The following is a 115343-nucleotide window of genomic DNA, read 5'->3' as shown; positions in this document are numbered from 1 at the left end:
GGCAGGGGTTCGCGCTTGGCTCCGCGCTCGCGGCCACGGCAGGGGCCTCTATCTCGATGTATCAGACCTTTTCCGCCACCGGAGGTGTCGTCTTTACCATGAAGGCGCTGGTTATTGTGATCATGGGCGGCGTCGGCAACGTGCCCGGCGCGCTGGCCGCTGGCTTCGCGCTGGGGCTGCTGGAGACCTTTGTGGCGACGGCCATCGACCCCGGCCTGACCCTTGCCGCGACCTTTGCCATCTTCCTGCTTGTCCTGCTGTGGCGTCCGCAGGGCCTGTTCGGAGCACGGTCATGATCCGGATCGGTCTGCCGCTGATCGGCCTTGCCCTGCTGGCCTATGTGCCGATGCTGGTCTCTGATTACGGTCTCGGCCTGCTGATCGGGGCGGCGACCTATGTGACGCTGGCGTCGGCATGGGCGCTGTTTTCCGGCCAGACGCATTACATCTCGCTCGCCACGGTCGCCTTTTACGGCACGGGGGCCTACACCGTCGCGGTGTTGAACGAGGTGCTGCCTTACCCCGCCGTTCTTGCCGTCGCGGCGCTGATCGGCGCGGGCATGTCGCTTGCCGTCGGGCTGTCCACCCTGCGGTTGCGTGGCGTCTATTTCGTGATCTTCAGCTTTGGCCTTGCGGAACTCGTCCGCCAGCTGATCACATGGTACGAGGTCAATGTGACCGGCACACTGGGCCGCTACATCTTTCTCGATATCACCACGCGCCAGATCTACTGGCAGATGCTCGCGCTTGGCGCGGTGACCATCGCCTTGACCGCATGGGTCAACCGGAGCCGACTGGGCATGGCGCTGCGGGTGATCGGCGATGACGAGATGGTCGCGGCGCATTCCGGCATCAACCTTGCCCGTGTCAAACTGCTTGCCTTTGTCCTGTCGGCGGTGATCCTGACGCTGGCCGGGGCGATCACTTCGCCGCGTTATGTCTATGTCGAACCCTCGATCGTCTTTAACCCGACGGTCAGCTTCCTCACCGTGATCATGGCCCTGCTTGGAGGGGCGAACCGGCTTTGGGGTCCGGCCCTTGGCGCGGTGCCGCTGTTCCTTGTCTTCGAGTTTCTGTCCGCCAACTTTCCCGACACCTACCCGATCTTCCTTGGCCTGCTGTTTATCGGAGTCGTCTTCCTTGTTCCGAACGGTCTGATCTCTGCTGCGGAAAAGTTGGGCCCGGCACGGAAATCCGACCGGAGCGAGGCCAAGGCATGAGTTTTCTTGAGATCGACAAGGCCGTAAAGCAGTTCGGCGGCCTGCGGGCAGTGGACGGTGTCTCTTTCAGCCTGCAACGCAAAGAGATCGTTGGCCTTCTCGGCCCGAATGGATCGGGCAAGACAACCTTGATCAACCTTATCTCCGGGGCCTTGCCGGCGACCTCCGGGTGCATCCGGCTGAACGGTCAGACCCTGACGGGCATGCGGGTCGACCGCATCGCGCGGACCGGGGTGGCCCGCACCTTCCAACTGGTCCGCACCCTGCCTTCCCTCAGCCTGACCGAGAACGTGATGATCACCGCCGTCTTTGGCCGCAACGCCCATTGGGGACAGGAGGCGGAAAGGGTCGCCAGCGAGGCGCTGGCCCTTGTCGGCCTGTCCGACCGCGCAAACGCAATCGCGGGCGACCTGACCTATATCGACCAAAAGCGGCTGGAACTGGCCCGTGCTCTAGCGGCGGAACCAGAGATCCTTTTGCTGGACGAATGGCTGTCCGGCCTGAACCCGACCGAACTGGCCGAGGGGGTCGCCTTGATCCGCAAACTGCACGACAGCGGGCTGACGATCCTCATGGTGGAACACATCATCGACGCGGTTCGCGCGCTTTGCCCGCGCGTCGTGGTGATGAACTCTGGCCAATTGATCGCCGACGAAGCGACCGACAGCGCGCTGTCCGATCCAAAGGTGATCTCTGCCTATCTGGGGGGCGAGGTCGATGCTTGAAGTCAGGGACGTCACCGTCACCTACGGCAAACACGTCGCGCTGGATCGCGCCTCTCTGACGGTCGAAAAGGGCCGGATGGTCGCGATCCTTGGCGCAAACGGGGCTGGCAAGTCCTCACTTCTCGGGGCGATCAGCGGGCGGGTGAAACCGGCGTCCGGCAACATCCTGTTTCGTGGCCAATCTCTGCTGGACCGTCCAGCGCATCGGCTGGTGGAGGCAGGCATCGCCGTCGTCCCCGAGGGCAAAGGCATCTTTCCGGCGATGACGGTGCAAGAGAACCTTCGGCTTGGCGCGATCCCCGCCCGCGCCAGCGACGGGGCGCAGGCCCGGATGACGCAGGTGTTCGACCTGTTCCCCAAACTCGCCCAGCGCCGCGCCCAGATTGCCGGAACGATGTCGGGGGGCGAACAGCAGATGGTCGCGCTGGGTCGGGCGCTGATGTCGAACCCGGACCTGTTGCTGCTGGACGAACCCTCGCTCGGGCTTGCCCCGATTGTCGTCAAAGAGGTGTTTGCCGCCCTGTCCCATATCCGCGCGACCGGGCTCACGATCCTGATTGTCGAACAGAACGCCCGCGCCACGCTGGAACTCGCGGATTTTGCCTATCTCATGGAGGTCGGCCGGATGTCCGGCTCCGGCCCCGCCGCCCAGATCAAATCCGACCCTGCCGTGATCCGCGCCTTTCTTGGCGGCTGATCCACGCAGACGAGGCAACAGGAGACCCACATGGAAAAGCTCAACCTCTATATCAACGGGGCCTATGTCTCTGCCGAAGGGGGCCGCAGTTTCACCCGCGCCAACCCGGTCACCGGCGACGTGGTGACAGAGGCCGCAGCCGCTTCGCTGTCCGACGTGGCCAAGGCGGTCGATGCGGCAGCGGGGGCGTTTGCCGCGTGGTCCGTCACCTCGCCGGGTGAGCGCCGCAAAAAGCTGTTGGCCGCCGCCGAAAACCTGTCGGCCCGCGCGGACGACATCGTGCAGGCAATGAAGGATGAGATCGGCGCGACCGAGGCATGGGCCCGGTTCAACTGCATGCTGGCCGCCGACATGCTGATCGAGGCGGCCTCGCTCACGACCCAGATCAAGGGCGAAGTCATCCCCTCCAACCGCCCCGGCTCTACCGCCATGGCGATCCGCCAGCCGGCGGGCGTCGTGCTGGCAATGGCGCCGTGGAATGCCCCGGTTATCCTTGGGGTGCGCGCTATCGCGACACCTCTGGCCTGCGGCAACACCGTGGTGATGAAGACCTCTGAACTTTGCCCCCGCGTTCACGCGCTGGTTGTCGAGGCGGTGGCCGAGGCCGGTCTGCCTGCCGGGGTGCTCAACGCCATCTCCAACGATCCGGACGAAGCGCCGCAGATCGTCGAGGCCCTGATCGAACACCCTGCGATCCGCCGGGTGAATTTCACTGGCTCCACCCGCGTCGGGCGGGTCATCAGCGAACTGGCCGGGCGCCACCTCAAGCCTGCCCTGCTGGAACTGGGCGGCAAGGCCCCGATGATCATTCTCGAAGACGCCGATATCGACGCGGCGGTCGCGGCGGCGGGCTTTGGTGCCTACATGAACCAAGGTCAGATCTGCATGTCGACAGAGCGCATTATCCCGGTGGGAGAGGCTGGCGACCGTTTCGTAGAGGCCTTTACGGCCAAGGTCCAAAGCCTGAGCGCAGGCGACCCGCGCCAAGGCGACACCGCTCTGGGGTCTCTCGTCAACAAGGCCGCAGCCGAGCGGATCGAGGCCCTGATCGCCGACGCCGTGGACAAGGGGGCGACCCTGATCGCCGGTGGGGGTCACGGGACAATGCTGAATGCGGCGGCGCTTGATCATGTCACGCCGGACATGCGCATCTACACAGAGGAAAGCTTTGGCCCTGTCGTTGCAATCATCCGGGCAGGATCGGTGGATGAGGCCGTCCGCATCGCCAACGAAAGCGATTTTGGCCTGTCCTCTGCCGTCTTCGGCCAAGACACGATGGCGGCCCTTGCCGTTGCCAAACGGATCGAGAGCGGCATCTGCCACATCAACGGCCCGACCGTACACGATGAGGCGCAAATGCCATTCGGAGGGGTCAAAGCCTCGGGCTATGGACGGTTCGGAGGGATCTGGGGCGTCCATGAATTCACCGAACTGCGCTGGATCACCATGCAGGACGGCCAGCCACACTATCCGATTTAGGTGGCGCACACGGGGGTGGTTTGCGGCTGTTCGGGGGCTGTGCATTCCCGGTGCCGCAACCGCCCCATCCGTGGCTGAACAGTCCGGGCGGTTGACTTGATCGCGGCGACGGGCCGCGTCCTGCCGTTTCGCAAAAGCGGGCCAACGCAGGCGGCGGGACGCAAGATCATGGTCTTGCGACGCATAACGTGGCTGCCTTGGCGCGGGCGGGTCTATGGCAGGTCTCAGGGCCTGCCTCAAACACGCGGCGGGGGTGCCCGCATATTGTTTTTCCAAGACGAGTAATGCGGCCAGAAACCTGCGTCCGGAGAGATTGCGGTTTTCAGAGGCTGTCCCCAAAGGGTAGGCACATCCGGACAACCGAACGTTTTATAGCGACCGGAGTGCGGGATGGCGCGTCTGAATCTTCAATCTGTGCGACGTGTGGCTCCCATCGCTCTGGGTGCCGGGCTCTTCGCTGCGGGTCTTTACGCGCTCTATCACCTCCTGAAGCCGGTCAACCCGGCTGATGTCGCCGCGCAAATCAGGTCGACGCCTCTGTTCGCTCTTGGCGCGGCCCTTGGAGCCACGGCAATCGGCTATGTGGCTTTGATTTTCTACGACTGGTTCGGATTGCGTTTTATCGGTCGCTCGCTCGACCGGGGCGTTGTCGCCCTTGGCGGTTTTCTTGGTTACGCTTTCGGCAACACCATTGGCGTCAGCGTCGTTTCGGGTGGCGCAGTTCGCTACCGGATCTACTCTGCCTTCGGATTGAACGCCTTCGAGGTCGCCGCGGTATCAGGATATATCGCTGTCGCCCTCGGGACCGGCCTGACGCTTGTCGGCGTGGCTGCGCTCTTTGTGCATCCCGGTGCCGCTGGCGCTTGGCTGCCCTATGCGCCGGGGACCATCCGAATTGCCGCCGCGGCCGTCACCGTAATCAGTGTTCTGCTGATCGGCTGGATGTCTGCCACCCAGCGCAGCATCGGCATCAGAGGGCATCAACTGCGCCTGCCGCCGCCCGCCGACCTCGCTGGACAACTTTGCGTCACCTTGATCGACATAGCCGCGGCGTCCTTCGCGCTCTGGGTGCTTCTTCCTGCGGGCAAGCCCGAGTATGCAACCTTCGTCGCGGTCTATGCCGCCGCCACCATGGTTGGCGTTCTCAGCCACGTTCCCGGCGGCATCGGCGTTTTTGAGACCGTTGTCATCGGCACGCTGCCGGCATCGGTGCCCGTCGGTGATGCGGCCGCTGCATTGTTGCTGTTCCGGCTTGTCTATTACCTTGTGCCGTTTGCACTGGCGTTTCTGCTGGTGGCGCTGAACGAGGCCCGACTGGCAAGCGGGTTCGGGTCTCGTCTGCTGGCACGTGTACCGGCGATGCAGCCGGCCATAGCGACGCTCCACGGCCTGTCACCCGGTCTGGTCGCTGTCGTCGCTTTCGGGTTCGGGGCCTATCTTTTACTGGTGACGATGATCCCCTCCGTCCGGGCGAGCGCCATCGCCGAGGGCGACTTCGTCGGTGTGCTTGTCCTTGAGGGGGGAACGATCGCATCTGCGGTCGCGGGTGTCGCGCTGATCATCACATCGCATGGACTGGCGCGCAGGGTGTCTTCCGCATGGTGGTTCGCAATCGGCGCTTTGATGGTCGGGGCCGTTGCTTCGCTCTTGAACGATTTCGGCCTCGAAAATGCGGCGTTCCTGTTGATCGGGGCGCTTGTCTTGCTGCCGTTCCGAAACGCGTTCGACCGGCCGGGTCGGCTCACCGCCGGGGTCTTTGAGCCGCAATGGTTCGTGACGGTTGTCGGTGCCGGGGCCGCCACCGCCGCGTTCTTCTTTTTCATGCACAAGGCCGTTCCCTATTCGACCGACCTGTGGTCAGAATTCGCGCCCGACTCGACCACGCCGCGCGCCTTGCGGTCGGGATTGGCGGCCACGGCGGTCTTGTTCTTTTTCGGGGTCTATCTGCTGACCCGCCCGATCCGATGGAATTCACCTGTCGATACCGCCGCGGACACCCTGACCCGCGCGGCTTCGTTGTGTCGACAGGGGGACGATCCACAGGCATGGCTCAGCCAGACAGGAGACAAGCGCTTTCTGTTCTCCGAAACCGGCGGGGCCTTTATCATGTATGCGGTTCGCGGCGCATCGTGGATCGCACTGGGCGATCCGGTCGGAGACCCAAAAGAGTTCGAGGCTCTTGCCTGGTCCTTTGCCGATCAGGCCGCCCGAGCAAACAGACGCCCCGTCTTTTACGAGGTGAGCGGGCGCAATCTTGCCCTTTGGGTCGAACTTGGGCTGACCTTGCACAAGATCGGGGAAGAAGCGGTTGTTCAGCTTTCCGACTTCAGCCTCGCGGGCGGACGGTTCAAGGCCATGCGTTCGGCGCATAACAAGCGGCAAAAGGGCGGTTTCGACTGCGAACTGCAGTCCCCGCCGCATGATCCCGCGCTGATCGCGGACCTGCGCGCGATCTCGGATGCATGGCTAGGCGGCAAGACCGGCCGCGAGAAAGGCTTTTCGGTGGGGCATTTCGATCCCGCGTATCTGGCGCTGTTCGACATCGCCGTCGTGCGCAAATCCGGCCGCGTCGTTGCGTTCGCCAACATCATGGCGGCATCCGGCGGGCGGCGTGTCGCCGTCGACCTGATGCGGTATCTGCCCGAGGACGCTTCGGGCCTTATGGAATACATGTTTCTCAGCTTGATCGAGCACTACAAGGCGCGCGGTGCCGATACCTTCAGCCTTGGCACCGCACCTTTGTCAGGTCTGTCCGAGCGTTCGGTCTCGAAATCCTGGAACCGGTTCGGGCGCTTGATCTATCGCCACGGTGGCGCGTTCTACAATTTCGAGGGCCTGCGGACCTTCAAGCAAAAGTTTCAGCCGGACTGGCACCCCCGTTATCTGGCTCTGCCTCCCAATGTGTCGCCCATGCGTCCAATGGGGGAAGTTGCCCTGCTGATCGCCGGGTCCGCGCGTGGATTGATCGAGAAGTGACCGGATGACCTATTCTCTCGATCAAATTCTGCCCTCGTTGCAGTCGCTTGGCGTCTTGGGGTACTGGCTCATCGGGCTTGCTTCGATGTTGGAATCGTTCTTTCTGACAGGGATTGTCGTGCCGGGAACGCTGATCGTGGATGCGGGTGGCATCCTCGTGCAACGCGGCCTGCTGGACTTTTTCGATCTCGCCTGGTTCGTGGCGCTCGGTTCTGTCCTTGGTTCCGAGATCAGCTACTGGACCGGCAAGCTCGCCTTGAACCGGCTGCCGGGTCGGCGGCGCATCGGAGCGTCGGCCGCCTTTGCCCGAGCGCGGGGGCTGTTCGAGCGCCATGGCGGAATGGCATTGGTCATTGGCCGGTTTCTCGGCCCGGTCGCGGGTCTTGTTCCACTCGCTGCGGGTATGGCGGGGATGAACAGGCGCCAGTTCCTGATCTGGAACGTTCTGGGCAGTATTCCGTATGCGCTGGTGCATGTGTCGATAGGGTTTTTTCTTGGCGATGTGATGGGACGGCTGGGGGGATCTCTCACACGGGTCGCCGTTCTGACCGGCATCGTCCTGCTGGCGCTGGCCGTGCTCTGGGCGACGCTCTACTCGGTGCTGCGACTGTTGCCGCTGGCGTGGGCGGTCCTCTCCGCCGCGTTTCGCAATCTTGCCGACATTCCAACGGTGCGGCGCCGGATCGAGGCGCATCCCAAGGCGGCGCAATGGCTACAGGCGAGGGTCGACCGAACGGTCTTTTCCGGTCTGACGCTCAGCCTTCTGGCGGTCATTTTTGTCTATACTGGTGCCGTCTGGCTCGATTTCGTTTTCGAGTTCCTCGCCGGCGATCCGTTCTTGTGGATCGACGTGCGTCTTGCGGAATTGATCCATCACTTTCAGGCACCGGGTCCGATCCGGTTTGCCGCAGGTGTCACCGCTTTTGGCGGATGGCAATCGGTTCTGCCTGTCTTTGCTGCGGTGCTGATCTGGCTTGGAATCCAGGGACGCCGCGCATTGGCGGCGGGGCTGGCGGTGGCTGTGTTCGGCAACACGGTGTCTGTCGCGGCACTGAAAGTCGCCTTCGGACGACCGCGTTCTCCTCTCGGGGTATTTGTAGAGACGTCTGGCAGTTTCCCCTCCGGCCATGCGGCAGCGTCAGTCGCCGTCTATGGAATGATCCTGTATGTGTTCTGGCGGGCAGGGCGGGTGCGGGCGGAAACCGCGCTGTTGCTGGCGGGCCTTGTGGCGTTCGCGATTGGTCTCAGCCGGATCTACCTGATCGAACATTACCTCAGCGACGTCTTGAATGGATGGCTGGTCGGGGCGCTGTGGCTCACGGTCGGCATCGCCGTAGCCGAATGGCGCCTGCCGCGCGACGCCAGCGCGATCCGTCCGGTCGGGGGAGCGGTGCGGATCGCGGGTGTCGCGTTGACCATAGCGTTGGTCGGAGTGGCTGGCCTGAATGTCTTGCGCGACGACCATCCCCGCATTGTGCCCGTGCAAACCGCCGATCAAATTCTGCCCGCCGCGGAAATCCTGGCCGCCATTGATGACCTGCCACTGACAACGGACACTCTGATGGGAACTCCGATGCATCCGGTTGGACTGATCGTCTTTGCGGGGGACGATGCCGCCCTGTCCAAGGCCGTTCTTGCCACGGGCTGGTCGGCATCCCGCCCGCCGACGCCCGGTCTTGTCCTTGACGCGCTTTTCGCCGCAGTCGGGACAAGCAAGGATCCGACCATTGCAACCGTGGCGCATTTCTGGCGCGGGCAAGCGAACGATCTTGCTTTTGTCCGGCAGGCGTCCGGCGACCATCCGTCTTCGGCAGTCCCGAAAGCCCGCTTTTGGCGCACGCAATACATCACCGGCGACGGGCTTCGCGCCTATGTTGCGACGGTGGGTCCGGACGGCGCGGAGAATGGGACGCCCAGCCAAACCACCGCGACCGATACCAGCGCGCGTGACCCTTTGGTGCAGGCGCTTCTGGCGCGCGGGGCGGGCACGCTTGCCCAGGTCGGACCCATGGCAAAACGCCAAGACGGTCGGTCGACACCGACGCGGGACCTTTGGGCGCTTACGCTCAATCAATAATGTCGCGCCTTGCCTCAAGCTAGAAAGCGCGTCGGACGTTTTCGGGAATTGGCCTGTCATCCGTGCGCTCACGGATCTTGGATCGAGGTCCGAAGGGGCCCAGACAGGAGGCTTTTCAAGGAACCCGTGTCCCGAAACCTATTGCTGTCGGCAGCGCCCGGCGCGGATGGCCCAGCGGCAGCCGGTCGGTTCCGGCGTTGCCATGAAGCCCGGCGAACGGTCTGGTTCGTTGCCGGAGATTCAACCGACCTATGCCACAAACCCCCTCTTGAGGACCGACCGACCCGCGTACTCGGCGGTTGTGCCCAAATGCTCTTCAATCCGGATCAACTGGTTGTATTTCGCCAGACGATCAGACCGCGACAGAGAACCGGTCTTGATCTGGCCGCAGTTGGTGGCGACCGCGAGATCGGCAATGGTTGCGTCCTCGGTCTCGCCAGAGCGGTGCGACATGACGTTGGTGTATCGCGCGCGGTGGGCCATTTCCACCGCCTTGAGCGTTTCCGACAGCGTACCGATCTGGTTGACCTTCACCAGCATCGCGTTGGCGACACCCCGCTGAATGCCATCGGCGAGGCGGGTGGGATTGGTGACGAACAGGTCATCGCCCACAAGCTGAACGGTCGTGCCAAGCCTGTCGGTGAGCTGTTTCCAGCCGTCCCAGTCGTCTTCGGCCATGCCGTCCTCGATCGAAAGGATCGGATAATCGCCGCAGAGCGCCGCAAGGTAGGCGACGTTTTCCTCTGACGAAAGCGATTTGCCTTCACCGGCCATCTCGTACCTGCCGCCCTTATAGTATTCGGTCGCGGCGCAATCGAGCGCGAGGTGGATGTCCTCTCCGGGTTTGTAGCCGCTTTTCTCGATGGCCCTGAAGATGAAATCCAGCGCGTCGCGGGTGGACGAAATATTGGGCGCAAACCCTCCTTCGTCGCCGACGCCGGTGCTATAGCCCGCTGCCGAAAGGTCTTTTTTCAGCGTGTGGAACACTTCGGAACCCATGCTTATCGCGTCGCGGATCGTGTCCGCGCTGACCGGCACGATCATGAATTCCTGGATGTCGATAGGATTGTCGGCGTGCTCGCCGCCATTGATGATGTTCATCATCGGCACCGGCAGAACGCGGGCGGCGGCACCGCCGACATAGCGGTGCAGCGGCAGTTTGGAAAACGCGGCGGCGGCCTTGGCGGCGGCCAGCGAGACACCGAGAACGGCGTTCGCGCCGAGGCGGCCCTTGTTGGGGGTTCCGTCAAGCTCGATCATCACGGTGTCCAGCTTTTCCTGTTCGGTGGCGTCCATCCCGACCAGCGCCTGCGCGATCTCGCCATTGATATTGGACACGGCGTTGAGCACGCCTTTGCCAAGAAAACGGGATGTGTCGCCGTCGCGCATCTCGACCGCCTCATGGGCTCCGGTCGAGGCACCGGATGGCACCGCGGCGCGGCCAATGGTGCCATCTTTGAGGATCACATCGACCTCGACGGTGGGATTGCCCCGGCTGTCGAGGATTTCGCGTGCGTGGATCTTGAATATGCGGCTCATTCTCCGGCCTCCGATGGTTCAGCGATATGTCGCGACGCGGATGTTGTTGGTGCTTCCGGTTTGCCCGAAGGGCACGCCGGCAAGGATCACGAATGTCTCGCCCGCCGCGGCCTCGATCAGGTTCGCGCTTTCTTCGCGCGCCATCGACACCATGCTGTCATAGTCGAGTGCGGCCGTCTCCAAAACGGACCGCGCGCCCCAGAGCAGCGCCATGCGCCGAGAGACGCGAACGTCGCGTGTCACCACGATCAACGGCAGGGCCGGTCGACGGGCGGCGACACGGTGGGCGGTGGCTCCGCTCATGGAATAGGCCACCAGACAACGCGCCGCCAGCGCGCAGGCCAGCGTGGCCCCGGTGTCGGCGATGGCATCCGCCGGGTCCGTTGCCGGTTCGCGTGTGGCGGCAATGCTGCGGGCATAGGCGTTGTGTGCTTCGGTGCGTTGGATGATCAGATCCATGACTTCGACAGCCTCGGCGGGAAAGGCCCCTGTGGCGCTTTCGGCGGACAACATGACCGCGTCGGTGCCGTCATAGATCGCCGTGGCCACATCCGACGCTTCGGCACGGGTCGGCGTGGGCGACGCGGTCATCGATTCCAACATCTGCGTTGCCACGATCACCGGGCGACATGCGCGGCGGCACAGGGCAATGATGTCTTTCTGTCGGCCCGGAACGTCTTCGGTCGGGATCTCGACCCCAAGGTCGCCGCGCGCAATCATGATCGCATCGGATTTTGCGACAATGGCCTCTATCTCGTCCAGAGCAGAGGGCTTTTCGATTTTTGAGATCAATCCGGCCCGATCCCGGATCAATGGCAGGATCTCGTCAAGATCCGTGGCACGCTGGACAAAGGATAACGCCACCCAGTCAACGCCCTGTGACAGCCCGAACGCCAGATCGGCGCGATCCTTTTTGGTCAGTACCGGCAGGTTCAGCACTGTGTCGGGAAGGTTGACGCCTTTCCGATCACTGAGGGTGCCGCCCTCAAGCACCTCTGCCTCGATCCGATCCGCGGTTTTGCTGACAACGCGCAAGCGCACCCGACCGTCGTCGATGAACAGCCGATGGCCGGGTTCAACGGCGCAAAACACTTCGTCGTGCGGCAGCGGCAGTTCCGCGATGTCGTCCGTGGTCTCGGCCCGCGCAAAGGTGACGTGTTCGTGCCGGTTGAGCACGCGACACCCGCCCGCAAGTCGCCCGAGACGGATCTTCGGCCCCTGAAGGTCCTGAAGGATACCGATGGGAACGCCGACCTCGGATTCGAGCGCACGAATTGCCCGGATCACGTCCGCGTGGCCCGTGTGGTCGCCGTGACTGAAATTCAGCCGAAAGGTGTCCACGCCCTTGTTGAAAAGAGAGCGCAGCATCGAGGGCGCGGCACTGGCCGGTCCCACGGTGGCAATTATCTTTGCCCGCCGATTGCGGATCATCGAGTTTCCTTCCAAGTCCAGAGGGGTGTCAGAGCACCAGCACCGCCCGAAAATCGTTGACGTTTGTCAGGGTCGGTCCGGTGCGGATCAGGTCTCCGATCGCGTCGAAAAGCGTATAGCTGTCATGGGCCCAGAGCATCTTGCGCGGATCATCGGGCCCGGTGGCGCGGGCGCGATCCAACGTGTCGGGCCCGATCAGGGCGCCGGCGGCATCCTCGGTGCCATCGATCCCGTCGGTGTCGGCGGCCAGAGCGTGAATGCGCGGGTGTCCATTGAGCGCCAGCGCGAGCGACAACAGGTATTCGGTATTCCTGCCGCCGCGTCCGGGTTTCCGGTCGCCGATGGTGACGGTGGTTTCTCCGCCCGAAAGCAGGACAGCGGGGGCGGCGACGGGCGTGCCGTGGGTCGCCACGGCACGGGCCATGCCTGCCATGACGACGCCCAGTTCGCGGGCCTCGCCTTCCAGCGCATCGCCCAGAAGCAGCGGGGTCACGCCCGCCGCGCGGGCGACCTCGGCTGCCGCCTCCAGCGACATCTGCGGCGTCGCGATCATGCGGTAGTCCACCGGGAAGACGGGCTTGGCCGGGGTCGGGGCCAGCAGAATGTCCCGCGCCGGGGCGGGCAGGGACGGACCAAGCCGCGCGACCAGATGCGACAGGTCCTCGTCGGCGGTGGGGTCGGGCACGGTCGGGCCGGACGCAATGGCGGCGGGATCGTCGCCCGGCACATCCGAGATGGCCAGTGTCACCAGCCGGGCCGCGCCGACGGCCCGCGCCAGCCCGCCGCCCTTGATCAGCGAAAGCCTGCGCCGCACCTTGTTCATGTCTTCGATGGCCATACCCGACGTCAGCAGCAGTTGGTTGACCTTGGCCTTGTCCTCTGGCGTCAAGGGAGGCGCGGGCAGGGTCATCAAGGCCGAGCCGCCGCCAGAAATCAGCGCGAGGACAAGATCCTCAGGGTTGGCCGAGCGGGCAAGGGCGAGGATGTCCCGCGCCGCCTCCGCCCCGGCGCTGTCCGGCACCGGGTGAGAGGCCTCGCGGACCTCGATACGGTCGGTCGGAACCGAATGGCCGTAGCGTGTGACAACGACGCCCGAGAGGTCGACATCCGGCCAGGCCAGTTCGACCGCCCGCGCCATCGAGGCGGCGGATTTTCCTGCCCCCAATACGATGCAGCGGCCAGCGGGCTTTTCCGGCAGGTGCCGCGCAAGGACCGTGGCGGGATCGGCCGCCGCGATGGCGGCGTCCAGCATTCGCCGCAGGAGCGTTCGGGCGTCATTGTTCGTCATGGTCAGATGTTCTCGCTGCGAATGGCCTCGCAGACCGCATCAGTGACCTGCTGCGTATTGGCGGTGCCGCCGACATCAGGTGTCAGGATGCCGTCCTCACAGATCTTTTCCACCGCCCGCATCAGACGGGTCGCCGCCGCCGTCTCACCCAGATGCTCCAGCATCTGCGCGGCGGTCCAGAAGGTGGCGACGGGATTTGCGATGCCCTTGCCGGTAATGTCGAAGGCAGATCCGTGGATCGGTTCGAACATCGACGGATAGCGGCGCTCGGGGTCGATGTTGCCGGTCGGGGCAACGCCCAGACTGCCCGCCAGAGCACCGGCAAGATCGGACAGAATGTCGGCGTGCAGGTTGGTCGCAACAATAGTGTCCAGGCTTTGCGGGTTCTTGACCATCCGGACGGTCATCGCGTCGACCAGCATCTTGTCCCAGGTCACGTCCGGGAATTCCTTCGAGACCTCGGCGGCGATCTCGTCCCACATCACCATGCCGTGGCGCTGTGCGTTCGACTTGGTGACAACGGTCAGGAACTTGCGCGGGCGCGACTGTGCCAGTTTGAAGGCATAACGCATGATCCGGGTGACGCCGACGCGGGTGAAGATGGCGACCTCGGTGCCGACTTCCTCGGGCAGCCCCTTGTGCGCGCGGCCCCCGTGGCCCGAGTATTCGCCCTCGGAGTTCTCACGCACGATGACCCAGTCGAGATCCCCGGTTCCGACACCGGCCAGCGGCGAGGTGATACCGGGCAGGATCTTGGTCGGGCGGACGTTGGCGTATTGGTCGAAGCCCTGGCAAATCGGCAGCCGCAAGCCCCAGAGCGTGACATGGTCCGGCACGTCGGGCGCGCCGACGGCACCAAAGAAAATCGCGTCGAAATCCCTGAGCTGCTGCGGCCCATCCTCCGGCATCAGCGCGCCGGTCTTCTTGTACCGCTCGGACCCCCAATCGAAGTGCGTGACGTCAAGCGCGAAACCGCCGTCCCGACGCGCCAGCGCGTCCAGAGCCTGAAGCCCTGCCGCGATGACCTCGGGGCCGATGCCGTCGGCGGGTATTGCGGCGATCTTGTAGTTTTTCATGGCTGTTATCCGTTCCTCATGACATCAAAGTCTGGTCCGGCGTGCCGATGAAGAGGGCAGCGCCGTCGGGCCTGCCGAATGCTCCTCGTCGTGCAACGCCTGACCGGCGATCACCTGCGGACCCTAGGAGGGACGGGTGTCGTCACTCAATGCGCCTATGATTATATACAATCGTGATATAGTGTCGGCCTTGGAGGTGGGACATGGACATCAATCAGATCAAGAGCTTTCTGGCGGTGGCCGACACTCTGCATTTCGGTCGCGCTGCCCAGACGCTCGACATGTTGCCCGCGTCTCTTGGGCGGCAGATCAGGATTCTGGAAGATCGTCTGGAGACACGGTTGTTTCTGCGGACAACGCGCAATGTGGCATTGACCGAAGCGGGAGCCGCAATTCTCGAAGACGCCCGTGCGCTGGTCGCCCAGGCCGAACTGTTCGAAGAGAAAGTCCGGTCGATACGAAAATCCGAGACGCCGGTCCTGAAGGTCGGGACCATTGACAGTGCCGCCGCCGGCCTGATGCCGCAACTGCTGAAGTATCTGCGCGAAGAGCATCCGGACATCGAGGTGCAACTGTTCGAACAGAAAACGATTCATCTCCTGCCAAGGTTGCTGAGCGGCAGTCTGGATATCGCCTTTTGCCGACCGCCTGACATTCGGGACCCCCGGATCAATTTCCGGACGCTGTTCTTCGAGACGGCGGTTGTTGCTCTTCCGACCGATCACCCGTTGGCGGACCGGGCGGCCATCTCGATCGAGGATCTGGCCGATGCGCCGCTGATTGTCCCCGACCGCCGGTCGCGCCCGCATTCCCATGATCTGACGATCAAGCTGTTCCTTGACGCGGGGTTGACGGCGCGCATAGCGCAGGTCGCCGAAGAAAAGCACACCATCGTCAATCTGGTGGCGACCGGGACGGGGCTGGCCATTGTGCCGCGATGGACTGCCCGAATTTCGGTGCCAAACGTCACGTTTGTTCCCCTTGCCATGCGGGAGGGGACAACCCGGTCAAAGCTTATTCTGGCCGCTGCGTGGACAAGAGGGACACGGGACACCCAGCGCGACGCCTTGATGTCCACGCTGGACAAGAACCTGAAGGCCATCGAAGACAGCGCCTGATAATAACGATTCTGAATATAATCTTGCGCGCATTGAGCCGCGCCGCCCTCCCCATCATGGTCGCCGTCATTGGCCGCGTACCGTTCAGGTGCGCTGCCGGAGACGCACATGGGAGGAGTAAAAACCATGAAACTGACCGCTATCGCAACCATCCTTGCCGGCGCCGTTGTGGCGCTGCCCGCAGTCGCCCAAGACCGCGCCGACTGGCCGACAAGCCTGAGCATTTCCACGGGATCGCAGGGCGGTGCCTATTTCGTCTGGGGGTCTGGACTTGCGTCGCTGATCGGTGAAACCCTCAGCGTGGGGGCAAGTGTCGAAGTCACCGGCGGACCGGTGCAGAACGTCGCGCTGGTCGAAACCGGCGAGACCCTTTTGGGCTTTTCGACCATGGGCCCCGCTCAGGAAGCCATTGCCGGACAAAGCGAACTGATGCCGGGGATGGAGGCCGCGAACCTGCGCGCCCTGTTCCCGATGTACCAGACGCCGCTTCAGGCCGTGGTACTTGCAAGCTCGGGCATCGGGTCCATCGAAGACCTTGAAGGCAAACGGGTCAATATGGGGCCGGCTTCGGGGACGTCCGCAACCTACTGGCAGCGTTACTTTGAAAGTGCGGGCATGAATGTCAGGGCCAGCTTTGCCGGGGCCTCCGACGGTGCGGGTCAACTGGGTGACGGGCTGATCGATGCCTTTGTCTATGCCGCCGGTCTGCCCACCGGTGCCTTCAGCCAATTGGCGATCGAGAACGACGTGACTTTCCTGCCGCTGTCCGAAGACAACATCAAAGCCTTCACCGGCGCGGTGCCGACAATGCAGCGGTTCACCATCCCGGCCGGAACCTACAACGGGCAGGACGCCGATGTGCCCTCGGTCGCCATGTGGAACTTTGCCATCGCCAACAAGGCGCTGCCGGAGAGCCTGGCCTACGAGATCACCAAGCTGGTTCTTGAGAACAATCCGCGGATGCAGCAGATCCACGCCTCGGCGGTCGAAACGCTGGCCGAGAACTGGGACAAGAACAACTTCATGCCCTTCCATCCCGGTGCGGTCCGCTACTACGAGGAAATCGGCATCACGATCCCGGCCGACCTGCGCTGAACCTTGCTCTGCATCTTTCGAACACACGGGCCGACCCGGTCGGTCCGTGAGTCCGCGCAAACCCACTTTAGTCCGGTGATGCCATGACACAATCCGCTCGCGGTGACATTCCTTCATCGGAATCGCCCGCCGAATTCGACGAACCGATCACAGCGACCGCCGCTGTTGACGAAGACCCCCCCGCCAGCAATCAGCGCATTTTTTGCGGCAGGCGCAATTACATCTTCGCAACCGCCTGCGCCGCCTACACGCTGTTTCACCTGATGGTGATGAACCTCTATCCCCTCGAAACCTGGACCTACCGCCTGTTGCACGTCGGCGGGGGGCTTGCGCTGGGGCTCTTGTTGTTCGGCGCACATGGCGTCGAAGCCGGCAAGCCCAGGCCAGACCGCAGCGCCGCCAATCTGGGCCTCTTGGTCGTTGCCGCCGCCGCGGTGCTATATGGCGCGCTTGCCATGGCCGTGCTCTGGGGCAACTGGTGGATATTCGGCTCTGCCAAGCCGCCGACCTGGGTCCTCACAAGCTTTGGCATTCCGCTATTGGTCGGCACGGTGCTGGCCGTGGTTCATGGCTGGATCTTCGCGGATCACCGGATCGACCGCTTTGGTCCGGCAGATGTGCTGCTTGCGATCGCAACGGTCGCGTCGGTTGGGTACGTCATCTTCTTTGCCCGCGCGCTCCAGATGCGGGCCGGGATGCCGATGGCACAGCCGTCGGATATGTGGGCGGCCATCGTGGTGGTGATCCTGATCCTTGAGGCCGTGCGCCGGATGGCGGGCCTTGCCCTTGTCATCATCGCAAGCGTGTTTGTGCTTTACGCTTTCGCCGGGCCCTGGTTGCCGGGAATCCTGAGCCATAATGGCTACACGCCCAAGCGGTTCTTTTCCTACATCGTGACAGATAACGGCATCCTGAGCGCACCCATCGCGATCTCCTCGACCTACATCATCCTGTTCGTGGTTTTTGCCGCGTTCCTTCAGGAAACGCGCGTCGGGGCATATTTTGTGAACGTGGCCTTCGCAGCCGCCGGGCACAAGCGCGGCGGCCCCGCCAAGGTCGCGGTCTTTGCCTCCGGCCTGATGGGAATGATCAACGGCACTTCGGCGGGCAACGTCGTGGCGACCGGCAGTCTGACCATCCCGCTGATGAAGAAAGTCGGCTACCGCTCGCAAACCGCTGCGGCGGTCGAGGCGGCGGCGTCTTCCGGCGGTCAGATCATGCCGCCCATCATGGGGGCCGGTGCCTTCATCATGGCCGAAATCACGGGCATCCCCTACACCGACATCATTTGGGCGGCCCTGATCCCGGCGATCCTCTACTTTGCGTCGATCTTCTTTATGGTCGACCTGATGGCGCAGAAGTTCAGGATGGTCGGGCTGCCCCGCTCTGCGCTGCCCAAATTCGGCGCGCTGATGCGGCAGGCCTATCTGTTCGCGCCGATCCTTGTTCTGATCTGGGCGCTCTTTGTCGGCTATTCGGTCATTCGCTGCGGCACTCTGGCGATGATCACAGCGGCTGTCGTGTCCTGGCTGACCCCGCACAGGATGGGACCGAAGCAGTTGTTTCAGGCCCTCGATGTCGGCGCGCGCATGGTGTTCCAATTGGTCGCCGTCTGCGCTGCGGCAGGCATTATCGTCGGTGTCATTGCCCTGACGGGTATCGGCACGCGGTTCTCGGCACTGCTTCTCGGGATCGCTGACCAGTCGCAGTTGCTGGCCATGATGTTCTCTATGGTGGTTGCTGTAATTCTTGGCATGGGGATGCCGACGACCGCAGCATACGCCGTTGCAGCATCGGTCATCGCGCCCGGTCTGATCAATCTGGGGATCGAACCGCTCACCGCGCACTTCTTTATCTTCTACTTTGCGGTGATGTCGGCCATCACACCGCCGGTGGCGCTGGCCGCCTATGCCGGCGCGGCGCTGGCGCAATCGGACCCGATGAAGACCAGTGTCGAGAGCTTTCGCATCGGCCTCGCCGCGTTCGTCGTGCCCTATATGTTCTTCTTCTCGGACGCGCTGCTGTTGCAAGGCGATTGGGTGGATACCGCTCATGTGCTCGTCTCCGCGCTGCTGGGTATCTATCTGCTCTCGTCGGGGATCATCGGGTGGTTCTTCGGGCGGATAGGATGGGTTCCCCGCATCCTGCTGATTGCCGCTGCACTGGGCATGTTGGACGCGGGACTGGTGACGGACCTGGTCGGGCTGACGATCGCTGTCGTGCTGTTCCTTTATCAGAAAAAACTGGTGACGGCTGAGGCGATAGCACACGGCAAGGACTGATTTGCGCAGTCACGCGGCGACCGGTATCAATCGGTCGCCGCCAATGACAAAAAGATCGGGGAGGTCGCAGTTGGAATGCGTGCGTTCTGCCCGGCGGACTCAGGTCAAACGGGCGGTGTTTCAAAACCGGGGCGGGACCAGACCCGCGTGGAACCAATTGAGAAAGCTGACAACAGAATAGACGGGACGCCCGGTTGCTTTGGAGACGTCAGCGGCATAGGGGGCCATATTGGTGCATTCCAAGACAATCGCACCAATGTTCTCGGCGGATGTTACAAGCGTCTTACCGGCCTCAATCATCTCTCGGCGGCAAGCCTCAAAGTCCATTGAGGGGAGATCTTCGAAAATTGCGCTTGCGAATGCGCCGTCGCGGGGCAGACCTGCCATATCCGTGTCGGGCCGCGCGCCCACGGCGCAGAAATGCGCAGCGCTGAGGCTTTCCTTCGAAACGGTCAGAACCCCGGCGCACTGGCCGTTTGGCAGCAGCGCCTCGATCATCGGAAGTTGCATGAGGGGGGAACTGGCAAAAGGCACACCGAAGGCCTCTTTGAGGTCTGCCTGCATGAGCGACAGAAATCCGCAGGAGGTTGCCAACCCGATACAGCCTTCGGCGACCAGCTCGCGCCCAACCTGAACAAAATCGTCGAGCAGGTCGCGTGGATCTTCCAAGACGACTTTGCGCGCGCTTGCGCGGCCAACTTTGCGCATCAGAACCGGAAAGGTCCAAGTGTCCTGATGGCCGATATCCCCCGGCGGACGGGGAAAGTTTGTCTCAAGCATGAGGATGCCAATGGGGGCTTGTGACATACCGCCTCCTTATCTTGCGCGCACGATCGGCCTTTTTTCCGCCGTGTAGGGTTGGAGTTCCGCCAGCAGCAGCGCAAGGAATTCTTTGCCCAGTTGTGAAAGCGGGCGGGTGCCCGAAGTGATCACGGCCATGTCCATCATGATCGGCGGTTCAAACCGGCGCGCGACAAAGCGGGTGTCATGGTCAAACTCCAGACCGAAAGGATCTATCAACGCGACCCCCATGCCCTCTTTCACAAAGGCCAGAAGGTTCTTGAACAGATGCGAATGCACCCTTGCCTTCATGGGTATGTCGGCGCGTTCAAAGGTCTCGCGCAATCGCCGCTGGGTGATGTGATCCGCCCCCATCACAAGAAATGGCGCATCTTTCAGACGTTCTGGTGTCAGCACATCATGGCGGGTCAGCGGGTTGTCCCTGTGCAGTGCGATCTGCGTTTCGACCTGAAGCGGGAAATAATGCAGGGTATCATATAAAATGGGCATTTCCGTTATGCCGATTTCGAAAAGCCCCGACAAAACCCATTCCTGAATTTTTGAGCTGTACTGCGACTGGAACGAAATGTTCATGTCCGGTTTGTTCTTTGAAAACTCGGCGATGATCTTGGGAACAAACCCGAAAGAGATCGAATGTTGCGACGCGATCTGTAGTTGCCCCGCCTGCTTGTTTTGCAGGTCCACGACGGTTTGCGTAACGCGGTCCAGCCCTCGGACCATCGTGTCGACCTCGCGGTGCAAAAGCTCTGCCTCGGGCGTCGGGACAAGGCGACTGTGCAACCGCTCGAACAAGGTCAGGCCGGTCTCGCGTTCAAGCTGGGACAGCAAGTTGGAAATGCCCGGCTGCGAAATTCCCAACGCTTCGGCGGCACCGGTCACGGTGCCGGCCTCAACGATGGCATGAAAGGCCTGAAGTTGTCTGAAACGAAGTCGCATGCGCCCTGCATCATTTCAAGTGATGCCAATGCTATAATTTAATATTGGAAATGATACCAACTGATTGTTAGCGTGGCCCCAACCCTGAGGGAAAGCCGCCTGATGTCATCTGAGCATATTGTGGTCATCGGTGCCGGCATCGTCGGCGCGTCAACAGCGATTTGGCTGCGCCGCGCTGGGTATGAGGTCACGCTTCTGGACAAGGGCGCGCCCGGCATGGGCGCCTCCTTTGGGAACGGTGGCATACTTGCGAGTTGCTCTATCGTGCCCGTGACCGGACCGGGCCTGCTTCGGAAAAGCCCCGGATACCTTGCCGATCCGGATTTTCCGCTTTTCATGCGCTGGGGCTACTTCCCAAAACTGGTCCCGTGGCTGATCAAATACATGTCGCACGCCAATGAGGCTGACACGCGACGTATCAGCCAAGGGCTCACAACGATCGTTGCGGACAGTCTGGAGCAACATCAGGCTTTGACGGCCGGAACCGATGCCGCAAAGTGGGTGCAGGAAAGCGAGTACAGCTTTGCCTACCCGGATCGAAAGGCGTTTGAGGCCGATGGGTTTGCCTGGGCTTTGCGCCGCGAAGCAGGCTTTGCGCCTTCGTTCCTCGAAGGGGACGCCGTGCAGGAGGCGGAACCGATCCTGGGCCGCACAACCCGGTTTTTGGCGGTTCTCAAGAACCACGGGTTCATCCTGAACCCCGGCGCATATGTCAAAGACCTCGTGAAGCTGTTCGAAGGCTCGGGGGGCAAGTTTATGCAGGCCGAGGTCAAGGATTTTGAGCTTTCGGGCGGGCAGGTGAGCGCCGTGGACACCAATGTCGGGCGCATACCCTGCGACAAGGCGGTCATCTCGTCGGGCGTCTGGTCAAAGCCATTGATGCAGAAACTGGGCCTCAACGTACCGCTGGAGGCAGAGCGCGGCTATCACATCCTCTTCAAAGGGCCGAGCACGAAACCCAACAATCCGATGATGTTGACCGCAGGCAAATTTGTGGCAACGCCGATGGAGCAAGGTCTGCGCTGCGCCGGTGTGGTGGAGTTTGGCGGTCTCAACGAAAAACCTTCCAAGGCCCCGCTGAACCTGTTGCGCCGCAAGGTGCAGCAGACGTTTCCAAACCTCACTTATGACAGCGACGAAGAGTGGCTGGGCTTTCGCCCGGCACCCGCTGACAGCCTGCCGCTGATCGGTCAGCTTGGCGAAACCGGTGTCTTTACGGCCTTTGGGCACCACCACATCGGAATGACGGGCGGTCCGAAGACCGGCCGCCTTGTGGCCAACATGATCGCGCAGGCCCATTCCAACCACGATATGCGCCCGTTTGCGCCGATGCGCTTTACGGCGGGCCGTTAACCAAGAAACGTGCACAAACTCAGGGAGAGACAAAATGGATGCCGTCACCACAACACTCAGCACAACCGCGATGGCGGTAGCGCTTGCCATCGCGGGCACCGCAGCCTTGGCCGAAAAATGGGACATGCCCATGGCCTACGCGGCAACCAATTTTCATTCGGAAATGGGCGTCGTGTTCGCGGACAAGGTGCGCGAATACACCGGGGGCGAGATCGACATCACCATCCATCCGGGCGGCTCGCTTTTCAAAGGGGGGGAGATCAAGCGCGCCGTGCAAACCGGTCAGGCCCCGATCGGCGAACGGTTCATGTCCGCACATGCCAATGAAACGCCGCTACTGGGCTGGGACAATGTGCCGTTTGTCGCGGCCAGCTACGAGACCAATGAAAAGCTTTGGCAAGCGGCCAAAGACAAGGTGAACGCCCAACTGGCCGATCAGAACCTTGTCACGCTCTACACCTGCCCGTGGCCGGGCCAAGGTTTCTATTTCAACAAGGCCGTGAATTCGATTGACGATACGCAAGGCGTAAAGTTCCGGTCGTACAACACGGCCACCGCGACCTTTGCCGAAGAACTGGGCATGATCCCCGTACAGGTCGAAGCCGCAGAACTGAGCCAGGCCTTGGCGACCGGTGTGGCGGAAGCCTTCATTTCGTCCGGGTCCACCGGCTATGACCGCAAGGTGTGGGAGCACCTGAGCCATTACTACAAGGTCAACGCATGGCACCCGCGCAACTATGTGATGGTCAACAAGGGGATCTGGGACGGCTTGTCCGCAGAAACTCAGGCCGCCGTCCAGAAAGCCGCTGACGAAACCGGCGCGGCCTGCGCGGCGAAATCCGCCGAGCTTGCCAACTGGTACTTCGAACAGCTTGAAGCCAACGGCATGACGGTCGAAGAGGCCAGCCCCGATTTCCTTGCAGAGCTTGAGCGCATCGGCGCCAAGATGAAGGACGACTGGATCGCGGCCGCAGGCGACGATGCAAAGGCCATCCTCGACGCTTACGAGGCCAACTAAAGGCCATGACGGCGGCCCTTTGTGACGGAGGGCCGCCCTAAATCATTCCGGGGAAGCTTTATGAGAGATTGGCAACCGTTTCTGGGGCTGCCCTTATGGGTATGGCTGTTCGTTTTTCCAACGCTGCTGGCCCTTTATTGCCTGTGGCGGGGCCCCAAAGCCGCTGTGCTTTTGTCGCCGGTCTGGCGGTTGCTCGACAGGGTCTACAAGGCCGCAGGTATCCTTGCCGCATGCTTTATGGTGTTGATCCTGCTGTTGATCATCGGACAGATGATTGCGCGGTGGTCCAACCTTACCTTTCCCGGATCGACCGAATACGCGGGCTATGCAATGGCCGCGACCTCATTTTTTGCGCTGGCCTATACCCTCACCCAGGGCGGGCATATCCGTGTCTCGGTCTTGCTCAACCTCAATGAGCACACCAAATTCTGGCTCGACGCGGTGGCCATGCTGATTGCGGCTGTCACCGCGACCTATTTCGCCCGCTACGCAATCAAGACCAACATCATGTCCGAGATGCTCAACGATCGCACACAGGGGCAGGATCTGGTCCCTGAATGGGTGCTGACTATCTTTGCTATGTTCGCGACTTCGCCTGCCAAATGGGCGGAGTTGTGGGACAAAACTGGCCCCGAATGGGTCTACACACCTGTATGGCTGCCACAGTTGCCTATGTCGATCGGCACCGTTCTGCTGGCCATCGCGATATGGGATTACCTCACCCGCCTCCTTGCCTTGCGGGAAAGTCAAATTCACGGGGAGGTTCTGGAATGAGCGAGATTTACGCAACAGCGATCTTTTTGTTTGTTCTCTTTGCGCTATTGGGGGGATCGGTCTGGATCGGCCTTGCGTTGATGGGCGTCGCGTGGATCGGCATGGAGCTTTTCACATCGCGCCCTGCGGGCGATGCGATGATCACAACCATATGGACGGGGTCCGCCAGTTGGACCCTGACGGCATTGCCGTTGTTTATCTGGATGGGAGAGATTCTGTATCGCACCCGATTATCGCAGGACATGTTCCGCGGATTGGCCCCCTGGATGCGGTTCTTGCCGGGTGGATTGCTGCACACCAACATCGCAGGATGCACGATCTTTGCCGCAGTCTCGGGATCGTCCGCGGCGACGCTGAACATGGTTGGCAAAATGTCGATCCCCGAGTTGCGCAAGCGCGGCTACCCGGAATTCATGATCATCGGAACGCTGGCGGGGGCCGCGACACTGGGCCTGATGATCCCACCATCGCTCACACTGATCGTTTATGGCGTCACGATCAATGAAAGCATCACCAAGCTGTTTATGGCGGGTGTCTTTCCGGGCCTCGTGCTGGCGGGGCTGTTCATGCTCTATATCGTGTTCTGGCACGTCATCTACAAAGACCAGCGCCCCGAGCCGGAGCCCGCCATGCCGCTGGGCAAACGTCTGGCGGAAAGCCGCTTTCTGCTGCCGCTATTCGGGCTGGTGATCGTTGTCATCGGGTCGATGTATCTGGGCTTTGCCACCGCAACAGAGGCCGCTGCCGTCGGGGTGGTCGGGGCGCTTGCCCTGTCAGCGATGCAAGGCTCGCTGGATTGGACGACGTTCAAAGAGGCCCTCATGGGGGCCACGAAAACCTCTGCCATGATCGCCTTCATTCTGATGGGCGCCGCCTTTTTGTCGCTTTCGATGGGCTTTACCGGACTGCCGCGTGCCCTTGCTGGATTGATCGACAGCTACAACCTGTCACCGGTGGCGCTGATTGCCGTGTTGACTGTGTTCTACCTGATCCTCGGCATGTTCATGGACGGGCTGTCCTCTGTTGTCCTGACAATGGCGATTGTCGAACCGATGATCCGAAGCGCCGGAATTGATGTGATCTGGTTCGGTATCTTCCTTGTTGTGGTGATCGAAACCGCGCAAGTCACGCCGCCCATCGGGTTCAACCTGTTTGTGTTGCAAGGGATGACCCGCCATGAGATTGGCTATATCGCCAAAACAGCCATCCCAATGGTGGGTCTCATGCTTTTGATGGTGGTCATTCTGGTGGTCTGGCCAGAACTGGCGACATGGTTGCCGGACAACATCCGAAAAGGCCCCGGAGGCTAAACCGCTGCTCACATTACTGGGTTTTTTTGCGCGTCACGGGCGCTTTGTTCTGGTGGCCGGGCTTGCTGCCGGATTGCTTCTGCCGCAAGCGGCGCTGGCCATGCGCCCATGGCTTGGCGAACTGGTCCTGGTCCTGCTGTTCCTCACGGCGTTTCGCGTCGGGCTGCCCGCTGCCCGGCAAGGGCTGGGTCATGCAGCGGAGACGCTCGGCGTCGTGCTGGCCTATCAGGTGGCGCTGCCTTTGGTCTGTGTCGGGCTTTTTGCGCTGTTCGGAATGGCACAAAGCGCCGTGGCCATCGCGCTGACGCTCATGCTCGCGGCTCCGTCCGTCACAGGCAGCCCGAACATGTCGGTCATGCTTGGCCATAAACCGGAACCAGCATTCCGGCTGCTGATACTTGGCACTTTGATCCTGCCGCTCACCCTCATTCCGATCTTCTGGGTTTCGCCGGTGCTGGGCAGCCTGCACAGCGCAATCGAGGCAGGCTTGCGGCTTGGACTGTCGATCACCGCTGTGGTCGCATTGGCCTTTGCGTTTCGCGCGGTTCTCAGGCCGAAAATGAGCACGCCCGAGCTGCAAGCCGTTGACGGCGTGACATCGCTCGCCTTGGTCGTGATTGTTATCGGGCTGATGAGCGCCGTTGCGCCCGCGCTGTCTGCCGCGCCATGGCATCTTGCAGGCTGGATGGTTGTGGCGACGGGCGCGAATTTCGGGATGCAACTGCTGGCCTATGTGGCCCTGCGGTTCTTTGGAATGGGCGAAAACGCTGCCCCCAACGCCTTAGTTGCGGGAAACAGAAACGTTGCGCTGTTCCTTGTCGCGTCGAGTGCCACCCAGTCCGAAGAGTTCCTGATGTTTCTGGGGTGTTACCAATTCCCGATGTATCTCACTCCGATCATCATGCGTCCGGTTTTCCGGCAGAACCGGATGCTCTAGCGCGGGTCTCCACTGAGGTCACGCCTGTGGGTCGGCGGCGCTCAGGTCGCCATCGGCGTTTCGGACGCGACCCGGACCAAGTGCCGGCCTCGCGAACTATGTGCCCCGCGTTTGCGCACCGTTGCGAATGCCTGAAAGTCGCCCGCGAGGACCGGGGGCGGATTGCCGCAAAGCGCCCATTGAGACCGCCATGCGGACGATCCGATCTGTTGCACACATCTGGGAATGGCCAGGCATTTCACTGGCCCGAGCGGGGGCGTGCCACGGCTTTCGTATAGCCGTTCAAGACGCCATTCCGGCCGTCCTGCGCGACCAAACCGCCCGAGTTACATGCCAGAGAGCGCGGCCAAGGTATATTCCAGCCTGCTGGGCATCGCGGCGCACCCTGACCCCAGCGGTGGCGACCTTGCCACGCAGGGCATTTTTGCGAGGCGACGTCCCGACTTTGCGAGGCGACGTCCCGACCCGTTTGCAGAACGGTCGAGATCGTCAGCGTGCCACGGCGCGTGACCGTTTCCCTGTGCACCGGCCGGAGTCCGGTCCCGTTGGTCGGATGGTGTGGCGGTCTGCCATGGCCCTCTGGCGGCCCGGCGCGTTTCGCAAGGGGACACCCTCATCGGGTTGGAACATCGGAGCTTTTTGCAAGAAAACCGGCCCGCCACCTTTGGCGCAAAATCAGGTGTCCCGCATCTCCCATCCTCGAATGATCACGGCGGCGCGGTCCGGGCGGGCGCTTTGCAAGGTGCCTACGATCAGGCGTCTGCTGAGCCATGCCCAGGGACCGTCGGGGGCGATAACCTCGATGCGGGACATGGCATAGCGCGGACCAGCGGAGGTTTCGTCGATGATGACACGGTTTCGGATTGTCAGAACGGTCCCGTCCGCAACTTCCATCTCGTACAGTGCGTCCAGCTCCTTGGCCCCGTCGCGGCGGATCAGTTGACGGTCGGCCCCGCCCGGCAGAACCGTGCCGTGGAACGCCTCCATTTCAGCGCCGCCCCGGAACGTGCCGCCGAGGATCGGCACGATGCGGCGTTCGCCGAGAGGACCGGTCCCCAGCACACGCGTCTCGTCCACATCGACGAGCGCTTCCCAAAGCAGCCGATGGCGAATTTCGGTCGGGGCAATCCGGTCAAACAAATTCATGTCTCGTCGTTTCCTTTTGGAGGTGCGCAGGCACCGGACAGTGCCTGAAAGAATGCGCGGGCCGCGGGGCCTGACCGGTCCGCGCGCCAATGATACCCGATCGGGGCCAGCGCCAGATCAAGCCCGACATCCAGCTCAATCAATTGCCCGGTGGTGATCCAGGGCATGACCACACTGCGCGGCAGCAATGAAAGCAGGGTGCCGTCCCGCAGCATCGTCCAACTCAGCAGCGGGATGCGGGACGTGACATGCGCCATCTTGAGATCGGTCCAGTCGAGGCGGTCGCGCAGCCTGTCGAACTGATCGCGCGCCAGAGATGCCGTCTGATGATGTACCCAGGTTGCGCGGGCAAGGTCGTCCATGCTGACGGTGCGTTTGCTGGCCAGCGGATGGGTCGGTCCGGCCATGACAACCAGATCGTCGGGAAGCAGGGACTGGAATTGCCAGCCTTCGGGCACAACGTCCCGTTCGCGGCAACAGATCACGTCGTATTCGTCCCCCGAAAACGACGCGTCGAGCGACTGGGCAATCACGGTATTCACCGAGACCAGGACGTTGGGTTGGCTGGCGCCGAAGGCTGGCAAGACCCGGTCCAGCAGGGCCCCCGTCGCCGAAGCGGTCGACGCGACCCGCACCATCCCGCCCTCCTGACGCCCGCGTGAGGCGATGCGCTCGGCACCTTCTTCGGCGGCCAGCGCGATCCGCCGTGCCACAGGGAGCAGGTCCAGCGCAGAGGGCATCGGGTCCACGCCTTTGGCATGGCGGCGGAACAGAGGCGTTTCCAGCAGACGTTCCAGTTCCGCCACAAGTTGCGACATCGCTGGTTGCGACATGCCCATGGCCTCTGCGGCGCGGCCCATGCTGCGCAACTCGCACAGGGCGGTCAGCGCCATCAGGTGACGAAGCTTCAGGCGCGTTTGAAAACGCGAAAGCAGGACAGAGGCCGATAACGTCAAGACATAAGCATCCCTTATGTCATCCCACCATAAAGAATTGTTTCCCTATGGCAATTGCCAATAATTTGAAGATGGAGGAGATTCGGAGGAACCCCATGACACGACTTGTTCGCCCAGCGACCACGCTGCGCAACTTTCTGAAGCTTGCCGCAGTTGCCACCGTTGGCACGCTGTCGCTTGGCCTGGTATCCGGTCCGGCGCAAGCGCAGGACTGGCCGTCCGGCACTGTGCAACTGATCGTTCCGGCCAAACCGGGCGGCGGCACCGACGCCGCGGCACGGCTGATCTCGGCGGCCCTGTCCGAAAAAACCGGTGGTGATTTCGCGGTGGTCAATGTCGACGGCGGTGGCGGTGCCATCGCCGTCGAACAGGTGCGCGGGGCCGATCCCGACGGGCTGAAGCTGCTGTTCTACCACACCAGCTTTCTTGCGACCTATCACACCGGCGGCTACCAGCATTCTCCGATGGAGGCCTTCACCCTGATCGCGGCCATGCCGGTCGCCGGAAGTTTTTCGCTGGCGGTGGCGGCGGACGCCCCCTACCAGTCAGTCGAAGAGCTGATCGCGGCGACAAAAGAAAAGCCCAACAAAATCACCTTGGGCGTACAGCTTCGCGGCTCCACCCACTTTATGGCCGGGCTTTTGACGATGGACAGCGATGCCAGTTTCCGCATCGTCGAGGCGGGCAGCGACGCTGACAAGCTGGTGCAGCTTCAAGGCCACCAGATCGACGCCGCTTTGGTCAATACCCCCGGTGCGCTGCAATATGTTCAGGCCGGAAAACTCCGGGTTCTGGGGACCATCTCCGGCTCTCCCGGTCGCGACCCGAACGCCGACGGTTTCCCGTCTCTTGCGGAACTGGGCTATGAGAACACGGTCTATGGACTCGATTTTCTGGTGATGGGACCGACCGGCATGGACGAAGGCATCGTCGCCGAAATCAACGCCGCGTTCGAAGCGGTTTTGACGGACCCGGACATTTCGGAACAGCTGACCACCATGCGGCTGCCGATCTCGCACCTTGGCGTCGGGGAAAGCCGCACGCGGCTGGTCTCTTCCGACAAGCGGGTGAAGGATACGGCCGAGATGCTCGGCCTGTCGCACTGACGTTCTCGGCGGGTGCGCAAGGCCGCGCCCGCCGGACACCCCCTTCCCAAATGTTAACCTCAGCAACAGGCCTCTTTGTGCATGTCCAGAAAAGTCTTGCCTCCGCTTCCGACCGATCCCTTCGATTGCCTGCAACAGGGCTGCGAGCGGCCCTGGGAGGTTGATGTCGACCCTTTCCAGGTGGCTGATCGCACCTGGTACGTGGGAAACAATTGGGTTGGCGCATATCTGCTGGACACCGGCGATGGTCTGATCCTGATCGACACGACGATGCAGCCGCAGGTCTACCTGGTGTTCGAGGCGATACGGAAGCTGGGCTTCGATCCCGCCGACATCCGGCTGATCCTGATTTCGCACATGCATTACGACCACCTTGGCGGCGTGCGCCCCTTGCAGGAGGCGTCCGGGGCCAAGGTGATGATCAGCCGCGAAGACTGGGCCTTCATGACCGCGCGCCCCGACATGATCTTTGCCTCGGGCTATCCTCTGGGCGCGTTCGAACCAGATGCCTTTTACAACGACGACGCCCCGGTGGTGTTGGGCGACCGTTCGGTTCGCACCATGCTGACACCGGGGCACACCCCCGGCACCACCTCGTTCTTTTTTGAGGCTGGCGGCCACCTGTGTGGACTGCATGGCGGCGTAGGGCTGAATACGCTGGGCGACGCATTCCTTGCCAAGGCGGGGCTGCCGGTCACGGCGCGCGACGACTATCTGGCGGCGATGCTGAAAGCCCGCGAGATCCCGGTGGAGATCACGCTGGGCTCACATCCCGCGCAGGTCGGGATGATGGACAAGGTCGGTCAGATCCGGCCCGGCCACAATCCCTTTCTCGACCCTGCGGTCTGGCCGCGCCTGATCGACGGGCGCATCGCGCAGGTGCGCGCGCTGATGGGAGAAGCGGCATGACATATGATTTTTCCATGAGTGCCGAGGCCCGGCTGACCGTCGCCGAGGAATTGCGCGGCGGTACGCTGATGCCGCCCATCATCACCGAAGAGATGGAGGCCGACCTTGCGGCCTGCACGGTCGCGGAGATTGCGGTTCCCACACGGGTCGGCCCGTCGCGGGTGATCAAGGTCACACCGCCAGGCGGGCACGCAGGCCCGCGCCCGGTCTTCGTAAATTTTCACGGGGGCGGGTTTGTACGCGGCTATCACCCGCGCGACACGATCTTTTGCGCTCAGGTTGCGCTGGCCACTGGCGCGCTTGTGCTGGACGTGGATTACCGGCTGGCGCCGGAGCACCCGTTCCCCACGGGCCTGACCGAATGCCACGATGTCGTGGCCTGGGCCTTTGATCAGGCGGCGGCTTTGGACATCGACCCGGACCGCATCGCCATCGGCGGACACAGCGCTGGCGGCAATTTTGCGACCGCGATCTGCCTCATGGCGCAGGAAAGCGGTGCCTTCCGCGTCTGCGGCCAGATGCTGGACTATCCGTTTCTGGATGGTGTGACACCGGCCGCGCAAAAGCTGGATCCGCGCAGCGTGATGCCCGCATGGCGGATGGAAGCGTTCAACGTGCTGTACGCCAGCACACCCGAGAACCTGACGAACCCGTTGTTGTCGCCGGTCATGGCCCTGCCCGAAGCGCTGGAAGGGTTGCCGCCCGCGCTTATCCTGATTGCCGGTCTCGACCCGCTGCGCTTTGAGGCACAGCGCTACGCCGGTCAGTTGATTGCCGCCGGGGTGGACGTGGACGTGCGCCAGTTCGCCGATTGCGACCACGGTTGGGTCGTCACCGCGCGGCCCGGTTACCGCGAGGCACGGGCGCTGATTTTCGGCTGGCTCGACGCGCTTTTCACCCGCAAGAACGACTAGGAGGAACCTGTTGACCCTAAAGACCCTGTTTGGCGCTGCGATGGCCGTGACATTTAGTGCCGTGGCCGCCGTCGCCGCTGACTGGCCGACAAAACCGGTCCAACTGATCGTACCGTCCAAGCCCGGCGGCGGAACCGACGTCATGGCCCGCATCTTCGCCGATTACCTGGGCCGCGAGACCGGAGGCGACGTGGTGGTGGTGAATGTCGACGGTGGCGGCGGTTCGATCGCCTACAATCAGGTGATGACCGCCGCACCGGACGGGCACACGATCCTGTTCAACCACACCGGCCTGCTTGCCGGGTATCACACCGGGCACAGCGCCATCGGGCTGGAAGACTTCACCACCATCGGCATCGCGCAAAGCTATGCGCCGCAGGTCTATGCGGTGGCTGCCGATGCGCCTTGGGACACGATGAAGCAATTCGTCGACGACGCCCGCGCCAATCCGGGCAAGCGCACCGTCGCGGTGTCGCTGGGTCGAACCACACATTTCATCGCCGGTCTGATCATGATGAACGAAGACGTCGACCTGAAGCTGCTGGAAGCTTCGGCAGAAGTCGACAAGGTCGCGGCCATTCAGGGCGGGCACATCGAGATGGGCAACCTCGGCGCGGGGTCTGCCATGCAGTATGAACAGTCGGGCGACATGAAGGTATTGTGCCTGCTGGACCCCGAACCGCACCCGGCCTACCCGCAATACGAAACGTGCATCCAGCAAGGTGTGAATGTCAGCTGGCTGGCGCCGCTGGTGCTGTGGGGGCCAAAGGGGATGGATCCCGACCTGGTCAAAGCCATCAACGCGGCAACCGCCAATCTGGCGACCGACACCGCCGCGTCAGAGGCGTTGGCCAAGGCCGACAGCGTGTTCACCTACTACGATGTGGACGCCGCCAACGCCCTGATGCACTCCGAGGACGAAAAGATCGGCGCGCTGGCGGAAAAGCTGGGTCTTTCCGACCGCTGACACACCTTGGCGCGGGGGCGGAAGGCCCGTGCCCGCGCAGTTGACAGGATGGGGACTATGAATACAGACAAGCCGCTTGGCGCAGGATTGATCGCCTTTGGGATTGCCGGAATCGCGGCAACGATGCAGATTAGCGTGCGCACATTCAACGACGATCCGGGGCCGCAACTGTTCCCGATTTTCGGTTTCGCGATCATGATCGTGTGCGGCCTTGGCATATTGCTGAACGCCTTTCGCACAGCCCCCGACGCCAGTCCCGACGCCCCTATCGAGGCCAGCCCGGACGCGGCCAGCCTGTCGCGCGGGGTGGTGATGTTCGGGCTTCTGGTGGTCTATTCTCTGGCGTTGTGGCTGGTCGGTTTCTACGTCGCGACACCCCTGTCGGTTTACGGTTTTTTCCATGTGATCGCCGGACGCGAACGGCGCGTGCCGTGGCGCGGCGCTGTCTATGCGCTGGCCGTGACCGGCGGCGTGCATCTACTGTTTGCAACTTTCCTGGGCACGCTGCTGCCTCGCGGCATTGTTTTTTGAGGTAGACCCATGCAGGACATCCTTGCCAGTTTCACTACTCTGCTCACTCCGCTGACCTTTGCGGTGATTGTGCTGTCCACAGCGCTTGGCATTGTGCTGGGTGCCATTCCGGGTCTGTCGGGCGGTCTTGGCGTGGCCTTGCTGTTGCCACTGACCTTCGGGATGCAGGCCGAGGTCGGGCTGGCGATGCTGGTGTCGATCTGGGTCGGCGGCGTGTCGGGCGCGATGATCGGCTCGATCCTTCTGGGCATCCCCGGCTCGCCCTCCGCCATTGCAACCACCTTTGACGGCTATCCGATGACGCGCAACGGGCAGGCGGTCAAGGCGCTGGGCGCGGCGATCACCGCGTCGTTCATCGGCACCTTCCTGTCGATCCTGATCGCGATGGCGGCCAGCCCGGTTATGGCGCGGCTGGCCCTGAAAATGGGGCCGTGGGAGTATTTTGCGCTGGGCTTTTGCGCCATCTCGCTGGTCGCCGCCCTGTCGCGCGACGGCGTGTTTCACGGTCTGGCGGCGGCGGCGATCGGGTTGATCCTGGCGTCGGTCGGCTTTGCACCCATTGACGGCTATCCGCGTTTTACCTTCGGCATGGTCTATCTCAACGGCGGATTCGACCTGATCCCTCTGATGTTGGGCTTTTTCGCGCTGAAGCAGATTGTGCAGGATTTCGCCCGTGGCCAGCAACAGGTGCCAGAAGTTGACGTCAAGGACATCAAGGGCTTTGGCGTCACGCTGAAGGAGTACCGCGACAATGCATGGAACATGGTCCGTTCTTTCATGATCGGCCTCTGGATCGGGTTTCTGCCCGGTATGGGGGCGGCGCTGTCAAACATGATTGCCTATGCGCAGGCCAAGTCCGCCTCGAAACACCCCGAGAAGTTCGGAAAGGGCTGCATCGACGGCGTGTTTGCCTCTGAAACCTCGAACAACGCCTCGGTTGGCGGTGCGTTGATCCCGATGGTGGCGCTGGGCATTCCCGGCGACGGGGTGACGGCGATCCTGTTGGGCGGGTTGATGATCCACGGCGTACAGGCTGGCCCCTTGCTGTTCACCAACAACCCCGAAATCGTCTATGCCCTGTTCCTGACCGCGCTGATTGCCGCGGTGCTGGTGCTGGTGATGCAGTTCTGGGGGATGCGGCTGTTCCCGGCGATCCTGAAAATTCCGTATCACTACCTGTACCCGGCCATCATCGTGCTGGGGTTCATGGGGGTCTACGTCGGGTCTTCGACCGCGTTCAACTACATCCTGCTTTTGGGTTTCGCGGCGTTGGGCCTGTCGATGGACAAGTTGCGGCTGCCCATCGGTCCCTTCATTCTGGCGTTCATTCTGGCGCCGATGCTGGAGCTGAACCTGCGCCGGGGATTGACATACACGGACGAGGGAGTGTTGCCGTTCTTCACCCGGCCGATCTCTGGCCTTTTGCTCGCCGCTGCGGCGCTGAGCATCCTGTTGCCGGTCGTGATGCCGATCGTGAAGCGAAAGTCCCAGCGGACCCGGCGACAGTCATAAAGCGCGAAATATCGCGCCGCACCTGTGCCCTGTTCTTGGCTCACCCGCCCCCGAAAGTTAAATCTTTCGGGGGCGGAGCGCTCAAACAGTGTTTTGCACACAGATTTCGCTGGGGTGGTCAGCGTCGCTGGAACAGGATCACCAGCAAGGCAAGCAGCGACGATCCCAGCATCAACAGCAGCGAGACCGCGTTCAGCAGCGGGGTTGAGCCCTCTTTCAGCCGGTCGAACATGGCGATGGTCAGCGGCGCGTCCGAGCCCACCAGCATCAGCGTGGTGTTGAAGTTCTCAAAGCTCATGAGAAAGGCCACCACCACCGCGCCGATCATCGCCGGCGCAAGGAAGGGCAGGGTGATCGTGCGCACCGCCGTCAACCGGTCCGCGCCAAGGTTCAGCGCCGCCTCTTCCAGCGTGCGGTCGAATTTCTGCAAGCGGGCAGAAATCACCAATGTCGCGATGGTGGTGATAAAGCTGAACTGCCCGAGAATGACCAGCAGCAGGCCGGGGCGCAGCGCCTGAATGTCCATTTTCGCCACGTCCCAGATGCCATTAGCCAATGTCGAAGAGAACACGAGGATCGAGATGCCCAGCACGATGCCCGGGATGACCAGTGGCAAAAGCATTAATACGTAAAGCAGGCCCTTGCCGCGAAACTCGTAGCGGTTGAACAGGAAGGCGTTTGTGGTGCCGACGCAGACCGACAGCACCGCCACGCACAGCGCGACAAAGGCAGAGGTGCCGACCGCGCGCAGGATGCCGCGTTCGTGGAAGACGCCGATCTGCGGGCGCTCCTCGCCGAAGAACCAGTTCCAGGTGAACCCCTCCCACGGCAGCGAGGGGAACAAACTGTCGTTGAAGGCAAAGACGGCGACCACGGTCAGGGGCAGGGCGAGGTAGAGGAAGAACAGCGCCACGTAACTGCCGTAGATCACCCGGAAGGCGCGTGAGGAAGGTATCGTCGGGATCATCCCATCGTCTCCTTCAAGGTTCGGCCCGTCAGCCGCAGCATCCCCCAGACAATCACCGACGACAGCACCAGCAGCATGAAGCCGAAGGCCGCCCCCAGCTCCCAGTTCGAGCGCACGATGAACTGGTTGTAGATCATCTCGGTGAACCACAGGCTGTCCTTGCCGCCCAGCATGGTCGGCGTCAGGTAATTGCCCAGGGACAGCATGAAGACCACGATGCAGCCCGAGACGATGCCGGGCATGGCGTGGGGAATGATGATCTCGCGCAGCACCGACAGGCCGTTGCCGCCAAGGTCATAGCCTGCCTCGATGACGCTGTCGTCGAGGCTTTCCATCGTGGTCACCAGCGGCACCACCATGAACAGCATCGAGGTGTAGACAAGGCCGACCATCATGGTGGCATCGGTATACAGCATCTCGACCGGCTGATCGGCCAGCCCCACCCATTGCAGCAGGTTCGACACGATCCCGGTTTCGCGCAACAGGATCATCCAGCCGAAGGTGCGCACCAGTTCCGAGACGTAGAAAGGGATCAGGCAGAGCATGAAGAGCACCTGTTGCAACCGTCCCTTGGCCATCTTGGCGATGTAATAGGCGACCGGAAAGGCGATCAGCAACGTGATCGCCGTGGCCAGCACCGACATCACCGCCGTGCGCCAGAAGGTGCGCAGGTACAGCGGCTCTGTCAGGGCTTTTTCGTATTGCGTTAGGCTGGTCTCATAGACGCCAAAGCTGATGCGTTCGCGGATCGAGATGAGGAACATGTCGATATGCGGAATGATGATCAGCAGGCCGAGCCACAACACCAGCGGCGTCAGCAGCAGAAAGAACGTGATGCGGGATTGATGACGCATCACGCGACCCCGAAACAGGTGGCCTGACCTGCGGACCAGCCGATATGCACCGTGTCGCCGCGTTTCAACGCATCGAATTCGCCCGACTGCGGCAGCGTGACCTCCAGCGTCTCGCCCACGTCGTCCTGCACCAGCACGCGGCTGGCCGCGCCGTTGAACAGGATGCTGGTGACGGTGCCTTTCAACTGATTGTCGAAGGCCGACAAGGCCTCGGCATTGCTCGCAAGCCGGATCGATTCAGGGCGGACGAATATCTCGGCCCTGGCGCCCTCAGCCAGGGCGGTGCCCGTGGCCCGCATGGCAAGGCCGCTCTCGGTGCGCAATTGCAGCGTGTCCCCCTCGGCACGCTCGATGCGGCCTTTCCAACGGTTTGCCTCGCCGATGAACCCGGCGACGAAAGGCGTGTCGGGGCGGTAGTACAGATCCTGCCCGGTGCCGACTTGTTCGAACCGTCCGGCATTCATCACGGCGATCTGGTCGGACATGACCAGCGCCTCTGACTGGTCGTGGGTGATGTAGACGAAGGTGGTGTCAAACGCCGCCTGAAGCGCCTTCAGCTCGACCTTCATGTGTTCGCGCAGCTTCAAGTCCAACGCGCCCAGCGGTTCGTCCAGCAACAACACGTCCGGCTCCAGCACCATGCAGCGGGCGATGGCCACGCGCTGTTTCTGCCCGCCGGAGAGTTCATCGACCTTGCGGGTGCCGATCCCCGGCAGGCCGATGCGGTCCAGTGCCTCGTCGACCTTGCGGGCGATCTCGCCCTTGGCCATGCCGCGACGGCGCAGCCCGTAGCCGATGTTTTCGGCAATGGTCATCATCGGGAACAGGGCGAGGTGCTGGAAGACCATGTTCACCGGGCGCTTGTTCGGCGGCGTGTCCAGCACCGATCCGCCTTTGATCCGGATGTCGCCCGAGGTCGGATCGAGAAAGCCCGCGATCATGCGCATGATCGTGGTCTTGCCGCAGCCCGACGGCCCGAGGATGGAAAAGAAGCTGCCCGGTGGCACCGAAAAGGTGACGTTGTCAACAGCCGTGGTATCGCCGAACCGCTTTACGAGGTCGACGCAGTCCAGATCAGGGGTCATGTGAATTCCGTAAAAGGGGGCGGCACCCGGCAAGGGGTGCCGCCCGGATGGTCAATTGGCAGCCTGAACGCGGTCCAAGACTTCGCCTTCGATGGTTTCCAGCCCGGCAGGAACCGGCGGATACCACTTGATGTTGTCGATGGCCTCCTGCGAGAAGCTGGCCTGATACTTGGCCTTCAGCGCGTCCTCGGCAAACTCGTCCGCTCCGGCGGAGGCGGTGAAGTTGCCGGCCGCTGCGGTGATCATGGCCGCCACTTCGGGCTGCATCACGAAGTTGATCCACTCATAGGCCACGTCATCGGCCTGACCCTTGGCGGGCAGAACAAAGGTGTCGATCCATCCCAGTGCACCGGATGCGGGCGCGACAAAGGTGATATCGGCGTTGTCGTCGTTCAGCTTCCAGCCGCCAGTATCCCAGGCCATCGACGCGGTGACTTCGCCAGAGCGGACGAGGTTCATCAGTTCGTCGCCGCCGCCCCAGTAGGTTTTCACGTTGGCCTTGCAGTCGATCAGCTTGGCCTCGACCTTGCCCATGATCTCTTTGTATTTGGCCTCATCACCGTAGGCGGCAAAGGGGTCTTCGCCCATGGCGAAGGCAAAGCCGATCAGGGTCGGGCGCTTCAGGCGGTAGGACACCTTGCCCGCGACTTCGGGCGCGCAGAGGTCGGTGTAATCCTTGACAACGTCGCCTGCGGCGGCGGTGTTCATCACAAGGCCCGAGGTGCCCCAGACATGCGGCACGCCGTAGACATCCCCGTTCACGGTGGTGTTGGCCATTGTGGCCATCAGCATCGAGGGGATGAACAGGTCCTGATTCAGCTTCGAGACGTCCATCGGCTTGTAAATGCCGAATTCCATCTGCGGACCCATCACGCGGTCCTGGCTGGGCTGCACGAGGTCAAAGCCGCCGCCGCCGGTGGCGCGCAGCTTGGCGATCATTTCCTCGTTGTTGGATTTGGTCACTTCGACGGTGTGGCCGGTCTGCTTTTCGAACATCTCGACAACGTCGTCGGGCGCGTAGCCGCCCCAAGTCAAAAGGCGCAGCGTGTCGGCCTGCGCCATCGAAGCGAGCCCCGTCAGCAGGGTGCTTGCCAGCAAAATGGTTCTGGTCATGGGATGTCCTCTCTGTTGTGTTCTGTAATTCCGGGCAGAGTGCGCGCGTCGGACCAAATGGTCAAATTATAGTTCGCCGCGAAACGCGTCATTATCGCCCGATATTGCGAAACTGCTGTGACAGTCTTCAAGATCGCCGGTCGTCCCGCCGGGCTTGTCCCGTAACACGAATGATGGATTCGTGACGTGTTTTCAGCATGATACCCGGATGCCCCGAGCTGTTGGCCTGCCACAAAGCGCACGACCGGCAACCGGCCAGTGTACCACACGGCGTCGAAGCGGCGCGGGTCGCATTCGATTTGGCTCATTGCCGAGGGCCTGAGCCTGCGCTGGCACAGGTTCGCAAGACCTACCACGACGCAGGGCGCAAGTTGGTTCCACGATGCGATTGCCCCAACATGCTTGATTGCAAGTCGAAACGATGTGACAATCCTCAGCGAGAATTTCCGTGAATGGGATCGGTTGTGATTCCAGTGCGGGATGGATGTTCAGCAAACGGAAATCCGCCTTGGGAATGCCGGTTTCGTCGCCAAGATGAGGGACTGCCAATGCCTTTTCTGAATTATGAGTTTTCCGCATATCGAGAGAGCGATCTTACACTAAACGGACGATCCAATTTCTTTGTTGGCGATACGATCATCATACCGGGTACGACGACCGTTTCGATCACCATTAATGATGACGATGGGTTTTTGTCCGGAGACAACATTTCGAATGAAAATGCCGATGATACAAGCGGTCAGACGGCCGCGATCCTGAACGCCGATGGCGACGAGATCGGCAGTGGCGGGCAAGTATACGGAGAAGCGTTCTACTGGGTCAGCGATGCGTCCGGAAATCAATATGCCTTGGTCGAGATCGAGCAGGAAGACGGGGGAGGGGATTTTTTTGCATTCGTTTCGGATTATGGTATTCCGGAGGCCGGGACCGAACTACACGTAGAAAGCAAGGTGAATATAAAGAATTCAACCTTGATCCCCGAATATCAAAATTTGGCAGGGGCACCGCCCGCACCGGAACCGGAACCAGAACCGGAACCCGATCCCGAACCACAGTTCGTATTCACAGCCTTTAACGAATTTGATCTCACCATGGCTGGCAAAGAAAACCTGTTTGTCGGCGATACGATCATGCTGCCCAGCGACCCCACTCTGGTCATCAGCGTCGAGGATGATGACGCTTTTTTGTCGGGTGATAATCTCGTCAGTGAATATGCGGATGACGAGACGGGACAGGTCGCCGCTGTAACCCGTCTGGACGGTGTCGAGGTTGGCAACGGCGGTCAGATATTTGGCGAAGCTTACTATTGGGTCGTGGACCCGAACAACAACCGCTTTTTGATGGTCGAGATCGAACAGGAAGGTTCGGAAGATGACTATTTCGCGTTCCACACAGATTACGGCGTTCCGGAATCCGGGGTCGAACTGTACGTCGAACGCAAAGTGAATATCAAGGATAATACCTTGATTCCGGAATATGAGGGTCTGACGGCTGGAGAATTGCCGGAAGGATATGTTGAGAGCACCGGCGACCTTTTCGTTTAGAGAACTTTCGTCATTGGCCTGAAAGAGCCTTCATATTGCAACATCGGACTCGCCATAACCCAATGGTGCAAGGCGCATCCGCCAAATTGGCGCGTTTCCGGGGAGTTTCACGGGGCTGAATTGGCAAAAGTGTTTTCGACACGTATAGTCAGCCGATGGCAGAATTATAGTCGCATAGGGAAAACACATTTGGCGCACGATTGTATTTTTAAGGAGCCCATTGGAGTAAAAGAACTGTAGGGCATCTTTCGCCCGGTGCCGCAATTCTCCCCACTGTCTTCCAAACGTCCAGAGTCTGATTCCAAACGTGTGCGATGGGCGGACTCACACGCCGCACAGGTCGAAAGGGCCGTTAGTCACGATCAAATGGCCGTCACCCAATCAAGGTGCTCGAAACACGGACCTTGGACCGCCTCTGCAAAACCAACGACGCCGCCTTCCCATTCCAACAGCCGAACGCGGGCTTCGGCGTCAATGGCAAAATCCCAGCAGATATAGCCCGCCAATGGCAACTGAAGGTGCAGAGATACCGCCGCATGGGTGGCGTCGGCAATGGCGGGAACGGCTGACCCGTGAAACGGGGTGGCGACACCGGGCGGGCACGTCACCGGATGCCAATCTGACAGGTATCCGATCTCATCCAGTGCGCCGCTGTGCCAGTCCACGGCCACACGTAACTGGTCACGTGCGATCACATGGGCATGGCCCGGTCGGCCGATCTTCAGGTAACAGCACCGGACCTCTGGCCTGCCGTCCGGCGTCAAGGCGGTTCCGATGCGCAGCGTTGTCAAAGCCCGGCTTCCGAACCCATCCAGTTCGGGATGTGCTGACAGTTTCGGCTGAAAGACTCCATTGCCCAAGTGCAGCAACCGTTCAGGGCTGAGATCCGCAGCAGACAGGATCTGAACACCACGGCCAAATCCGGACTGATCCGCCTTGAACACCAAATCAGGCCCGTGGCCTGCCAGCAAATCACAGGCTTCGGTCGGGGGCAGGGGGCTGAAGTCGGGTCGCAAGAATCGCCCGTTCAGCGCATAAAGCAGATCGCAGATGGCCGGATGGTCAAAGAACGCAGGGGTTGTCGCCCTGACACGGGCCAAATGGTGACTGACGCCATTCACCCGTGGCATGACCTGTTCCAGATAATAACTGTCCGGCATCCAGCCGTCGCGGTAACAGCCCTGCACCGCAGCGTAGAGCGTCAACCATTCGGCGTGACGCGCCACACCGAACCGGGCCATGGCCTCATCTCTGGCCCGACGAATATGGTCAGGCGTCGGCCTGCGTCCTGCTGCGGCCAGTACCGACAGCGCCGCCCGGACCTCGCGCCGTTTTTTCCACCGCAATCGGGTCGCGCGCGCCGTCGCCATCGCCGATTTCGCGGATTGCTTTAACCGATCAACCAACGGCTCTGTCCGTTTGACGGCGGCGGGTCAGCCAGGCGTGTGCCAGCGCGCTTATGGTCAGATATGCGGCTCCGGAGGCAAGGAAACCGCCACCGGCCCCCAGTGCGCCATGCTGTGGCACCAAGGTCAGCGCAGCTATGGAACCGGCAAGGAAACAACTGCCCGAAATCGCCACCCGCCAGCGAAAAGCCTGCAATGCGGTCACGCCGGTAACAAGCGGCCCCGCCACCAGATACAGCGCCGATGCGAGAACAATCAGCGTCAGCAATCTTCGGTCAACGTAGTCTGCGCCAAACACAAACCGCACAAAGGGATTGCCGAACAGCCACGCGAGCGCGACGGCCAATGCCCCAAGCCCGAGTGAGGCGATGACCATGCGCCGGGTCAGCCGCCGAAAATCGCCGATCCGTCCGCTGCGCGCGTAGCGGCGCAGGCGGGCTGCTGCGGCGCTGCTCATGGCATTGGCCAGCATCGACAGCACCGTATGAACATAGGCAAGTGCACCAAACAGGCCCACAGCGGCCAGACCGGCATGACGCTCAAGAACAAGTGGGGGGATGCTGTGGGCCGCCCGCATCAGCCACAGCGCCAGTCCGACGGGCAACACCCACAGTGCAAGGGTGCCGATGCGGCGCAGGTTGGTCCCTTTCAACGCCGCAACCGGAGTTGCCAGACCCAACCGCCGCAACAGGCGGCTGTCCACGCCCCAGTAGCTCAGCCCCCACAGCGCCGCTTCGGCCAAGAGGGCCAGCGGCAAGTCCCGAGTATACCAAAAGACCACGGCAAATCCGGCCAGTCCGGCGCTGCTGCGCAACAGGATCGAACCGGCGACATAGTCCAGCCGCTCGGCGCGCTGGAACATGGCGTGGTTCAGGCTGGCCTGCGCGCCGAAAAATCGCACCATGGCCATTCCGGCCACAGCGCCCAGCACCAGCCATCCGCGCCCCCCGTAAGCCGAAAAAGCGACAGCCATGGAGACCGCCACCGCCGCGACGCTGCCGGTGATCCGCAGGCCCAGATAATCGGCGCGGTTGAACCGGTCCAGATCATCCACGGTCAGCACGTCTCGGGTGCCCATGGTCGCCAGGAAAAACAGCGGGGTCACGATCGAAGAGGCCAGAGTGAACGCCCCGACATCAGCGGGCGTTCCCAGCCGCGCGGTCAGAGCGATGATCAGAAATTGCGTCGCCGCGTACCAGCCGCGCCCGATCATGGCAAAACCGATATTGCGTTTCAGCGACAGCGGGCCACGGGAGCCGCCGACAGTTGCCCCGGTCATGGCGCGGCATCCCACACGGCAAGATCGGGCGTGCAGAGCGCACGTACCCGGTCCAATTGCTCTGGTGTCAGATCGGCTGGCCGCAACCCGGCACGCGGCCCACGGGCGCGGTTTTCATGTCCGATGCGCGGGCGCAGCCCGATTTCGCGTTTCAGGTCGGTGCGGAACCTTGCCAGATCGTCCAGACGACCGACAACATCGAACCGGTGCAACCCCTTGACCGCCCTGTCAATTGCGGCGGCGCTGCGCAGGTCGTGGCGGTCAGGCAATCCGGAAAAATACTCGACATAGCTTGCCCCCATACGTGCGGCACGCGGGGTTTCCAGAAAGGCGTCGAACGGTTCGGCGATCATGGCATGGGCGCCGTGGCGGCCATGGCTCCACGCGAAATGGGACAGGAACCTTGCCACCGGCTCGCGCAGGACGGTGACAAATTTGTAATGTCCGGCAAAGCGCGCAAATGCGGTTTCGGAAAACCCGACATGGGCCGCAATACAACGGGTGTCGGTATACATCAGGTAAAGCAGCATTTGTTCGCGCAGATCCAGCACGTCGACCAGCATGGCGTCGCGATCATGGCGCCCGGTAAAGGCCTCGAAGGCGCGAAAACTGGCTTCGGGATGGACCGTCGCCTGACTGAGGATACAGCGTTTGCGCAACGCGCGCGCGACCGAGGTGCCGCCGCATTTCGGCACATGGTGAAAAACGAACCGCTGTGGCACTGCGATGTCCAGCAGCCGGGCGCGCAGGCCACGCGCCCGCGAAACCATGCCACCGCTGTCCCGGCGCCAGGTTTCATTCTGCGAAGGGTCCAGCGTCATATGAGTACGCCCCTGCGCACCGCAGAAACGCGTATCTGCGGCATGGACCGACTGGCGTGTTTGTTGGCTGTGAGCAAGGCGAAAAAGATCATCAGGGCCAGCCATTCCGGGTATCCCGGATGGCCCGCGTCCCCGGCAATCCAGACCCGCAGCAGAGGGAGCAAGGGCAATGTCGCCACCCACTCGGGTCGGGCGGGCAGAACCCAGTTCGACCGCCGTTGGGCAATCCGGATCACGAAATTCAACCACCCGACCACGATGGCAACATAGGCGCAAAGGACCGCCAGAAAGGCCAGCAACCCGCCATGCAGCCAGGCCCCCAGGAACAGGTTGTGCACCAACTGGCCATTGATTTCGGAAAGCCCCGATCCCAGCAGCACGCTGTGTTCAATGCCGGCAAGGGCGAATTCCAGCTGGTGCAACCGTCCGACCGTCGAGGCATCCGCAAAACTGAACCTGTCACCGATCCGCGCCGTGGCTGCCTGATCGGTGGACAGAACAAACGCCAGCAGTACCGCAAGACTGACAAGCGCAAACACCCTGAGTACAAGCCCCGCGCCTCTGGACTTGCGGGCGCGATTTTCCGCCAGAATTGTCGCCATCAGCATGGCCAGCAAGGCAATCAGCAGCACGGATCGGGTGCTGAAAATCAAAAGCAACGTCAGCACAAGCAGCGTCATTGCCTGCCCTTTTCGGTCCGGCAGCACCGACATGTGACCGGCGCGGTACAGGACCAGTGCCACAAAAAGACCCGACGCGACGATGTTCTTGGCCGAGGCCGCCGCCACTCCGTCACCGGCAGCCTGGAACAAGGCCCGCAGAAAGCCGTAAAGAACATAGTTCAGGTCTCCCTGAACAAAGAACCGTTGAACGGCGGTCATCCAGCTTTCGCCGCTTTGCTGCGCCAGGAACTCAGAGATCGCAAGAAACCCAAGGACCGCGATCATGCCCGCACGTCTTAGAACAGGTGCTTCGCCATCCGCCTGTACCAATGCTGTGGCAACGGTCAGACCGCAAACAAGGAAAAAGGCCTGACGCAAGATCAGGCCCTTGTCCGGGAACCCGGCCAGATGCAGCGCAAGGATCAGCAAATACAGCAGATAAAAGCACAGCCACGGTAGCACGCTTTGTCCCAGCCGGGTCGCAGCCTGAAGGCTTTGCGCCGGGCGCAGCAACATCAACAGCCCAAGCCCGATACAGGCCGCATAGGCCAGCGACAGATCAAAGCCGCCCAGCCCCGCCAGATGAATCCAGGTCAGGGTCATCCCCCCAAGCGCCATCACCAGGCCCCAGGCGACAATCCCGTGACCCGATACGTCAGCGGCAGACCGGGTCATGCGTCCTCGGGGCGCAGAAGCGTGGTTTCGGTCCTGGCCGCACGCGGGCTGACAGTGGGCGGGGATTTGCGCTTGGCGGGTTGGCGCATATAGCTTGAGACCGCGGTGCCGCTCAGGGTCCATTGTCCTGTTTTGCTGGCCGGATCCGCCTCGGTCACGACGACCCCGGACAACTTGCGCTGCGGCAGATGGCGAATGGCCGAGCGCAGCGCCTCGCGCGGGGTGCGCTCGGCGCGCATGACCATGACGATCTCGTTGCAGTGCTCTGCCATGATACGGCAATCGGCCAAATTTCCGACCGGCGGGCCGTCGATAATCACCAGGTCGTAGAACCGCGACGCTACGCGCAGGAACTGTTCGAAATGCGGTGTGTCGAGATAGACCGAAGGGGAACGCCCGCGCAGGTCTCCGGCCGGAATAACATCCAGCACATCGCGCCCGACCTCATCTTCGGGAAGGCAGTCGCCGCCCCGCAGAATGTCACACAGACCGACCGCGTTCTCCATGTCGTAAAGCGCGGACAGACCCGCGAACCTCAGATCCGCATCGACCATCAGAACGCGTTTGCCGCTGGCGTTGGCCGATTCACCAAGCGATGCGGCAAGGGTGGTCTTGCCCACGGTTTCCTCTGCCGAGGTAATCAGAACGATTGGCGTCTTTCCCTGTCCCGGCCCGGTCAGGCTCTGGCGCAGCAGGGACACCGCCTCGCTGTAGGCGGTAAAGGGATCACTGCGCACAATCTTGTATCCTTCCTGCCCGCTCGGAAGGCGGGGCAGAACGGACAGGACCGGGAGTCCAAGATCGGCCTCGACGCCGGCAATGGACGCGAACTCGCGTTTCAGGGCGTCCCGCAGCAAGGCATACACCAGCACCAGCCCGACCCCCAAAAGGAAGCCGAGAATAACAAAGACCTTGGTCGGCGGATAGAACGGTTCCAGCGGGAAGGACGCGGCGCTGACCACAAGGGCGCCGCTGGTGGCGAAGGTGCTGAGGTCGGCGGCCATGCCCGCGTTGTTCAGGTATCGTTCATATTGCAGGCGATACGCCTCGACCTGGCGTTCCAGTTCCCTCAGCCGGACAGCGGTCAGCGAATCCGTCCCCGACTGACCGCCGGCCCGCTGCAAGGCTTCTTCCAGCAGCACGGTGCGACTGGAAAGCGCCGCCATCTCGTTGTTCAGCATTTGCGCAATGCGGCGGATCTCGTCCGTTATCTGGCTTTCAACCAGATCAAGCTGGTTGTTGATCTGTGCGAGACGCGGCGAATTGGCTTGGCCAAGCTGGCTGGCGTCTGCCAGCCGTCGCTGGAGTTCCAGTTGCTCACCGCGCAGGTCGGCCACGATGTCCGAGGCCTGTACCTCGGGGAGACTGCCCGGATCGCCGCCCAGAAGTACGGCCTGAGCCTGTTCAAAAGAGGCGCGCTTTTGCGCCAGATCGGCGCGTGACCGGATCAATTCCGCATTGAGTTCAGTAAGTTGCTGGTCGCTGAGCCCCGAGCCGTCCTTGATCCCGATCAGGTTGTTCTCGATCCGGTAGGTCGTGGCGGCGCGTTCCGCTTCGGCGAGTTTGCCGCGCAATTCGTTGGCGCGCGCATCAACCCAGTCCGTCAGCAGGCGGGCTTCGGCCGAGCGGAATTCAAGCCGCATATCCTGATAGACCTGTGCCATCGTGGCGGCGATCCGCTGGGCAAGTTCCGGTGATGTGGCGCTGGCATCGATGCGGATCACATTGGTTTCGCCTTCTCGCCTGACCGAGACAGCATCCGCCAGTTGCCGCAACGCTCCCAACGTCGCGCGGTCCTGCGGATCGGCGGTGCCGGGCGTGCCGCGGGCTGTGGGGATCAGTGCCTTTATGGCGTTGATGATCAGACGGACCGGACCCGGTTCAGTGGGCTGGAACCACGGCTCGGCCAGCAATTCGGCCTCGTCGATCACGCGGCGCAACATGTCATCCGAGGTCAGCAACAGGATCTGTCCATCGACATACCCAAGGTCGACCCGACCAACCGCCTGTTCCACCTCGATCGGGCTGACCACCGGACGTTCGACCATCAGTTGCACGTTGCTCTTGAACAGCCGGTCCATGCGCTGAGCCAAGATCAGTCCCGTCAGGGCAAAGATCAGACCGACCGCGAACATCCGGAACAAGTTGCGGCGCAACAGCGCCAGCGCCTCGCGCAGGCTGTCGCCCAATTGACCGTCATCGTCCGTTGCGCGCCAAGGCTCGGCGGTCAGCGAGGCGACCTGTTTCACCGGCCCGATCCACGCAAAACCACGGTGACCGTTTGAATGACCAAGCCGAGGTCGCGCAGAAAGCTGATGCGGCGCACATAGGCGCAGTCCATGTCCACCCGCTCTTCATAGGTCGTCACGCCGCGACCACCGATCTGCCACGGCCCGGTCAGACCGGGACGCACGGACAGGTACAATGGCAACCGGTTTCCGTAACGGCGCAATTCGCCCTCTGTCACGGGCCGCGGGCCGACCATGCTCATGTCTCCGCGTAACACGTTGAATAACTGCGGCAATTCGTCAAGGCTGGTTCGCCGGAGGAAGTGGCCCAAGGCCGTTACGCGCGGGTCGAGGTCAAGCTTTTGCGACGTCCTCCATTCCTGCGCAGCCACCGGATCGGTGCGCAATGCAAAGCGCAACAACCGCGAAGAGTTGCAGTGCATTGTGCGAAACTTGTAGCAGCGGAACGGCGTATGATTTCGACCGATTCGGACATGACCGAAAATGGGAGACCCGCCAGAACACATCAGAAGCAAGGTAAGAAGAAAAATGACGGGCGACGCCACAACCAGAATGGTCGACGCGCACAGAATATCAAACAGTCGTTTTCCAAGTCCTACATAGATTCCGTCGCGCACGTTGGTGCGGTCTTCTTGGAATCGAAGGCTTATGGCATCGACTTGACCCCGCTGTCCCAAAATGCCGCCCCATTTTTGTTCTTCGATCACCCGCATCTCTTGCAAGGTGACTCATGTCATTATTCTGTCATATTCGCCCCAAATTGAAAGCATCAGCCCACTGGAAGGTTTACGAATTCAACAAATTCAGAAACATACGAACAAGTCCGCTGAAATTGTTGCGCAATCCGGAACAGTGATGCGCGATCACGGGGCAACCACGCGCGCCACCGGCAACTTTAAGTTGCGACTATTTGGATGCCGCACCCGAGAATTGCAGGACGGGCGAGAATCGTTTTTGGTTTTGAGCGTCTGCGAAACCGCGAAGGGCGGAGTCGGGCGGTTTCAGGACAGTCTGCGCGCGATCGAGGGGGCCGGATTTGACCTTGCCGTATTGCTGCCCGAACAAGACAGCGATGTGCTGACCTATCGCGACCGCATCTGGACCTTTCGACGGCAAAGGCGCGGGGTCCGGGCCTTATGCGCAATGATTTCCGAATTCCGACGGGTAAGGGCGTCGATCAAGCCTGATGTCTATTTCTTCAACAGCACCTTTGCGCTGTTGCCGCTGTTGGTGATGCGGATGATTGGCGACCGGTCGCCAGCTGTTTACTGCGCGCATTGTTGGGCGGTGAGCAACTACCGGCCCGGTTCTGTCAAAGGGCGCATTGTTCGGACGGTCGAAGGGCGGCTTTGCGGGCTTGCCGATCTGGTTGTGAACGTCTCTTCAGGCGACGCGGACCTGGCGCGCCAACTGGGGTACAAAGGCCGCCATGTGGTGGTGGAAAATGCCGTGCCGGACAGTGCCGCCATGACCGAAGTCGCGGCGTTTCCGGCCCAGGCGCCCGGCGCGGTCCATTTGCTGTTTGTCGGCCGGTTTGACCGGCAAAAGGGGCTGGATCTGCTGTTGCCGGCTTTTGCCCGCGCCCGTGTCCGCAACCGTCATCTGCACTTGCACCTTGTGGGGGGGCCGGTGCGCAGCGACCGCGTGCCCGACCTTCCCGATGGCGTGACCTGGCATGGGTGGGCTGCACCGGACCAGATTGACGGCTATTACCGCGCCGCCGATGCATTGGTCGTGCCATCCCGTTGGGAGGGGCTGCCCCTGATCGTGCCCGAGGCGCTGCGCAACGGCACGCCTGTTCTTGTGGCGGATCGTAGCGGAATGGCCGGACTGGTGACACCGGGTGAGACCGGCGCAGTCTTTCAGCATGATGCAGACGCGCTGACCGACTGTCTGGCCCGCCTGACCCATCCGGATCTGCGCGCGATGCGCGGGGCGGCCCGTGCCAGCTATGAGCACCGTTTCACAATTGATCGCTTTGCCAACCAGATGGCAGGACATCTTGAGAACCTGGTGTCGCGATGAGCGGTACGCCTGTTCTTTTTCTGGCGGGTGTGCCCAAGGCAGGGACGTCGTCGCTGTTCAATTGGCTGGCTCACCACCCGCAAATTCAGGGCTCGACCGATAAGGAAACCTGCTTTTTTGCCGACCCTGAAAGCCATGTATACAGGCCCGAGTTCAACGCCGAAACCGGGATCGAAAGGTTTCATCACGCCTTTCCCGCCCCGACGGGTGAAACGCGGCTCAGGGTAGAGGGCACCCCCACGCATATCTACAGCCGCACGGCGCTGACGCATATTCCGGCCTTGCCTGACGCAAAGTGCCTGTTCGTGGTGCGCGACCCCGCCACACAGATCCGGTCGATCTATGATTATTATCGCAACACCTGGGATTACATTCCCGAGGCGATGGGCTTTTCTGAGTTCGTCGACACTGTGCGCCGGGGCGGGCATGATTTTGGCGGCAACGAACTTGCCTCTCGTGCGCTCGACTATGCAGATTACAACCGCTGGCTTGATCCATGGCGCGCCAAGCTGGGGCAAGGCCGGATGATGGTCTGCTCCTTTGACCGCCTGCGCGACGATCCAATGGGGCTGGTGCACGAAATCGCCGAATGGTGCGACCTGTCGCCAGAGTTTTTTCGCAGCCACACATTCCCGGTCGAAAACGAAAGCTACGTCCCGAAAAACCGCGTCTTGCAGAGGCTCAATATCGCCCTGCGCGGCCATCTTCCCAAGGGACGGCTCTATGATTGGGCGAGGCGGTTCTATCGTCGGGCGAACACCCGTGCGCCGGACCGGGCCGACGACTCCGGGGTGCAGGCCGATCTGCGGCGTCACTTTGCGACCGCCAATGCCCGGCTTGCCACGGAATACGCGCTTGATCTGTCGGCCTGGGAATTTTAGCCGACTTGTTGCGCATGGCGTTGCAGCAACCCGTTGCAGATTTTTGTCAACCGGGCCAAGTGCCGTTCTGGAGAGACCGCGTCCGCAAGCGTCTTGCTGTCGAACCGGTCCAACGCATCGACCGTGCCGATGGCCGCCGCCAGTGTTTCAGGATCCGGACGGTCGTAGATCACGCCGTTTACGCCGTCCTGCACAACTTCCCGCGCCGCGCTCCAACTGCCACAAACGACGGGGATGCCGCGCAACAGCGCCTCGATCGGGACCAAAGGCTGACATTCGTACCAAAGCGACGGAAAGACCAAAGCCCGCGCCCGCGACAGGTGGGTCTGGACGTCTTCGGGGGCCAGCCAGCCCGTGATCTCCGCGTCGGGATTGGCGGCCCGCACGGCTGCCTCTTCGGGCCCGGACCCGACAAAGACCGCCCGAACCCCCGCCAGCTGCGCGGCCTTGGCAAAGATCGCGGCGCCCTTTTCCGGCGCCAACCGACCGACAAAGACGAAATCGCGGTTTTGTGCGGCATCGACCGGCGGCCCATGTGCGGCGACCGGGTTGGGCAGATCGTGCAGGGATGTGCCGGATGGCAAATGCGGCGCCATGACATCGCGCTGGGTGCGCGAGATAAAGGCAATATCGCGAAGCCCCCGTGGCAGGTGACCGGGCCCGCGTGCAATCGCGGCCCGTGCCAGTCGCCAGACCTTGTGCGTCGCGTGGCGGGCATCGCAATTACGCAGGCAACAGGCCGAGGACAAAGGCCTTCGGGTGCAGATTTCTCCGGCGCGATAATCAAAGAAGCCGCCATTTGGGCAAGCAAGGAAATATTCGTGCATCGTGTAAAGCACGGGAATTCGGCTTGCGGCCAGCACCGGGCCGACGGAGGGCGACAGCGCCTTGGCCCAGCCATGGCACAGCAGCACCGTGTTGCGCGGGTCGTGCCGTTTGATTTCGGTTTCCAACGCCTGCGCCGCGGCGCGATTCCAAAGGCCCGATAGCATGGCGCGCAGGCGGCTGGGATTGTCCAGCAAGCTGTGCTGCCCCAGACAGGTCACCGATATATTGGGATGGTCCAGCAATGGGCTGACCGGGCCGGTGGCGGCCAGAAAACGGACCCCGATGCCCGCATCGGCCAGCAAGCGCGCCGTATCGATCGCGACCTTGGCCTGCCCCCCGGTCACATCGGCGAAGTCCCCCACGATCAGCGCATGCCTCATATTGTCGGTCATGTCCGTCGGTCCGCGCTTTCGCCTGTGTCCGGTCCCGGTCCGGTGCCGGGTCGATACCCAACCCTCAATAGATGAACTTGACGGGCCGCGCGAGACGGTAGAAGCTTTTTTGCTCCGGCAATTCGCGTGTCGGCAAACGCGCCAGAGAGCCCATGACGAAACCGAAAATTCTTTTTGTCGCCAATGCGGTGTTGGGTTGGCGCACCTATGCACGGCAACTTGAAACCGTGTTGGCGGCGCGCCAAGATGTCGACGGCACGGTGCTGTACCGCACGCCCGGTCGTTGGGCCATGCAACTGGCGCGGCGTCATGCCGACGGTCCGCTGGGGCGGCGATTGCGTCCGTTCGATCCGATCCAGCTGTTCGCCGGACGGTCGGGACACGATATCAGGCAAGCGGTGGCGCGCCTGCGGCCCGACGTTGTGCATTTGGCGGCGCACTGGCCCGCCGGAGCGCTGTTGGCCGCGCGGGTTCCGTTCACGATCGCCCTTGACGCTACACGGGCCGGTTTGAGCCGCGATCTGCCGTTGCCCGGTTGGGGACAGGTGGAATGCCAGCGTGAGGCCCGGCTGTGCCGCGCGGCGGCGCATGTCTTCCCGATGAGCCAATGGGCCGCGGACTCCTTGCAGGACGACTATGACATCCCGAAGTCGCGGATCACCGTGCAACCGCCGACGCTGCTGCCCGAGCACTGGCCCGAGAACTGGCCTGAGAACTGGCCCGAGCGTTGGCCCGATCAATGCAGCCGAGAGCCCGCGCGGGATCGTCCGCAGATCCTGTTCGTCGGCAATGACCTTCAGCGCAAAGGCGCGCACCGGCTGGCGCGATGGGTCGAAGGCCCATTGGACGGACGTTGTCATCTGCACATCGTTTCGACAGATCGCAAGTCAAGGCCGCCGAACGGGCCGCATGTCACCTTTCACGGACCAATCCCGCATGACAGGCTGATCTCTGAGGTGATGCCCAGCATGGATATCTTTTGCCTGCCGACCCGGCTCGACATGTCGCCCTTCGTACTGGTGGAGGCGGCGGCGGCCGGGCTTCCATCGGTGGCCAGTCGGCTGGCTGGTATTTCCGATCTGGTGTCGGATGGAGCAACCGGGCTGCTGGTCCAGCCCGACGACGATAGCGGGTTTGTTCAAGCGCTGCGCCGCCTGATCGAGGATGCGCCGTTGCGCCGGAGGATGGGCACTGCGGCGCGCCGTCGCGCGGAGGAGGCGTTTGATGGCAGACGCGGTTTCAACCATCTGATCGACCGGTTGGTGACCATCGCGGCGGCGCAAGGCAGCGACCCGCTATGACCGGCCACGCCAGTTTCGCCGAGCTTGAGGGCAGGGTCGACCCGTTCCTGCTGCGCCGCATGTCAAAACAGGACGCGGGTTTCGCGCTGCGCACGCTGGATCCCGTCCCGACATGGAACCGTTTCGATCTTGGGTTCAAACTGCTGTGGCTGGATGCCCGTATGGGGGCCCGTTCGCAGTTTGCCGAACGGATTTACCAAGACCACATCGCCGCCTTTTCGCTGGCGGATATGGCCGAACCCGGCAACCCCGACAAACAGGGCATTGCGCGTTTCCGATCCGATTTCGCGGGGCTGTTGCAGGACATGCGCGCGCATGGATTCGATGCCTCGAAGAGTCTGGTGCCTTTGGCCGGGGACGGCAGCCTGCTGAACGCGGGCCATCGCTCGGCCGTAGCACTGGCGCTGGGCAAGCCGGTCACAGCCGTCGAAACCGGGCTGGATCCGGTGCATTTCGACTATGATTTTTTCGCGCGGCGCGGCATGGCGCAATCCGATCTGGACGCCGCAGCGGTCCGCATGGTCGAGGCCATGCCCGATGTCGCGGTGGCCCTGCTCTGGCCAGCCGCACGGGGCCGGGAACGCGAGGCCGCGCGGCTGATGGGGCCTTTGGTCTATCGTCGCTCCCTCCAGCTGTCGCTGAAGGCAGGGCATCTGTTGCTTTCCCGCGTGTATCGGGACGAACCCTGGCTGGGTCCGGCAGAAGAGAACTTTCCCGGAATCCGGCGCAAACTGATGGCCTGTTTCAACGGTCCTGACCCTCTGCGGGTCCTGATTTTCGACGCCCCGACACGCCGGGACAGGGTCGCGCTCAAGGCCGAGGTGCGCAGGCTGTACGGGATCGACAAAAGCTCGATCCACATCACCGATACACAGGCAGAAGCCGTCGAAATCGCGCATTTGCTTCTGAACCCCGCCGCGCGGCATTTTCTGTCCCATGGCGATCCGATGGCTTTTGCCGAGACCCGCCACAATATCGCATCGCTACAGGCCTATATGAAGGGCAACGCCCTTGGGCCGGCCAGTCTGGCGGTCGATACGGGAATGGTGCTGGGCCTGTATGGTCTGCGCCCGCCGTCCGATGTCGATGTAATTGCCGATGGCGTATTGCCATCGGGGCCGATCGAACATCACGACACCAATGGCCATGATGCGGCATTCGGCGATCTGATTCAGGATCCGGCCCTGCATTTCCGATACGACGGGATCACATGGCTTAGTCTGGCCGAAGTGGCGGCGCTGAAATCCCGGCGGCTGGCGGGGCAGGATCGCGAAGACCTGTTGCGCATCAAACCCCTGTTGGCTTCGCCGTCGGATACAGCAGAGGGCCGATTGGTGTCGCTGAGGTTTCAGTTTGCGCTGTTGCGTCTGCGGCGCAGGGTGATCCGTGGCCTGATGGCTCTGGGCATTGGCCGACCGCTGAGGCGGGTTTATCGGCATTTCTTGCGCAAGTCGCCGTAAAAGGTGCGGAGGACAATCCGGCCAAAGGGAGGTGCCCCGTTCTCGATCACTGCCCGGCGATGCCTTGCGCTGCCCGGTCAAGAGGGGGGCGCTTTCACAGCTTGTATCGGCGCTTGTGGTTGTTGGCCGGAATTTTGCGTTGCATTCGACCGGGGATGCGGGCGCGCCGTCCGTCGGCGCATCGCGCCACCGCAACCCATTGCGATTGGTAAATATAACAGCACTTTGAACACGTTGGCATACGCCTAGCTTGCCGTGGGACGCGGGAAAAAAGGGCTTAAGTCGCGCCATCTGCGTGTCGCTCAGCCAGAAAAGGTCAGACATGTTCAACGCCTGTTTTCAGCATGATGCGTGACATAATCCACCGAAATTCGACCGGTCCTGCCCCTACAGCGCCTGCACCGGAGGGGCACATGTGACCTGCCCGGCAAACACATGTTGCACTATTTTGTAGAAGGGTCGAACCGCGACGGCCGGAGCGACTCCGACCTTTGCGGCCATAGAGACAGTCAAGGCTTCAAAGACCACGGAAATTCGTCATCGTCTCAAGGGACAAGGACGTCAGTTCGCTATCCAAAAGACCCACGAGTCGCCCCGCGGAAATGTGCGGAAAGTCAGACGGCTTATTATTCCTAAAGTCAAATATCAGCCGCCTCCCTCACCGCGGCGGTGATGTCATCCTGTCGAAGCGCGGTCGGTTTCCGTCAACAATGGCGATATTCCCGCAAGGATATCGGCCGCTTCGGAGGCTTCGAGTTGGAAGCCCAGTGTTTCTGCCTCGCGCTTGGCTTCTTCCAGAACACTTTGTGACAACGCGTACTCTGAACGGGTGAACTGGATCTGCCCATAGGCTACCAATCCACTCAGTTTGATCAGGCGCAATCCATGCCGGGAACTCATGGCAATCGACCGGGCAATCGCCTCTGCCGCAAGGGCCAGTTCCCCCCGTTTCATGTTCAGCTTGCCCTCGGCAAGTTGCGCTTCTGCTTCCAAACGATAGAGACCCATCTGCGTGGCATAATGCAGAACACGCCGGATCCGCCCCTGAGCGAGATCCTGTTTGTTGGTTTCGATCTCAAAAAGCGCAAGGCTCAAGAGAGCGTGGTTTTCTACGTCCCTCTGTTCTGCCTGAGAGGCCGAATTCACCGCCATTTCAAGACTGGGTTTTGCCTTTTCGTATTGCCCGGTGCGAAAGTACAAATCGCCCATCAGGCGATGGAATATAGAAACCGCCCGCAGGTCGCGCCGCTCGACAAATCCTCTCAGACAGGCTTCGTATTCGCTCAATGCGCCTTCGAAACTGCCGCTAAGGTGATCGCAGAATGCCAAATATCCGCGCGCAAAACCATGCACCTTGCTTGGGGTCGAGCGCTTGACATGGCGCAATGAAACCTCCAGCTCATTGAGCATTTGCCGCGCAATGCCGATCTTGCCACGCTCTATAAAGGCGAGCGCGAGATTCAAATTTATCCGCCGCTCGGCCGCATTGTATGCCTTTGAATCAAACGGGGGCGTCTGCGCATGCGCCATAATGAATCTCGCCTGTTTGAACAGCGGGATTGCATCGAACAGCCGTCCCTGCATGAAACTGGTCAATCCGCGTTCATTGTACAGCCATGCGATCTCATCACGGTAAAAGGGATGGCGAAGGACCTTGTATTTTGTGGTCTGGCGTTCAAACAAACCTCGCATACAGGCCTGTTTGCAGACCGCCAGCATTCCGGATTTTACTTCGTTGAGCAGTAAGTCGAGTTCATTTTGTCGCTGAGCACTCAAACTGACTTTGGCATCGGCGATCCGGTTTTTCAGCCGTGTCAATCCCAAGGCACCGATCGTGTCGCTGCCGCTGGGGAGCGAAGCCGTCTTGAACACCGATCCGTCGAGCAATAGCCCAAGCTCGTCCCGATTGCGCTCTAGCCCCACAGCCGCATTCAACAGACCGCGCAGCCAGCCGCGATATGTCTCGAACGGCGGCTCGTCGCCGGGTTTGAGGTGAACCGTGTCGAGCCGCGAAAGAGACCCAACGGTCAAGGCCGTCTGAAGCATACTGAAGCAGGCCCGCAACCGTTGCGGAACCGCATGGATCTGCCCCATCGACCCGGCGATACCTTCCGGGTCGAGTCGTGGGCCCTCGTCGCTGGCTTCACTCGTGAAAGGAAAGAATACATGCTCGGCCGCACGTCTGTACGCGCGGGTCGTTTGTTCGTCGGCATTTGTTTCACCGCCCATTTCCGACAGGTGTGGATCCCACCTTGTGCGCTTGTACTGCTTGCCGGACCACGTCGTCCGATAGGTCGCGTCCAGCATGATCCGGCACCGCTCGATCATGTGGCTGACGATCTCCTGGATCATCTCGAAATGTGCTGACCGCGGCGTCGGCAAGTCGCGTGGCTGGTCGCAGAAAACCGACATCTGATGATGATTCAGGTCGCCCTCGTCCGATATCTGCAACTGCATGTGATAGGCGAAATGTTCCCGCAGGCCAGCGTGCAGCGCGTAGCGCATGTGCAGTCTGCGTTCCTCGTCTTCGCGCTTTGCCTCACCCAACTCCGAATTCTGCGATGGCTCGATCTCGATCACCAGACAGCGGCCGCACAACTCCTTCAGATTGAAGGACAGCATCTCCAGAATGAAGGCCCGCTCCCGATACATTTCGGACGGCTTTTGAGTGTTACCGGGGTACTTTTCTTTGAAAGCTTCCCGCAAATGGCGATAAATCAAGGGGCATCCCATCAGTACCCAAATCTCGACCGGCAGGCGAAACAACACCAGATGCCGAAGAACCAGACGAATGAGAGCGGGATCGAGCGTCGCGGAACCGTGTGGTTGCGTCACGGGGGCAGGCGGGGTTTGCGATTTGGCCGGATCTGCCCGGTCAAGACGTTCATGCTCTGCCAACACGACTGCGAGCACACCTTGTGCCCCATCGCGCGCATAGGCCCGATCGAGGGGTTCGATATACGCGCGGAACCAGGCGCGGTGAGTTGCGATATCCTGGGCAACGTTTGGGACCTCAGCCATGCGTGCCTCTGCCAGCCGTTTCCAGCCCGACAAGACAATCAAGGTCAGGGCAACGCTGTTCCATAGACCACGGTAAATCTCTCGCGTGCTGTGCAATTCGTCAAAGATGTTGTTGGTGCGATCCGGTGTCTTTTGCCTTGCCCATTTCAAAAAGGCCTGCGCAGGAATTGAGAAGTCTTCGTCATTCATCTCGATATGGCTTGCGGAATCAAATTTGGATAAGAGCAATCGCTCCTTCCATGTCGGAGCGGGCAATTCCGACCATTTTCTTAAGTACCGTTTGGTACGTGTCTCATTCGAGTACGCCTTTTGGTGTTCGGTGGCGAGTGTCCTCTTTGACCCGCCGGGATTGTATTCTTCGCTCAAGAATGCGATCGGTGTTTGCGGCTGTCCGGCGATGAACAAATAGTCTATAGGTGGATCGGGATCGGGCTTGTCTCGGTCGGTGGTGCCGCAGAGCAAACGAAACAAGGCCCGATGCATGGGGTTGCGGGCATCGCCCTTGGAGTCGCAAATCCGATCCAATCCGCTCAGACAGACAAAAAGCCGCTCTGCCCGGTTCTGGCAGAGGGTTTCAAGCGTTTTCATCACAGACCGCAAGACTTCCAGTCGATGCTGTCGCACCACCTCAGTTTGCAGATCTCGGGCAGAGATTGCGCGCCGATCTGCAACGAGTCGGGGTTCATCTTCGCGCCGCGCCACGTATAGCCTTCGTGCCACCAAAATCTGCTTATCGGATTCCGTGATGCAATCGCTTTCCCTCAGTCTCTTCAGAAATCCGCCGCCAGCTTCATTTACAAGAACTCGCAAATCAGCAGGCGGCAACTCACGAATAATTTCCCGACCGCTCAGGGGTTTCTGACCTTGGCCCGGAATCTCCGACAACTCGGTTTCAACAATTGCGTTCAGCGCCGCTTGTGTTTCTTTCGCTTCCGGAGAATTCCCATTCTCATCTACTTCCCGGAGCATGATCTCAGCCGCCTGTCGGGCAAGGAACCGGGTGAGCGCCTTGGCAACCGACGAAAACTCCATCGAGAAACTCTGATGCGCCATGAAGGCAGCCTCATAACGCGCGTGGTTTTTGCAGTAGGGCGGGAACAGGCTATTCTGCGCTTCTTGGTGCATCAATAACCGGATCAACGATCCTTTTCCGCTTCCGCGCGGCGCGGTGAGACGCAGCACCCGAGATCGCCGTAGTTTCCCCGCTACATGTTGGAGCCGTTGTTCGGAGTGCGCAATTCTGGCGATTTCCTGCGCTGCTTTGAGTTGAGTCCACCCTTCGGCGCTTTTCAACATGGGAACGGTGGCTGGACAATGGCGCACCCAAAGGTAATTCTTGCCCGAATTCACCTGATCTTCCGGGACGTATTGGTTATAGATCGCCCGTCGCTCAAATGGTGACCGTCGCCACGCATCCCACCACTCACCCTTGTCTTTGTTAAGTGACTTGAGCTCCAGAACCAGTGCTCGGGACATCGCCCGCCCCTTCAGTTCCTTGAGCATCAGGTTCACGGCGTCTTTGGCGAACAAGCCGATCAGGGTGGCATCTTTGTTCTTTAGCACCTTGAGACAAGAAATCTCCCAAGGTAGCAACAGCTTCAGGTCACGGCCATCAACGTGAAGGCATGCCGCGTCGCTTTCCATGAATTCCGCAAGAGACGTGATCGCCTTGATACCATCCGCACATGTCTTGGCCCCTTTCCAAGCTGTCTCGGCTTGTTTGAACCGTGACATCGTCGCCCGCCACACTGGCCCGCCGAACAACAGGGTGTGGATCTGATAGCGCATCATATTGTTGAGCGTTTCGGTCTCGTCCTTTCGGTTGCAGTGTTCGCAATTGCCATCGTCAGGACATTTTTCACAATAGGCGCGCGCTTTAAGAAGAAATATCCGTCGCGTGTTTGCGCGTTCGTTGTCGCGCCGGGCCATCAAGCGTCGGAACGGGCGAACCACGTCATCTTCGCTCATCCCGATCCCAAGGATCAGTATGTCGTTGCCACCAAAGAGCATCTCCTGCGCTTCGCGAAAGATCATCCTTGGCACAGCTTTCATCATGTACAGCCGGTCGTAGTCTCGTTTTGTCAGGACGATGTTTTCCGCATCGTCAAAGCGTCCGTGCAGATGAAGCACCTGATGCCCGAATTGCCGCGAATAGGCCGAGAAATTGACGATGTCGCCGACATTGCCCTGCCCGAGGGTTATCGATACCGCCCCCCGCTCCAGCAAATTCTCCATGACCAGTCTCTTGGTGTGGGGGCGGTCGGTTTTCCAGTCTTTGCACAAATCGGCAAAGCCGTCGGTATCCACCCCCGGCAAGTTGCCCGTCCGTCGCAGGACGGCACGTTCAATTTGAACATCGTAATTCAGCGTCGCGATCCGTCCGACCTTCAATTCGCGCGTCAACACGTCAGAGATGTTGTACGAACCTGCGACATCGCAAGGTGCCAGAAGCGGCCCCATATCCATTTCGGACAGTGCGCCGAAGGGTTTCTTGCCGTTGGCTTGTTGGCTCCCTTCCTTCAACAAGCGCTGGATTGCCGTCGAAGCGGCAGATTGCGCCTCTGCACACTTTTTTTTGAGACAGTGCACAAGTCCGACCAGCAGCAAATCGGGTGACAATGAGAGTTTCGGTCCGTCGTCACCGCGCGCCAATTCGCGTACAATGTCCTCCAAAAGCGGCTCTATCTCGGAAGTGCTGTCTCCATCTGTCGTCTTATCCTTCCGACCATCTGCCCCGGCCCCAAATGTCCCGGTCCACTTGCGCTCCAGCAACCCAAAGGTCGATTTGCGAAAGTGCTGGGCGAATTCGGCGCGGACCTTGAACAATCGCGATTGGCCAGTTTCGGGATCATCCGGCAGAAGCCGCAGGATTTCTTCGCAAAGATCCATGACGACAGTCTTGTCGTCGGGGTAGTTCGCCTCGGTCGCAAGATCCAGGCAGCAATCCGCGGTTGACAGTTTGAAGTCTGCTTTCCCAAGCAATCGTGCCAGTTGCGCAAGAATGGGGGCCGTCTCAAATATCTCGTCCGGCCACGGTTCTTGCACCAGCCCGCCGGGCGGCAAGGTGTCATTGGACCTCGATCCGCGGCCGCCCACCACGTCGAGCTCCGCAAGGGTTTCCTCGACGAAAATTCGCGCAAGATCGTCCCAATCCGGCAGGCCGAAGGCACTGGTTGCGCCAGACCCGGTGAAGGCAATCAGGCGTCTTAAATTCATGCTCCGGAAAACTTCCACACGCGCCCGTTTTGAGATTGACGACTTTGTCAATTGTGATTTCAGATGCGGCTGAAGATGGGTCCACATGATACACCCCGCGAAATTAATTCAATTATGACAACGGATTTCAGGAGTCGGGGGCCTGCTCGGAACGTAACCGTTCCTGTGCTCTCCGCTTGCTGTACCAAGTCAACGGTGCAGAATTTGACACATCTGCATAGTCCGACAGAAGGGATTCCAGAAATTCCCGGTTTTCGGCTTCGGAATATGCACCCGTGAGACGGGCCCGTGCAGCGCGGTGTAAAATCCCAAATTCGACCGCCGCCTGTTTGTGATCCCGCGCACGATGTTCGAACTTCGAAAAGGTCTGCAATGATCCCGCCGCCAGCGCGACAAGTGACGCAAGTGGTGAGACGGTTTCAAAACTCGGCCATTTGAGCCCGAAAAAGACCGTCGCCACGCTTGAAGCAAGGATCATCAGTATCCCGGTGGCGAAATGCTTGAATTCTAACGATTCACAAGAGGCATACTGACTGCGTTGATTGCGCGAGAGCATGGCCGCCAATCGGGAAATTTCCAGATTGACACCCGTTTGATCCAGTTCAGGATTCTCCAAATTACATCCCCCAAAAAACAATTTTTGCCACACAGGTAATATTTCCCGCACGGGCACGATATCCAATTTTTCAAAAAATCAAAGCGTCGAGGTGCGATCACATTGTCAAACCCGGTTCACAGGGATCACGCAGCTCAAGTCCTGCCGCAGCCTGAACGGGCAGGGGTGGTACCCCGAGAAAGGCATCAAGGCAGCGCCCCGCATGAGGCAGTTTTCGGGGACGTTTTCGGGGCAGTTCAAAGCGACGCTCAGCAAATACGCTGCTCACCTGGATATTCGTTGCCGGCATCGGTCAACCCGATATTTCTTGACTGTATCCAAAGGATTTCAGCGTGTTACGGGAGGTGTGGCCCGATTCGTCGGACCAGTTTGCGGGCTTTTCCTGAGTGGTTTTCCGCCTCGGTTAGGCTGCCGCCATGTTTGCCAGCAACGGGGCGACGTCTGCGTGATCCGGCGCTCTGCCGTCAAGCGATGAATGGGCGCGCCGATTGTTGTTGAATCCTGATGTATCGACCGATCCCAGAGCGGGTGTAGACGCGCAGTTTTCGCCGCAAGCGGTCAACAAAGGTGGTGTCGCGCCACGCGTCCTCGCCGTCCATGCTGATCCTGATCTTTCGGACGCGCCCTTCGGGGTTTCGCCGAACACACCCCTTTCACCTCCGAGAAACCGGGCCCGCCACCGCAGGATCTGGTTCGGGTACGGGTCAAATTCCTGCGCCAGCGTGGCCCGTGTTTTCACCCTTGATCGCAGCCACGGCAGCCTTCGCCTTGAAAGTCGGGCGGTGGTTTCAGCGCGGCCGTCTTGCCATGGGCCTTCTCGTCGCGCGCAGCATCATGTCGTATCTCACCGGGAAATCGATCCACTGAAGCGGTATCTGGTCCGGCTCAAGCGTGAGGCCGTGGTCATGACGGCGATCGGGAAGAAAGTCGCCGGTCCCACGGTCGCGCGGCTCTACGAGAAGGGGCGTTTGGGGCTGGTCGACTGGCGAGGGAGCCGCGCTGCGAAGCCAGCAGTCCTATGCGCTGAAGCCTACCAGACGGGCCGCCACGTTTGACTGATACGCCCACGCCCGGCAGCTCAAAGGGGTGCGTAAGGCGCTTGGAACGCTCAACGTGTGCGCCACAAAGCCGTTCCCGGTTGTCGCGGACCCGCCTTATTTCGGGATATAATAAACGTGTCGGTGGACGACGTGCAGGGCGTTATTCCATTGGCCCAAATCCGAGCTTTGTGACGCATTTGTTCAGTACGGATTGACACACTGGTGCGCGTGTGCAGCATCGACCTATGTTATCAGTAGGCAGAAAATGACCGAATTCATTGATCCGCAAGAACCAGTTATTGAAAGTCAAAATCTTGAAGTCAGCTTTTCGACGGCGGATAAGGTCAATTTCTCCTCTGCCCAGAACGGCGTTTCGATTCTTCGCAAGATTACTCTGCGAAATCCAACGGAAACGCCGCTGGAAAATCTTTCCATTGCCATCGAGAGCAACCCCTCCGTCATCAGGCCGAAAACCTGGACGATGGATCGGCTCGGCCCCGGCGATGAACGGAGCCTGACTGACCTCGAAACACCATTGAACGACACGCTTCTGGCCGGGTTGAACGAGGCGGAATTCGGCCTGTTGACCTTGACGGTGTCCACTGATGGCACTGAGCGGTTTCGCGAAGACCGCCGGATCGAAATGCTGGCCCGCGATGAGTGGGGCGGGATCGGAGATATGGCTCATCTGTTGGCCGCTTATGTCTCGCCCAACGATGCCGTGGTCGCAGCGATCCTCAAAGACGCCGGTCGGTTGCTGGAGCGTGGCGGGCACAGTGGCGCGCTCGACGGCTACCAATCGAAAGACCCCGGACGTGCGTGGATGCTGGCGGGAGCGATCTGGTCCGCGACAACAGCGCTGGGGTTGACCTATGCTTATCCGCCAGCCTCTTTTGAGACCCGCGGCCAAAAGGTGCGCAACCCTGCGCGGATCAAGTCCGAAGGGTTGGCGACCTGTTTGGACAGTGCTCTGCTGCTGGCAGCCTGTTTCGAGGCTGCGGGGATGAACCCCGTGGTCTTGTTTTCAGAAGGTCACGCCTGGACGGGGGTCTGGCTCACGGAACGCGATTTTGGTCAGGTCACAGAGCCTGACGTAATGACGGTGCGCAAGGCCATCGACGCCCGTGAATTCGTCAGCATGGAAACCACGCTTATGACAAAGCGGCCGACCATCGGCTTTGAACAGGCAGTCAGCGCGGGGCGGGACCTGACCGCTGAGCGCAATGAACACCTGTTCCAGATGGCGGTTGATATTCGCCGGGCCCGTGTCGCGCGCGTTCGGCCTCTGGCCTCCCACAATACCGAAACAACCCAAGACGCGGAGCAGATCGAGGCTGCGCCGCCGGCCCTGCCAAAGCCGCTGGCCTTCGATTTCCTGCCGGGCGATCTGGTGGATGAAGAACCGGCGACGCCGCAGGACCGGATTGCCCGCTGGCAACGCAAGTTGCTCGACCTCTCTCTGCGCAACCGTCTCCTCAACTTCCGCGACTCCAAGCAAACGCTGCCGTTCTTTTGTCCCGATGTATCGGACCTCGAAGACCAATTGGCCGACGGCAAGAGATTCAAGACCCTTGCACTCAAGGACGAAGACCCGGTCGGACAGCGTGACCTGCTCAATCAGGAAGAGCCGAAGCTGCTCGAAGAGGTCGCGCGCGATGCCTTTGCCAAGGGGCAAGTGGCGGTTCCGCTGACCGGCAAAGACATGAACAACCGCCTCCTCGCGCTGTATCGCAAAGCCAAGAGTGATATGCAGGAAGGCGGCACCAACACGCTGTTCCTCGCGGCAGGTTTCCTCCGCTGGAAAAAGACCGAGACCGATACGCGCAGCTACCGCGCACCTTTGCTGCTGATTCCGATCAAGATTGCGCGCCGCTCGGCCCAATCCGAATTCATCCTTGAGCATCACGAGGATGATGTCCGCATGAACGCGACCCTGCTCGAATTCCTCAAGCGTGACTTCGACCTGAACATCCCCGAACTCGAAGGCGAATTGCCGCGCGACGATAGTGGCTACGACCTGCCTTTGATTTTCGAGATCATGCGGCGCAAGGTGCGCGATGTGGCCGGTTTCGAGGTGGTGGAAGAACTGGCCATGTCCACGTTCTCTTTTGCCAAGTTCCTGATGTGGAAGGATCTGGTCGACCGGACGGACAGCCTGCGCAACAGCGCATTGGTCAAGCACCTCGTCGACAATCCGACCGAGCCGTTCCTTGCCGAAGGGGCGGCTGCGCTGCCCACTGCCACGGATGTGGATCGACGGGTGGCGCCACGGGATCTATTCACGCCATTGCCCGCGGATTCGTCGCAGTTGTCGGCAGTGCTTGCCGCGCAGGACGGGCATGACTTTGTGCTGATCGGCCCGCCGGGTACGGGCAAGAGCCAGACAATCGCCAATATCATTTCCCAGTGCCTTGCGGTGGGCAAAACTGTGCTTTTCGTGGCCGAGAAATCCGCTGCGCTGGACGTTGTGCATCGCCGCCTATCGGCCCACGGACTAAGCGACGCAGTTCTGGAACTGCATTCCAACAAGGCGGACAGAAAGTCCGTGCTCGACCAGCTCGGGCGCAGTTGGGACCGGCAGGGCGAGGTGTCCGAAGCCGATTGGATACGCGTAACCGACGACCTGTCGATCACGCGTACCCAGCTCAACGAATACGTGGCCGCGCTGCACCGCAGGGGAAGGCAAGGGTTCAGCGTGTACGACGCCGTGGGCTATGCGGCTCGCGCCGATGTGCCCTTTCGCCTGTTCTTCGACAACAAGGATACCCACGACGCTGAGAGCTATGCGCATTTGCGCAGCCTCGCCGAGGCGGTCGGGCGGTGTCACGAAATCGTCCGGGATCGTCCCGCTCTGCCGTTGGTCGGGGCCGACGAATGGTCCTTTGGCTGGCAGGAGAAATTGTTGCAGCGGGCTGAGGATTTGCGCGCAGTCACCCGCGACCTCGCAGAGGGCGCCGCCGCTCTGGCCGCGCATTGCGGCTTGACCGAAGATGCGCTGACCCGGCACCGGCTTGCAGAACTGGTGGCGCTTGCCGGATGGCCAGCCGACGGGCCCGATATGAGTTGGGGCCTGGAGGTGGACCTGTCGAAGGCTGTGCAGGAGAACGAGCGGCTTGGCCCGATGCTGGACGCGCATCGGAACACGGCCGGGGCGCTGTCGGCACGTTATCCTTTGGATCGGTTGGGTGCGATGCCACTTGACCAGATGGATGCGGACTGGCGGCGCGCCCAGTCAAAGTTCTGGCCCTTTTCATTCTTTGCCAAGTCCGCCGTGCGCAAGCTGCTTCAGACCTATGCCACAGAGGGCAAGGCTGATCCGGCAACGGACATTGCTGGCCTTGATGCCTTGCGGCGGACAAACGAGGAAATCGACGCCATCGCCCTGTCCGGCTGCCCCGCATTTGACAAGGCTGCAACCGACGCTACCCGATTGACAGAGTTCATCACCGAGGCGCAGCAGTTCCGCGCGATGATCGACCCGATTGCATCACGGGTCTCGGATCACACTCGATGGACACAGGCCAAGATCGCACTGGCCCGCCGCGACACGGGCCACCTGCGGTCTGCACTTGATCATTTCCGGGCGCTTCATCAAAGCTGGGCAGAGCAGGCGGATGCCTTCCGGGACACCGCAGGCACTGACCCGACACGGCACGCGCTTGCTGATCTCATCCTTCTTCTTGACCAGACGTTGCAGAACCGCGAGAGTCTGGAGGACTGGACGCGTTGGATCAGCGTGCGCAATCAAGCTTGCGGAGCTGGATTGACTTCTCTGGTCGAAGCAATTGAAGCCCACACTTTGTCTGGCCCGGCTGACAAGGCGTTCACCACAGCCTACGCGCAGTGGTGGTTGCCACAGGCCATGGACGCAGAACCCGTGCTGCGGGGGTTTTCCCATTGGTCACACGATGATGCGATCAGGAAGTTCCGCGCGCTGGACGATCGCGCCACCGAGATGGCAGCAGAGCAAGTTCTGCACCGTATTCGGCACGGGCTGCCCGCTCGCGATGGCGTGGCCCGCAAGTCCGGGCTGGGGACCCTGCGCCACCAGCTCGGCCTGCAACGCCCCAGCATGCCGATCCGAACGCTGATCTCAGAGATGCCGGATACCTTCACCAAACTAGCGCCATGCGTATTGATGTCGCCTCTCTCCGTCGCGCAGTACCTGCCTGCCGGGCAAGCCGCCTTTGACGTGGTTATCTTTGACGAGGCGTCTCAGATCACGACCTGGGACGCGATCGGGGCGATTGCGCGTGGACGGCAGGCCATCATCGTCGGCGACCCCAAGCAGCTGCCGCCGACCAACTTCTTTGGCCGCACCGAGGACACCGAAGAGGACCTGCCGGAAAGCGAAAAGGACCTTGCCTCGATCCTGGACGAGGCCGCCGCTGCGGGCATTCCGACCCAGCAACTCGACTGGCACTACCGTAGCCGAGACGAAACCCTCATCGCGTTCTCCAACTGGCACTACTATGGCGGCAGGCTGGTGACCTTCCCGTCGCCGACCACGGAGTCGCAGGCCGTGCAATTGCACCAGGTCAACGGAACATACGCACGCGGCATGGGCCGTACCAACGAGGACGAGGCCCGCGCAATCGCCCGCATGGTCGTGCGGCGCCTGACGGAATGGCTGACCTTGCCCGAAGAGGAGCGTCTGACCCTCGGTGTCATCACTTTTAATGGTGAGCAACAGGGGCTTATTCTCGACCTGCTGGACGAAGAACGCCGTCAGAACCCCGAACTGGAATGGTTTTTCGAGGATGACCGCGAAGAGCCCGTCATCGTCAAAAACCTTGAGAATATTCAGGGCGACGAGCGCGATGTCATGCTGTTCTCGATCACATTCGGTCCGGATCACGCGGGCAAGCTGTCCATGGCCTTCGGCGCGCTCAACAGCGATGGTGGGGAAAAGCGCCTGAACGTAGCGATCACACGTGCCCGGCAAGAGCTGCACATCTTCGCCTCGATCCGCGCGGATCAGATTGATCTAACCCGCACGAAGGCGGTTGGTGTCAAACACCTAAAAGGCTTTCTCGATTTCGCGGCGCGCGGGCCGATTGCACTGCCCTCGCAAGACGATGGCTCGCTTGGCCCTGTGGAAAATGAATTTGAGGCCGCGATCAAGGCGGCCATAGAGGCAAAAGGTTGGGAGCTACGACCCCAAATCGGCGTCTCCGGCTTCCGTATCGACTTGGGGGTTGTGCATCCGGATCATGCGGGCGTCTACCTCGCAGGGATCGAATGCGACGGGGCGACGTATCACGGCTCTGCCACGGCACGAGACCGGGACAAGGTCCGGCAAGCCGTTCTGGAAAACCTCGGCTGGACGATTTTGCGTATCTGGTCGACCGATTGGTTCAAGAACCCCAAATCCGTCGTGGAGCGCATCCACGAGGCGCTGACGACGCAACTGCAAACAGATAGGGACAGGCGTGCGGAAGAGGACGCCGCGCGAACCACATCGTCAGAACAGGCTTTGCCTGCCACTGAATCCCAACCCGACGAACAGGGTCTTGCAGCCGTTAAGACTACGGAGACGGCGGAAATGGCGCCGCTGCCCAACCCAGGCATGCCTGAGCCCGAACATCGCAAGGAGCCTCTTGTTGCGGGAGTGATGGCACCGGAACACGATGAAACAGACGTAGTCGCCATCACACAATCGGACGACCTTATCCCCGACCCGGAGCAATTCTACGAGCCTTCCTACATCCCGCGTCTTGAGCGCTTGATTGAGGAGATCGTCAGAACCGAAGGGCCACTTCCGGTGACGCTCCTTTCGCGGCGCGTTGCCCAACAACACGGGTGGCAACGCACTGGTCGCCGTATCGTCGAACAGGTGTGTGCGGCCTTGGCCCGCATCGATATCCATCAGGAAGAAGGCGTCGATTTCGCACGGAGCAAGGGCAGCGATACAGACCGTGTCCCGTTCCAGCCTGAACTGAGGCGCAGTATCCGTGACATCTCCAGAGCTGAAATAGCCTGGCTATTCGACGCCAATGCAAAGATGCTCGATATTAGCGACGATCCGGCGCGTGATCTGGCGCGCTTGGCGGGCATCACTCGCTTGACGGCTGAAAGCCGAGGCTATCTTGAAACCTGCATAGAGTGGCGAAAAGAAACTGCCTTGAATTTGGGTTCTGACGCCCCGCGGGCAAATTAACCTTCGGTTTCATTTCTTGCCGGAACAGTTGCAATAAATTCGCAGCCGTCGTTCGGCGTGAGCCAAGCTGGTATCTGCAATGAGGACCAGCTTGGCCCGAGACCTGATGTCGGACTGGGAATGGGCGCTCTTTGAGCGGATCATCTTGGCGGTCCGGGCCATGAACGGGCGCAAACCGTTCAAACCGCCGCCTTGTCCGTGGTGGCGTTTTCTGGATCGCCCGAACCGGGGCCCGGTGGCGCGATTTACCCGAGGGGTTCGGCAAATGGTCGAGCCTCTATCACCAGTTCCGGCGCAAACTGGACGTGTCGCGTTTTGATGCCGCTCCTGAAAGGGGATGGGCCTGCTGCCTCACCTTTTAAAGTCCGGAAGTCATTGCTTCCAATAAATAAGTCGAGTTTTACCTTGCGGGCACGGACTGTCATAAAATGAAGTCGCCCGCAGTCAGCCCCGCAACGTTCGCAACTCGGATTTCGGCATCCACAGTGCCGTTCCCGTCCACATCGATCTGCACAATCGTTGAACCAGTCGGGGTCTCCAATAGCCGAAGTTCGGCATTGCCCGAGGGAGCGAACGCACCCGTGCCCCGGAAGTCCAAAGTCCCTGCTGCCACTTCAGACAGATCAATAAGGTCGAGACCTTTTTCGAAGTCGAGGATCTGGTCACGATCTGCGCCGAGTCCCGCGTCCCCAATCGAAGCGAACTTAAAGCAGTCTGCGTCGACGCCCCCGGTCAGAAAGTCCAGCCCGGTGCCGCCCGACAGATCATCTTCGCCATCTCCGCCGCGCAAGACGTCACTGCCGTCGCCTCCTGCCAGATCGTCCCCGCCAGAACCACCGTCGAGGGTGTCATCCCCTTCACCTCCGGAAAGCACGTCGTTGCCGCCTTGACCTATAAGCCTGTCATTGCCCGTCCCACCGATCAGGGTGTCGTCGCCGCCATCGCCGCCATCGCCGCGCAGCCGGTCGTTGCCCGTACCACCGTCGAGAGTGTCGTCACCTCCGCCGCCGAAGAGACTATCGCTGCCATCGCGCCCTTCGAGCCGGTTTGCCCCGCCGTTGCCTTGCATGACATTTGCTTCGCCGGTGCCTTGGCCGTCGATGCGCGCGGTGCCCGTCAGGGTCAGGCGTTCGACGCCCGCTGCCTCTGCCTGAAGATCGAAGGTCACCGAAGCCCGGACCTCGTCGTCGCCCCCTCCGACGCCTTCGATAACCGTGTCGAGCGCGTTGTCCACGATGTAGACATCGTCCCCGAAACCGCCCTGCATGGTGTCTTGCCCCGCGCCACCGTCAAGGATCTGGCCCTCGGTGCCACCGAAGTGCATATAGATCTGGTTGTTCAGAGCGTTGCCAAAGGCGCGCTGGACACCGGTCGCAAGGACCAGGACCTCGACATGGTCCGGCAGGTGGAAGTCGTCGAGCGCGGTCGAAACCGTGTCGACCCCTTCGTCGGCGCGTTCGGTCACGATATCGCCAAGGTCATCCACGCCATAGAAATCGTCGTCCGGACCACCGCGCATGTCGTCGGCTCCGGTCCCGCCGATCAGGACATCGTCACCCTCCCGGCCAACCAGTGTATCGTTGCCACCCCGGCCGTAGAGGATCGAGGCCAGAGAACCGCCGACCAGAGTGTTATCCTCGGCATTGCCGTTGATCGTCACCCGGCCGCTGCCGATGTGCGTGAGGTTCTGAACGCCGGCAGAGAGCGCAAGATTGAAACTGCTGTCCGTCGTGGCCGCCACGTTGAACAGCAGATTGTCCGAAGTGACCGTGGCCAAGGCGGTCGCGGGGCTGGAGAGAGACTGGTCTACCCTGACCGTACCTCCGCCGGGTATCAAACCGCCGCCGGGCGCGGCGTCGAAGGCGGCCTGGAGGTTGTTGAAACGTCCAAGGAACGAAATGAACGGCGGCGTGCCCAGCACCGACAGCCACAGCGGGCCGTCCAGAAGGATGGAAACCGTCGCTGTGCGGATGGTTCCGCCCCCTTGGGCGGTGATCTCCAGGTCGACCGTTCCGGCCAGAACATCGGGTTGCAGGTCATCAGAATCTGCCAGCCGGATCACGCCGCTGGCGGGATCAATCGAGAAGGCCGGGGTGCCGTCACCATCGACATTCGGATTGCCGCCCGTGATGCTGTAAACGATGTTTGCATCTTCGCCGCCTCGGCGACGTCGGTGGCGGCAACGTCGAAGACCGAGGTTCCACTGGTTGCAGTCGCAGGCAGGACAATTGTCTCGGTCCCATCAAGCAGCGCACCCTCGAACCGTACGAGCGGGTGCTGCGCCTCGAAGGCCCCTGCATCGGCCAGCCCCGCCAGCCCGGTGAAAATCGAGAGCGCGCGCTCTTCGCCCCGAGCGTCGAAGGGCAGGTTCTCTGTCCGGTCGTTGTCGCCATCGAGGTCGAGAATATCCGCGATCGACAGGCTCAGGCCGGCATCCCGTGCGAGGCCCATGGTGTGCAAGGCAATCGTCCGGACCGCGCCGCCGTTGTCCGCCAGTTCCCCGGTCAGCACCTGTTCGCCCGCCACGTTCATCAGGGCGAGGCGGTTGAAAACGCTCTCCGGTGTGGCTCCGATGACGTTGTTCGTCATGCCGATCCGCGCCGCCGCCCCCGTGGACAGGACGTTGCCACCCAGGTTGAAGATGTCCGCTGGCCCGGTTGCCGCAATGTCACCGGCGCCGCCGTTGCCCAGCAGGATCGTATTGCCGATGTGCGTGTTCGCGCCGGACTGGACGTAGATGGCTTCGCTGTCCGGTGCTGCGTTTCCGGTGATCGTGCTGTGCAGTATGCGCGATGTGCCGGTCAACAAGGCGGCCCCCGCAAACGCGAAGTCATTGCCGGTCGCGCTGTTGCCATGCAGCGTGGCGTTGATGAAATCCGCCGAGCCAAAGACCCCACCCCCGCCGCCAACCTCGACCGCGTCCACAAGGTTGCCGGAGATGGTCGAGCAGACGATGCGCGCCGACGCATCGGCCAATGCGATTCCGCCGCCGAAGGCATTGATACCGCGCACGGTATTGTCCGACACTGTCGACTGGAGAAGGGTCAGTGAGCCGTCGATGGCAGGTAAGGCGACGGAAAGCAGGGCGCGGGCGTTGTTCAAGATACCCGCGCCGATGTTTAGGGCCGTAGTAGAGGTCACCGTCGTGACAGAGTGTGAAGACTCGGCCATTGGCGATAGCGGGACGGGTTCGCCGGCTTCAGCGGTTGATGCTTGCTCGGAGGCAGCCGTTTCGGCTGGTTTCGACCCCACCAACAGGCCGCCGCCGACCGAATCGCCGGACGAGCGCCCCGAGACGGCGTTGCCGGTCACCAGTGATTGCACGAGAGTCACATCGCCAATCGCCGTCAATGGCCAGTTCCGACGTGATCGTCAGGCGTCCGCTGGTCAAGCGCAGCGTGCCTGACAACCCGCTCTGGAACACGATCCGGTCCGGTCCCGCCAGCGCTTCGGCCTGCGCGACGGCGTCCCTGAGGCTCCCAGAACCGCTGTCGTTCAGATTGGTGACCGTAAAGACAGCCATGCCAACGCCCCCGGAGGAATTCAAAGTGCTAAAAAACTGGGAACTCACGTCTCGACTGACACACAGGCTGAGTGTCGTCTGTATTTGCCAAAAGCGCGGAATGACAAAGATAAAGTTAACGCAACTTTTTGGCGCGCGACGATCACGTGAATCGCCTCATCGGCCCATCTGCGGAACAAGTGCCGGGCCATGGCTTTGCGCGAAGCCGTCGCGATACGGAGAAGCGCGGCCTTGAGCGTCGCGGGTGTGGCGTTTTCCCTCCTCTTGCGCATGATTGCGTTACACGCCTGTCCCTACCAAGAAAGGCCGCCACATGAGCCCGCGCAGATTTCATTTCCGGGTTGCCACGGTCCGGATCGACGCTCACCGCCGCTCTGCTCCGGCAGAACCCGAGCTTTCACGCCGGCATGTCAAGTCGCATCGCGGGCCTCTTCGATGGCATGATCTCGCAGGTCTCCGCCGGGAGCGAACTCAGTTCCACCGTGACCGAGGCACAACGCGCGCGCCTTCTGCGTGGATTGTTCGACAGCTATTACGCGGACCGGCAAGAAGAGGTGGTCTTCGATACCAACCGATCCTGGACGGCTTCGCTGCCCGCTCTGATGCAGGTTTTTCCGGATGCCAGGGTCATCTGCCTTGTGCGCGACGTTTCCTGGATCATGGACTCACTGGAACGGCAATTCCGCAAGAATGCCTTCGAACACACACGGCTTTTCAATTCGCCGGCCGAGCGCGCGACGGTCTATACGCGCGTGGAGTCCCTTGCCGGGGCAAATCGACTGGTCGGCTATCCCTGGTATGCTCTCAAGGAAGCCTGTTACTCGGAGTTTGCAGACCGTCTGGTGATCGTCGACTATGACCTTCTGGTCATTCGACCTGCGGAAGTCTTCAAGCTGATCTATGATTTCATTGGCGAAGCGCCCTTTGAGCATGATTTCACGAACGTCAAATACGACGTCGCCGAATTCGATGTGGGGCTCGGCCTGGAAGGGCTGCATCGCGTTCATCCTGCGATCGCCTCCCGGCCGCGCCAGACGATCCTTCCCCCCGACCTGTTCCGGAAATACGAGAGCCTGACTTTCTGGCGCAACCTGCCGGATTCCCGCGCCTTCAGGATCGTTTCGACCCCCGGTGAGGATATTTCCCCGGACAAGTTGGCGACTGCATCCTTCGGAGCAGGAACCAAGGGCATCGCCGAGTGACTATGTGCGCGGGTCAAGAAACCAAACCCTTCGCAGCACGACGTTCTCCGCTGTCGGCCCGGTAATATTGGCCACCGGGATCGCGGCAACAGTCGTCATGCGCTGAACGGCATTCCGAGCCGGGCCATAGGGCTGCCGGACCCGTTCAACGGCACCGTCACCGCCCTTTCCGGCAGATTGTTTTGCAATTGTCTGCCGGGCCAAGGATGGCACCATGACACAGGCCGTTGCCGCAACGCCATCACGCGCCAGCAATAGCTCTCCTGCCTCGCCTTCTCAGCGACAACGTCCTGCATCGCCGGAGATCTGGCGGAGTTTCTGGACGACATGGGGGTGAAACACGGGCAAGGGGCGCCGCACCAGCCGCAGACTCAGGGCAAGATCGAGCGTTGGCATCCCACCATGAAGAACCGCGACCTGCTGGAAAACTGCTTTCTGTCCAGCGACCTTGAGCGGCAGACCGAAGGGTTGCGGTCATGCAATTCAAGGTGTTGGGGGCCGCCGATGCAGTCTCGCCGCGTCTCTTGGTCGGTCCATCTCGATGATCGCCGAGGAACATGGACTATCATGGCTGGCCGTAATAATCGATTATTTATAGCATCACACATTTTGTTCATTTACATGGGTTCAGATGCTGCCCTACGATGGCCCCGCAAAAAGGATGTGCAATGGCCCTGCCCAAACCCATCGGCCCCGCAAAACGCACCCGCGCCGAGGATATCGAGGCGCGTCTGCGCCATGACATCCTGCACGGCAGGCTGGCACCGGGGGACAAGGTGAACCTCGACCGTCTACGCGACAGCATGAATGTCGGCCTGACGCCGCTGCGTGAGGCCATGAACCGGCTGGTGGCCACGGGGCTGGTCGACTCCGAGTCGATGAGGGGCTACTTTATTACGCCGATCTCGGTGGCCAATCTTGACGAGGTTGCGGCCTTGCGGGTCGAACTTGAACCCTACGCCCTGCGGCGTGCCATCGCCAATGGCGGGTTGGAGTGGGAAGCGGCGGTCATGGGCGCTCTGCATCGGCTGAACCGCACGTTGCGGGTGCCGGGCGATCCCGACAGCCTGGCCCAGTGGGAGGCGGCCAACAATACGTTTCACGAAACGCTGATCTCGCGGTGTGACATGCCGCTGTTGATGAAGATGCATCACCAGTTGGTGGCGCTGAACGACCGTTACCGCCATATCTACCTAAAGGCGACGGCGATCCAGCGCGACGTGATCGACGAACACACGGCCATCGCCAATGCCGCGATCGACCGCCGCAGTGACGAGGCGGCCGCGCTGCTGACGGATCACATCACCCGGTCGACCAGCAACCTGCGCAGCCTGATCGTCGCAACCCTGCCGGAGGTCGACTGATGCAGATCGGGCTTGGCCATTTCACCTGCCTGCACCTGCCACCCGCCGACCTTGTCAGGTTGGCGCGGCAGGCGGGGTTCGGCTTTGTCGGGATGCGGTTTCATCCGGTGGCGCCCGGACTGCCGCATTGGCTGCCCTCGCCGGCGGGGCAGGCGGATCTGGCCCGCGTCATGGCGGGCGAGGGCATCGCGCTGTATGATATCGAAACCGTGGTGATCGACGCGGGTCTTGATCCCGACATGCTGGGTCCGGCGCTGGATGCGGCGGCGGCGTTGGGCGGGCAGCGGGTGAACTGCTGCGCTGACCTGTTTCCGGGGCTGACCGAACGGTTTGCCCATCTCTGCGCGCTGGCCGCCGAACGCGGGCTTGGGGTCGATATCGAACCGATGCGCTGGCGCGGGGTGAACACGCCCGCCGCCTGCCTGTCGCTGATCGCCGCCTCGGGTGCGCCCAATGCCGGTTATCTTGTCGACACCCTGCATCACCACCGTTGCGGCGGCACGCCCGAGGAAATCGTCGCGATGTCCGCCGGAGTCGTACGCTCTGCACAGGTCTGTGACGCCCCGGCGGCAACACCCGAAACCACCGAGGGCCTGATCGCCGAGGCACGCGGCGGGCGGCTGTTGCCCGGTGACGGAGGTCTGCCCCTGCGCGAGACCCTGCGCGCGGTGCCGGACGGCACCGTGATCTCGGTCGAACTGCCCAATGCGCAGGACCGCCGGGACGATCTGACACGCGCCCGCGCCATATATGCCGCAACCAAAACGCTGCTGGAAAACCTGTAGATGAAGACGATCCTGATCCTGAACGGCCCCAACCTGAACCTGCTGGGCAAACGCCAACCGCATATCTACGGGCACGAAACGCTGGACGACGTGGCCCGCCTGTGCCGGGCCGCCTGCGCCGAAGGGTTCACCACGCGGATGGAGCAATCCAACCACGAAGGCGCACTGATCGACCTGATCCATGAGGCCCGCAAGACGGTGTGCGGCATCGTGATCAATCCCGGTGCCCTGACCCATACATCCGTTGCCATCCTCGATGCGCTCAATACGTTCGAGCCGCCGGTGATCGAGGTCCACATCAGCCAGGTCCACAAGCGCGAAGCCTTTCGGCACCATTCCTATGTGTCGCTCCGCGCCGACGGGGTGATCGCGGGGCTTGGCCTCGAAGGCTACGCCGCAGCCGTCCGCCGCATCTGTCAGTTGACCGCCTGACGCCGCTAAGGGGAGGAACCCATGCCCATCATCGCCAATCTGGAAGAGGTCACGCCCGCCGTTCAGCAAGTGATGGCTCAGACCACCGATCCGCGCCTGCGCGAGATCATGACCAGCCTCATCAGCCATCTGCACGGGTTTGTCCGCGATGTCGGCCTGACCGAGGCAGAGTTCCAGCAGGCCACCCGTCTGTTGAACACCATGGGGCAGCAGTCCAACGACAAACACAATGAATTCGTGCTGATGGCCGGGTCGCTCGGGGTGTCGTCTCTGGTCTGTCTGATGAACAATGGCGAGGGCGGCACGACGGAGACGACGCAGTCGCTGCTTGGTCCGTTCTGGCGGTTGAACCACCCGATGACGGAAAACGGCGGCTCCATCCTGCGGTCTGAGACGCCGGGGCCACGGCTGTACGGGACTTTTCGGTTTGTCGACAAGGCTGGCGCCCCCATCGCCGGGCTGGAGGTCGATATCTGGCACGCCTCTCCGGTGGGGCTGTATGAAAATCAGGACGAGGATCAGGCGGAATTCAATCTGCGTGGCAAGTTTCTGACTGGTGAGGATGGCATCGTCCGGTTCAAATCCGTGCGCCCCATCGGCTACCCGATCCCGACGACAACGACGGTCGGCCAGCTGCTGACGGCGCAGGAGCGCCATCCCTACCGACCGGCGCATGTACATGTTCTGGCGCATAAACCGGGGCTGAAGACATTGATTTCCCAGATATATGTCGACGACACCGACACCCTGCACAGCGACGTGCAGTTCGGCGTCACCCGCGCACTGGTCGCCGATCTGGTCGCTCACGACGGCCCGCATCCAGAGGACGGCGACGTGGGGCAGTGGTTCACGCTGGACCATAGGCTCGTTCTGGAACCGGGCGAAAGCCGCCTTCCCATCCCTCCGATCAAGTGAGCCGACCATGCTGAGTGACACAGACAGACAAGCCGCCGCCGACGCCATCCTGAAGGCCGAACAGACCCGCGAGGTCTGCGTGCAGCCCTCGACCACATGGCCGGGCATGACGCTGGAGGATGCCTATGACGTACAGCGCCGCTGGGCCGAGGCGCGCATTGCGGCGGGGGCCAAGATCGTCGGGCGCAAGATCGGTCTGACGTCGCGCGCGATGCAGCAGGCGTCAAAGATGACCGAACCGGACTATGGTGTCATTCTGGACGACGCGCTGTTTCGCGACGGGGCGCGCATCGCTTCGGGCACATTCATCAAACCGCGGCTGGAAGCCGAACTGGCCTTTGTCATGGGGCAGGATCTGAAGGGGGCGGGTTGTCAGGTGCACGATGTGCTGCGCGCAACCGAGTATGTGACGCCCGCGCTGGAAATCATCGACTATCGCACGATGGTGCCACGGCAGATTGTCGACACCATCGCAGACAATGCGGCCTATGGGGCGATCGTGCTGGGTGGAAGGCCGGTTCGTCCCTTTGACGTCGATCTGCGCCGGATCGGCGCGACCCTGTCCCGGAACGGTTGCATCGAAGAAACCGGGCTGTCGGCGGGGGTCATGGGGCACCCGGCGGCGGGACTGGCCTGGTTGGTTGACAAGCTCGCTGCGCTGGATGATGGGCTGAAGGCCGGGGACATCGTGCTGGGCGGGTCGTTCACACGACCGGTGGATATTCGGTCTGGCGACGTGATCCACGCTGATTACGGTCCGCTGGGTGGCATTGGGGTCAGTTTCGCATGACCGGCAGAGCCATGCCGCGCCCCGGCTGCCTCGAACCTGCGCGGGCCGTGCCGTGGTATGGGGTGGAGGAGGGCGCGCCCCTTGTCGCTTGTACAGTGACGCACGCCTTCAACGGGTCGCCGGTCGATGATGTGCAGGCATTCCATCGGGCGACCAGCGAAGGTTCGGTGCCGGTTCCATTGTCCGAACGCGTCTCCGATCGAAGCGTTCAGGTCGTACGCGCCGAAAACACTTCCCTTTCAATTCGCTAAAAAGAACTCACCCAATCCCCGTATTCATCAGGTCTAAGGACAATCCGGCAAAGGGACGGTTTCTAGGTCTAGGACTCATAGCCAGTAGATGACGATAGAAGCGAGAACGATGGCTGAGAGGAAGACCTTTGGGCATCGGTCGTAGCGTGTGTCAACGCGCCGCCAGTCCTTGAGCCTGCCGAACATGATCTCGATCCGGTTTCGGCGTTTGTATCGGCGCGTGTCATACATCACCGGCGCCTTCCGCTGCTTCCGTCTTGGGATACACGCACGTATCCCCTTGTTTTTCAGAACTTACCGGAACCAGTCGGCATGGTAGCCGCGATCCCCAGGCAGCCAATCGACATCCGGAAGGCTGTTGCACAGCGCGCGCGCATCGATGTCATCGCTCACTTGTCCTGCCGTGTCGAACAGGTTGAGCGGACGTCCGCGCCCCCCCTTTTTGGCGCCCAGACTGGACGCCGTTCGGCGGGCCTTCAGATAAGTGGCGTCGATCATCACGCACTTCTTCTCGCCGTGATGGTCAAAACCTTAAAGTCTGCACATTTCCTTGCAGTCGCCTATCGACCGCTCAGGAAATGGTCCAGCGTCGGCCCGAACAGCGCGAACACGATTCCGGCAATCCCGATAGCCAGGCCAAGTGGAAATCCACGCCTGTCGGAGATTGCTTTCCAGCGCGTCCGTGCTCCTGAATTCACGGTTCGCATGACGTAGAGCGTCGCCACCGAGGCAAAAATGCTGAGCGAAAAAATCACACCGAACAGCGACAGCGCGCTGACTGGGATCATCAGAGTCAGAACCGTCAACAGCTTGACGTCGCCACCGCCCATCAGTCGAGCGGCGAATAACAGCAAGCTGACAAGAAACACAGCCGTCGCCGCAAAGAGCCGGTGCAGCAACTCGACCCATGTCACGGAAAACGCCAAGCTGACGACAGCGACGATCACAAACAAGGTTACAAGCCAATTTGGAATGCGCATGAAACGCATGTCATAGGCAATCACGGCCAGTAGCAGAGGGACGACCAACCATCCGACCGAGACCTCGAACAAGAGGGTCACTCGGACCTTCCCATGCCTGCGGCGATCAAGGCAACCAGTTGGACTTGCCCGTCCGCTCCCGTCTTGGCGTAGGTGTTGTGCAGATGCGTCCGTATCGTGGCCACCGAAAGATTAAGCGTATCGGCAATATCCTTGGCGGTATCCCCGCCAACCAGCAATTGACAAATCCGCCGCTCTGCGCGGGTGAGACCGGCCGGGTTGTAGGGACCCAGAATGTCGGTCTCTTGCAAAGGACCCGTACTGCGGCCGCGTCCAAAATTTCGTACCTGTCGCGAGACCAGACCACTGACCCGATTTTCCCAACCATTGGCCAACGCAGTCGAGAGCAATGAGAACGGGAACTCGGGACAATCTTCGGGCAAGAGCGCATAAGCGATCTCGATGACATCGTACTGACCTTCAGAGGCACTCAGGATGATCAGGTGGTTTTCAACAAGATCGTGTTGAGCGGCCCATTCACGCTGAGTAGCCGTCTGGTAGAAATCCGGTTCCGTTTGTAACTCGCTCAAACGAAAAATCCTGCCGGGTTCGATCTTGGCCGCGTGATACTTCTGCACATACTTCAGCATGTTGCCGGAACTGACCTTGGGCTTGGCCTGATCCAATGAATGACGTGCAGCCGCAACGGTTTCCAGTCGGTTGCTGCCAAACCTGTACAGCACGGCATTCCGTGCCTCTACCTGCCGGAGCATGACCGACAAGACATCGCTCAGCGGGTAGCGCCCATAAAGACCGGCGTTCCAGTTATTGATCAGGTCAAGACCACGGGCGAGACGAAAATGGAGCTCGCTTGCGCCCGCAAAGGGTACCAACTGACTGCGATCCTTGAGCTTTGGGGCTTGGCTTGGCAATGTGTCGGGGTCTTTCGATCGGTGAAGGGTTTGTCTCCCCTTTCCCGCTGACGATCCAAATATGAGTCTCAAAGTCAACTTTTTTGGGCACGTCGAAGGCTGCATGCCAAAAAAAAGGCTTCATTGTGGCGTGACGGTCCCAAGAGTGACCACCGCATCTTGGAAATGTCCTGAAATGTCCTTGCTCACTCATCTTTCTGGATGAGGCAGGAGAAGACAAATTTAGCTAATGTTGTTTCAGTGTCGGGCAGCCCCCCTTCTGGGTTACCCACGATCAACCCACTAGGTCAACAAACCGCAAGTATAGGATTAGTAAAATGAAAACTCGGTTCCAGAAACTCTTCAAGCGCCTGCAAAGCTGTGAACAAGGTGCGACCCTCGTCGAATATGGCATTGCTTTGGCAGTGGCCGCTGCGGTTGGTGTCGGCGCTTTCACGACCCTTGGCGGGAACGTCGCGACCAACGTGGCTGCGGCGAACGCTGCATTCGACGACGCGCCCACCAACTGAAGCTTGACGGTTGCGTCCTCTCGCAACCCCCAAGTTAAAAAAGCAGATCTGGGTCCCTCCCGTACGAAAAACCGCCTAACGGGGTCCCGCCCCGTTAGGCGTTCCTTTGCCCTTGCCCAAGGATAGCCCCCGTGTCGCCCCGGCTTGCCATCTCCAGATTTCGCAATGACGAACGAGGCAGCATCCTTTTGCCAAGCGCCGTTGCGTTGGTTCTGATGCTTGGAATGGTCGGCTTCATCCTTGATTTCGGCCGCAGGGCCAGCACGCAGACCGAATTGCAGAACTTCGCGGACTCGATCAGTCTGGCCGCCGCCGCCGAACTGGACGGGCGCGCCGATGCAATCCTCCGAGCCCGCCATGCAGCCGCTACTCTGATCCAGGATCGTCAGTCATTCGCCCAAGGCGCGCGTGCGCTCGGCGCGGTCGATATCGCGGAGACGACGTTTTATCGCGCAGATGAAACAGGCGGCTTTTCCCGCGATCCTGTCTTTGAAACCGAATCCCCTCATAGCGCGCGTTTCGTCGCGGTCCGCCTGGTCGAGCGGTCGGTCATCGCCGGTTTGTCAGGTGTCTATCGCCGCATCAACGGCAACACCAGTGATGATGGCACCGTAGGGGCCTTTGCAGCCGCTGGATTCTATTTGGAAGCGTGCAACGTGACCCCGGTGGCAATGTGCCTGCCGTCACTTGACTTTGATGCCAGCACCAGCATCGGGCAAACGCTGACCCTTGACACTGAAATAACCATCAACGGACTTGGCCCCGGTCAAATCGGACTGGTCGACACCCTCACGGATGCGCTTGACGGGTTGAGCATTTGTGCGGGTCTGCTGGGCAACTCACTGGATGCCTGCCTGCTCGCCGCTCGCGAGCCAGAAACGGCCTGCTTCGGCCAAGGTGGCCTGAAAATCTCTGTTGATCTGGAGGGCACCGAACTGCTGAACGCCGTGAACACGCGGTTCGGGCAGTTTGGCGGCCTTGCCGGAGATCTGCTTGGCAACCCGGACTTTGCAGGTGCGCCCAGTGTGTTGACCGGCTTGACCGATTCCGGCGGACTTTGCCTGCCGCTTGGTACGGCAGCAGGTGATTTCAGCCTGCCGGGCGATGACTGCATGGTTGGCGGGGGGTGCAGCATTCAGGGTGATGGAAACTGGCAGGCTGGACGGCTTGCCTATGTAGACGCCCATTACGGCGGGCAAGACCCACATCCCGAGGCGCAGACGCGGTATGAGTTCTATCTGGCCGAGCTTGCGGCATCGGGCAGCGTCGAGGTGCCGTCGTCGCTGTTGTCCAGTCTGGACGGAGCCATTGGCGGGCTGTTGGGCGGTTTGGGTGGCGGCATTCTGGGCGGCGGCTCTGAACCGACCCCGAATTATTGTACTCAACAGCAAGATCCCGATCCCACTCGTCGTCTGCTGGTCGTGGCTGGGATCGACTGCCTGTCGGCCAGTGTCGATGCGCGCGTTTCGACCGCCCCGGTTCAGCAGTTCTTCGAAGTGTTCAGTCTTGGACCCGGCGCCAATGGCGAACTGCAAGTTGAGATCACCGCGTGCCTGGGCGGCGACTGCGGCAAGGGCAACCTTGGTACAGAGGTCGTCGAAGTCGTCAGGTTGGTCGAATGAAACGCACACTTCGTTTCTTCCGGCAAAATGACAGCGGCGCAGCGATTGTCGAATTTGCAATCATTCTGCCGATGATGCTGATGTTTCTCGGCCTTTCAATCGAAGGGGCGCGGATGTTCTGGGCCTTCCAGACAACAGTTGCCGGTGTTCAGGACGCAACGCGCTATCTGTCGCGGGCCATGCCGTCGGATTCGTGCAGCGCCGGACGCAGCACCGACGCGTGGGACGAAAAATTGGGTGAGATCGTCCGCGCAAGTTACACTGGCGCGACGCCTTTCCCCAAATCCGTGTCGATCACAACTGTCCAGTCCTCGCTCACCTGCACGACGGGCACTTACCGGGGCGGGCAGGTCGGTGTGGCGAATGTGACCGCGACATTGCAAATGACCTACCCGCTATCGGGACTTATTGAACTTGTCGGCGGAGCATTTCCGACAATCTCCACCAGCGTGACGGACAGCGCACGGGTATTGAGCCGATGACCCGGTGCCTGCGCAGATATCTTCGCGCGGTTTCGCGACGGGATGACGGGGCTGTTCTTGTCGAATTCGCGCTGGTTGCGCCGATCATGGTTTTTTTGCTTTTCGGATTGATCGATTTCGCGCGGTTGGGATTGGCGCAAGTGATGACAAACAAGGCGACGACCATGGCCGTGCGCATGGCCGTCGTGCGCCCGGCTGCCTGCCCGAATGTGCCGCAACTGGTCAACCGAGGACTGGCAGACTTGCAGTCGCTCGGTCTGCGCAACGGAACCGCCTGTTCCGCACGTACCGGATTGTGCCAGTCCAGCACCACTGTCAGTTGCACCGGCACTCTTTCGAACCCGACGGCGGCCGCGATCTGGAATCAGATCAGCCCGTTGATGCCCACCGGCGCCGGGCCGGAGAACCTGAGGTACTCCTACAGTTTCGACGCCGCTCTTAACCGCGTGGGCACGGCGTATGTGCCCGTTGTGACCGTCGATATCGTCGATCTTACCTTCGACTTCATCTCCCCTTTGGGAGCGCTGGCAGACCTCGCTTCCGGTGCGTCCGGTTCCACCTTGGGGCAAAGCTTCACCTTTTCCTCGATGAGCGCATCCTTGCCCTCAGAAGACCTCAGATAAGGATCCAGATCATGAGCATTGCACAAATCGAGATCGAACATCAGGTGGCGCAGGCTGCTGTGCCGGAGGTCGGACAGGCACAAATACTGATCATTGCAAGATCCACGGCACTGCTGACCGATTTGAGTTCCAAGATGGCGTCGGATTCAAACGTTCAGGGTCATACAGTCTGTGCGGATTTCGTGGATGTGGTAACCTCCGGTGGCCAGAATTGGGATCTGCTGGATTTTGTTGTTTTCGAAATCGGCAACGATCCGGAGGCCGAATTGAATGCCCTGCGCAAGTTGAAATGCGCCAATCCTGAACGCTTGAGGTTTGTCGCCGTCAGCACCTCGCCAGTCTGCGACGACGCGAAAAATCGGTACGTTGACGCCGGCGTGGCCGAGGTGCTGGAACTAAAAGCCGCAGCGCCCACGCCCGACATGACGACCACCTCAGATCCGACACCAACCCCGAGTGAGGAGGGTGCGTCATTGCCCAATAGCGCAAGGGACGGCGACGGCGACGTGACGGTGGTTTTGCGCGCCCGCGGCGGCGCTGGCGCCACAACTGTGGCCGTAAATCTGGCAATTGATCTGGCGGCCAGAGGCCAACCGGGCAAGGTCGCGCTTGTCGATCTGGATTTGCAGAACGGCAGTATCGGGCTCGCTCTGGATCTGCCAGACAGTTCCGAGGCAACCGCGTTCATCCGTGCCGGGAAGCCTGCCGAGCCGGACTACGTCACGCGCGCCATGCAGCGCCACAAAAGCGGTGTCGATGTCTTGACCGCGCCGGATATCCTGGCACCGCTCAGCGCGATGAGTTCGGAAATGGTGAGCACGCTGATCCAGGCCCTGAAGGCGCGCTATGACCACGTCATTCTGGACTTGCCTCAGGCGGTCCTGGATTGGACCGATGCTGTTCTGGACGAAGCAGCGCGGGCGTTGATTGTCACGGACATGACGGTGCCATCGGTTCGGCGTACACGTCGTCTGATGGACTTGATCGGCGAAGATCACATGACATTGCCGATCCGCACCGTCATCAACTTTGAAAAGCGCCCTTTGGTGCCATCGCAGGCACACAAGGAAGCCGCACATCTGATCGGGCGGACGCTCGACCACTGGATTCCCGATGATCCGCGTGCGGCCCGCCGGGCGATAGATATGGGCGTACCAATGCGGTTGGGCGCCAAGAGATCGCGTGCGAGCAAGGCTATTTCAGCCCTCACTCAGTCAGTTTTCGTTAAATCGAAGAAGGGGTAACCCGGTGTTCAGATCTTTCCATGCTGGGGTTGCCGATGCCTCCTCCCACCCCTCCCGCGCTTCCGTCCCCGAACCTGCGGCCATCGACAAGCCTTCGTCGAGACCCGTACGGCAACCCGAACCGCAGCCACCTGCGCCTGGCAAAAGCCCCGCCAATGCCGCGCCCGACACAACGCTGAAGAGTGAGTTGCATAATATTCTGCTCGGCCAGTTGAATCTCGGGGCGGTCGAAAAAGTATCGAAATCCGATCTGCGACGCGAAATCGCCGCATTGGTCGCTCAGCACTTGCAGGACATCGAAAGGATAATGTCCGCGCCAGTCTTTCAGGAACTGGTCGGCGAATTGCTCGACGAAGTGTTGGGCTTGGGCCCATTGGAGCCACTGTTGGCTGACCCTTCGGTGGCAGACATTCTGGTAAACGGCCCGGACAACGTCTTTGTCGAGCGCGCTGGCCTGCTGGAACGCACAAATGTAAGGTTTCACGATGAACGACACCTGTTGCGCATCATCGACAAGATCGTTTCGAGTGTCGGTCGCCGGATCGACGAAAGTCAGCCTTGGGTTGATGCCCGTCTGGAGGATGGCAGTCGGGTAAACGCCATTATCCGTCCCTGCGCCATAGACGGGGCCAGCCTTTCAATCCGAAAATTCTCTCGGACGCCGCTGCACATGGACAAGCTTGTCGAACATGGCGCGCTAAGCAAACCCGCTGCGCAATTCCTGCAAGCGGCAGTCATGGCGCGCATGAACGTGTTGATTTCCGGCGGCACCGGCTCTGGCAAGACCACCATGCTGAACGCTTTGTCATCGTTCATCGACTCCCGCCACCGGCTGGTGACAATCGAGGACGCCGCGGAATTGCAGCTGCAACAGGAACATGTTGTACGTCTGGAAACCCGACCTGCGAACGTCGAAGGGCAAGGAAGGATTTCGCAACGCGATCTGGTGATCAATGCGCTGCGGATGCGGCCCGACCGCATCATGGTCGGTGAGGTGCGCGGGAACGAAGCCTTCGACATGTTGCAGGCGATGAATACCGGGCACGACGGGTCGATGACCACGATCCACGCCAATACCGCCCGCGACGCTGTCAGCCGTCTGGAACAGATGGTGATGATGATCGGTGGCGACTTTCCAATACAGGCAATCCGCGCACAGATCGCATCGGGCGTCCAATTGGTTCTTCAACTCAACCGGATGGCCGATGGCCGCCGACGGGTGACAAGCATATCCGAGATCGTCGGGCTGGAAGGCGACACGATCATGATGCAGGAAATCTTTGCTTTCAAGAAGATGGGGCTGGACGCCGAGGGCAACGTGTTGGGAAGAATGATGGCCAACGGTATTCGACCGCGCTGTTTCGAGGCGATCATGGCCGCCGGTATGCCGTTGGCCGCTGATGCGTTCAGTCACATGGCGGAGGTCGGATAATGCTTGGTGACGGCGTTACCACAATGTTGACCATGGCGGTTCTGGGGTGCGCATTGCTTCTTGCGGTGGCGCTTCGGATGATCTTTTCCCCGGAAGCCCGACAGGAACGTGCCGCAGCAGACCGCATGAAAGACGGAAAGACCAGAGAGCACCAGCACGCTGTCGAAGCGGTCATCCTCAAACAACGCCAGTCCAGCGTCGGTCGTGACTGGCCGGTTGTCGGAAACTTGCGGTTGTTGGTGCGTCATGCAGACATGGAAGGATGCGAAAGGGGCATTGTGCTTGGTTTTGCCGCGTCTGCTGTTTTCGCGGCGATGACGTCAATGTTCTTTCTGAAATGGTATCTTGCCATCCCCTTGGGAGCATTGACCGGCGTGTTCGGGACCATCTCTTATCTCAAGATCCAGCACGCCAAGAGAGTAACCGCTCTGACAAATCAATTGCCAGACGCGCTGGACCTGATGATGCGGGGCCTTCGTGTAGGGCACCCGGTGAGTGCGACCATCGCCAATGTCGGGCGCACGATGCCGGATCCGGTCGGACGCGAGTTTCGGATTCTGGCCGAGCAGATCAGCTTTGGTGACTATCTGACGGACGCCTTTGCCGACATGGCTGACAGGGTCGGCCATGAAGATGTCGAATACCTTTCAGTCTCGATACGCATTCAACACCGAACCGGCGGCAATCTGGCGGACGTGCTGGGTACGTTGTCAAAGGTCGTGCGCGAGCGGATCATCTTGCGACGTCGGATTCAGGCGATCTCTTCCGAGGGTCGGCTTTCGGCCTACCTGCTTTCGGCGCTGCCTGTCGCAATCTTTCTCAGCACATCGATCAGTTCGCCCGGCTATTATTCGGACGTAAGTGATGCCCCTGCCTTCATTCCGATCGCCGTGACGATCGTTCTTCTTGTCGTCGGCAATGCCCTCGCGCTGCGCAAACTCGTAAACTTTGCAATTTAGGGATCGACAATGCCCTGGGATCTAGAATTTTTTTCGGCGACCGCGATGAAGCAAAACGGGCTATTCCTCGCCCTTGCCGGTTTCGCATTGTTCATGCTGGCCACAGGCGCTGTGGGGGTCTTTTCCTCCCGTGATCGCAGCGCGATCCGCCTGCGAAAGTTGGCGATTTCCATGAATGAGTCCAGCCCTTCGCTGTCCAAGGGACCGGAGGCAAACGCTCCGCGAGGCTGGAAAAAAGCGTTGATCCCCGATGACCCATCGAAGCGTGCACAAATCCGCTTTCAATTGGCGAAGGTCGGGTTCGACCGCAGGGATTCAGTTGAATTATTCTTTGTTATCAGGCTTGCCCTTGCTCTTGCGCCGCTCATCATCGTCCTGTCCCTGACGTTCCTTTCGCAAACGGGCCTGCTCCCCAATGCCATTTCCGACACGCTGGAAAGCACCTCTCGGCTGCTGCTTATGCAGATTGCGGCGATCGGAGCTGCGATTGGTTTTTACGCGCCGGGATACTGGCTGAACAAACGTATCAAGGAGCGGAAACAAAAGTTAACGCAGGCCTTTCCCAACGCCATGGACCTGATCCAGATTTCCGTTGAAGCGGGCATGGGTTTTGACGCCGCATTGGCCCGGGTCGGTCTGGAGCTGGGCCGCGTATCCCCTGAGCTGGCCTACGAGTTACTTTTGCTTCAGATGGAAACACAAGCCGGGCGCGACCGGGAAGCGGCATTATTTGACATGGCCGAAAGGATGGGCATCGAGCAAGCCAAGTCATTTGCTTTGGTTGTCGTGCAGTCGATGCAGTTCGGCACCAGCCTGACAGCCGCGCTGAAAATGTACTCTGCCGAAATGCGACAGATGCGGGAACTGGCCGCACAGGAAAAAGCGAACAAGCTGCCAGTACAGATGTCTGCCGTAATGTCTATCCTGATGCTGCCAGCGCTTTTCCTCATCACATTGACCCCGATCGTTATCCGTTATCTTGAGGTCGGTTGACAGATAATCGCGGGTTTCGTTGGCCCGGTCCTCAACGCGAGTGTTTTTCTTGCCGGGTTGCGGGACCCCTGGTCGAACGGCCAGACCCAGGGCCAGATCAATCGCCCTCAATCGCCTGAGGACGCTGAAACGCCAGATGAATGGTCACGAATATCGATCTGCTCAAGGCTCGGCTTGTTGCGGCATCATATCGCGGCTCGCAAGGCCCGCTGCACCTGCTTGTCGACAGCACTGGCATCACGGCCGGGGGCGAAAGCGAGTGGCACGCGCGCAAGCACGGCGGTCCCAAACGGCGGGTCTGGCGCAAGATCCATCTGGGGATTGACGGAGAAACACTGGAGGTCCGCCCCGGCCCTTGCCCGGCAGGCGATTTGCGACGCAAATCAGCCGAAAGGGGAGATCACCGGGAGCGACATCGGCGATGCACCGGTCTTGCCCGATCTGCTCCGCCAGATCCCCGCAGATGAAGAGATCGCCAGCGTCACGGCAGATGGCGCCTATGATACCCGCAAGTGCTGCGATGCCATCGCGGATCGCGGCGCACACGCTGTCATCCCGCAACGGAAGAAGGCCAGGCCGTGGCAGACCGTCACCGCCGGTGCCGCCGCGCGAAACGAAATCCTGCGGGCTTCCAAATACCTTGGCTGGGCCTCGTGGCGACGATGGAGCGGATACCACCGCCAGAGCCGCGCCGACCAGCAAACCAATGTGCAATGCCTGCTCGAATTCCCGGCCTTGTGTCCCAAACAGTCTGATGCGGGACGCACTTGGTCAGCAAAGACGTGGAACCGCCCAATTCATCAGCAGCCTGCGGGCGCGCAAGGCCTCAAGCCACTGCCATCCGCACCGCATCCGTGCGTTACTCTTCCGTCCGTTTCATTCCCGCCGACTGCCATTTCTATTCAAGAAACGCGACCAATGGCGCGGCATCAAACCACGAGATATCCACTTGCGCAGCGAGCGCGCGGCGGGTGTTTTCATCAGTCGAAAACGACCTGACATCGAGGCGGGCAGGTTTTCCGGAAGAGATGCAGAGTGCCCCGATGACTGCGGTTTTCGTTGACTTCGCGCCGCGCGCGCATTGAAATATCCGTCAAGAGCGATCCGTGGGGGCGGATGGGGCCACTTTAGGACGCAAACAGCCGTCCGGGCATCCACGTCTTTTCCAGATAGGCGCAGCCAAAAGTTACATAGTTTGTTTGATCCCGGTGTTTCAGCAGTAGTTTGACCAACCCATTTCGACAGATTGGGATAGTGGAGGTGATTTGATTATGCGCGGAGATGACGACATCGAGGCCCCACTGGCCAGAACGGTGGCAACCGCTGGCTTTTTTGACACCGCGGGCAGCCTTGCCGATGTGGAACCGGTGTCTGTGAGGAGCTTTGCCAAAGCGGCAGCCCCAAGTCCCGATCTGGGCGATACCGTGGGAACCACGCTGAACATCGACAATGCCGACGCGATCCGCGTCTACATCTTGGCGGTAGGAGAAACTACAGGGAGTTTGGTCGCGGATGCGACCAGCGCCTATGAACAGGCCCGGATCATGGCGGCCTTTGCCACATGGTCCGACGTTGCGAACATCCAGTTCGTGCAGACCTTGGACCGCGCACAGGCCGATATCGAAGTGTTTGTTGGCGATACCCCGCCCTATGGCTCGGCCTATTTTCCGAACGGCGGTCTTCAGGTGATGTTCATGTCGAACAGGGTGCCGCAATGGACCGACGCCGGTGCGCTGGACGCGGGCGGCTTCGGCTTTCTGATCCTGATCCACGAAATCGGGCATCTGATCGGGTTGACCCACACCCATGATAGTGACGCAGGGGCGATCGTCATGCCCGGCGTCACGGCGGCCTTTTTTGACCTCGGCGACAACGACCTCAATCAAGAGGTCTATTCGGTGATGAGTTATAATCGCGGCTGGTCGACCGGACCGCTGGGCTACCTGCCCGAGTCGATCATTCCTTATGGCTCTCCGGAAAACCCCTCGGCCATCGACATCATCGCCGTGCAGCGCAAATACGGCGTCAATACGACGACGGGCACCGGCGATAGCGTCTATGTCATGCAAAGTCAGGACCGCAGTTATCGCACGATCTGGGACAACTCCGGCACGGACGAAATCCGCCATGACGGCACCAGTGATGCGGTGATCGACCTGCGCGCTGCAACGCTGGGGTTCGAAGTGGGCGGCGGCGGCTTCATGTCCTACCTGCCAGCGTTTCATGGCGGGTTCACGATTGCCAATGGCGTGGTGATCGAAATCGCCATCGGCGGCGATGGCAATGACACGCTGACCGGCAATGACGCGGCCAACACCCTGTTCGGGCGCGGCGGCAACGATTCAATCCTGGGCGGGAACGACGCGGATACGTTGAATGGCAATGCCGACGATGACACGCTGAATGGCGGCGAAGGTGCTGACAGCATGATCGGCGGTCTGGGTGATGACCGGCTGATCGGCGGCGTCGGGGCCGAGGTTCTGGACGGTTCTCCGGGCGGCAGCGATACACTGGATTATTCGGGCGCGGCGGCACAGGTGATATTGGGCCTGTGGAACAACTCGGTCTCGGGCGATCCGATAGCCAGCGGAGACACGATCCTGAACTTTGAGAACGTTATCACCGGCGCGGGCAACGACGTGATCGCCGGGAACCACCTGAGCAACCACCTGACAGGCAACGACGGCGACGACTCGATATATGGCTATGACGGTGCGGATGTCCTTGAGGGCGGAATCGGGGACGATTTCCTCGATGGCGGTCTGGGCGATGATAGTCTCTTTGGAGGAGCGGATGCAGATACGCTGATCGGCGCTGCCGGAAACGATACATTGGATGGTGGCGCAGGTGCCGACAGCATGATCGGCGGTCTGGGTGATGACCGGCTGATCGGGGGCATCGGGGCGGAGGTTCTGGACGGCTCTCCGGGCGACAGCGATACACTGGATTATTCCAATGCAACGGGGGGGCTGACTCTTAGGCTCTGGAACAACACGGTCTCCGGCGACCCGATCGCGGATGGCGATACCATCCTGAATTTTGAGAATTCCGAAACCGGCTCAGGCAATGACCTGGTCGCGGGCACCAATCTTGGCAACGTATTGACCGGCAACGACGGGGACGACACTATCTATGGCTACGGTGGTGCAGATCTCCTTGAAGGCGGCGACGGAACGGACGTCATTCGCGGCGGAACCGGCAATGACACAATTTCCGGCGGGCACGACCTGGATTACCTCTCAGGTGAGGCGGATGCGGATGTCTTTGTCTTCAACAGTGTCGACGATGCAGGGATCGGGGCCCTGCGCGATCAGATTTTGGACTTCGAGTCCGGTGTGGACGTGATCGACGTGTCCGCGATGGCGGCGGGTGCTTTCGACTTTCTCGGGACGGCAGCCTTTGCGCCTTCGGGAAATGCTGAGCTACGGCTATTCGAAACTCCAAGCGGATCGACGATTGTTCAACTGGACGTGGACGGCAACGGAGCGATAGATGCCGAGATCCGAGTTGCTGGCGTGACCGGATTGACCGTGAGCGATTTCGTTCTGTGATGGAATGGCCAGGCCCGCTTTCAAGTTGCAGGCTTTGTAAATCAATAACTTGAGGAACAGCGCAAGTTGTAGATCGCGTTGGCTCAGTTGCACAAAAGCGATAGAGTCCACTCGTCCCCTTTCGCCGAAAGGACTTGTCACATTGTCTCTATGGAGCATGTGGTTCCAGCCATGTGAACCGCCCCGGGTTTGCCGGAGGCTCCAACTCCTGAGTAGGATGGAGCATCATGAGCAAGACCACGAACAAGTTTTCCCCTGAAGTGCGCGAGCGCGCCGTGCGGATGGTTCTCGACGGCGAGGGTCAGCACGGATCTCGCTGGCAGGCGATCACGTCGATCGCAGCGAAGATCGGCTGCTCGGCGAGCACGCTTAATGACTGGGTCAAGAAGGCCGAGGTCGACAGCGGCAAACGCGCCGGCGTCCCCAGCGAGATGGCAGAGAGAATGAAGGCGCTGGAGCGGGAGAACCGAGAACTGCGCCAGGCCAACGAGATCCTTCGCAAGGCGAGCGCATATTTTGCGATGGCGGAGCTCGACCGCCGGTCGAAGTGATGGTGGATTTCGTTGAGGCGCACAGGGATGCGCACGGGGTCGAGCCGATCTGCAGTGTCCTGCCGATCGCCCCTCCACCTACTATTCTCACCTGGCGAAGCGGGCGGACCCAGCACGATTGTCGGACCGTGCTCGCTGTGATGCTGCACTGCGACCCGAGATCCGGCGTGTTTTCGAAGAGAACTGGCGGGTTTACGGTGTCCGCAAGGTCTGGAGACAACTCGTCCGGGAAGGCTTATCTGTCGCGCGCTGCACTGTGGCACGGCTCATGAAAGACATGGGCATCCAAGGCATCATCCGTGGCAAGCCGCACCGGACAACGATCCCGGACAAGCAGGCCCCATGTCCGCTGGACAAAGTGAACCGCGAGTTCCGGGTTCCGGCGCCCAACATGCTCTGGGGTCGTCCATGCAGGCGCCATTGGTCCGAGCCCAATGGACGACGATTTCACTTATGTCGCCACTTGGAAGGGCTTCGTCTATGTCGCTTTTGTCATCGACGCCTATGCGCGCAAGATCGTCGGCTGGCGCGCCAGCACCTCCGCGCAGACCGGTTTCGTTCTGGATGCCCTCGAGCAGGCCGTCCATGACCGGCGCCCCACGAAGGCCATGGGCCTTGTCCATCACAGCGATCGCGGGTCGCAATACCTGTCCATTCGCTACACCGAAAGGCTGGGCGAAGCTGGCATCGAGCCGTCTGTCGGCAGTGTTGGCGACAGCTATCCCTCTCGGGACATTCCTGCGGAATGCCCTGCCGGGCAGTGGACAATGCCTTGGCCGAGACCATCAACGGCCTCTACAAGGCCGAGGTCATCCATCGCCGTGGCCCTTGGCGCAGCTTCGAGAGCGTCGAATACGCGACGCTGGAATGGGTCGACTGGTTCAACAACCGTCGCCTCCTCGAGCCCATCGGGAATATCCCGCCAGCCGAGGCAGAGGCCAACTTCTACGCAGCTCTGGAAACTGAAGACATAGCCGTGTAACTAACGAAAATCAGCCTCCGGCAAACCCGGGGCGGTTCAATGGTGCCGCGGCCCCGTCTGAGGGAGGACCGCGCCATGCCATTTTATCTTTATCAACTGAGCTACTCCGCCGACGCCATCAAGAGCATGGTCGCCAATCCGAGCGATCGCGAAGCCGCAGCGCGCAAACTGGTGGAGGCGCTTGGCGGCAAGTTGCATCACCTGTTCTTTGCCTTTGGCCAATACGACGTCGTCTGCCTGATCGAAGGCCCCGATGACACCTTCATGATGGCGGGTGCCGCCGCCGTCGCATCCGCTGGAACCGTTTCGGGCTGCGCGACGACGAAACTGATGACTTCGGCCGACGCAATGGCGGCGATGACGAAGGCGGGCGAGGTCACCGGTGCATACCAACCGCCGCACGGGTGAGTGGCTCCGGGGTGCCGGAACGGTATCGGTCGTACGGTCTTTTTCGGCCACCGCGACGCTGCGGGCCATACGACGCCAAATGACACCATCTCGCTGTGCTGAGCCCGTCCGCGCAGATCCACTTTAGAATTCTTTGGCCGGTGGTGTAGCGAGCGACGCGCAAACCGGCCCCATTGGAAAAAGCCGCGCCGGATCGCGGCAACCTGACAGGGAGAGACACCATGAACAAGTCCATGACAATGACCGACACCGCCGCCGCGTTCTTCGACACCATCGAGACGGGCAAGGGCTGGGCCGCCTGCGCGCCTTTCTGCACGCCGGGGGCCACCTTCTCCTGCCAGTCCGACGCCCTGGCGGAGATTGGCACGATCGAGGCCTATGCCGGCTGGATGGAGGGTCTGCTGAAGCTGGCGCCGGACGGCCATTATGACATGAAAGCCTTCGCCGCCGACGAGGCGCGCGCCACGGTGCTGGGTTTTGCGGTGTTTCACGGGACCCACACGGACGAGGGCGGACCGGTGCCGCCGACCGGGTGCAGCGTGGCAGCCGACTACGTCTATGCGATGGAGTTTGATGGCCCGAAGATCAAGCACATGACCAAGATCTGGAACGACGCCCAGTCGATGCGCGCCCTCGGCTGGACCTGACGCCACGGGCACGGGCGCGCACGCCGACACCCCGGCGCTCGGGGGAGAGCAGGAGGAGCGCGCAGATGCGTGCAAACGCGGCCCGCACGGGGAGTGCGTCGACAATTACAGCCAGGGCATGCTGATGGGTTTCTCGTCCTTCCCCTGCTGCGCATCCAGCGCAGCCACAGCGACTGGTACGGTGACCCGTTTGCCTCGACCTCTTCGACAACAAGCGACAACAAGCAAGGAATCGACGCAATGACTCTTCAGATCATCGGCTCCGGCTTTGGCCGGACTGGAACCATGTCAACCAAGATGGCGCTGGAAGAACTGGGCTTTGGCCCATGCCACCACATGGTCGAGGTCATGGCCAACCCAGACCAGCCCGCACACTGGCATGCCCTTGCCGCGGGGCATGATGTCGACTGGGCGCAGGTTTTCGCGGGTTACACGTCGCAGGTGGATTTTCCCGGTGCCGCCTACTGGCAGGATATGCTGGTGGCCTTTCCCGATGCGAAGGTGATCCACACGGAGCGCCCGGAAGACGACTGGTGGGCCAGCTATTCCAAGACCATCGGCAAGTTCTTTGCGCATTACAAATCGCTTCCAGTGCCACCGCCCATCCTCGAATTGTTCGGAACGATGGAAATCCTGCTGGTCGACGGGGTGCTCGGCGGCCTTGATCGCGAACGTTCGATCGCTGCCTATCGTCGCAATAACGAAAAGGTCCGCGCCACTGTGGCAGCGGACCGGCTGCTGGTGTTCACGCCGACAGATGGGTGGGAACCGCTCTGCCGTTTCCTCGATGTGCCGACACCAGCCACCGCGTTCCCGCGCAGCAATGCCCGCGACGAATTCTGGGCGATGTTCGGCGGCGAGCCGGAGGATGCCGAACGGTAAGAAGCCTGACATGACGACTGACATCCACGCCGTCGCCACGGCCTACACCGCCGCCTGGAACAGTGGCTCGGCCGAGGCGGTCGCGTCTTACTACGCCGAAGACGGCGACATCGTTATCAACCGTGGCACGCCCTGGGAGGGGCGCGAGGGCGTCGCCGCGATGGCGGCGGGGTTCTTCGCCGATGTGCCGGACCTGAACCTTGTCTGCGACGGGCTGCGCGTCGCCGGCAATCATGTCCTGTATCTCTGAACCTTCACCGGCCACCATTCAGAGACCCGCAAGCCGTTACGGATCACGGGTTGGGAGGAATGGGATCTGGACGAAGGCGGCAAGGTCGCGGCCCCGCGGGGATGGTTCGACGCGGAGGATTACGCTCGGCAGGTGGCGGGATGAGCGACCCCTTCGCCGATGTAGACGCTGCGTCGCCAGTCATCATCGACATCATCGTCGCAGGACTTGAAACCAGGGCGGCGGATCCGACCATGCTGACGGTGATCGACGCCTATCTCGACAGGCTCGACCCGCCCGATGGTGGTCTGATCGTCGATATCGGTTGCGGCACCGGCGGCGTGACCCGGCGCATCGCCGACCGTTTCGGTCAGGCCCCGGTCCTTGGAATAGAGCGGTCCCATGCATTGACGGACAAGGCACGGGCGTTGGTGGGCGACCGGGCGAACCTCGAATTCCGGTTGGGCGACGGTGAGGCGCTCGGCCTCGCGGACGCAAGCACCGACATCGCCATCCTGCACACGGTGCTATCCCATGTCGCCGACCCAGCCCCGCTGGTCGCCGAGGCCGCGCGGATCCTGCGACCGGGCGGCACACTTGTCGTCTGCGACGCCGATTTTTCCTAGGCTTCGCTGGGACTCGGGCCCGGCGATCCGCTGGGGGCCTGCGCCCAGGCCTTCGTGGCCGGGTCGGTGACCAACGCATGGCTTGCGGGCAAGCTCAAGCCGCTGGCCCGCGCGGCCGAACTGACGGTCGATCACTTTGGCACAGCCAACCGCGTGGTGATGGAGATGACGATGTGCGCCTCGCGATTGTGCAACTGCTGCCACAGCCGGGCGACCTGACAGGGGAGGAAGCCAAATGAACAGCATCGAAAAAACTGTCCGACAATTCCACGAATCCTGGGATCTGCGCGACCCGGAACGCGGCGCTGCCGCCATCGCCCCGGATTGCCAGTTCGAGGATGTGGCGCGCGGCGAGGCGCAAATCGGCCCTGAAGGCTACCTTTCCGATTACCACCGCTGGCGCGCGGCTTTCCCCGACGGCGAGGTCAAGGTCGTCAATGTCATCACCGGAGGCGACGGACCCGATGGCTGGGCTGTCGTCGAGTTCCTCAATCGCGGCACGCAGACCGGACCTCTTCACTCCAGCCTTGGGGAATTCCCGCCCTCGGGTCGCCGGATGGAAGTGCGCTACTGTAGCGTCATGCGGGTGCAGGACGGCAAGGTGGTCGAGGGCCGCGACTATTACGACAGCGCCAGTATCGCCCGCCAGCTTGGCCTGGTGGATTGACCGGATACGAAAGGATACACCAATGCAGCTACCCGACTTCTTCGACGCGATGCACGCGCTCGACGTTCCCTTTCCCGAAACCGTCGCCACCTCCCATGCTGTTCGCTTGGAGTCGGGGTTGGTGGTGTTTTTCCACTTCCATCAGGACTTCAGCCTGCCGCCACATGCGCACGGTCCGCAATGGGGCACTCTGGTCGCGGGCGAGGTGGCGATGACCATCGACGGGCAGACTCGCCGCCATGGTCCGGGGACGCGCTACGATATTCCCGCAGGTGTCGAACATGCCGTCGCAGTAAAGGCGGGCACCATCGCCTTCGACGTCTTTGCCGAGGCCGACCGTTACCCGCTGAAGGCACGCTGAGATGGGAGTCGATATCGCCAGAGCCGAGACGCCCAAAGACCTCGACGCAGCGCGGGCGTTGATCCGCGCCTTCTTCGCATGGGCCATGGAACATGTGGCCACGGGCGAAAACCCGAACCCGTCGGTCTTCGCCAACCTCGAAGCCGAACTCGCCGGTCTGCCGGGACGCTTCGACCCGCCCTCGGGCTGTCTGCTGTTGGCGCGGCTTGACGGCGCGCCGGTGGGCTGTGTCGCCTTCTATGGGCAGGACGCGACGACGATGGAGATCAAGCGCATGTTCGTGAGACCCGATGCATGGGGTCACGGGATCGGCGCGCAAATGCTGAAAGTGCTGCTGGCCGAGGCCGAGGCTGCCGGATACGTCCGCTACCGTCTGTCCACCCACCACGCACTGCACGCCGCCCAGTCGCTTTACCGGCGCGCCGGATTTCGCGACGTGCCAGGCTCACCGGATTTTCTGGGCATCGTCGAAGGCGTCGACATCTGCATGGAAATGATTCCGGTCCGCGAGACCAAAGAGGAGAGCCGCCTTGCCTGAACTGACCGACCCTTTTGCCCATCACCCTGAATTGCGCGACCGGATCGCGGACACCGAGACGTCCTACTTTCGAACGTTCAACGTTGAGGCGATCATCGCAGCAGACCCCAAACAAGAGGCGTTTCGCGACTGGGTCCATACCGACGCACAGCGCGAGGCGATCCGGGCCGAGGCGCTGGCCGACCATTCGGGCGATCTGTGGGTCTTCGGCTATGGGTCGCTGATGTGGGATCCGGCCTTGCGCTTTGCCGAGGTGCGGCGTGCCCATGTCGCGGGTCATGCCCGCCGCCTGATCCTGGTAGACACCAGGGGCGGCCGCGGCACCAAAGAGGCACCGGGCCTGTTCGCGACGCTGGATGCCGTCAAAGGGTGCGACGGGTGCGAGGGGCTGGCCTTTCGGATCGCGGCGGCGGATGTCGAGGCAGAGACCGAGATCCTGTTCCGGCGCGAGATGATCGCGCCCGGCTACCTCGCCCGGTTTGTCCCGGCCCGGATCGGCGATGCGGACATACGCGTGTTGGCCTTTATTGCGGACCACGACGTGCCGGACGTGCGCCCCGACCTGTGACCCACGCGGAACAGGTCCGCTATATCGCCCATGGGGCGGGCGATCTTGGCACCAGCCGAGACTATCTGGCCAATATCGTCGGGCATTTCACGCAACTTGGCATCACCGATGCGCATTGCAGCGACTTGTTATGCGCGGTGGATGCCCACCTCGCCGCGCTCACAAGCAAGGAATCTGCTCAATGACCGCGCCCACTCCCTTTTTCGACGGCCACAACGATTTCCTGCTACGGCTCATGAAAACCCCCGCCCCGCGCGAAGAGACCTGGCTGGGCACGGCTGGCCGCGGCCATCTGGACCTCGCGCGGATGAAGGACGCGGGCTTTGCGGGAGGGCTGTTTGCAATCTTCGTGCCGCCCGCGTCCAGCGGCCCACCGCCCGACTTCAAGGCGCTGATGGCCGATCCGCCCTACGCCCTGCCGATGCCGCCCGAAATGAAACATCCGCAGGCCCAGCCCAAGGCGCTTGCCATGGCGGGGCTGTTGCACTGGATGGAACGCTCGGCTCCCAATAACTTCCGCGTTTGCCGATCAGTGGCCGACATCCGCACAGCCATGAAGGCCGGTGTCATCTCGGGCGTGATGCATATGGAAGGGGCCGAGGCGATCGGCCCCGACCTTGACGCGATCTACCTGTTTCACGACATGGGCCTGCGCTCACTTGGCCCGGTCTGGAGCCGGCCGACGATCTTTGGCCACGGCGTGCCGATGGCCTTTCCGGGCAGCCCCGACACCGGGCCGGGCCTCACTGAGGCAGGCCTTGATCTGGTGCGCCTGTGCGATGAATTGGGCATCATGATCGATCTGTCGCATCTGAACGAGAAGGGTTTCCACGATGTGGCCCGCGTCTCGTCAGCCCCACTGGTGGCCACGCATTCCAACTCTCATGCGCTGTGTGACAGCCCGCGTAACCTGACCGATCGGCAATTGCACATGATCCGCGAGCGCGGTGGCATGGTTGGGTTCAACTTTGCCACCTTTTACTTGAACGCCAATGGCACGGCGGACACGAGCACCAGCTGGGACGTGATGCTGCGCCACCTCGACCATCTGATCGCGCAGGCGGGCGAGGATCATGTCGGGCTGGGGTCGGATTTCGACGGTTGCGTCCTGCCCGACCTGATCGGCGACGTCACCGGCGTACAGCACCTGTTCGAGGCGATGGCCGCGCATGGCTACGACGCTCCGCTGATCGCGAAACTTGCACGCGAGAACTGGCTCGCCTGTCTTGACAGGTGCCTGAACTGATGTCCGGCCTGAAGCATCCGCCCATCGTGCCGCCCCTGCGCCTCACGCGCACCCTTGTCGACCGGCTGCCGCCGCGCGTCGATGAACGCGGGCCCATTGTGGTAGAGGATCGCCCGCCGGAGTTTTTCCACCGGACTGCGGTTGAGATCCTTGATCGGCTCGACAATCAAGGCGCGGTCTGGGTCTTCGCCGCGGGATCCCTGATCTGGAACCCGCGCATAGATGGTGACTGCGATACCGCCGAGCGGCACGGCAATAAACGCCCAGCGGAGCCTATCGAGATACGGGACCAGCGGCAGGATGGCGGTCTGGGTCTCGTCCAAGACGCTTTGCGCGACCTCCACCCCTGCTGCGCCCAGCGTCGCCACACCAGCCGCGCCACCGCCTTTCAAGGTGCGGCTGTCGGCCAGCACTTCGCGTGCGGGCGGCGTCTCGGCTGCGAAGGCAGTCGCCCGGACCGGGAACCGCTCGCCCCACTGACGCGCGGGGCCGAGGTCGACGTGGATGAATCCCGAGCGCGGGTAGAAGCCGAAGCCGAGGAACCCGACCTCCCGCGCCGCCGCCTCGAAGGCCACCGGGTCGTGGTTCGCCATGGCGATGTCGAAGGCGGCACCGTCGAGGTGCTTCGACCGGGTCGCGCCGCCCACGGCGCGGTTGTGCTCGGGGCTGCGATAGGCGGAGCGAACGATCAGCGGCTTGCCCAGCCGGTCGCGCAGCGCCTGTCGCTTGTCGAGCGCGGGTTCGAAGATGAGCACCTTGCCGGTGCCCCGGCATGCGATTTCTGCGGGCGAGAAATTCGGCCAGCGCCAGGCGCTTTCCGGCACGTCATGCCAATGGTCGTAAAAGGTCGGGGTCATGGCGTCCTCCAGAAACGAAATAACCCGCCTCGAGGGCGGGTGCGGTTGGGCTGATGAATGGGAATGGGGCGCGGCTAAGGGTTGCCGCCCTGAATGCGGAACATCAGGCCGTGGGTCACGGTATCGCGGTGTGCCATAACGTCGAGGGCGGTTTCGGCCTGCACCCAACGGCCGTAGGCCTGGCAGTAGGCGGCGAGTGCCGCGCGATCGATTTGGGACAGGATGCCCAAAGCGCAGAGCTGCCCACACACCCGGTCCCATTCCGCGCGGGCCTCACCCTTCAGATGATCCGGCGGTTCCGGGCAGGCAGGTTGTGGTTTCGGCTCGGAAGGGTTTTGGCGGTCGGACCGGTCAGTGCCAGTGACCAGCTTCAGCCCGCTGGGTTTCGGTTTGCGTCCGCGCATCGCTCCCTCCACTTCGAATTCTGGCAATGTGGACGTTTTGGCCCCCCACGCCGGTCCCGGCCGGAAACCTCCAGAGATAGACCTACCCTCGGGGTCCTCTTCAGATTGCCCCGAGCGGCAAGTCCTTGCAATAATGCCATTTTCCTAAAACGTACGACATATGCGGACAAGCTTGCGGGACGGGCCAGTTGGGACGCCTGGGCTTCACAGGGCCTCGACTTGTCCATTCAGACGGAGGATCCTTGGGGGCGTTTCCCCAGCGCTAAGATCGCGACCGGCTCGACCATCGTGCAGATAGACAACAACGGCGACGGCGTGATCGACGCCGAGTTCCGGAAGGCAATCGTCGCCGGGTTGACGGCGGACGATTTCGTTTTGAGCGTCACCGACTGGGGACCGCAGGACAATGCCCGCAGGCTGGGGAGAGGTACGTCTTCATTTCTCCTGCGGCCTAGGGACACCAGCCCGTTCAGTGTACACTGACCTCTTTCACGAGTACCGCCAATGCAGCCCGCTGGTTCGCAATGGCAAATTTGGACAATTTCAGTGATCACGCCGCGAGCGCGTGCCTTGATGCGCCCCGGCTTAAACAAGGACGGCCGTCATGACACTCGTTTTCCAGTCCAGTAGCCAGAACAGCGGCGTCAGCGTCAGCAACGGCGACGCCCTGGTCATTCGCGACTTTGTCGATATCTTCACCGCGGGGACTGGAGTGACCCTGTCCGCTGGCGCGGGCCTGACAAGCGTTCTCAACCATGGTGACATTTACGCCTACCTGACGTTCAACGTGAACACGAACAGCTCCCGCGTCGTTAACTATGGCACCGCCTCTGCCATCATCTCCGCCGGCAACACCGGCGAGGCCATAAACCTTGGCGGGGCCGGCGGCCTGCACACCATCACGAATTTTGGAACGATCACCGCGCAGGGTGATCTGATCGTCACCTATGAGTCAACCGGGCCGCAGATCATCACTTTCACCAATCATGGCGTGGCTGAAACTGACCGCAATATTCTCTCTGCCACTTCGCTCAATCTGACCGTCTTCGATCTCAACAACTCGGGATATCTGAAGGGCGGTTACCTCGATATGAGCGCCACGAGTTGGGCCCGGCTGATCAATACCGGGACAATGCATGTCGATCGCATCTACATGAACAGTGATTTCTTTCCAACTCTGATCAATCACGGTGTCATCTCCGGTCCGTTCGCGCGGAGCAGAATTTTCATGAGCGACAGCCAGGACTTCGTGATCAATTCCGGAACAATGGTGGCAACACTCGACCTCGGACCTGAGGCGGATCGCTACGAAGGGATCGGCGCTGGGGTTGTGACCGAAGGCATCTCTGGCGATGGCGGCAACGATACGCTGGCCGGTGGCGATGTTGCTGATCTGATTGACGGGCGCGCGGATCAGGACAAGTTGGTGGGCCGGGGCGGTGACGACACCCTGCTGGGTGGAGCGGGCTTTGACACGCTGGTCGGCGGCGACGGCAATGACTCGATGGACGGAGGCAACAACCACGACACCCTGATCGGCAACGACGGCGACGACACCCTGCAGGGGGGCTTTGGCAACGACGTCCTTGTCGGCCAGTCCGGCGACGACCAGATGCAGGGCGGTCCGGGCAATGACACCATCGACGGCGGCCAAGGCAATGACATTCTCGAAGGCGGCGGAGACACCGACGTGCTGCGTGGCCGCGCGGGCGAGGATGACCTGACCGGGGGACTCGGCCTCGACTTCCTGACCGGCGGGCCAGACGCGGACAGCTTTGTCTTCCGCAGCCTCGCGGAGGCCGGGATCGGCGCCACGCGTGACCAGATACTGGACTTCGAGAAGGGTCTGGATGTGATCAGCGTGGCTGGCCTCAGCCCGGGCGTGTTCGAGTTCCGTGGCATGGCTGCCTTTGCCCCCTCCGGCAACCCCGAGCTGCGGCTGGTCGAAACGGCAAACGGCTCGACCATCGTGCAGATCGACAACAATGGCGATGGCGTGACCGACGCAGAGATCCGTGTCGGCGGCGTCACCGGCCTGACGGCGGATGATTTTGTGCTCTGAGAAGTGGCGGCATCCCGAAGGTGCCTCTCACGGCACATCCGCAGGAGCAGCGGCCTGCGGACGCCGAGTTCCAGGTTTCCTTCCCGCCGGGTCAGGTCGCCCGTTCGAGCAGCTCAGTCCTGACCAGCAGGTTCTGTACGGTCGAGACATGCCAGTGCCCGCCACGACGGGTCCTGATCCCACGGATGTTCAATTGTTCTGCCAAGGCGCGCAGGGTTGTGTGACCTTCCGAACGGATTGCGTCGACCGCGTCTCGCAGGTCCTCGGCGAAGGCGTCTGCGTTGCGGCTGACGGCCTGTTGCAGCGCCGTTCCACCTTTGCCAGCCCGCCTGAGCGCGGCCGCGCCGTTGGGATTGCCCAACTTGACGCCTCGGGCCTTTGCCGCCGCCAGCGCCTCTTTGGTGCGTCTGGAGATCGCTTCGCGTTCCTGTTGCGCCACCAGCGCCATGATGCCGATGGTCAGGTCGTTGGCCTCGGGCAGGTCGCAGGCGAGGAAGGAGACCCCGCTGCCTTGCAGGGGCAGCAGGAAGGCGGCGTTGCGCGAAAGCCGGTCCAGCTTGGCGATCACCAGCGTGGCGCCGGTCAGGTGGGCGAGATTGAGGGCATTGTCGAGTTCGGGTCGGTCGTCTTTCCGGCCGCTCTCCACCTCGGTGAAGCGAGCCAGCACCTTCGCCGAGCGTGACGTCGCGAAGGCGTTTCTCTGCGCCTCTAGTCCGAGGCCCGAGCGACCCTGCCGGGCCGTCGAGACCGGCTCGTAGGCGATGATCCTGCTGAGGCCGATGTACAGACCTGCGCACCCTTCGTTTGGCAGGTTTGTACATCGGATCAGCGCGTTAGTGTAGTCGGCAGAGGCGCCGGTCAGGCGTCTTTCGTCGGCAGAGACAGGCTCTTGACGTGTTCGATCGGCGCATCCGGCGGATCTTCACCGGAATTGACAATTGTGCGCCAGACGAAGGTGACCGGTTCGGGTTTCTGGCTCTCGGGGCTCGGTGACCATCAGGTGCGGTGTGACGCCGTTCAGCAGCTGTTTGACGGCATCAGGATCGGTGGCATCCCCGCAGAGAAGACGCTGGGCTCTGAGGTGCCAGAGATCGCCGGGGCCCGAGACCGGTTTGGCAGGCAGTTCCGGCGTCTCCTCCTCGCGGCCATCCGCCGCCCGGTGTTCGAACAGCGCGTCCAGCTCTGCTCCGTCAAAGCCGAGGTCCCGCAGATCGATGCCCAGCCCCGACAAGTCCGCCAGCCGGTTGTCGGCAAGGATGTAGGCCCGCTTCTGCGCGTCGCTCAGATGCGCCAGTTCAATGACCGGTACGTTGTCCAGCCCCAGTTTGCGCGCCGCCAGCACCCGGCCATGCCCGGCGATGATGCCGTTCGCGCCATCCACCAGCACCGGGTTGTTGAAGCCGAACTCCCGGATAGACCCCGCGATCTGCGCCACCTGCGCATCGCTGTGCGTACGAGCGTTGTTGGCGTAGGGCACCAGATCGGCAACCGACCTTTGTGCGATGACCCGCGCACCGCACGGAGCCGCCGTATCGTCGAATTTGTCTGCTGCCCGCTTTGCCATGACCCCCACCACTCGATTGACCGGCCGTTTCCAGCCACTTCTCGGGGAGTGTATCACAGGTCTTATGCCCTTGTAATAATGACAATATTCGCCATTAACCGACAGGAGGTGACAACGCAGACTGTACACGGCTCAAGGCTGACGCTTCCCCTTGCTGCGCCAAAACGGCGGGATACCGCAGGAAACGTGCGAAGGATCCCCGCCTGTCGAAGGACGCAACTGCCGCCGGGAGCGGCACTCTTTGACTTCGCGGCCGTGACCCACGGCAGAAATCAGCACGTGATTTTGGTCCGGCCCCGTTTGTCAGATCCCCTTGGATGCAACAGATGCAACAGATGTTACACATGGATTCATTAAGTCTCTCACGCGCGCGCGTGAGGAGCACTACGTTTTCTTCTGTAACATCTGTTGCAACGCGGGCGGCGATGCGGCGCAGATGCCCTGTGGCGGGACTGTTTGACATGGTGATCATTCGTCGAGTGGACTGAACTCCCACGGTTTGGGAGGCGGCGGGCACATGGGTCACACGACGCTCGGCGTTTTGCCTCGGACGCGGTACTGGAAGGATGTCGCTGAACTGCTTGCAGGGCCTGCCGCGAGCCATGTCATATTCGCAGCCAGCGCGCGGGCGGCAGAAAAGGATCTGCTCCGCGCAACGAATGATCCGGTGTTTGTCGAAGCTGTTCGGCTGCTACTGGCCATCCCGGCCGCCGCGCGGGCACGGGATTTTGGTGATGCCCTGCGAGCGCAGGACATGGCGGTCCCACACGAACCCGAATTGCTCGACATTGTCACGGCAGCCAGTTGACGTCTGGATCAGGTAAGGGCATCGAAGGGCGGCCACACCGATCTTGGCGAACTTGCTTCAAGAGCCCTTTCGGCCACGCTGACCACCGCCATTGGGGATGCTCTGCCGGGGCTGTTCGCCGCGACACCCGAGGATGTTCAGGCGGCCGCCCGCGCCCTGTCCTGGAACAAGAGCGTCGCCGAATATACGAGGAGCTTCTTCGGCTGTCTGGCATCAGGGACTTTGTCTTACTGGCTGGATCGCACGCTTGACCTTGAGATCGGCAATGGACGTCGTTTTGACGATGTGGCTGCAAGACAGGCGTTCCAGAGCAACTGGACCAATTTGCCGGGAAACCACCCGCATCATTCGGGAATTTTCCGGCGGGTGGTACGGCAAGACCCTGCATCGCGAAGGCGGCTTCAATTCCGTTGAGGCGGCGCGCTTTGGCCACGTCGCCCTGAAGAAGATCGTCGATGATGGGAACAGGCATGCAATTTTGACCCCGTAGCGGAGTGATCGGCGTCCAGAAATGCCCCCCTTACACTGATGTGGATGATGCCCCCGAGGTCAACGGGGAGCAGAGTGTGGGATGTTGGTTGTGGAGACGATAGCGAAGATCCGACGGGCGTATTTTCAGGACAAGGCGTCGATCAAGCAGATCTGCCGCGAACTACGGGTTTCGCGGAACACGGTGCGCAAGGTGATCCGGTCCGGGGCGACCGAACTGACCTACGAGCGCACGATCCAGCCGCTGCCGAAGATCAACGGTTTGGCACGCGAGATGCTGAACGGCGGAATCGGGGCCGTAGCATGACCCACGGAGGTCCGATCCCCGAGACTGTGACAGTGCACATCCCGTTCCGCCTCGTGAAGCGCGGCGGGCGTAAGGAGATGCAGTTGCCGGACGAAGCATCCAGCCAGAGCAATATGGACAATACGTTGGTCAAGGCGCTGGCACGCGCCTTTCGCTGGAGCCGGATGCTGGAATCGGGCGAGTTCACGACCATCGCCGAGCTGGCGGAGCGCGAGGGGATCGCGCCGTCCTACATGACACGGGTTTTGCGCTTGACCCTGCTCGCTCCGGACATCGTGGAAATGATCCTCGAAGGAACGCAGGAGCCGAAGGTGACGCTGGCGCGGATGCTGGAGCCGTTTCCCCTTGTGTGGCAGGAGCAGCGTGCTCAATTCTGCTGAGCGACGTTCACGGCCCTAAGCCGACCTTCGTGCCGCATTAACCAAATGTCCGTTCTTAGCCATTTCTCCCATACTGAAGGGCCGTTCGGGGGCAAAATAGCCTCGCGACGCCTGTACTTTTCCGCGACCCGATCGGTTCTTAGCGGGCGCGGCAGGACAATCCGCCATCTACGGGTAGCAGTACCCCGTTGATGTATTTCGCTTCGCGCGAGGCCAGGAAGACGGCCGCATGGGCCACATCCCAGGCGTCGCCCATCTTCCCGGTGGGGCTCATCGCGTCGCGTTCGGCCATCTGTTTGTCGGCATCGCCGTGGTGGCCTTTGAACCCTTCGGCATGGCGCACCAGCGGCGTGTCGATCAGCCCCGGTAGAATGGCGTTCGCGCGGATGCCCTTGGGCGCGTATTGCAGGGCGATGGCGCGGGTCAGCTGGTTTACCGCTGCCTTGCTGGTGGAATAGGCCGCCATGTCGTAGCCCGAGATGCGGATGCCCGCGACGGACGAGATGTTCGTCACCACGCCATAGCCGTGCGCTTCCATGAGGGGCAGGACATGGCGCGTCGACAGAAGGACGCTTTTGACGTTGACGTCCATCGCGCGGTCCCAGTCCGCCAAGTCCATAGTGACCGGTCCGCCGAAAGGTGTAATGCCGATATTGTTGTGCAGGATCTCGATCTTTCCGAACGCTTGCAGCGTCTCGGTCACCACTCGGGCGACGTCTTCCTCAATGGCAGCATTGCCTTGCAGGGCAATCGCCCGGCTGCCCTCGCTTTCAATGATATGGGCGGTTTCCTCGGCGGCTGTCGAGTTCAAGTCGACACAGGCCACCTTGGCCCCGGCGCGGGCATAGGCCACAGCCGCAGCCTTTCCGTTGCCCCAACCGGGTCCGGAAGACCCTGCGCCAAAGACCAGAGCCACTTGATCCGTCAGGTCGAACATCATCGTATCCTCAATTGCCAAGAAGGACGCCTGGCAACCAGGTCACGATCCCGGGTTTCCAGATGAACAGCATCAGCGCACCCAGCTGCACCAACACAAACGGAATGATCCCGCGGTATATCTGCGCCATGGTCACGTGCGCGCCGCCCGCGCCCTTTAGATAGAACAGCGCAAAACCGAACGGGGGCGTCAGGAAGGACGTTTGCAGGTTCACCGCCACGAGGATCGCGAACCAATAGATCATGTCTGTCCCGGCGACGTGGTCGCCGAATTGCATGGTTTTGACGATGGGCGCAAAGATCGGCAACATGATCAGCGTGATCTCGATCCAGTCGAAGAAGAACCCCATGACGAAGATCATGACCATCATCATGAAGAGCAGCCCCCAATCTCCGAAAGACAGGCTGCGTGCGGTTTCGACGATGAAATGTTCGCCCCCGATCAGACGGAAGACATAGCTGAACGCCGTCGCGCCAACGAAGATGAAGAACAGCATGGAAATGGTCCGTACGGACCCGTCCAGCGCGGTGGACAGCGCGGTCCAGTTCAACCGCCCACGCACGAGGCCAAGGATCAGCGCCGCCACGGCGCCGACGCCCGAGGCCTCGGTCGGCGTGGCGATGCCGCCAAGGATGGATCCCAGCACCGCGACGATCAACAGGAAGGGCAGGCCGAGCGACAGGATCATTTCCGACCAGCCGTCGAACTTCTCGGTGCCGTCACGGGGGGCCTTGGGGGCCAGTTCGGGGCGCAGCACGGCGATCGCAACGATGTAGACAAGGTACAGACCAGCCAGCACCAGTCCAGGCAGCAGGGCGGCGACAAAAAGCTTGGCCAGGTTCAGCGTCAGCAAGTCCCCCATGAAGACCAGCATGACCGAAGGCGGGATCAGGATGCCCAACGTCCCGGCGCTGGCAATCGTCCCGGCGGCCAGCGAGGGTGAATACCCCCGCGCGATCATCGTCGGCAGCGCCAGCGCGGTCAGCATCACGACCGACGCGCCGATGATGCCCGTCGCGGCTGCCAGGATGGTGCCGACCAAGGTCACGGCCAGCGCCAGCCCACCCGGCACCACGCGCAGCAGCTTTTGCAGGGCAATCAGCAGATCGTCGGCGACGCGGGTCTTCTCCAGCACCAGCCCCATGAAGACGAACATGGGAGCCGCAACCAGCACCGGGTTTTCGATGATCCCGCCAAAGATGCGGTTGGGCAGAAGGGTGACCTGGGCGGCGCGCATCTCTCCTACGTTCAGTGCTATCACACCGAAGATCAGCGTCACGCCCATCAGCATGATGCCTACCGGCAGGCTGGAGAACAGGCCGAGGATCAGCGCAAGGAACATGAATCCCGGCAGGAAATCGATCAGGGTTTCCATCAGTCGGCCTCGAACGGGGTTGGGCGCAGGTCGGGCCTCGCCAGAGTCACGATGCAGCGCAGGGCCACCGACATCCCGCCAAGGATTGTCAGCAGGGCTGCCATCGGGATTGTCGACTTGATGATCCAGCGATGTGACAGGCCGACGCCGCCGTTGGAGGTTTCTCCGCGCTGGAACGATCGCGCTGCAAAGTCATAACCGTACCACAAGAGCAGCGCCATGAAGGGCAGCAGAAACAGGACAATCGCGGCCAGCTCCCACCAGACACGGCGGCGCTCGCCGATCTTGTCCACAAAGATGTCGATGCGCACATGCGCGTCCTTCAGGTAGGCATAGCCAAAGCCCAGCACCGCAATCGCGCCATGCAGATGCCATTCCAGTTCCTGGAGTTTGAACGAGCCCGTCGCATAAAAGCGCCGACCGATCACGTCATACAGGATCACCGCTGCGAGGATGAGCAGCAGCGCGCCGCACAGGGCGGCAAACCACCGGCATGGCGTCGCCAGCCAGCGGGACAGGGTCAGGCAGGTTTGCATCTTGGCCTCCGGGTTTGCGCGGGCCACGGTGGCCCGCGCGGGTAAGGTCAGTCGACGTAGCCGAGCTCTTTCCACTGGGCATAGTCGGTGCGGAAAGCCTGGATGTGGTCCCAGACGCGCTTGAACTCTGCGTTCTCGGCGGTCTTTTCCGCCACAACTTCATCCCAGGTGTCGCTGAAGGTTTGCAGCATCTCGTCCGACCAGCGATGCACGGTCACGCCATGGTCATTCTGCATCTTGGCCAACGGCTCCAGTTCGATGGCCTCACCCTGCGCGGTGGTGCGGGCGACGTTGGCGGCGCAGACTTCCTTGATTGCGGCGCGGTCACGGTCGGACAGCGCGTTCCAGCTGTCGGTGTTCATCATGAACACGATCAGCGATGTCTGCTGGTGCCAGCCGGGGAAGTACAGGTGCTTGGCATGTTCATACATGCCCAGCGCATAGTCGATCGCCGGGAACGACATTTCCGCCGCATCGATCGTGCCAAGGTTCAGCGCGCTCATGGTATCCGCCGGGGGCATGGATTGCGCGGCAACGCCCAGCTTCTCCATTACGGCGGCACCGAGGCCGAAGATCCGCATCTTCTTGCCCTTCAGGTCCTCGGGCGAGTTGATCGGCTCCTTGAACCAGCCGGACGCCTCGGGGGCGAGGATCGAGCACAGTTCGGAATGGATGTTGTAGGGGGCGGAAATCTCGTTCCACAGTTCGTAGCCACCGCCATTGTACCACCACGCGGTGTATTCGCGCACGTCCGGGCCAAAGGGAAAGGCCGTGAACAGCGAGGCTGACGGCACCACGCCTTCGGCGAAACCGGGGCTATACCATGCCGCTTCGATGGCGCCGGTGGACAGGGCGTCCCAGATTTCATTGCCCGCGACGATTTCGCCGGGGTTGCGGAAGACGAAGTTCAGCTCGCCCCCGGTAATTGCGGACACGCGCCCGCCCAGTTCCGCGCCGGACGAGCCGAGCAGAGGCAGCGAGCCGGGATAGATCGACTGCATCTCGATGTCGCGCGCAAGAGCGGGCAGCGCGAGCGTTGCGGCAGCGGTGGCTGCCATCAGGGTACGTTTCATGGTTTCTCCTCCACGGTGCGCCGGGGGTCCGGCAATTCTTCGGCAGACGGGTTCAGACCCCCGCGACCTGCCATCCTCCATCCACGTTCAGGCAATGGCCTGTTATGTTCGATGCGCCATCCGACACCAGAAAGCGCACGGCCTCGGCGATCTCGGGTGCCTCGGCATAGCGGGCTTGAGGGATCGTTTCGAGATAACGCTGACGCTGTTCCGGCGGGTGATGTTTGGCAAGCGGCCCTTCGACCGGGCCCGGCGCGACGGCATTGCAGCGGATGCCGTGCTCTGCCAGTTCGACCGCCATTTGTTTGGTCAGATGGATCAGCCCGGCCTTGGACGTGCCATAGGCCACGCGCCCACGGCTGGCCTGCTGGCCCGACACCGAGGCGATGTTGACGATCACACCACCACTTTGGTCGGCCATGACGCGCGCGACGGCCTGCGACAGGCGCATCGGCACGGTCAGGTTGACATGCAGCATGGCATCCCACAGCGCCTCGTCCGTGTCGAAGAAAGGCACGACCCGTCCGATCCCTGCACAGTTGACCAGCGCGCCGACGGAACCCGCTTTGGCGACCAGGTCAGCGCGGGCGGCTGGCTCGGTCAGGTCGGCCTGCACGCCTTGTGCGCCAATGCCGGCGGCGGCCTTTGTCACACCCTCGGACAGGTCGACCAACAGCACCGGCCAGCCGTCTGCCCGCAGCGCCCGCCCGATGGCCAAGCCCAAAATCCCCGACCCGCCAGTCACAATGGCCGTGCCATGTGTCATGTCCAGACAGCCTCCCCCGCTTGTGGACGATTTATTATCCACAATGTGGACATGGTGTTCGACGGCAGAATAGATTTCGAAAGACCCAGCTGTAAACCCTCTATTTTTACCACAGCGAAATAAGCATTTTTTCTTGAGTTCGGGCATTCTCGCTGGCATAAATGAGTCCGGGAGGTCGTCCACTATATGGATACTAATGGTAAATCAGTCGCCGGAAGCCAAAGCATCGACCGCGCATTGATGCTGCTGTCACTGATCTCGACCCATGGCGGGAAAGAGGTGCCGATGCCCGTCCTGACCCGTGAAACTGGCCTCAGCCGCCCCACCGTGCGCCGCATCCTGCTGGCGCTGATCCGGTCCGGCTATGTCGAGCAAAGCCCCGAGGGCGCCTATTACCCGGGTCCCGAATGCCTGATCGCGGGCACCAGCGCAGCGCGGCGGCACACCCTGCTCGATGTTTCGATGGAAAGTCTGTTGCGGCTGGCGGATGCCAGCGGCGACAGCAGTTTCGTCTCGATCCGACGGGGCGCGCATTCCGTCTGCCTGCACCGCGAAGAAGGTGGCTTTCCGATCCGCACCCATGTCCTGCAACCGGGCGCGCGCCACCCCTTGGGGGTTGGCGCGGGGGCGATGGCGATTCTGTCCGCCCTGTCAGAGGAGGAGGCGCAGGACGTGATCGACGCCACCCGCGACGAACGCGCCGCACAATTCCCCGGATTTGACGATGCCTTTTTGCTGAACGAGCTGGCCATCGCCCGCGACCGCGGCTGGAGCCTGAACCCCGGCATGTATGTCGCCAATTCCTGGGCCATCGGCGTACCGGTGCGCGGGCCGTCTGGCACAGCGCTTGGCGCGCTGTCCATCGCCGCAATCGACAGCCGCATGACCCCGGACCGCCAGCCGCAACTGGCCGAGATGCTGAAATCCGAAGCCGCCCGCATAGAGGCGCGGCAGCGACCCAATCGCCCCACCTGAAGGAGACGACCATGAGCAACCAACCCTGTGTGATCGGCTGGGCGCATTCCAAGTTCGGCAATCTCACCGACTCGCCCGATACTGAAAGCCTGATCAAGGCCACCGTCCCTGCCGCGCTGGACGATGCCGGGATCACGGCGGCGGATGTCGATGGCATCTTCCTTGGCACCTTCAACGGCGGCTTCGTCACCCAAAGCTTCGAGGCCGGGCTGGTCGGCATGGCGGTGCCCGAACTGGCGCATGTACCGGCGTCCCGGCTGGAAAACGCCTGTGCCACCGGATCGGCGGCGCTGTATTCGGCGCTTGATTTCGTCCAGTCCGGACGCGGCAAGATCGCCCTGGTCGTCGGCGTCGAGAAGATGACGACCATCCCGCCTGCCGAGGCCGCCGCCCTGATGCTGCGCGGCAGTTACTACGCCGAAGAAGGGCATTTCACCCCCGGATTTGCCGGGGTCTTCGGCCATATCGCGCAGAGCTATTTCCAGGCTTTTGGCGACCAATCTGACGCTCTGGCGATGATCTCGGCCAAGAACCATCACAACGCGATGAAGAATCCGGTCGCCCATATGCACAAGGACCTCGGATACGCCTTTTGCAACACTGTCAGCGACAAGAACCCGGTGGTGGCCGGGCCTTTGCGCCGGTCCGACTGTTCGCTGATTTCCGACGGAGCGGCAGTGATGGTGATCTGTGATGCCGAGACCGCCGAAGGCATGGGGAAGGCCGTGCAATTCCGCGCGCATCATCACGCCAATGACTTCATGGCACTGTCCCGCCGGCCTGCGCCCTATTCATTCGGCGGGGCGGCGCGCGCCTGGAAAGGCGCATTGGACGAGGCGTCGATCACGCTCGACGATCTGGATCTGGTCGAAACCCATGACTGTTTCACCATCGCCGAGATGCTGGAATACGAGGCGATGGGGCTGGCCGAGCCGGGTCAGGGTCACCGCGTCATCCGCGAGGGCGTTACGCAGGCCGATGGCAGGCTGCCCGTCAACCTGTCCGGCGGGCTGAAGGCGCGCGGGCACCCCTTGGGGGCGACCGGCGTTTCGATGCACGTCATGGCGGCGATGCAGCTGACCGGTGAGGCGGGCGAGATGCAAAAGGACGGCGCGGCTTTGGCGGGTGTTTTCAACATGGGCGGCGCGGCGGTGGCCAACTACACCTCGATCCTGGAGCGCGTAAAATGAACGGTGCAATCTGGCCAAGCAGCACCCGCGTCCCGAACATTGCGTATTTCCTGACGAAACAGGCAAGGCGACAGCCCGACGCGGTAGCGACGGTTTACAACGACCAGACGTGGACCTGGGGGCAGTTCGACGCCCGTGTCAGCGCCTTGGCCCATGCCTTGAGGCACGATCTGGGGTTGGCGAAGGGCGACACCGTTCTGGTGCAATCGGCCAACAACAACCAGATGCTTGAAATCATGATGGCAGTGTTCCGGGCGGGGCTCATCTGGGCACCCGCGAATTTCCGGCAAGGCACCGACGAGGTCGCCTTCCAGTGCCAGAAATCCCGCGCACGGGCGATCTTCGTCGAAGAGACCTTTGCCGATCATGCCAATGCCTGCGCCGGTCTGGTCGATCACGTCATCGCCCTTGGCCAGCTGCCCGACGCCCACTGCTACGAATCGCTGGTGAGCCGCCACCTTGGAACAGATTTCCTCAACGAGGACGTGACCCGCGACGATCCATGCTGGCTGTTCTTCACATCAGGGTCGACCGGGCGGCCCAAGGCGGTGGTGCTGACCCACGGCCAGATGACCTTTACCATCCTCAACCACATGAACGATCTGATGCCGGGCCTGTCCCCGCGTGATGCGTCGCTGGTGGTTGCGCCGCTGAGCCACGGGGCGGCGGCGCATGCGATGGTCCAGATCGCCGCCGGCGCCAAAAGCGTGATCCTGCCGCAGGGGCGGTTCGACCCGGCACAGGCTTGGCGGATGGTGCAGGAGTGGAAGGTGAGCAACATGTTCACCGTGCCGACCATCGTGAAGATTCTGGTCGAGGACCCCTCTGTAGACCAGTTCGACCATTCTTCGCTGCGCCATGTGATCTATGCCGGTGCGCCGATGTATCGCGCGGATCAAAAACGCGCGCTTCAGGCGCTTGGCCCGGTGCTGGTTCAGTATTACGGCCTTGGCGAAGTCACCGGTGCCATTACGGTCATGCGCCCCGAGGATCACCACCTCGAGGACACGCCTGAGGCGCGCCCCGGCACCTGCGGCGTTGAACGCACCGGGCTTCAGGTCACCATCCAGGATGACAGTGGCGCCCAGTGCCTTCCCGGCGAGACCGGCGAGATCTGCGTCATCGGCCCCGCCGTCTTCCCAGGTTACTTCGACGACGAGGGGGCGAATGCCAAGGCTTTCCGCAATGGCTGGTTCCGCACTGGCGATCTGGGCCACCTGGACGAACAAGGCTACCTTTTCATCACCGGGCGGTCCTCGGACATGTATATCTCGGGCGGGTCCAACGTCTATCCGCGCGAGATCGAGGAAATCCTCTTGGCCATCGACGGCGTAAGCGAGGTGGCGATCCTCGGCGTACCCGATCCCCGCTGGGGCGAAGTCGGACTATGCGTCTGCGTGCGGGAAAGCGGGGCGCAAGTAGAGGAAGGCGCGCTGCGAACGTGGCTCGACGGGCGTGTCGCGAAATACAAGATGCCGCGTTTCTACGTTTTCCTCGATGAGATGCCCAAGACAGCCTATGGCAAGATCACCAAGAAGCTGGTGCGCGAAGAACTGACCGCGCGCGGTCTGATCCCGCAGCCCAGCACCGAGGGGGCCTGAACCATGCGCCCCATTCCCGCCCCGCGCACCCCCGACGCCACGCCGATGCCCGACGGCGACAGCCGCGATTGGGTGACCCATCCGGGCCCCGAACAGCCCGAGCGCTATGCGCTGATCCCGTGCCACGCCCGCCGTGCGTCGCTGCACCTGAAAGCCGGGATGACCCTGCTTAGTGCTATCGGTACCGAAGTCGGCGCCGCAGGTGCCGATGGCGCCTGCGCAATTCTCGACGGAGTGGCCTTCTCGGACATGCACTATGTCATGCCCGATGGTCCCGCCGACGACGCCCACGCCGCTTGGTACAGTGAAACCCACGTCATGCAGGACGTCACGCTGGATCGGGCGACCGCCTCGGTCGGGGTGCGCGATGGGGCCTGGTTCCTGCACACCCACGCCATCTGGGGCGGCGACACCCCGGCGATGGGGCACCTTTTGAATGATCGATGCGTCCTCGCCCGGGATTGCACTGTCGATGTCTGGCTGCTGACCGGGGCCCGGCTGGAAGTGGAACAGGACCCGGAAACCAACTTTCCGCTGTTTCAACCGCGCATTTGTGCGGAGCAGGCGCAGCCGAACGCTGCCCTGCTGACGGTCCGCCCGCATGAGGACCTGCACACCGCGCTTGAATCCGCCTGCACCGATGCAGGGATCCGCGACGCGCAAGTCCATGGCTTGGGCAGCCTGATCGGTGCAGGCTTCGCAGGCTCGCCGCCCATGTCGTCGCCGTTGTCCGAAGTGCTGCTGCTCGCGGGCTGCCGGGTTCGCGACGGCCGTTGCCTTGAATTGCCGCTGGTCTGCGTCGATCCGACCGGCCTTATCTACGAGGGTGATCTTGTCCGACAAAAGGGGCCGGTTCTGGTCACGTTCGAAATGCTGCTTGTGTCAGACTGAGCAGGCTGGGCCCGCAGGCCGCCTCGGCTTATCGCTTCGATGCCCGAACCCTAGCCTCACTCCTCGTTGACCGGACGCGGCACCGGCTTTAGAAAAAGCGGTCCAGCCAAGGCGAGTGGGGGGGGCGGGCCCCCGTTTTTTCCGCACTACTACCCTTCGCAACCCATGCAGCGAAAGTCCGGAGTCCGCCGATTCCGTGGAAAAACTAACGTTTGCGAGCGCAGAAATAGCTGTTCCAAATCCGGCGCGCGCGCCTTTCCGATCAGACTTTGCGCGTTTGCTGCGGCGCAGGAAAGATCTTCGCCAGTTTCCGAAGGTTTTGGGCGGTTGCGGTGAGGAGGAATTCGTCATTTGCGCCGCATGGACCTCGCAATCGGAGCCGCCCCAAGCCAAGGATGCGTTTGAGGTGCGCGAAGAGCATCTCGACTTTCTTTCGGAGCTTCATCGAGATGTCGTATTGCTTGGTTTCGGCGATGTCGCGCGCAACCTGGCGGGCATCTTCGTGTTCCTCGCGGGTGATGGACCGGAAGTCCATGTTGGGGCAGCAGCGTGGCTTTGAGGGGCAGGTCTGGCAGGCTTTAAGGCACGGTACTTTGCCGTGCCCTTTCCTGTCGGTCCTCTGTTCGGGTCGGAATAGTTCCGGCGGAACGGCCTCAGTGCCTGGCCTTCAGGGCAGATGTATTGATCGTTTTCGGCGTCCCACTCGAAGTCGGACCGGCTCCAGGTGCCGTCGGTGCGTCCGGACTTGTCGAAGACGGGATGTGCGGGGCGATCTTGCGGTCGACCAGCCAGCCCAGCATCGGCCCTGTGCCGTAGGCGGTGTCGGCGATCAGCCGCTCGGGATGCAGATCGAACCGGACCTTCACGCGATCCAGCATGATCTTGGTCGACCCAACCTCTGCCTGTCGGATTGATCGGATCGCTTGGACGTCGACGATCACTCCGTGATCGGTGTCGATCAGGTAATTGTCGGAATAGCTGAAGAAAGCAGGCTGAGCTACTCCCCATCTGCTGGACAGGATCTGGCGTAATTTAAGCTACTCGTTGCACCTGCTGATCGGGTTGGT

Annotated in this window: 96 protein-coding genes, 9 pseudogenes and 1 other annotated feature (1 of these 106 running past the window's edge); of the genes and pseudogenes, 68 read left to right on the top strand and 37 right to left on the bottom strand. The window is 61.6% G+C overall.

The features are described from left to right. From ACN0S5_RS12085 to ACN0S5_RS12055, 7 genes are all read left to right on the top strand, one after another. A protein-coding gene (locus tag ACN0S5_RS12085; protein WP_417208538.1) for a branched-chain amino acid ABC transporter permease crosses the window boundary here: on the top strand, window positions 1-296 show its 3' portion. 574 nt of this gene lie to the left of the window's left edge; the window shows 296 of its 870 coding nt (coding positions 575-870); the start codon falls outside the window, past its left edge; its stop codon occupies window positions 294-296. Beyond that, window positions 293-1219 (top strand): branched-chain amino acid ABC transporter permease, encoded by a 927-nt coding sequence (locus ACN0S5_RS12080; protein ID WP_417208537.1) that lies wholly within the window; start codon window positions 293-295, stop codon window positions 1217-1219. Before ACN0S5_RS12085 ends, ACN0S5_RS12080 begins: the two co-directional genes overlap by 4 nt. Continuing rightward, complete coding sequence (locus ACN0S5_RS12075) at window positions 1216-1944, top strand: ABC transporter ATP-binding protein (RefSeq protein WP_417208536.1); 729 nt, start codon at window positions 1216-1218, stop codon at window positions 1942-1944. The genes ACN0S5_RS12080 and ACN0S5_RS12075 overlap by 4 nt, the downstream gene beginning before the upstream one ends. Beyond that, on the top strand, window positions 1937-2641 hold the full coding sequence (locus ACN0S5_RS12070) for an ABC transporter ATP-binding protein (protein WP_417208535.1): 705 nt from the start codon (window positions 1937-1939) through the stop codon (window positions 2639-2641). Before ACN0S5_RS12075 ends, ACN0S5_RS12070 begins: the two co-directional genes overlap by 8 nt. Before the next feature lie 30 nt (window positions 2642-2671). Next, window positions 2672-4120, top strand: coding sequence for an aldehyde dehydrogenase (locus tag ACN0S5_RS12065; RefSeq protein ID WP_417208534.1), 1449 nt, complete (start codon window positions 2672-2674; stop codon window positions 4118-4120). Between the two features lie 390 nt (window positions 4121-4510). Continuing rightward, complete coding sequence (gene mprF / locus ACN0S5_RS12060) at window positions 4511-7096, top strand: bifunctional lysylphosphatidylglycerol flippase/synthetase MprF (RefSeq protein ID WP_417208533.1); 2586 nt, start codon at window positions 4511-4513, stop codon at window positions 7094-7096. Between the two features lie 4 nt (window positions 7097-7100). Then, window positions 7101-9173 carry a VTT domain-containing protein gene (locus tag ACN0S5_RS12055; protein ID WP_417208532.1) on the top strand — a complete coding sequence of 691 codons (2073 nt, stop codon included), beginning with the start codon at window positions 7101-7103 and terminating at the stop codon, window positions 9171-9173. A 249-nt stretch (window positions 9174-9422) separates the two neighbouring features. On the opposite strand, the gene eno is transcribed toward ACN0S5_RS12055, so the two are convergent. From eno to ACN0S5_RS12035, 4 genes are read right to left on the bottom strand one after another with little or no spacing between them, the layout of a single operon-like run. Further along, the gene (gene eno, locus ACN0S5_RS12050; RefSeq protein ID WP_417208531.1) at window positions 9423-10712 is read right to left on the bottom strand and encodes a phosphopyruvate hydratase; all 1290 of its coding nucleotides are present in this window, start codon (window positions 10710-10712) and stop codon (window positions 9423-9425) included. Window positions 10713-10730: 18 nt separating this feature from the next. After that, window positions 10731-12143, bottom strand: coding sequence for a pyruvate kinase (pyk, locus tag ACN0S5_RS12045; RefSeq protein ID WP_417208530.1), 1413 nt, complete (start codon window positions 12141-12143; stop codon window positions 10731-10733). Window positions 12144-12171: 28 nt separating this feature from the next. Next, a complete protein-coding gene (locus ACN0S5_RS12040; protein ID WP_417208529.1) occupies window positions 12172-13431 on the bottom strand; it encodes a glycerate kinase type-2 family protein in 1260 nt (419 codons plus the stop codon). 2 nt (window positions 13432-13433) lie between these two features. Further along, a complete protein-coding gene (locus ACN0S5_RS12035; RefSeq protein WP_417208527.1) occupies window positions 13434-14507 on the bottom strand; it encodes a tartrate dehydrogenase in 1074 nt (357 codons plus the stop codon). A 203-nt stretch (window positions 14508-14710) separates the two neighbouring features. Here ACN0S5_RS12035 and ACN0S5_RS12030 point away from each other — a divergent pair, with 203 nt between their 5' ends. The 3 genes from ACN0S5_RS12030 to ACN0S5_RS12020 all read left to right on the top strand — a co-directional run bounded on the left by ACN0S5_RS12030 (window position 14711) and on the right by ACN0S5_RS12020 (window position 19002). Beyond that, a complete protein-coding gene (locus ACN0S5_RS12030) occupies window positions 14711-15625 on the top strand; it encodes a LysR family transcriptional regulator (RefSeq protein ID WP_417208526.1) in 915 nt (304 codons plus the stop codon). Window positions 15626-15751: 126 nt separating this feature from the next. Beyond that, complete coding sequence (locus tag ACN0S5_RS12025; RefSeq protein WP_417208525.1) at window positions 15752-16720, top strand: TAXI family TRAP transporter solute-binding subunit; 969 nt, start codon at window positions 15752-15754, stop codon at window positions 16718-16720. A gap of 83 nt (window positions 16721-16803) precedes the next feature. Continuing rightward, window positions 16804-19002, top strand: coding sequence for a TRAP transporter permease (locus ACN0S5_RS12020; RefSeq protein ID WP_417208524.1), 2199 nt, complete (start codon window positions 16804-16806; stop codon window positions 19000-19002). Window positions 19003-19122: 120 nt separating this feature from the next. On the opposite strand, the gene ACN0S5_RS12015 is transcribed toward ACN0S5_RS12020, so the two are convergent. Both ACN0S5_RS12015 and ACN0S5_RS12010 read right to left on the bottom strand, forming a co-directional pair. Next, the gene (locus ACN0S5_RS12015; protein ID WP_417208523.1) at window positions 19123-19809 is read right to left on the bottom strand and encodes an aspartate/glutamate racemase family protein; all 687 of its coding nucleotides are present in this window, start codon (window positions 19807-19809) and stop codon (window positions 19123-19125) included. A 9-nt stretch (window positions 19810-19818) separates the two neighbouring features. Next, on the bottom strand, window positions 19819-20739 hold the full coding sequence (locus ACN0S5_RS12010; protein WP_417208521.1) for a LysR family transcriptional regulator: 921 nt from the start codon (window positions 20737-20739) through the stop codon (window positions 19819-19821). 102 nt (window positions 20740-20841) lie between these two features. Here ACN0S5_RS12010 and ACN0S5_RS12005 point away from each other — a divergent pair, with 102 nt between their 5' ends. From ACN0S5_RS12005 to ACN0S5_RS11985, 5 genes are all read left to right on the top strand, one after another. Continuing rightward, a complete protein-coding gene (locus ACN0S5_RS12005) occupies window positions 20842-22092 on the top strand; it encodes an NAD(P)/FAD-dependent oxidoreductase (protein ID WP_417208520.1) in 1251 nt (416 codons plus the stop codon). Window positions 22093-22162: 70 nt separating this feature from the next. Further along, window positions 22163-23110, top strand: a complete 948-nt coding sequence (locus ACN0S5_RS12000; protein WP_417208625.1) for a TRAP transporter substrate-binding protein — start codon at window positions 22163-22165, stop codon at window positions 23108-23110. Between the two features lie 60 nt (window positions 23111-23170). Beyond that, window positions 23171-23884 carry a TRAP transporter small permease gene (locus ACN0S5_RS11995; protein WP_417208519.1) on the top strand — a complete coding sequence of 238 codons (714 nt, stop codon included), beginning with the start codon at window positions 23171-23173 and terminating at the stop codon, window positions 23882-23884. Beyond that, window positions 23881-25194: a TRAP transporter large permease gene (locus ACN0S5_RS11990; RefSeq protein ID WP_417208518.1), complete on the top strand. Its 1314-nt coding sequence runs from the start codon at window positions 23881-23883 to the stop codon at window positions 25192-25194. The genes ACN0S5_RS11995 and ACN0S5_RS11990 overlap by 4 nt, the downstream gene beginning before the upstream one ends. Before the next feature lie 52 nt (window positions 25195-25246). Next, window positions 25247-26131, top strand: coding sequence for a hypothetical protein (locus ACN0S5_RS11985; protein WP_417208517.1), 885 nt, complete (start codon window positions 25247-25249; stop codon window positions 26129-26131). A 675-nt stretch (window positions 26132-26806) separates the two neighbouring features. On the opposite strand, the gene ACN0S5_RS11980 is transcribed toward ACN0S5_RS11985, so the two are convergent. Beyond that, window positions 26807-27277: a DUF3237 domain-containing protein gene (locus ACN0S5_RS11980; protein WP_417208516.1), complete on the bottom strand. Its 471-nt coding sequence runs from the start codon at window positions 27275-27277 to the stop codon at window positions 26807-26809. Beyond that, a complete protein-coding gene (locus ACN0S5_RS11975) occupies window positions 27274-28170 on the bottom strand; it encodes a LysR family transcriptional regulator (RefSeq protein ID WP_417208515.1) in 897 nt (298 codons plus the stop codon). The genes ACN0S5_RS11980 and ACN0S5_RS11975 overlap by 4 nt, the downstream gene beginning before the upstream one ends. Before the next feature lie 158 nt (window positions 28171-28328). Between ACN0S5_RS11975 and ACN0S5_RS11970 the strand changes: the two genes are divergently transcribed. From ACN0S5_RS11970 to ACN0S5_RS11945, 6 genes are all read left to right on the top strand, one after another. Next, window positions 28329-29339, top strand: coding sequence for a Bug family tripartite tricarboxylate transporter substrate binding protein (locus ACN0S5_RS11970; protein WP_417208514.1), 1011 nt, complete (start codon window positions 28329-28331; stop codon window positions 29337-29339). 180 nt (window positions 29340-29519) lie between these two features. After that, window positions 29520-30248 carry an MBL fold metallo-hydrolase gene (locus ACN0S5_RS11965; RefSeq protein WP_417208512.1) on the top strand — a complete coding sequence of 243 codons (729 nt, stop codon included), beginning with the start codon at window positions 29520-29522 and terminating at the stop codon, window positions 30246-30248. Next, window positions 30245-31162, top strand: coding sequence for an alpha/beta hydrolase (locus ACN0S5_RS11960; protein WP_417208511.1), 918 nt, complete (start codon window positions 30245-30247; stop codon window positions 31160-31162). Before ACN0S5_RS11965 ends, ACN0S5_RS11960 begins: the two co-directional genes overlap by 4 nt. 10 nt (window positions 31163-31172) lie before the next feature. Further along, a complete protein-coding gene (locus ACN0S5_RS11955) occupies window positions 31173-32129 on the top strand; it encodes a Bug family tripartite tricarboxylate transporter substrate binding protein (protein ID WP_417208510.1) in 957 nt (318 codons plus the stop codon). 57 nt (window positions 32130-32186) lie between these two features. Beyond that, window positions 32187-32660, top strand: a complete 474-nt coding sequence (locus tag ACN0S5_RS11950) for a tripartite tricarboxylate transporter TctB family protein (RefSeq protein WP_417208508.1) — start codon at window positions 32187-32189, stop codon at window positions 32658-32660. A 9-nt stretch (window positions 32661-32669) separates the two neighbouring features. Next, window positions 32670-34172, top strand: a complete 1503-nt coding sequence (locus tag ACN0S5_RS11945; RefSeq protein WP_417208507.1) for a tripartite tricarboxylate transporter permease — start codon at window positions 32670-32672, stop codon at window positions 34170-34172. 118 nt (window positions 34173-34290) lie between these two features. On the opposite strand, the gene ACN0S5_RS11940 is transcribed toward ACN0S5_RS11945, so the two are convergent. From ACN0S5_RS11940 to ACN0S5_RS11925, 4 genes are read right to left on the bottom strand one after another with little or no spacing between them, the layout of a single operon-like run. Next, entirely contained in the window at window positions 34291-35139 is an 849-nt protein-coding gene (locus ACN0S5_RS11940) for an ABC transporter permease (protein ID WP_417208506.1), read from the bottom strand. Continuing rightward, on the bottom strand, window positions 35136-35993 hold the full coding sequence (locus tag ACN0S5_RS11935; protein WP_417208505.1) for an ABC transporter permease: 858 nt from the start codon (window positions 35991-35993) through the stop codon (window positions 35136-35138). The genes ACN0S5_RS11940 and ACN0S5_RS11935 overlap by 4 nt, the downstream gene beginning before the upstream one ends. Further along, window positions 35993-37078, bottom strand: coding sequence for an ABC transporter ATP-binding protein (locus ACN0S5_RS11930; RefSeq protein WP_417208504.1), 1086 nt, complete (start codon window positions 37076-37078; stop codon window positions 35993-35995). The genes ACN0S5_RS11935 and ACN0S5_RS11930 overlap by 1 nt, the downstream gene beginning before the upstream one ends. A gap of 51 nt (window positions 37079-37129) precedes the next feature. Next, window positions 37130-38191, bottom strand: a complete 1062-nt coding sequence (locus tag ACN0S5_RS11925; protein WP_417208503.1) for an extracellular solute-binding protein — start codon at window positions 38189-38191, stop codon at window positions 37130-37132. A gap of 548 nt (window positions 38192-38739) precedes the next feature. Between ACN0S5_RS11925 and ACN0S5_RS11920 the strand changes: the two genes are divergently transcribed. Further along, the gene (locus ACN0S5_RS11920) at window positions 38740-39735 is read left to right on the top strand and encodes a hypothetical protein (RefSeq protein WP_417208502.1); all 996 of its coding nucleotides are present in this window, start codon (window positions 38740-38742) and stop codon (window positions 39733-39735) included. Between the two features lie 362 nt (window positions 39736-40097). Here the strand turns inward: ACN0S5_RS11920 and ACN0S5_RS11915 are convergent, their stop codons facing one another. The 6 genes from ACN0S5_RS11915 to ACN0S5_RS11890 all read right to left on the bottom strand — a co-directional run bounded on the left by ACN0S5_RS11915 (window position 40098) and on the right by ACN0S5_RS11890 (window position 47534). Then, window positions 40098-40976, bottom strand: a complete 879-nt coding sequence (locus tag ACN0S5_RS11915) for a sugar-transfer associated ATP-grasp domain-containing protein (protein ID WP_417208501.1) — start codon at window positions 40974-40976, stop codon at window positions 40098-40100. Between the two features lie 157 nt (window positions 40977-41133). Then, window positions 41134-42420, bottom strand: a complete 1287-nt coding sequence (locus tag ACN0S5_RS11910) for a lipopolysaccharide biosynthesis protein (protein WP_417208499.1) — start codon at window positions 42418-42420, stop codon at window positions 41134-41136. Then, complete coding sequence (locus tag ACN0S5_RS11905; protein ID WP_417208497.1) at window positions 42417-43241, bottom strand: hypothetical protein; 825 nt, start codon at window positions 43239-43241, stop codon at window positions 42417-42419. The genes ACN0S5_RS11910 and ACN0S5_RS11905 overlap by 4 nt, the downstream gene beginning before the upstream one ends. Beyond that, window positions 43238-44578 (bottom strand): hypothetical protein, encoded by a 1341-nt coding sequence (locus ACN0S5_RS11900; protein WP_417208496.1) that lies wholly within the window; start codon window positions 44576-44578, stop codon window positions 43238-43240. Before ACN0S5_RS11900 ends, ACN0S5_RS11905 begins: the two co-directional genes overlap by 4 nt. Further along, the gene (locus tag ACN0S5_RS11895; protein WP_417208494.1) at window positions 44575-46827 is read right to left on the bottom strand and encodes a GumC family protein; all 2253 of its coding nucleotides are present in this window, start codon (window positions 46825-46827) and stop codon (window positions 44575-44577) included. The genes ACN0S5_RS11900 and ACN0S5_RS11895 overlap by 4 nt, the downstream gene beginning before the upstream one ends. Continuing rightward, window positions 46824-47534 (bottom strand): sugar transferase, encoded by a 711-nt coding sequence (locus ACN0S5_RS11890; protein WP_417208493.1) that lies wholly within the window; start codon window positions 47532-47534, stop codon window positions 46824-46826. Before ACN0S5_RS11890 ends, ACN0S5_RS11895 begins: the two co-directional genes overlap by 4 nt. 247 nt (window positions 47535-47781) lie before the next feature. Between ACN0S5_RS11890 and ACN0S5_RS11885 the strand changes: the two genes are divergently transcribed. After that, a complete protein-coding gene (locus ACN0S5_RS11885; RefSeq protein ID WP_417208492.1) occupies window positions 47782-48852 on the top strand; it encodes a glycosyltransferase family 4 protein in 1071 nt (356 codons plus the stop codon). Further along, window positions 48849-49733, top strand: a complete 885-nt coding sequence (locus ACN0S5_RS11880; RefSeq protein ID WP_417208491.1) for a sulfotransferase family protein — start codon at window positions 48849-48851, stop codon at window positions 49731-49733. Before ACN0S5_RS11885 ends, ACN0S5_RS11880 begins: the two co-directional genes overlap by 4 nt. Here ACN0S5_RS11880 and ACN0S5_RS11875 read toward each other — a convergent pair. Further along, window positions 49730-50953 (bottom strand): glycosyltransferase family 4 protein, encoded by a 1224-nt coding sequence (locus ACN0S5_RS11875; RefSeq protein WP_417208490.1) that lies wholly within the window; start codon window positions 50951-50953, stop codon window positions 49730-49732. The two genes, ACN0S5_RS11880 and ACN0S5_RS11875, sit on opposite strands and share 4 nt — an antisense overlap. A 152-nt stretch (window positions 50954-51105) precedes the next feature. Here ACN0S5_RS11875 and ACN0S5_RS11870 point away from each other — a divergent pair, with 152 nt between their 5' ends. Continuing rightward, entirely contained in the window at window positions 51106-52254 is a 1149-nt protein-coding gene (locus tag ACN0S5_RS11870) for a glycosyltransferase family 4 protein (protein ID WP_417208488.1), read from the top strand. Continuing rightward, complete coding sequence (locus ACN0S5_RS11865; protein WP_417208630.1) at window positions 52251-53714, top strand: hypothetical protein; 1464 nt, start codon at window positions 52251-52253, stop codon at window positions 53712-53714. Before ACN0S5_RS11870 ends, ACN0S5_RS11865 begins: the two co-directional genes overlap by 4 nt. A 159-nt stretch (window positions 53715-53873) precedes the next feature. Here the strand turns inward: ACN0S5_RS11865 and ACN0S5_RS11860 are convergent. The 3 genes and pseudogenes from ACN0S5_RS11860 to ACN0S5_RS11850 all read right to left on the bottom strand — a co-directional run. Further along, window positions 53874-54038 (bottom strand): annotated as a pseudogene (locus ACN0S5_RS11860) (transposase); the annotation flags it as partial. Window positions 54039-54389: 351 nt separating this feature from the next. Beyond that, a complete protein-coding gene (locus ACN0S5_RS11855; protein ID WP_417208487.1) occupies window positions 54390-60038 on the bottom strand; it encodes an SIR2 family protein in 5649 nt (1882 codons plus the stop codon). A gap of 40 nt (window positions 60039-60078) precedes the next feature. Further along, entirely contained in the window at window positions 60079-60567 is a 489-nt protein-coding gene (locus ACN0S5_RS11850; protein ID WP_417208485.1) for an SLATT domain-containing protein, read from the bottom strand. A gap of 1305 nt (window positions 60568-61872) precedes the next feature. Between ACN0S5_RS11850 and ACN0S5_RS11845 the strand changes: the two genes are divergently transcribed. Beyond that, window positions 61873-67767, top strand: a complete 5895-nt coding sequence (locus ACN0S5_RS11845; RefSeq protein ID WP_417208483.1) for a DUF3320 domain-containing protein — start codon at window positions 61873-61875, stop codon at window positions 67765-67767. Between the two features lie 79 nt (window positions 67768-67846). Then, window positions 67847-68063 (top strand): annotated as a pseudogene (locus ACN0S5_RS11840) (transposase); the annotation flags it as partial. A 125-nt stretch (window positions 68064-68188) separates the two neighbouring features. Here the strand turns inward: ACN0S5_RS11840 and ACN0S5_RS11835 are convergent. Next, window positions 68189-69829 (bottom strand): calcium-binding protein, encoded by a 1641-nt coding sequence (locus ACN0S5_RS11835; RefSeq protein WP_417208481.1) that lies wholly within the window; start codon window positions 69827-69829, stop codon window positions 68189-68191. Next, window positions 69826-71118, bottom strand: a complete 1293-nt coding sequence (locus ACN0S5_RS11830) for a choice-of-anchor Q domain-containing protein (protein WP_417208479.1) — start codon at window positions 71116-71118, stop codon at window positions 69826-69828. Before ACN0S5_RS11830 ends, ACN0S5_RS11835 begins: the two co-directional genes overlap by 4 nt. Before the next feature lie 513 nt (window positions 71119-71631). Between ACN0S5_RS11830 and ACN0S5_RS11825 the strand changes: the two genes are divergently transcribed. From ACN0S5_RS11825 to hpaH, 7 genes and pseudogenes are all read left to right on the top strand, one after another. Next, the gene (locus tag ACN0S5_RS11825; RefSeq protein ID WP_417208477.1) at window positions 71632-72492 is read left to right on the top strand and encodes a sulfotransferase family protein; all 861 of its coding nucleotides are present in this window, start codon (window positions 71632-71634) and stop codon (window positions 72490-72492) included. A 266-nt stretch (window positions 72493-72758) separates the two neighbouring features. After that, a pseudogene (locus tag ACN0S5_RS11820) lies at window positions 72759-72951 on the top strand (IS3 family transposase); the annotation flags it as partial. A gap of 209 nt (window positions 72952-73160) precedes the next feature. Next, complete coding sequence (locus tag ACN0S5_RS11815; protein ID WP_417208475.1) at window positions 73161-73856, top strand: GntR family transcriptional regulator; 696 nt, start codon at window positions 73161-73163, stop codon at window positions 73854-73856. Beyond that, window positions 73856-74641, top strand: coding sequence for a sugar phosphate isomerase/epimerase family protein (locus tag ACN0S5_RS11810; protein ID WP_417208474.1), 786 nt, complete (start codon window positions 73856-73858; stop codon window positions 74639-74641). Before ACN0S5_RS11815 ends, ACN0S5_RS11810 begins: the two co-directional genes overlap by 1 nt. Beyond that, complete coding sequence (gene aroQ, locus ACN0S5_RS11805; RefSeq protein WP_417208473.1) at window positions 74642-75073, top strand: type II 3-dehydroquinate dehydratase; 432 nt, start codon at window positions 74642-74644, stop codon at window positions 75071-75073. A 21-nt stretch (window positions 75074-75094) separates the two neighbouring features. Continuing rightward, window positions 75095-75988 carry a dioxygenase gene (locus tag ACN0S5_RS11800; protein ID WP_417208472.1) on the top strand — a complete coding sequence of 298 codons (894 nt, stop codon included), beginning with the start codon at window positions 75095-75097 and terminating at the stop codon, window positions 75986-75988. Between the two features lie 7 nt (window positions 75989-75995). Then, window positions 75996-76778, top strand: a complete 783-nt coding sequence (gene hpaH / locus ACN0S5_RS11795; protein ID WP_417208471.1) for a 2-oxo-hept-4-ene-1,7-dioate hydratase — start codon at window positions 75996-75998, stop codon at window positions 76776-76778. A 326-nt stretch (window positions 76779-77104) separates the two neighbouring features. On the opposite strand, the pseudogene ACN0S5_RS11790 reads toward hpaH, so the two are convergent. The 3 genes and pseudogenes from ACN0S5_RS11790 to ACN0S5_RS11780 all read right to left on the bottom strand — a co-directional run. Further along, window positions 77105-77542, bottom strand: a pseudogene (locus ACN0S5_RS11790) (transposase); the annotation flags it as partial. Between the two features lie 47 nt (window positions 77543-77589). Beyond that, complete coding sequence (locus ACN0S5_RS11785) at window positions 77590-78090, bottom strand: A24 family peptidase (RefSeq protein WP_417208469.1); 501 nt, start codon at window positions 78088-78090, stop codon at window positions 77590-77592. Then, complete coding sequence (locus ACN0S5_RS11780; protein WP_417208467.1) at window positions 78087-78902, bottom strand: helix-turn-helix transcriptional regulator; 816 nt, start codon at window positions 78900-78902, stop codon at window positions 78087-78089. Before ACN0S5_RS11780 ends, ACN0S5_RS11785 begins: the two co-directional genes overlap by 4 nt. A 356-nt stretch (window positions 78903-79258) precedes the next feature. Here ACN0S5_RS11780 and ACN0S5_RS11775 point away from each other — a divergent pair, with 356 nt between their 5' ends. The 23 genes and pseudogenes from ACN0S5_RS11775 (at window position 79259) to ACN0S5_RS11665 (ending at window position 98061) form a co-directional block, all read left to right on the top strand. After that, window positions 79259-79450: a hypothetical protein gene (locus ACN0S5_RS11775; RefSeq protein ID WP_417208465.1), complete on the top strand. Its 192-nt coding sequence runs from the start codon at window positions 79259-79261 to the stop codon at window positions 79448-79450. A 131-nt stretch (window positions 79451-79581) separates the two neighbouring features. Further along, window positions 79582-81072 (top strand): TadE/TadG family type IV pilus assembly protein, encoded by a 1491-nt coding sequence (locus tag ACN0S5_RS11770; RefSeq protein ID WP_417208464.1) that lies wholly within the window; start codon window positions 79582-79584, stop codon window positions 81070-81072. Beyond that, the gene (locus ACN0S5_RS11765) at window positions 81069-81554 is read left to right on the top strand and encodes a TadE/TadG family type IV pilus assembly protein (RefSeq protein WP_417208463.1); all 486 of its coding nucleotides are present in this window, start codon (window positions 81069-81071) and stop codon (window positions 81552-81554) included. Before ACN0S5_RS11770 ends, ACN0S5_RS11765 begins: the two co-directional genes overlap by 4 nt. Then, the gene (locus ACN0S5_RS11760) at window positions 81551-82177 is read left to right on the top strand and encodes a TadE/TadG family type IV pilus assembly protein (protein WP_417208462.1); all 627 of its coding nucleotides are present in this window, start codon (window positions 81551-81553) and stop codon (window positions 82175-82177) included. The genes ACN0S5_RS11765 and ACN0S5_RS11760 overlap by 4 nt, the downstream gene beginning before the upstream one ends. 11 nt (window positions 82178-82188) lie before the next feature. Further along, window positions 82189-83421: an AAA family ATPase gene (locus ACN0S5_RS11755; protein WP_417208461.1), complete on the top strand. Its 1233-nt coding sequence runs from the start codon at window positions 82189-82191 to the stop codon at window positions 83419-83421. A gap of 4 nt (window positions 83422-83425) precedes the next feature. After that, the gene (locus ACN0S5_RS11750; RefSeq protein ID WP_417208460.1) at window positions 83426-84853 is read left to right on the top strand and encodes a CpaF family protein; all 1428 of its coding nucleotides are present in this window, start codon (window positions 83426-83428) and stop codon (window positions 84851-84853) included. Further along, window positions 84853-85812, top strand: coding sequence for a type II secretion system F family protein (locus ACN0S5_RS11745; RefSeq protein ID WP_417208459.1), 960 nt, complete (start codon window positions 84853-84855; stop codon window positions 85810-85812). The genes ACN0S5_RS11750 and ACN0S5_RS11745 overlap by 1 nt, the downstream gene beginning before the upstream one ends. Window positions 85813-85821: 9 nt before the next feature. Next, window positions 85822-86805 (top strand): type II secretion system F family protein, encoded by a 984-nt coding sequence (locus ACN0S5_RS11740; RefSeq protein WP_417208457.1) that lies wholly within the window; start codon window positions 85822-85824, stop codon window positions 86803-86805. A 164-nt stretch (window positions 86806-86969) separates the two neighbouring features. Then, window positions 86970-87804: pseudogene (locus ACN0S5_RS11735) on the top strand (IS5 family transposase); the annotation flags it as partial. Window positions 87805-88076: 272 nt separating this feature from the next. Beyond that, window positions 88077-90356 carry a M10 family metallopeptidase C-terminal domain-containing protein gene (locus tag ACN0S5_RS11730; protein ID WP_417208456.1) on the top strand — a complete coding sequence of 760 codons (2280 nt, stop codon included), beginning with the start codon at window positions 88077-88079 and terminating at the stop codon, window positions 90354-90356. 227 nt (window positions 90357-90583) lie between these two features. Further along, window positions 90584-91889, top strand: a pseudogene (locus ACN0S5_RS11725) (IS3 family transposase). Next, window positions 90865-90981, top strand: a sequence feature (AL1L pseudoknot). It overlaps the preceding pseudogene by 117 nt. Window positions 91890-91964: 75 nt before the next feature. Further along, window positions 91965-92297: a GYD domain-containing protein gene (locus ACN0S5_RS11720; RefSeq protein ID WP_417208455.1), complete on the top strand. Its 333-nt coding sequence runs from the start codon at window positions 91965-91967 to the stop codon at window positions 92295-92297. A 221-nt stretch (window positions 92298-92518) separates the two neighbouring features. Continuing rightward, a complete protein-coding gene (locus ACN0S5_RS11715; RefSeq protein WP_417208454.1) occupies window positions 92519-92944 on the top strand; it encodes an ester cyclase in 426 nt (141 codons plus the stop codon). A 240-nt stretch (window positions 92945-93184) separates the two neighbouring features. After that, window positions 93185-93826: a sulfotransferase family protein gene (locus tag ACN0S5_RS11710; protein WP_417208453.1), complete on the top strand. Its 642-nt coding sequence runs from the start codon at window positions 93185-93187 to the stop codon at window positions 93824-93826. Between the two features lie 10 nt (window positions 93827-93836). Then, window positions 93837-94076 carry a YybH family protein gene (locus ACN0S5_RS11705; RefSeq protein ID WP_417208452.1) on the top strand — a complete coding sequence of 80 codons (240 nt, stop codon included), beginning with the start codon at window positions 93837-93839 and terminating at the stop codon, window positions 94074-94076. 140 nt (window positions 94077-94216) lie between these two features. Next, window positions 94217-94681 carry a class I SAM-dependent methyltransferase gene (locus tag ACN0S5_RS11700; RefSeq protein WP_417208451.1) on the top strand — a complete coding sequence of 155 codons (465 nt, stop codon included), beginning with the start codon at window positions 94217-94219 and terminating at the stop codon, window positions 94679-94681. A 66-nt stretch (window positions 94682-94747) separates the two neighbouring features. After that, the gene (locus ACN0S5_RS11695; RefSeq protein ID WP_417208450.1) at window positions 94748-94900 is read left to right on the top strand and encodes a hypothetical protein; all 153 of its coding nucleotides are present in this window, start codon (window positions 94748-94750) and stop codon (window positions 94898-94900) included. 16 nt (window positions 94901-94916) lie between these two features. Further along, window positions 94917-95348, top strand: coding sequence for an ester cyclase (locus ACN0S5_RS11690; RefSeq protein ID WP_417208449.1), 432 nt, complete (start codon window positions 94917-94919; stop codon window positions 95346-95348). A gap of 22 nt (window positions 95349-95370) precedes the next feature. Beyond that, window positions 95371-95709: a cupin domain-containing protein gene (locus ACN0S5_RS11685; RefSeq protein WP_417208447.1), complete on the top strand. Its 339-nt coding sequence runs from the start codon at window positions 95371-95373 to the stop codon at window positions 95707-95709. Between the two features lies 1 nt (window position 95710). Continuing rightward, on the top strand, window positions 95711-96247 hold the full coding sequence (locus ACN0S5_RS11680) for a GNAT family N-acetyltransferase (RefSeq protein ID WP_417208446.1): 537 nt from the start codon (window positions 95711-95713) through the stop codon (window positions 96245-96247). Continuing rightward, window positions 96240-96815, top strand: coding sequence for a gamma-glutamylcyclotransferase (locus tag ACN0S5_RS11675; protein WP_417208445.1), 576 nt, complete (start codon window positions 96240-96242; stop codon window positions 96813-96815). Before ACN0S5_RS11680 ends, ACN0S5_RS11675 begins: the two co-directional genes overlap by 8 nt. Continuing rightward, the gene (locus ACN0S5_RS11670) at window positions 96812-97000 is read left to right on the top strand and encodes a hypothetical protein (RefSeq protein ID WP_417208443.1); all 189 of its coding nucleotides are present in this window, start codon (window positions 96812-96814) and stop codon (window positions 96998-97000) included. The genes ACN0S5_RS11675 and ACN0S5_RS11670 overlap by 4 nt, the downstream gene beginning before the upstream one ends. Next, window positions 96997-98061, top strand: coding sequence for a dipeptidase (locus ACN0S5_RS11665; RefSeq protein WP_417208442.1), 1065 nt, complete (start codon window positions 96997-96999; stop codon window positions 98059-98061). Before ACN0S5_RS11670 ends, ACN0S5_RS11665 begins: the two co-directional genes overlap by 4 nt. 203 nt (window positions 98062-98264) lie before the next feature. Here ACN0S5_RS11665 and ACN0S5_RS11660 read toward each other — a convergent pair. Together ACN0S5_RS11660 and ACN0S5_RS11655 are read right to left on the bottom strand one after the other, a co-directional pair. Then, a pseudogene (locus tag ACN0S5_RS11660) lies at window positions 98265-98918 on the bottom strand (YcbK family protein); the annotation flags it as partial. Between the two features lie 74 nt (window positions 98919-98992). Beyond that, window positions 98993-99322: a phage terminase small subunit P27 family gene (locus ACN0S5_RS11655; protein ID WP_417208440.1), complete on the bottom strand. Its 330-nt coding sequence runs from the start codon at window positions 99320-99322 to the stop codon at window positions 98993-98995. 219 nt (window positions 99323-99541) lie between these two features. On the opposite strand from ACN0S5_RS11655, the gene ACN0S5_RS11650 reads away from it, so the two are divergent. After that, window positions 99542-99805: a hypothetical protein gene (locus tag ACN0S5_RS11650; RefSeq protein WP_417208438.1), complete on the top strand. Its 264-nt coding sequence runs from the start codon at window positions 99542-99544 to the stop codon at window positions 99803-99805. Window positions 99806-99926: 121 nt separating this feature from the next. Beyond that, complete coding sequence (locus ACN0S5_RS11645; RefSeq protein ID WP_417208437.1) at window positions 99927-101384, top strand: calcium-binding protein; 1458 nt, start codon at window positions 99927-99929, stop codon at window positions 101382-101384. Between the two features lie 91 nt (window positions 101385-101475). Here ACN0S5_RS11645 and ACN0S5_RS11640 read toward each other — a convergent pair whose 3' ends face one another. Both ACN0S5_RS11640 and ACN0S5_RS11635 read right to left on the bottom strand, forming a co-directional pair. Further along, entirely contained in the window at window positions 101476-102147 is a 672-nt protein-coding gene (locus ACN0S5_RS11640; RefSeq protein WP_417208624.1) for a recombinase family protein, read from the bottom strand. 159 nt (window positions 102148-102306) lie between these two features. Then, window positions 102307-102948, bottom strand: a complete 642-nt coding sequence (locus ACN0S5_RS11635) for a ParB/Srx family N-terminal domain-containing protein (protein ID WP_417208436.1) — start codon at window positions 102946-102948, stop codon at window positions 102307-102309. Between the two features lie 517 nt (window positions 102949-103465). On the opposite strand from ACN0S5_RS11635, the gene ACN0S5_RS11630 reads away from it, so the two are divergent. The 4 genes and pseudogenes from ACN0S5_RS11630 to ACN0S5_RS11615 all read left to right on the top strand — a co-directional run bounded on the left by ACN0S5_RS11630 (window position 103466) and on the right by ACN0S5_RS11615 (window position 104932). Beyond that, complete coding sequence (locus tag ACN0S5_RS11630) at window positions 103466-103756, top strand: hypothetical protein (protein WP_417208434.1); 291 nt, start codon at window positions 103466-103468, stop codon at window positions 103754-103756. Between the two features lie 265 nt (window positions 103757-104021). Beyond that, on the top strand, window positions 104022-104246 hold the full coding sequence (locus ACN0S5_RS11625) for a hypothetical protein (RefSeq protein ID WP_417208433.1): 225 nt from the start codon (window positions 104022-104024) through the stop codon (window positions 104244-104246). A gap of 81 nt (window positions 104247-104327) precedes the next feature. Further along, window positions 104328-104528 (top strand): annotated as a pseudogene (locus ACN0S5_RS11620) (IS21 family transposase); the annotation flags it as partial. Window positions 104529-104548: 20 nt separating this feature from the next. Beyond that, entirely contained in the window at window positions 104549-104932 is a 384-nt protein-coding gene (locus ACN0S5_RS11615) for a hypothetical protein (protein ID WP_417208432.1), read from the top strand. Between the two features lie 139 nt (window positions 104933-105071). Here the strand turns inward: ACN0S5_RS11615 and ACN0S5_RS11610 are convergent, their stop codons facing one another. From ACN0S5_RS11610 to ACN0S5_RS11590, 5 genes are read right to left on the bottom strand one after another with little or no spacing between them, the layout of a single operon-like run. Further along, on the bottom strand, window positions 105072-105890 hold the full coding sequence (locus ACN0S5_RS11610; protein WP_417208431.1) for an SDR family NAD(P)-dependent oxidoreductase: 819 nt from the start codon (window positions 105888-105890) through the stop codon (window positions 105072-105074). Further along, window positions 105880-107244, bottom strand: a complete 1365-nt coding sequence (locus ACN0S5_RS11605) for a TRAP transporter large permease (protein WP_417208430.1) — start codon at window positions 107242-107244, stop codon at window positions 105880-105882. The genes ACN0S5_RS11610 and ACN0S5_RS11605 overlap by 11 nt, the downstream gene beginning before the upstream one ends. Next, window positions 107244-107780 (bottom strand): TRAP transporter small permease subunit, encoded by a 537-nt coding sequence (locus ACN0S5_RS11600; RefSeq protein ID WP_417208429.1) that lies wholly within the window; start codon window positions 107778-107780, stop codon window positions 107244-107246. Before ACN0S5_RS11600 ends, ACN0S5_RS11605 begins: the two co-directional genes overlap by 1 nt. A 47-nt stretch (window positions 107781-107827) precedes the next feature. Then, window positions 107828-108853, bottom strand: coding sequence for a TRAP transporter substrate-binding protein (locus ACN0S5_RS11595; protein ID WP_417208428.1), 1026 nt, complete (start codon window positions 108851-108853; stop codon window positions 107828-107830). A 52-nt stretch (window positions 108854-108905) separates the two neighbouring features. Next, entirely contained in the window at window positions 108906-109619 is a 714-nt protein-coding gene (locus tag ACN0S5_RS11590) for an SDR family NAD(P)-dependent oxidoreductase (RefSeq protein WP_417208427.1), read from the bottom strand. Window positions 109620-109805: 186 nt separating this feature from the next. Between ACN0S5_RS11590 and ACN0S5_RS11585 the strand changes: the two genes are divergently transcribed. From ACN0S5_RS11585 to ACN0S5_RS11570, 4 genes are read left to right on the top strand one after another with little or no spacing between them, the layout of a single operon-like run. Further along, window positions 109806-110594 (top strand): IclR family transcriptional regulator, encoded by a 789-nt coding sequence (locus ACN0S5_RS11585; RefSeq protein WP_417208425.1) that lies wholly within the window; start codon window positions 109806-109808, stop codon window positions 110592-110594. A gap of 11 nt (window positions 110595-110605) precedes the next feature. Next, window positions 110606-111784, top strand: coding sequence for an acetyl-CoA acetyltransferase (locus ACN0S5_RS11580; RefSeq protein WP_417208424.1), 1179 nt, complete (start codon window positions 110606-110608; stop codon window positions 111782-111784). Then, window positions 111781-113385, top strand: coding sequence for an acyl-CoA synthetase (locus ACN0S5_RS11575; RefSeq protein WP_417208423.1), 1605 nt, complete (start codon window positions 111781-111783; stop codon window positions 113383-113385). The genes ACN0S5_RS11580 and ACN0S5_RS11575 overlap by 4 nt, the downstream gene beginning before the upstream one ends. Window positions 113386-113388: 3 nt before the next feature. Then, window positions 113389-114276: a hypothetical protein gene (locus ACN0S5_RS11570; RefSeq protein ID WP_417208422.1), complete on the top strand. Its 888-nt coding sequence runs from the start codon at window positions 113389-113391 to the stop codon at window positions 114274-114276. Window positions 114277-114538: 262 nt separating this feature from the next. Here ACN0S5_RS11570 and ACN0S5_RS11565 read toward each other — a convergent pair. Next, a pseudogene (locus tag ACN0S5_RS11565) lies at window positions 114539-115271 on the bottom strand (transposase); the annotation flags it as partial. Window positions 115272-115343: the final 72 nt, after the last annotated feature.

The sequence above is a fragment of the Antarctobacter sp. genome, from assembly GCF_048262615.1.
Taxonomy (GTDB): domain Bacteria; phylum Pseudomonadota; class Alphaproteobacteria; order Rhodobacterales; family Rhodobacteraceae; genus Antarctobacter.
Note: the sequence above shows the minus strand (reverse complement) of the source record. Positions and strands in the feature narration are given on the sequence as shown.

What these genes read in the sequence shown, in the direction of transcription:
- ACN0S5_RS11765 (WP_417208463.1), top strand. Translation starts at nt 81,069, where the DNA reads ATGAAACGCACACTTCGTTTCTTCCGGCAAAATGACAGCGGCGCAGCG.
- ACN0S5_RS11615 (WP_417208432.1), top strand. Translation starts at nt 104,549, where the DNA reads ATGACCCACGGAGGTCCGATCCCCGAGACTGTGACAGTGCACATCCCG.
- ACN0S5_RS11865 (WP_417208630.1), top strand. Translation starts at nt 52,251, where the DNA reads ATGACCGGCCACGCCAGTTTCGCCGAGCTTGAGGGCAGGGTCGACCCG.
- ACN0S5_RS12015 (WP_417208523.1), bottom strand. Translation starts at nt 19,809, where the DNA reads ATGTCACAAGCCCCCATTGGCATCCTCATGCTTGAGACAAACTTTCCC.
- ACN0S5_RS11595 (WP_417208428.1), bottom strand. Translation starts at nt 108,853, where the DNA reads ATGAAACGTACCCTGATGGCAGCCACCGCTGCCGCAACGCTCGCGCTG.
- ACN0S5_RS11730 (WP_417208456.1), top strand. Translation starts at nt 88,077, where the DNA reads ATGCGCGGAGATGACGACATCGAGGCCCCACTGGCCAGAACGGTGGCA.
- ACN0S5_RS11935 (WP_417208505.1), bottom strand. Translation starts at nt 35,993, where the DNA reads ATGCGTCATCAATCCCGCATCACGTTCTTTCTGCTGCTGACGCCGCTG.
- ACN0S5_RS12010 (WP_417208521.1), bottom strand. Translation starts at nt 20,739, where the DNA reads ATGCGACTTCGTTTCAGACAACTTCAGGCCTTTCATGCCATCGTTGAG.
- ACN0S5_RS11715 (WP_417208454.1), top strand. Translation starts at nt 92,519, where the DNA reads ATGAACAAGTCCATGACAATGACCGACACCGCCGCCGCGTTCTTCGAC.
- ACN0S5_RS11950 (WP_417208508.1), top strand. Translation starts at nt 32,187, where the DNA reads ATGAATACAGACAAGCCGCTTGGCGCAGGATTGATCGCCTTTGGGATT.
- ACN0S5_RS11870 (WP_417208488.1), top strand. Translation starts at nt 51,106, where the DNA reads ATGACGAAACCGAAAATTCTTTTTGTCGCCAATGCGGTGTTGGGTTGG.
- ACN0S5_RS11720 (WP_417208455.1), top strand. Translation starts at nt 91,965, where the DNA reads ATGCCATTTTATCTTTATCAACTGAGCTACTCCGCCGACGCCATCAAG.
- ACN0S5_RS11920 (WP_417208502.1), top strand. Translation starts at nt 38,740, where the DNA reads ATGCCTTTTCTGAATTATGAGTTTTCCGCATATCGAGAGAGCGATCTT.
- ACN0S5_RS11630 (WP_417208434.1), top strand. Translation starts at nt 103,466, where the DNA reads ATGGGTCACACGACGCTCGGCGTTTTGCCTCGGACGCGGTACTGGAAG.
- ACN0S5_RS11815 (WP_417208475.1), top strand. Translation starts at nt 73,161, where the DNA reads ATGGCCCTGCCCAAACCCATCGGCCCCGCAAAACGCACCCGCGCCGAG.
- ACN0S5_RS11900 (WP_417208496.1), bottom strand. Translation starts at nt 44,578, where the DNA reads ATGACCCGGTCTGCCGCTGACGTATCGGGTCACGGGATTGTCGCCTGG.
- ACN0S5_RS11745 (WP_417208459.1), top strand. Translation starts at nt 84,853, where the DNA reads ATGCTTGGTGACGGCGTTACCACAATGTTGACCATGGCGGTTCTGGGG.
- ACN0S5_RS11570 (WP_417208422.1), top strand. Translation starts at nt 113,389, where the DNA reads ATGCGCCCCATTCCCGCCCCGCGCACCCCCGACGCCACGCCGATGCCC.
- hpaH (WP_417208471.1), top strand. Translation starts at nt 75,996, where the DNA reads ATGCTGAGTGACACAGACAGACAAGCCGCCGCCGACGCCATCCTGAAG.
- ACN0S5_RS11740 (WP_417208457.1), top strand. Translation starts at nt 85,822, where the DNA reads ATGCCCTGGGATCTAGAATTTTTTTCGGCGACCGCGATGAAGCAAAAC.
- ACN0S5_RS12075 (WP_417208536.1), top strand. Translation starts at nt 1,216, where the DNA reads ATGAGTTTTCTTGAGATCGACAAGGCCGTAAAGCAGTTCGGCGGCCTG.
- ACN0S5_RS11605 (WP_417208430.1), bottom strand. Translation starts at nt 107,244, where the DNA reads ATGGAAACCCTGATCGATTTCCTGCCGGGATTCATGTTCCTTGCGCTG.
- ACN0S5_RS11585 (WP_417208425.1), top strand. Translation starts at nt 109,806, where the DNA reads ATGGATACTAATGGTAAATCAGTCGCCGGAAGCCAAAGCATCGACCGC.
- ACN0S5_RS11760 (WP_417208462.1), top strand. Translation starts at nt 81,551, where the DNA reads ATGACCCGGTGCCTGCGCAGATATCTTCGCGCGGTTTCGCGACGGGAT.
- ACN0S5_RS11685 (WP_417208447.1), top strand. Translation starts at nt 95,371, where the DNA reads ATGCAGCTACCCGACTTCTTCGACGCGATGCACGCGCTCGACGTTCCC.
- ACN0S5_RS11875 (WP_417208490.1), bottom strand. Translation starts at nt 50,953, where the DNA reads ATGACCGACAATATGAGGCATGCGCTGATCGTGGGGGACTTCGCCGAT.
- ACN0S5_RS11755 (WP_417208461.1), top strand. Translation starts at nt 82,189, where the DNA reads ATGAGCATTGCACAAATCGAGATCGAACATCAGGTGGCGCAGGCTGCT.
- ACN0S5_RS12055 (WP_417208532.1), top strand. Translation starts at nt 7,101, where the DNA reads ATGACCTATTCTCTCGATCAAATTCTGCCCTCGTTGCAGTCGCTTGGC.
- ACN0S5_RS11810 (WP_417208474.1), top strand. Translation starts at nt 73,856, where the DNA reads ATGCAGATCGGGCTTGGCCATTTCACCTGCCTGCACCTGCCACCCGCC.
- ACN0S5_RS11775 (WP_417208465.1), top strand. Translation starts at nt 79,259, where the DNA reads ATGAAAACTCGGTTCCAGAAACTCTTCAAGCGCCTGCAAAGCTGTGAA.
- ACN0S5_RS12065 (WP_417208534.1), top strand. Translation starts at nt 2,672, where the DNA reads ATGGAAAAGCTCAACCTCTATATCAACGGGGCCTATGTCTCTGCCGAA.
- ACN0S5_RS11970 (WP_417208514.1), top strand. Translation starts at nt 28,329, where the DNA reads ATGACACGACTTGTTCGCCCAGCGACCACGCTGCGCAACTTTCTGAAG.
- ACN0S5_RS11655 (WP_417208440.1), bottom strand. Translation starts at nt 99,322, where the DNA reads ATGCGCGGACGCAAACCGAAACCCAGCGGGCTGAAGCTGGTCACTGGC.
- ACN0S5_RS11960 (WP_417208511.1), top strand. Translation starts at nt 30,245, where the DNA reads ATGACATATGATTTTTCCATGAGTGCCGAGGCCCGGCTGACCGTCGCC.
- ACN0S5_RS11940 (WP_417208506.1), bottom strand. Translation starts at nt 35,139, where the DNA reads ATGATCCCGACGATACCTTCCTCACGCGCCTTCCGGGTGATCTACGGC.
- ACN0S5_RS11975 (WP_417208515.1), bottom strand. Translation starts at nt 28,170, where the DNA reads ATGGCGCTGACCGCCCTGTGCGAGTTGCGCAGCATGGGCCGCGCCGCA.
- ACN0S5_RS11700 (WP_417208451.1), top strand. Translation starts at nt 94,217, where the DNA reads ATGAGCGACCCCTTCGCCGATGTAGACGCTGCGTCGCCAGTCATCATC.
- ACN0S5_RS11990 (WP_417208518.1), top strand. Translation starts at nt 23,881, where the DNA reads ATGAGCGAGATTTACGCAACAGCGATCTTTTTGTTTGTTCTCTTTGCG.
- ACN0S5_RS12005 (WP_417208520.1), top strand. Translation starts at nt 20,842, where the DNA reads ATGTCATCTGAGCATATTGTGGTCATCGGTGCCGGCATCGTCGGCGCG.
- ACN0S5_RS11980 (WP_417208516.1), bottom strand. Translation starts at nt 27,277, where the DNA reads ATGAATTTGTTTGACCGGATTGCCCCGACCGAAATTCGCCATCGGCTG.
- ACN0S5_RS12030 (WP_417208526.1), top strand. Translation starts at nt 14,711, where the DNA reads ATGGACATCAATCAGATCAAGAGCTTTCTGGCGGTGGCCGACACTCTG.
- ACN0S5_RS12025 (WP_417208525.1), top strand. Translation starts at nt 15,752, where the DNA reads ATGAAACTGACCGCTATCGCAACCATCCTTGCCGGCGCCGTTGTGGCG.
- ACN0S5_RS11635 (WP_417208436.1), bottom strand. Translation starts at nt 102,948, where the DNA reads ATGGCAAAGCGGGCAGCAGACAAATTCGACGATACGGCGGCTCCGTGC.
- ACN0S5_RS11690 (WP_417208449.1), top strand. Translation starts at nt 94,917, where the DNA reads ATGAACAGCATCGAAAAAACTGTCCGACAATTCCACGAATCCTGGGAT.
- ACN0S5_RS11590 (WP_417208427.1), bottom strand. Translation starts at nt 109,619, where the DNA reads ATGACACATGGCACGGCCATTGTGACTGGCGGGTCGGGGATTTTGGGC.
- ACN0S5_RS12040 (WP_417208529.1), bottom strand. Translation starts at nt 13,431, where the DNA reads ATGACGAACAATGACGCCCGAACGCTCCTGCGGCGAATGCTGGACGCC.
- ACN0S5_RS11995 (WP_417208519.1), top strand. Translation starts at nt 23,171, where the DNA reads ATGAGAGATTGGCAACCGTTTCTGGGGCTGCCCTTATGGGTATGGCTG.
- ACN0S5_RS11930 (WP_417208504.1), bottom strand. Translation starts at nt 37,078, where the DNA reads ATGACCCCTGATCTGGACTGCGTCGACCTCGTAAAGCGGTTCGGCGAT.
- ACN0S5_RS11800 (WP_417208472.1), top strand. Translation starts at nt 75,095, where the DNA reads ATGCCCATCATCGCCAATCTGGAAGAGGTCACGCCCGCCGTTCAGCAA.
- ACN0S5_RS11645 (WP_417208437.1), top strand. Translation starts at nt 99,927, where the DNA reads ATGACACTCGTTTTCCAGTCCAGTAGCCAGAACAGCGGCGTCAGCGTC.
- mprF (WP_417208533.1), top strand. Translation starts at nt 4,511, where the DNA reads ATGGCGCGTCTGAATCTTCAATCTGTGCGACGTGTGGCTCCCATCGCT.
- ACN0S5_RS12070 (WP_417208535.1), top strand. Translation starts at nt 1,937, where the DNA reads ATGCTTGAAGTCAGGGACGTCACCGTCACCTACGGCAAACACGTCGCG.
- ACN0S5_RS11905 (WP_417208497.1), bottom strand. Translation starts at nt 43,241, where the DNA reads ATGACGCTGGACCCTTCGCAGAATGAAACCTGGCGCCGGGACAGCGGT.
- ACN0S5_RS11880 (WP_417208491.1), top strand. Translation starts at nt 48,849, where the DNA reads ATGAGCGGTACGCCTGTTCTTTTTCTGGCGGGTGTGCCCAAGGCAGGG.
- ACN0S5_RS11580 (WP_417208424.1), top strand. Translation starts at nt 110,606, where the DNA reads ATGAGCAACCAACCCTGTGTGATCGGCTGGGCGCATTCCAAGTTCGGC.
- ACN0S5_RS12035 (WP_417208527.1), bottom strand. Translation starts at nt 14,507, where the DNA reads ATGAAAAACTACAAGATCGCCGCAATACCCGCCGACGGCATCGGCCCC.
- ACN0S5_RS12020 (WP_417208524.1), top strand. Translation starts at nt 16,804, where the DNA reads ATGACACAATCCGCTCGCGGTGACATTCCTTCATCGGAATCGCCCGCC.
- eno (WP_417208531.1), bottom strand. Translation starts at nt 10,712, where the DNA reads ATGAGCCGCATATTCAAGATCCACGCACGCGAAATCCTCGACAGCCGG.
- ACN0S5_RS12000 (WP_417208625.1), top strand. Translation starts at nt 22,163, where the DNA reads ATGGCGGTAGCGCTTGCCATCGCGGGCACCGCAGCCTTGGCCGAAAAA.
- ACN0S5_RS11855 (WP_417208487.1), bottom strand. Translation starts at nt 60,038, where the DNA reads ATGTGGACCCATCTTCAGCCGCATCTGAAATCACAATTGACAAAGTCG.
- ACN0S5_RS12080 (WP_417208537.1), top strand. Translation starts at nt 293, where the DNA reads ATGATCCGGATCGGTCTGCCGCTGATCGGCCTTGCCCTGCTGGCCTAT.
- ACN0S5_RS11665 (WP_417208442.1), top strand. Translation starts at nt 96,997, where the DNA reads ATGACCGCGCCCACTCCCTTTTTCGACGGCCACAACGATTTCCTGCTA.
- ACN0S5_RS11575 (WP_417208423.1), top strand. Translation starts at nt 111,781, where the DNA reads ATGAACGGTGCAATCTGGCCAAGCAGCACCCGCGTCCCGAACATTGCG.
- ACN0S5_RS11945 (WP_417208507.1), top strand. Translation starts at nt 32,670, where the DNA reads ATGCAGGACATCCTTGCCAGTTTCACTACTCTGCTCACTCCGCTGACC.
- ACN0S5_RS11910 (WP_417208499.1), bottom strand. Translation starts at nt 42,420, where the DNA reads ATGACCGGGGCAACTGTCGGCGGCTCCCGTGGCCCGCTGTCGCTGAAA.
- ACN0S5_RS11710 (WP_417208453.1), top strand. Translation starts at nt 93,185, where the DNA reads ATGACTCTTCAGATCATCGGCTCCGGCTTTGGCCGGACTGGAACCATG.
- ACN0S5_RS11600 (WP_417208429.1), bottom strand. Translation starts at nt 107,780, where the DNA reads ATGCAAACCTGCCTGACCCTGTCCCGCTGGCTGGCGACGCCATGCCGG.
- ACN0S5_RS11915 (WP_417208501.1), bottom strand. Translation starts at nt 40,976, where the DNA reads ATGGCCCGGTTCGGTGTGGCGCGTCACGCCGAATGGTTGACGCTCTAC.
- ACN0S5_RS11925 (WP_417208503.1), bottom strand. Translation starts at nt 38,191, where the DNA reads ATGACCAGAACCATTTTGCTGGCAAGCACCCTGCTGACGGGGCTCGCT.
- ACN0S5_RS11680 (WP_417208446.1), top strand. Translation starts at nt 95,711, where the DNA reads ATGGGAGTCGATATCGCCAGAGCCGAGACGCCCAAAGACCTCGACGCA.
- ACN0S5_RS11705 (WP_417208452.1), top strand. Translation starts at nt 93,837, where the DNA reads ATGACGACTGACATCCACGCCGTCGCCACGGCCTACACCGCCGCCTGG.
- ACN0S5_RS11625 (WP_417208433.1), top strand. Translation starts at nt 104,022, where the DNA reads ATGGACGTCGTTTTGACGATGTGGCTGCAAGACAGGCGTTCCAGAGCA.
- pyk (WP_417208530.1), bottom strand. Translation starts at nt 12,143, where the DNA reads ATGATCCGCAATCGGCGGGCAAAGATAATTGCCACCGTGGGACCGGCC.
- ACN0S5_RS11845 (WP_417208483.1), top strand. Translation starts at nt 61,873, where the DNA reads ATGACCGAATTCATTGATCCGCAAGAACCAGTTATTGAAAGTCAAAAT.
- aroQ (WP_417208473.1), top strand. Translation starts at nt 74,642, where the DNA reads ATGAAGACGATCCTGATCCTGAACGGCCCCAACCTGAACCTGCTGGGC.